Origin of the sequence: Mycobacterium shimoidei (assembly GCF_900417275.1) — a bacterium.
Lineage (GTDB): Bacteria > Actinomycetota > Actinomycetes > Mycobacteriales > Mycobacteriaceae > Mycobacterium > Mycobacterium shimoidei.
Genome location: NZ_UEGW01000001.1, coordinates 1,083,581 through 1,198,923, shown reverse-complemented (window position 1 = coordinate 1,198,923; position 115,343 = coordinate 1,083,581). Strand labels below are relative to the sequence as shown.

Sequence of the window (115,343 nt, the reverse complement as noted above, 5' to 3'; positions counted from 1 at the left end):
ACGGGTTATTACACACCTACTATCTGGCAAACAGGATAAGACGCGCCGGAAACTTTATCAAATGTTTCGGATGATGCAGAAGTGACTAACGTTGCGGGGCGGTTGTCGGCTTAATAGGTGCCGGCAGCGCGCTACGCCCCATGAGGTAGCGGTCCACGCCTGCGGCGGCCGCACGGCCTTCGGCGATCGCCCACACGATCAACGACTGGCCGCGCCCCATGTCGCCGGCAACGTAGACACCCGGCACCGATGTCTCGAAGTCGTCGCCGCGGGCCACGTTTCCGCGTTCGGTCAACTCGACGCCCAGGTCGGCCAGCAACTCGGACCGCTCCGGGCCGACGAAACCCATGGCCAGCAAAACCAAGTCCGCCTCGATTTCGAAGTCGCTGCCCTCGGTCCTGACGAACTTCCCGTCGACCATGGTCACCTCGTGCACCTTCAGCGCGGTGACATGCCCGTCGCGGCCAATGAACTCCTCGGTGTTCACCGAGAACATCCGCTCGCCGCCTTCCTCGTGCGCGGCGGACACCCGGAACATCAGCTCATACATCGGCCACGGAGTGGACTCGGCGCGGGTGTCCGGCGGCCGCGGCATGATCTCGAACTGGTGCACGCTGAGCGCACCTTGGCGGTGCACGGTGCCCAGGCAGTCGGCGCCTGTGTCGCCGCCGCCGATGATGATGACCCTTTTGCCCTTGGCGGTGATCGGCGGCTCACCGTCCGGGCCCACGATGTCGTCGCCTTCCTGCACCCGGTTGGCCAGCGGCAGAAATTCCATCGCCTGGTGGATGCCGTCGAGTTCGCGGCCCGGGATGGGCAGGTCGCGCCAGGCCGTCGCACCACCGGCGAGCACCACCGCGTCGAAGTCGGCGCGCAACTGGTCCGCGGTGATGTCGACGCCGACGTTCACGTTCGTCCGGAATTCGGTGCCTTCGGCCTTCATCTGGTCCAGTCGCCGATTCAGGTGGCGCTTTTCCATCTTGAACTCGGGGATGCCGTACCGCAGCAGCCCGCCGATCCGGTCGGCACGCTCGAAGACCGTCACGCGGTGCCCGGACCGGGTGAGTTGCTGTGCCGCAGCCAAACCGGCCGGGCCGGAGCCCACCACTGCGACCGTCTTACCGGTCAGCCGTTCCGGCGGCAACGGCACCACCCAGCCTTCGTCGAAGGCCTTGTCGATGATCTCGAGTTCGATTTGCTTGATCGTCACCGGATCCTGGTTGATGCCCAGCACGCATGAGGATTCGCACGGCGCCGGGCACAGCCGGCCGGTGAAGTCCGGGAAGTTGTTGGTGGCGTGCAGCCGTTCGATCGCCTCGCGCCACCGGCCGAGACGAACCAGATTGTTCCATTCCGGGATCAGGTTGCCCAACGGACAGCCGTTGTGGCAGAACGGGATTCCGCAGTCCATGCAGCGGGTCGCCTGCTCCCGCAGCGTCTCGTGTGAGAAGTCTTCGTAGACCTCCTTCCAGTCGCGCAGGCGCAACTCCACCGGCCGACGCTTCGGGGTCACCCGGCGGGTGTACTTCAAAAAGCCCTTGGGGTCAGCCATGCGCCGCTGCCATCACTGCCTCATCGACGTCGGTGCCGTTGCGTTCGGCCTCGGCGATCGCCGACAGCACCTGCTTGTAGTCGCGTGGCATCACCTTGACGAAGAAACGCTGCTCGGTTTCCCAGTCGGCCAGGATGCGTCGGCCGATCACGGAATCAGTGTGATCCACGTGCGCCTCAATCATGCCGCGCAGCCACTGCAGATCGTCGTCGTCGAACTCGTCGAGGTCCACCATCTCGGCGTTGAGGTTGGTGGGCAGTTCACCCGCGGGGTCGTACACGTAAGCCACGCCGCCGGACATTCCGGCTGCGAAGTTTCGTCCGGTGCGGCCCAGGATGACCACCTTGCCTCCGGTCATGTATTCGCAACCGTGGTCGCCGACGCCCTCGACGACTGCATGCGCGCCGGAGTTGCGCACCGCGAAACGTTCGCCGACGACTCCGCGCAGGAACGCCTCGCCGCTGGTGGCCCCGAACAGGATCACGTTGCCGCCGATGATGTTGTCCTCGGCGACGTAGTCCTCGGGAGCCTTCTCGGATGGGCGCACCACGATCCGGCCGCCGGACAGGCCCTTTCCGACGTAGTCGTTGGCGTCGCCAAAGACCCGCAGGGTGATGCCGCGGGGCACAAAGGCGCCGAAGCTGTTACCCGCTGACCCCTCGAACGTGATGTCGATGGTCCCGTCGGGTAGACCTTGCCCGCCATAGGCTTTGGTCACCTCGTGACCGAGCATGGTTCCGACGGTGCGGTTGACGTTGCTGATCGTGGTGGAGAATCGGACCGGCGTCCCGGAATCCAGCGCCTCGCGGCTCATCACGATCAACTGCTGATCCAGCGCCTTGTCCAGACCGTGGTCCTGGCTGGAGCTGCAGTACAGATCCTGGTTCATGAACGCCGACTCCGGCTCGTGCAGCACCGGCGTCAGGTCGAGCTTGTGCGCCTTGAAGTGGGCGCGCGCCAACGTGGTGTCGAGCATCCCGACTTGGCCGACGGCCTCGTTGAGAGTGCGGAATCCGAGCTGCGCCATGTATTCTCGCACCTCTTCGGCGATGAACAAGAAGAAGTTCTCGACGAACTCGGGCTTACCGGTGAACCGTTGACGCAGTACCGGGTTCTGGGTGGCCACCCCGACCGGGCAGGTATCGAGGTGGCAGACCCGCATCATGATGCAGCCGGACACCACCAGCGGGGCGGTGGCGAAGCCGAATTCCTCGGCGCCGAGCAACGCGGCGATCATCACGTCGCGGCCAGTCTTGAGCTGACCGTCGACCTGGACGACGATCCGGTCCCGTAACCCGTTGAGCAGCAACGTCTGCTGGGTTTCGGCCAGCCCAAGCTCCCATGGCGCACCGGCATGCTTCATCGAGGTCAGCGGCGTTGCGCCGGTGCCGCCGTCGTGCCCGGAGATCAGCACCACGTCGGCGTGCGCCTTCGACACGCCGGCGGCAACGGTGCCGACCCCGTTCTCGGCAACCAGCTTCACGTGAATCCGTGCCGCCGGGTTGGCGTTCTTCAGGTCGTGGATCAGTTGCGCCAGATCCTCGATGGAGTAGATGTCGTGGTGCGGCGGCGGTGAGATCAGACCGACCCCGGGAGTGGAGTGCCGTACCTCGGCAATCCACGGGTACACCTTGCCGCCCGGAAGCTGGCCGCCCTCACCGGGCTTGGCGCCCTGCGCCATTTTGATCTGAATGTCGGTGCAGTTTGTCAGGTAGTGCGACGTGACGCCGAACCGACCCGAGGCGACCTGCTTGATGGCACTGCGGCGCCAGTCGCCGTTGGGGTCGTGCTCGTAGCGGCTGAAGTGCTCGCCGCCCTCACCGCAGTTAGACCGTCCGCCCAGGCGGTTCATCGCGATCGCCAGTGTCTCGTGCGCCTCGGCGGAGATCGATCCGTAGCTCATCGCGCCGGTCGCGAAGCGTTTGACGATCTCGGTGGCCGGCTCCACCTCTTCGATCGGCACGGGCGGGCGCACGCCCTGGCGGAACTTCAGCAGCCCGCGCAGCGACGCCATCCGCTCACTTTGGTCGTCGACCAGCCGGGTGTACTCCTTGAAGATCTTGTACTGTCCGGTGCGGGTGGAATGCTGCAGCTTGAACACGGTGTCCGGGTTGAACAAGTGGTACTCGCCCTCACGGCGCCACTGATATTCCCCGCCCACTTCAAGTTCGCGGTGCGCGCGCTGGTTGGGCCGGTCCAGGAAGGCCATGGCGTGTCGGGCCGCCACGTCGGCGGCGATGTCGTCGAGCGTGATACCCCCAGTGGGGCAGGTCAATCCGGTGAAGTACTCGTCGAGGATCTCCTCGGAGATGCCGACGGCCTGGAACAGCTGGGCACCGGTGTAGGAAGCCAGCGTCGAGATGCCCATCTTGGACATCACTTTCAGCACACCCTTGCCGGCGGCCTTGATGTAGTTCTGCAGCGCCTTCTCGCGGTCGATCCCGGTGATGACCCCACGGTCGAGCATGTCCGCGATCGATTCGAACGCCATGTAGGGATTGATGGCTGCCGCCCCGAAACCACACAGCATGGCCATGTGGTGCACCTCGCGGGCATCGCCGGCCTCGACCACCAGCCCGACCTTGGTCCGGCTACGTTCGCGCACCAAGTGATGGTGAACAGCCGAGACGGCCAGCAACGACGGGATCGGGGCCATCTTCTCGTCGGACTCCCGGTCGCTCAAGATGATGATCCGCGCACCGTCGGCGATCGCGGCCGAGGTCTGTGCGCGCACGTCTTCCAGTGCGGCCTTCAGACCGGAACCGCCCTCGGCGACCGGGTACAGGCAGCGAATCACCTTGGACCGCAAGCCGTGCCGACGCCCGTTGACCTCGATGTCGGGATCGAGGTTGATCAGCTTGGCCAGCTCGTGGTTGCGCAGGATCGGCTGCGGCAACACGATCTGGTGGCAGGAGTTCTCGTCCGGGTTGAGCAGGTCACCCTCCGGCCCGAGGGTGTGCTGCAAGCTGGTGACCACCTCTTCGCGGATGGCGTCCAGCGGCGGGTTGGTCACCTGGGCGAAGAGTTGGTGGAAGTAGTCGAACAGCATCCGGGGCCGCGTCGACAACACCGCGACGGGCGTGTCGGTGCCCATTGACCCGATCGGCTCGACGCCGTTTTGCGCCATCGGCGCCACCAGCAGGTTGAGTTCCTCGTAGGTGTAGCCGAAGACCAGCTGCCGCAACACCACTCGGTGGTGTGGCATCCGCACGTAGTTGCCCTGCGGCAGTTCGTCGAGCGGGATCAGACCCTTGTCGAGCCACTCCTGGTAGGGGTGCTCGGCGGCCAGCTCGGCCTTGATCTCCTCGTCGGCGACGATGCGGCCTTGCGCGGTGTCAACCAAAAACATCCGGCCCGGCTGCAGTCGCATCCGGCGCACTACCTTCGACGGGTCGAGGTCGAGCACGCCGGCCTCCGACGCCATCACCACCAGGCCGTCGTCGGTGACCCAAATCCGCGATGGCCGTAGGCCGTTGCGGTCCAGCACCGCGCCGACGACGGTGCCGTCGGTGAACGTCATGGACGCCGGGCCGTCCCACGGCTCCATCAGCGACGCGTGGTATTGGTAAAACGCGCGGCGCGCCGGGTCCATCGACTCGTGGCGTTCCCAGGCCTCCGGGATCATCATCAGCACCGCATGCGCCAGGCTGCGACCACCCAGATGAAGGAACTCCAGCACCTCGTCGAAGCGAGCGGTGTCAGAACCGCCTCTGGTGCAGATAGGGAACAGCTTCTCCACGTCGTCGTACGACCCGAAGATGTCGGTCTTGATCAGCGCCTCGCGGGCCCGCATCCAGTTCTCGTTACCGGTGACGGTGTTGATCTCGCCGTTGTGGGCGATTCGCCGGTACGGATGCGCCAGCGGCCAGGACGGAAATGTGTTCGTCGAGAACCGCGAGTGCACGATGCCCAGCGCACTGGCCAGCCGGTCGTCCTGGAGGTCCAGGTAGAACGCCTTGAGCTGGGGCGTGGTCAGCATGCCCTTGTAGACAAAGGTCTGACCGGAAAGGCTTGGGAAATAGACGGTTTCGCGACCGGGACCATCCTGCCCCGGCCCTTTGGTGCCAAGCTCGTGTTCGGCGCGCTTGCGGATCACGTAGGCGCGCCGCTCCAGCTGCATACCCGAAGCGCCGGCGATGAACAGCTGCCGGAAGGTGGGCATGGCGTCACGCGACAATGCGCCCAGTGATGAGTCGTCCGTGGGTACTTCGCGCCAGCCCAGCACCTGCAGGCCCTCGGACGTGACGATCTTTTCCACGGCGGCGCACGCCGCGGCGGCGTCTTTGGACGATTGCGGCAAAAATGCGATGCCGGTGGCGTACTCCCCGGCGGGCGGCAATTCGAAGTCGACAACCGACCGCAGGAAGTGGTCGGGAACCTGAATCAGGATGCCCGCGCCGTCACCGCTGTGCGGCTCAGCGCCGGCGGCACCACGATGCTCGAGGTTGAGCAACGCGGTGATCGCTTTGTCGACAATGTCGCGGCTGCGGCGGCCGTGCATGTCGACGACCATGGCGACCCCGCACGAGTCATGCTCGAACGCGGGGTTGTAAAGCCCCTCGCGGTTGGGCGCCATTCCTGACCTGACCTTCCAGAAGTCTCTGCGCGGCAATCATGTGCGGCTCCGTCGGCGCCACGCTCCAAGGATGCGGGTCCTTCGGTCTTGTCGACAAGCTGTTCGCCAAGTGGCGATGATCCGATTAGAGGATGTGTCCGTGCAGCGCTGAACGGTGGCCTTGGTGCCCAGTCTCGACAAGCCGTAAAACGATATGACAAAAACCGCCTGACATGCCAACTTCGTCAATAGTAACCCGCCAAATGGCCCAGGCCGCGGCCCGCGGGCCCGATGCCGGGCAGCTTTGCCCGTTCTGGTTGCGCGGGAGTGTATCTGCGCGTGGTGACCTTGATTTTTCGGTCGTCGATGATAACGGCCGTCGACAGGCGATTTGCTGTGTCTGTCGTTGGACGCGCAGCGACCTCTGCCGGCCGCCACGAGGCGGGGTGTGCCCGGTGATGAAGGTCACCATAAGTCATGGCAGGGCTATTGCCGGGACCATTGCCGAAGCCTCAAATGACTTCGACTGCCGGTCGGGTGCCGTCCGGGTCAGGGCAGGGTCGAGTTTGCACAGCCGGGGTCGCCGGTGGCTCCTACTTGTCAAGTGTGTTGGTGACCGATACTGATTCCATGCCGACATTTTTCGGCCGGATATGAGCTGAGGAGCCATGAGCGAGCGTGACGACTTCCTGCGGGACCGCCTGCGCCATGCACCACCTGTTGCACCCGGCGCGCACCCGCAATCCGGACAGCCTCACCCGTCGCATCCGCCTCAGCAACATCAGCCTCAACAGCTTCAGCCGGTCCGGCAGCACACCCCGCCCGCGCCGTCGCCGCTACGCCCCCCACCGCGGCCTCCTGGCATGCCGCAGCGGGATCGCTGGTCGGACATCGACATCGCGTCGATATCGGCGCCGCGCGGACGCCCGGTCCCCGGCCGCGGGTGGCGACAACTGGTGTACAAGGCGACCTTCGGTCTGGTGAATCCGGGCCCGTCCGCAAGCGAACGCAGGGAAGCCGAATTCGAGAGCATCATCAGGTCCACCCTGCACGGCAACTACAAAGTCGGGGTGCTCGGCAAGGGCGGTGTCGGCAAGACCACCGTCGCCGCATGTGTCGGCTCGATCTTCGCCGAGCTGCGCCGCCAGGACCGGGTGGTGGCCATCGACGCCGATACCGCGTTCGGCCGGCTGGGCAGCAGGATCGATCCGCGAACCAGCGGTTCGTATTGGGAGCTGACCGCGGACAAGAACATCCAATCGTTCGCCGACGTCAGTGCACGTGTGGGCAGCAATTCCGCCGGCTTGTATGTCCTGGCCGGAGAACCGCCGGCCGGACCGCGCCGAGTGCTGGATCCGGCTATCTACCGGGAAGCGACGTTGCGGCTGGACCGGCATTTCACCATTTCGATCATCGACTGTGGTTCGACGATGGACGCCCCGGTCACCCAGGAGGCGCTGAGCGACCTGGACGCGCTGATCGTGGTGTCGTCGCCGTGGGCCGATGGAGCCTCGGCAGCCGCGCAAACCATGGAGTGGTTGTCGGCGCACGGGCGCAGCGATCTGCTGCGCCGCAGCATCCTGGTGCTCAACGACTCCGACGGCCATGCCGACAAGCGCACACGGTCCGTGCTGGCGCACCAATTCCTCGACCGCGGGCAACTGGTGGTCGAAGTGCCATTCGACCCGCACCTACGGCCCGGCGGTGTCATCGACGTCAGCCGGGAAATGACGCCCGCCGCCCGGCGCAAGTTTTTGGAGATCGCCGCCGCGGTCGCCGGGTTCTTCGCGTCACAGCCCGACAGCGTGCGTGAGCGCCGCGCCCGCTAGGACCGTCAGCCGGCCTCGGCGGTCCGCTTGAGCCCGGCGCTTTCCATGTCGACATAGGAGCGGACCCGCGATCCTCCGATCAGACGGGCCAGCCACGCCATCGGACCCGACGCGGCGAACTCCAGCCGGGTGCGCACCTGTCCGCCGGTGTCCTCGATCAAGTGCACGGCTTCGAAGGACAGGCCGGGCCGGCGGGCCACCCAGGTGAAGTTACGCAGCGGCTCGAGTTCGGTGACCGTCCACACCGTCGGAGGTCCGATCGGCTGCGTCACCCGGGCCTGGCTGCCCACCGCCAGCGGGCCATCGTCGAGGCGCTTGATTTCGCGCATCGACTCCGTCCAGTCGGGCCAGCGTTCCACGTCGGCCAGCAGCTGCCACACCCGCTCGGCGGGGGCGTTCACCGTTTCTTCGCGTACATATCGCATCCGCTCAGAATGCCCGAGCGCGCGCCACCGGGTCCGCGGTGGCCTCGATCTTGGTGATCAGACCGGCACCGATGCTCAGCACGATGACGGCGAACAGCTGCCGCTTGGCGAAAGCCAGCACCACCGGTTGTCCGGCCGGCCCGCTCACCAATGTCACGCCCGGGCCCAGATAGCGCAGCAGGTTCGTGGCGACGTCGCGTGGGCCGTGGTTGACCTGCGGCGGCGGGGCGGGGTCGACGAGTTGCGTCCCAATCCCCCAAACGGTGGGATCCAGTACCGCGGCCAGCCCCTGCAAATCGCCGTTGGCGCAAGCGGTGATGAACTTCTCGGTGACGAGCTGATGCTCCGCGGAGGGCACCTCGTTCAGCTTCGGACGCCCGGCACTGAATTTCGCCCGCGCACGTCGGGCCAGCTGCCGGCAGGTGCCGACCGGACGGCCCACGGTTTCGGCGATGGCGTCGAACGGAACCCCGAACACGTCGTGCAACACGAATGACACCCGCTCCCCGGGACTGAGTCGGCGCAGGATTTCCAGTAGCGCCGTGCGGATCTCGTCGTCGAGCGTCACTCGATCGGCCGGGTCGGGACGCCGGGATTGGTTGACGGCGGCCGCGTCCGGGCCAAGGTCTTCGGGACGCTCATGACGGGCCCGCGCTGAACGTACCTGGTCTAAACACAGCCGGCCGGCTACCACGGTCAGCCAGCCGCGGACGTCGTCGATCTCGTTGATGTCGGCGCGGGAAAGTCGCAGAAACGCTTCTTGCGCAACGTCTTCGGCATCACCAACGTCTCCCAGCATCTGGTAAGCGAGATTGACCAGATACGGGCGATGCCGCCGCCAGGCCTCGGTGACCTGATCTGACTGGGGTTCGGTCATATATCGACGACGATTTGGCGGCCGGAAAAGTTACGCATTTCGGTTGTAACTTTCCCACGCTGCGCCTCGTCCTTGGTGAAAAGCACGTCAACAAACGCATGAAGGAACGCACCATGACGATCGTTGTCACCGGAGCCACCGGCAATGTCGGACGGCCCCTTGTCGATGCATTAGCCGCAGCCGGCTGCCGGGTACGGGCGGTCACCCGCGCGCCGGCCAACACCGCGTTCCCCGCCGGTGTCGAGGCGGTCGACTCGGCCGTCGACGCGCTCGAAGGCGCCTCGGCGGTATTTCTGAACTCCCGGGCGCTCGGTAATCAACTCACCCAAGTGGTCAACCGGGCGCAGCGCTGCGGCGTCAGCAAGCTGGTGGCGTTGTCCGCGCTCAACGCCGACGACGACTTCGCGCGCCAACCATCGCGGTTTCGGGGGGACCGCAACAAAGAAGTCGAACAAACCGCGATCGACTCCGGCCTGCCCTGGGTGAGCCTGCGGCCAGGGGTATTCGCGTCGAATTTCATCGGCATGTGGGCCCCGCAGATTCGTGCCGGTGATGTGGTCGGCGGTCCGAGCGCGGTGGCGTCGACCGCCCCAATCGTCGACAGCGACATCGCGGCCGTTGCGGCGCGGGCCTTGCTAACCGACGAGCTCGACGACCGCAAGATTATGCTCACTGGCCCGCAGGCGTTCACCAATTCCGAGCTGGTGGCAATCATCGGCACAGTTTTGGACCGCCCGCTGGCTTACCGTGAGATGCCAACGGACCTGGTGCGCCAGCAGTTCATCCGTATCGGTTTGGGCACCGGATTCGCTGACGCCTACATCGCCTTTCTCGCTGAAACGATCGACAAACCGGCGCTTGTCACCAACGAAGTCGAGAAGATCCTCGGGCGCCCTGCGGTCACATTCGCACAGTGGGTTGCCGCGCATCGCGACGCGTTCACGACGTAACCCCGCAAGCAAGTCGCCGCGAAACGACCAAGGAGGCAAAACGATGTCAGATCCACGTCCCCCGCGTTACCTCAAACCGATGAACAAGGTGATGATGGCCATTCAGAAGCTGGGCATCCCGACCGGCCCGGCGATGGTGCTGACGGTGCCCGGACGCAAATCCGGCCAGCCGCGCCGCACGCCGATGACACCGTTCGAATTCAACGGCGACCTGTACGTGGTGGCCGGCTATCCGGGTGCCGATTGGGCTGCGAACGCGCGGGCGGCCGGCGCCGGCGTTCTCAGCCGCGGACGCAAGTCACGCCGCGTCAGGATTGTCGAGTTGACTGCCGCCCAGGCCCGTCCCGTGCTGCGCGAATTCCCGATCAAAGTTCCTGTCGGGGTGGCGTTCGCGAAACGTTCCGGGATGGTGCGCGACGGCACGCCCGACGAGTTCGAGGCGCTGGCGGGCCGGATGACGGTGTTCCGATTCGACGCGGTGTAGTAAGCGGCGGTTTCCTAAAACGCGATGGGCACATGCTTTTCCGCGCACGCATCGATGACCGCCTTGGTGATGTCTTGCGTGCGCAGCGTCTCCAGGTCGGCCACGGTCACCGAGCCACGGGCGGCGCGGTGCTGGGCCGCCACCCGTGAATCTCGCAGTCGCTCCGCACGTTCGACAACGTTGCGGGCAAACCGGCCGTTCTGCATGACGTCGATGCCGTGACTGCCGTCGGGCGCCCGGTACGCCCGCAGCGTCTTGCACGCGATGTTCAGCGCCTCGCGCGCAGCCGGTTCCAGGACCGTCGCGCGCGGCTCACCGTAACGCACCGCGATTTCGACCAGTTCGTCCGGCGTGTACGACGCAAACCGCAGCTTTCGGTTGAAGCGGCCGGCCAAACCCGGGTTGACAGCGAGGAATTCGTCGACTTGTTGCTCGTACCCGGCCCCGATGAAGCAGAAGTCGAAGCGGTGCACCTCCAGCGCGACGAGCAATTGGTTGACCGCCTCCATCCCGATCATGTCCGGCGTGCCGTCCTGATGACGTTCCACCAGTGAGTAGAACTCGTCCATGAACAGGATGCGGCCCAGGGACCGGTTGATCAGCTCGTTGGTCTTCGGCCCCGACGCCCCGATGTATTCGCCGCAGAAGTCCGAGCGCTTGACCTCGATGATCTCGGGATGGCGCACGATGCCCAGCCCCGCGTAGATCTTGCCGAGGGCCTGCGCCGTGGTGGTCTTCCCGGTACCGGGCGGGCCCACCAACAGCACGTGGTTGGTCTGACTGGCCACCGGCAAACCGGCAGCCAGCCGCAAACCGCGAACCTCGATTTGGTCTTCCAGCTCGGCCACCGCCTGCTTGACCTCGGCCAAGCCCACCTGGCTTTCCAGCAATGCCCGGCCCTCGGCCAGCAGTGCCTCGCGGCGCTGGATGTCTTCGGTTTCGCGGCGCTGCTGATCGGATTGCTCGGTCGTGACGTCCCATTTGTCGGTGCGGGTGTTGATGGTTTCCTCGTCGGTCACGACCAGTTGCAGCTCTGGATCGGCCAGCGCCTTTTTCGCGGGCTCGATGAGCGCACCGTTGACGGTGGCCTTGGACAACCAGACTTGGGCGTTGTCCTGCTCGCCGAGCAGCCGGTGGGCCATCCCCCGTACATAGGCCAGATCGGCTGCGATCAAAGGAAACTCGTTCGGGTCGATCGCTGCGACCGCGCTGTCGGTGAGCTGGTGGCGACGCGATTCGGCCGGGCCGCTGTGCCCGGCGCGCAGCTCGATTCGGTTCGTCCAGTCCAAGGCGACCAGCGGCTGGCCCAGGTGGGCGGCCGCATGAGCGGCCAGCGTGTTGGTGGCCGCGGTAACCGCTGCCATGATGACTGCCTGCGGCGGCAGATCGGCGGTGGCGACCGAGATCACGTCGGGCCAGCGCTGTGTGGCGAACATCAGATAGGCCCGTATGTGTTGGCGCCACTGGTGGTTTTCCCAGGAGTCCAGCAACGCCGAATCACCCAGCAGCGCAGCGGCTTTCTCATACTGGCCGTCGTCGATGAGGGCGCTGGCCAGCGCCAGGCCGGCGTGTGACGCCTCGGTCACCGACAGCGACAGGTAGGGCCCGGCTTTGATCGGTGCGGACAGTTGCGTTCCGAGCCGGTTGGTCTCCCGGTGCAGCCGGGCGCCGTAGGCATAGAGCTCCTGCAGCGTCGACAGCGAATCGTCACCGGTGGCGACCCGGCCAAGCCATGCGTCGGCCATCGATGGATCGATCTCGGTCGCCTCCCGGAACCGGCTTTGGGCGCCGTCCAGATCCGGCGGGCTGACGTCGAGCAGCGCCATCGCCTGATCGAACCGCTTGCGGGCGGCGACAATCGACGTGCTGCTGCTCATCGGCTAGTCCACGTGTTCGAGCTCGGACGAGGTCGGGATGCTACGCAGTGAGGATACGTAACGGTTCTCGGCGCGGAACAACTCGATCTCCACCGTGTACACCTGCCCGGCCGCCCGCACCTCCACCGTCGCCGGACCAACCTGGGTGATGGCGACGTCGACGTTCCGTCGGTACCGCTCGCCAGGTTCGCCGACCGAAACCAACGTATTCGGCCGCGGCGCCGGTGCGACCGTGCCGTCGACGACGCTGACAGTGGTGCCCGGGACTGGTCTGGGTTGATCGACCACGGCGATATCGGGCATTCGAACACTGGCCCAGCGCTGTAGGTTTCGGGTGTGGACGGTGACACGCTCGCCCGCGCCGGCCATCCGGATCACGATCCGTTTGGCCAGACTGTCTTCCGCGGCGATGTGCACCCGGCTGAAATCACCGGGGTCGTCCAGCGGCAACGCGAGCCGGTTGCCGGCCACCACCTTGCCGAGCAGAACCCCCGACGGGCCGATCGGAATAGTCAGTGGGCTCGACATGGCACCGCGGCGTAGGCCAACCAGCGTCGGCGTGGGACCGCACAGATTGGCGGCCGCGGCGTCGGCCTGCTCGCCCGGCAGTGTGCGCAACAGCACGCTGGGCGGGGCCGCGGGCGGTTGGGCGTCACGCACCGTGATCGTGGCCGTGGCGGTGCCGTCGTGGAATAGCGTGATGTTTTGGATGATCCCGTCGGCGCGCACCGTCCATCCTTGCGCCAGCGTGTCCGAGCTGATGTCGCGCGGGTGGTAGGAGTAGGTAGTCAGCCAGCCGACGTCACTGCGCACCGAGTTCCAGCGTTGATTATGCCCTTCGAGGGCGGACCGGCCCAGCCGTCGTTCCAACTCGACGATGTCGGTGGCCGTGGCGACTCTGGCGCAAATCCCCTGCTGGCGCATGGCATTACTGATCCGCTGCGCGGCCGCCAGCGTCGCCGTGCCGATCGAGGCGCGCCACTGCAGGGCCTCGGCGTTGCGCATGGCCGCGACCCGCACGACAAGCCAGGTTTCCCGTCGCCCGGCGTAGGGCGGGGTGCCGATCAGCGTGTCGTAGACCCGTGGATAGTCGCCGACGCTGCGTCGCCGCGACCCGGCACTGACCACACTGAGCGAATCGATTGTCAGACCGAGACTTTGCTGAAGCAGGGGCCGCAGATTCCAGATGTCGAGCGTGTTGTCGGTGTGCGTCGACGCCGACCCGGTGAACAGCGTTGGCGTGTGCGCCTTGCCGAGCAACTGCACCGCGGCCGTCGCGACGCCGTCCTGATACCGGACCCCTCCCCCGGCGCCGTCGTTGGCGACCGTCACCGGCTCCGTCCAGGATTGCGCCCGACCTTGCCTGAGCCACAGCGCCACCCAGGACCACGCCGGCCTGCGTCGCCAGTGCACCACACCGACGGCGATCCCGAATACCAAACCGATTGCCGCACCCGGATATCCACCGATAGCCCAGCCAATCGAGGTGGCCGCCAGGACACCGGCGATGGTGGCGAGCTTGGTGACGTTCATCTGGTGCGCCGGGCGCGAGCGACGGACAAGGCAATCACCGCGACACCAAGCACGACACCGGCGAATACCAGTGCGACCGTCCGGGCCCGGTGATCAGGTCCGGGCGGCGGCGCGGCGGGCTGTACCACACGACTCTGTGCGCCCGGCGGAACCCGTTCTCCGGCAGGCACATCGAAGGTCAACGCGGCCACCGGATCGACTACCCCGTAGCCCACCTGATTGTCGACTCCGCGCGGCGGGTTATGCGCGGTCGCCAGGATCCGGTTGATGACCTGGTGCGCGGACAATTCCGGGTACTTGGCCCGCACCAGTGCAGCGACTCCGCTGACGTAGGCCGCCGAAAAGCTGGTCCCCCAAAACGGCATCGTTCGTTCGCCCGGGCGCACCGGCGGATACGCGTTGGCGGGCGTACCAGTTTGCGGGGACAGTCCCATGATCCCGACACCGGGTGCTGCCGCGGCCACCCAGGGACCGGCGAGACTCCTGCTGATCGGCGCGCCCGCATTGTCGACCGCGCCCACCGACAGCACATAGTCGGAGAACCAGGACGGCGACGAGACCGTCTTGACCTGATGCCAGTCGCGTGGGTCAGCGGGATCCAATGGGTCGAAGGAGGGATTCTGCGCGCAGGACTCCTCCCCGTCGTTACCCGCCGCCGCGACGATTACCGCGTCCTTGATGGTGGCCGCGTACCAGACCGCGGCGCCCAGCGCACTCTGATCCAGTGGGTCGGCCGCTGAGACGCACGAGGTGACGCTGATGTTGATGACTTTGGCGCCCATGTTGGCCGCATGCACGATCGCTTTGGCCAGCGTGGCGATGGTGCCGGCCTTTCGGCTGGCCTCCGCATCGCCGGCGCGCGGATGCTCGGGCTCGTAGGCGCGGGAAGACTGCCGGATGGAGATGAGCACCGCGTGCGGGGCTACCCCGACGACGCCGTCGGGCGTGCCCGGTTCCGGGGGTGGCACCTCGGGATCTTCCGGCTGGTCGAGTGCCGGTACGCCCGGGCCGTTGGAGGGTTCATCCGGCGGCGGCGGTGGCGGTTCGGCCGGTTCGGTTTGGGTGATCGTCACCGCCGGCGGAGGTGGCGCCGGCGCGGCCGGCGCCGGGGCGTCGATCGGTGGCGGTGGCGCGGACTCGGCGCGCGCCGGCCCGGCCGGGGCCGCGAACGCTGCGCTGACCGGCATGGGTGCGGGCATCGGAATGCCCTGGGGCGCAGCGCCAATCACCGATGCCACGATGGTCCCGTGTGCGTCGCAATCCATCAGCCCGTCGCCGCCCATGATGTAGTCGCCGCCGGCGACGACCGGCAGCCGTCCGCTCGGATTGACTCCGGTGTCGATCACCGCCACCGGCACACCGTTGCCGGTCGAGTACTCCCAGGCCTTGCTGACGTTGAGCATGGTGAATCCGGGCGCGGTGACGGTCACATCCGGGTCGGCGACGGTGGTTGTGCGCGCGCACGCGTTGCTTTGCCGCATCGGCTGGTCCGGGCCGGGCGCATCGTCGGCAGGCACTCGGCTCGGGTCGACGCTTGGTGGCGGAATAGATTGAGCAGCAGGCAGATTCGTGCACAGCGCGGTCAGGGCGGTCGCCGCCGCAATCGAGAGGGTCCGGCGCGGCGTCATCGCATGCGTACCCAGGTGAACAACCCACCGATCCAGGCGGCCAACGGCAATGCCGCGGTGATTGCCGCCAACTCGAGCCATTCGGTGAGCATCCGCACCAGCGGGGTAAACCGGGTGACCGGGACCAGCAGCGCCGCGGCCAGACCGCACCCGCCGAACGCCGCCAGCGCCAACGCCGCCCACAGCACCGAGTCGGCCGAATCCGCCGGCTGGTGCACGACGTATTTGGCGACGCACACACATGTCGCCGCCGCCGCGCCGCAGACCAGCGCAACGGCCTGGCGCTTGTCGGTGAAAGCCCGCCCACGGCTGATGAAGATGAGCACGAACAGCCCGGCCAGCACCGCGGCGGGCACACTGCGGGCCCGTCCGGGCATCAGCGTCGCCCACACACCGGCCGGTAGTGCGAGCGCCGCACCCACACAGATACCGGTGAGCACCCGGTTGGCGCGCACCGCCGCCGCGGCGATCTGTTCTCCGGACGGCGTGCTGTCCGGGTTCGATTCGTCTTCGCCGCCGCTCGGCACCGGGGCGACGGTATCGGCTGGCAGCCCGTCCGCGCGACTGAACAGGTCACGGCCGGTGATCGAGCCGAAGTGCGGCGGCCGGATCCGCGCGACCCACAACGCGATCGTCGGTGCCAGCGTCAAGATCACCAGCAATGCGATCAGCGTGCACATGCCCAGCCATTGGGCAGGAATTGGTCGCCACATGCGGGCGGCGGCGACCGCGCCGCCCACCGCGCACAACGTCACCACGGCAGCAGCCACGCTGAGACGACGCCGTGTCAGCGCGGCGATGCCCCAGGCCAGCAGGGCCAGGGCGAGACTGGCAATGAACAGGTGCGCCGAGCCGAGCTGCCCGGGCGCTGCGGCCCCCGCTCCCACCGCCAGCAGCGGCACCGCGATCCACGCGAATCCGTCGAGCAGATCCCGTCGATCCGGCCACCACAGCCAAATGGCGGCCGCGCCGGCCACCATCACCAGGCCGAGCACGCCGACGGCAACGGCGGGCTGAGCCGAGTCCGTCGCCGCACGAGCGCGTACGCCCAGGGCGATCAGCGTCGCGGCAACCATCGCCAGGATCACCAGCGCGACGTGTGCCGCGGTGGCGGCAGTGACCGGTTCGAACAATTTCCTGCCGATCCGCGCCAGTCCCGTCGACAGCGACTCGTACTGCGGTTCAAAAGAATCCCCTGGCGTCGCCGGGACCAGAACCAGGGTTGCTCCGTCCTCGATGCCCAGTTCATCGAGGGTCTTGCGCACATCCAGGCGAGTGCCGTTGGCCTTGTGCAGTTCGTAGCCCACGCCGGTTTGCAGGCCGCTCATACCGCGGCGTTTGAGCTCGTCGCTGAACAGCTCGACGAGGTTGTCGATGAACATCTCGATCGGTACCGCCGCCGGATACACCTGCGAAATAAGGTGCTCGCCGTACACCACCGCGACCGCGCAGCGTGCCGGAAACGACACCTTGGCCATTAATGCGGCCTGTCCGCTTCCGGGGTGTATTTGTCGGCCAGCGCGGCGGTGATCTCAAATAGCCGCAACCGTGTTTTCTTTTTCACTTCGTGTTGTGTATCAATGATGCCGCCTTTTGCAAGATGCGGATCGTACGGCATGAATTCGACGCTAGCTCCGGATTGTGCAAAACGCTCCGTGAGATAAAGTCTGGCGTTGTTATCGTATTTGTTGCGGCTGTCATTGAGAATGATCATGCTTCGGGACACGAGTTCGTGATAACCCATCGACCGCAATAAATCGATTGAACGTGTTACCGGCAACGAGGTATCCGCAGTTAGGCCGGACACGAAAACAATGGTGTCGCACGCGTCGAACACCGCCTTCATCACCGGGTGTTCGAGGTCGTCGGAGGTGTCGACGACGATGACGTTGTGTGTGCGTCGCAGCCGCGACAGCACCCCGGTGAACATCGCCGGAACCAGCGGCCGAGGTTGGTCGGAGACCCGGTTGCCGGCCAGCACATCCAATCCGAGGCTGTTCTGCCCCAGGTGTTCCCGAATATCGGCATAGCCTTGGACATCGGTGTCATTCAGCACGTCGGAGTAATCGCCGGGCGGGGCCTCGTCGATGCGGCCGGCCAATGTTCCGAAACCGGGCGCGGCGTCGATTGCGACGACGTTCTCCGGGCGGCACTCGCGAAATACCGCGCCGATGCAGGCGGTCATGGTGGTCTTGCCGACGCCGCCCTTGCCGGAGACCACCCCGATGACGTACTGCTTGCGGATGTGGCGCCGTATGCGGGCCTGCAGCTCACGAAAGTGCCGCTCCCTCGGAGATTCACCGGGATTTATTGCGTGAAATGAGGCCGCATAAATTAACTTGCGCCATCCGGAATTCGGTGGAATTTTCCGCGGTGCGACCATATCGGAAATGCGCACTGTCTCGGAGACCGATTCCGTTTGTCCAGGACGCGTGACGGGCGATTCGCTCCAGACCGGGCCGCTCTGCTCCGACAAATCTGCGGGCGCTTTCCACGGATTAGTCACGGTGCAGATGCTAACACCGTGCTTTTGGCTAGACAGCTTTTCGATGGGCATACCACTCCTGTCCCGCGGGCAGCCGCCGCAGCATGCCTGCCACTGCGGATGCGATGGCGTTGTTCGTGCCCGGGCCCACGACCAGCCACACCCGGCCGGCATATGTCAGCTGCTCGACAACCAGTCGCCCTTCTTCAGTGTCGATGATCGTCACCGCGCCCTGGTCGATGTGCGCCCGCGCCGGCCGGTCGGTGGCCGCCCCGTATTGGATCGCGACGATGGCGGCCTGCGCGGCGCGCTGCTCGTCGGCAACCCACCGCAAGATCCTTCGCTGGTCCGTCTCGAGCCGGTGCCGCGCCAGCAGGGCGCGCAGCGCCTGCGGGCTGGCCGCTGCGGCACGCACGGCCGAGGCGTCCAGGGTGACCGGGCGCAGCGGTGCCGCCGGCCGCGACCCGCAGAGCCGCTCGATCTCGGTCGCGATTACCACGTTGGCCGGCCCCTCGGCGGCAGCGATCCCGGCTCCGTGCAGGTGAATCAGTTCGCCCGCTCGCTCGATGACCACCCACCACGTGGCGTACCTGGCCAGCAGCGCCCGCCTTGTTGCGGCCTGGCCCGGGCGGCTCAGGTGGACCAGCACCGCAACGTCGCGACGGGACAGCACCGTCAGCCACTCCAGTACGGTGGCGTCGACGTCACCTGACTCGTTGACGACGCCCCACGCGCGCAACTCGACGATCACTGGGTGCGTCAACGCCACCTGTTTGGGTTCAACGCTGGGCAGGTGCGGGCGCAGGCTCAGCTCAGGTGCCACGACTTCGATCCCGGTGAGGACCTGTAGTACCCACAGGCCGTCTAGGGTGGTCGTCAACACCTTGTCCGCCAACGCATCCCGTAGGCAGTGGCTAGATGAACGCTTGACTGATGGCTTGGTCGGTCGCCTGCGCGCTTTCGGCGGTGTCGTTGACGACGCGCCCGTGTTGGCTCACGGTGTGAATCAGGCCCTCTAAGCCGTGCAGCATCTGCTGCTGCGCGTCGAAGAACGCTGCGGCGCCGGTACCTTGGAAGAAGTCGGCCAGCGCTTGGGTGCGGTGCTGGATGTCGTCGTGAATTTCCATCAACTGCGCGGCGCGCGAAGCGACGTCGGATGCGAAACCGGTGACGGCGCCGTAGTTGTAGGTGATTTGGTCTGACATTATCTATTCCTGTCTAGTTGCTTCGCTATTGACGGGGCTTAACGCGCACCGGTGAAGAGTCCGGTAAACCCATGGGACGCATCGGCTTCGTGGTTTTCCATGAGGGCTGCGGCCCGGCCGAGTCCGTGGGCCAGCCGTTGACCACCGGCGACGGTCTGTTGTAGGTCGTGGTTGATTTGTCCTGCGGTGGCCAGCGACGTGGAGCCTGCCTGGCCATGCCAGGTCGCCACACCGATGACGTTTTCATGGCCGGACAGATATTCGTTGGCCACGGCGGTTGCATACTGCAGGGCCGATTCGATGGCCTGCTGGGTGATGCGCAGCAATTCCGGTGTCACGACAGTTGCGTTCGGCATGCCCACTCCCTGTTCTCAGCCGCTTGCACGCGGGGGTTTGGCTAGGAGTTTATGGCCGATTCGGTGGCTGTCACTTCACCTGTGGACAACCTGTTGAATTCGCGATAGCTGCTGTGGCACAACATTATTGCTGTCATTGCTGTGATTGCTCTGGATCATCGTCGGCGTAGACGTGTGCCCGCGCCACCGGCTCTTCGGCTGATTCGTCTCGGGTGCGTGGGTGCGGCCGGGATGGTGCCATCGCGACCGGCGAGGCCGTCGGGCCGCGCGATTCATTCGCGGTGCTGAACCGCTGCGGCCGCAGCCCGGCCGGCCTCCCGCCGGGCGGCGGGTCGAAGCTGTTCGCCGGGCGGCGGTAGCTGGTCAGCCCGGCGCCCGGGTAGCTGCCAGCACCCACTGCGGTCGGCCCCGCCGCGGCTCTCCCCGGGCCGGCGAGCGGTTCGGCCCCGGCAACGTCGGACGCTGCGCCCGCCGGGAACATTCCGCCCACGGACTGCAGCAGGGTTTGCGGCATGCCTGTCGATCCCTGCAGTGCTTGCGCGGGCATCTGCGCGAGCGCCGCCATCGGCTGGGCGACGCCGGAGATTCCTTGCTGCAGCGGTTGTGTCAGCGAACCGATTCGGCCCGCCGCAGCCGCGGGCACGGAGCCGATCTGCTCGACGGCCTGGGCGCCCCGGCTCGAAGCCTGCACCGCATCGCTCAGCCCGGTTTGAGCGGCGGTGCCGGCCAGGGCCGCACCGGCTGCAGTCGGCCCGGCGGGTGACGCACCGATCGGCGCGATGGGCGGCGGCACTGCCAGTGCGGCCGTCAACGCGCTCAGCGCAGCGGAATACGCCCACCCCACGCTGGAATTGTGCGGCCAATGCTCACCGAAGTATTCGGTGTCCAGCGCGACGATTTCCGGTGTCCGCACACCGAAGAAGTTCGTGGCATTGGCGGTCGCCCACTCGTCGCGGTTGGCTTGGCATACCGCCGATGGGATCACCGAGGAACTCGCGGTGCTGAACGCGTCCGCGGCTGCTTGCGTGATCGCGATCTTTTCAGCGATCCACGCGATCAGGGCCTGCAGCGCGGTGTTGATCCCCACCACCGTCGCGGTCGACGCGGTGGCACCCATGCCCTGCCAGCATGTGGCGGTGGTTGCCGTATTGGCGGCCGAAATACCCATCGATGTTTCGTGGCAGGCGGTTTCGGCGGTCCAGGCAGCATTGTTGGCCAGCACCGACGCCGGGCAACCGGTTTCGAAGGTGGCGGCGATTGCTTCGGGTGGACCAGCCCATCTCGGGTCGGCCATGGCCTCTGCTAGGCCAGGTTAGCCGCGCGCAGCGCTTCGCTCGCCACGTAGGTGCCCGACCCGAGCGCTTGAGCCCCGGCGAAAACGGCCCGCTGGCCCACATGTTCGCCGGCAGCCGCAAGGTAGGCCGCGCCAGTAGCGTTCAACGCAGCCGAGAACGCCGCCGAGTCGGCGTCTGCCGCCATCGGTGTCACCGTAGTCAGCGCGGGAGCGACCATGGCGGTACCGGCGGCCATTTCCGCTCCGATCCCCGCTTCCGTCGCCGCCGACACGTCGACTGCCCCCGGAACTACGTTGAGTGGCAACATTTTTCTCCCCTCCATTTTAATTTTGGGCTACTCAGGAATGCCGACCAGCACCCCCTCGATCGCCCCGTCGGTGGTCACCAACAAACCTCGGCCCGGCGCCAGTTGTTGTGCGCTGACTCGACCGGAGACTTTGACCGTGCCCGGGTCGTTGTCCATGAACAGCGTGGGTGCCCGAGAGCTGGTCATCTTCTGCAGGAACGGGTTCATCACCGAAATCCCGGCCCAGTTACCGGGAAGGCGAGACGCGATGACGTGCAGGCCGATCTCGCGGCTGCGCTCGATCAAGCCCCACAGCGGCGCGGTGGCGGCGGGCTTGCCGATCTCGCCGTGCGGTCGCAGTTCGTGCTCGTCGTCGATCAGAACGAAGTGGCGCGACCCTTCCCAGCCGCTGCGCCTGAGCAACTCGTCTTGGCTTAGCCCCGATGGTGGCAGCCGGTCACGCAGGACTTGCGCCAATTCCGTGATGACGTCGTCGATGTCCTCGGGCGTATACGCGTAGCTGCGCACATGGGGGGCGCGGATTTTCCCGATAAGCGACGTCTTCGGGTCGATGATGGTGATCTGCGCCTGCTCGGGCGTGAACCGGCCCGCGATCGCGTGGCCCAGCGCCGCCAGCGTTGTTGTCTTTCCGCACCCCTGGCGACCGACCACCAGCAGGTTGGGCAGTGTGCCCGCCGGAAGCGATACCGGTTGCAGGGCGCTTTCCCCGATCGCGAACGGGATGCTCATTTCCTCGGTCGCCTCGGCGGTGTCGGCAAAGTCGGCGATGATCTGGCTCAGCGCAACGCGTTCGGGCAACCGGGCAAGGCTTCGCACCTTGCGGGCTCCGGTCAGCTCAGCGATGAGTGCTCCGGCCTCGCGGGTCGGAACCCGTGCGCCGTTGGTGGCGGTGATCTCCGGCACCCCGACCAGCAGCTCGTATCCACGCCTGGTCAGACCAAAACCCGGGCGGTCCAGGGTGTTTCGCGCCGCTCTGCGCTGTTCGACGGTGGTACCCATCTGTGATTCTTCAGGATTGCTGAGTCGTAACTGGATTCGGGCGTTCGACACATTCAGCAGCGCCTGCTTCTGACCCACCAGCCAGGCGTTGGCACTGGTGATCACGTGTACGCCATATGACAGACCTTGACGTGCAATCGCGATCGCGCGATCACCGAGTTCGGAGTCTTTGTCGTAGAGGTCGCCGAAGTTGTCGATGACCAAAAATACGTCGCCGAATTCGTCGTCCGGGTCGGTGCCACCGCCGCCCGCCGCACCGAAGCGCCGTTCACGGAATTCGCTGATGTCGATTTGATAGTGCTTGAACGACGCCTCCCGGGCGCGAATCAACGCCTCGACGGCGGCCACGGTGCGCGACACCCCTTCGCTGTCGGCCATACTGACCACCGCGGCCACATGGGGAATGTCCTCGACCGGATACAGCGACGCGCCGATACAGAAGAATGTCACCCGCTCCGGCCGGTACATCAGTGCCGCGGACATGATCAACGTCATCAATGTGGTCGACTTGCCGCGTTGAGCGGTGGCGACCACCATGATGTTGTCCATCTCGGCGTCGATCCCGTGGACGCGCTGCGCGTGCTCCTCGGGGATATCGACGATGCCCACCGGGAACACCAGCCCGGGGTTTTGCCCATAGTCGACGCGCCAGTTCTTACCGCGCCAGCGTGACACCAGCGCGTCGACAGGTTCGCTGGTTTCCAAAGGCGGAAGCCAAATCTGGTGCGGAGGCCGTGCCGAGTGTGACCCAAGCGAGTCACGCACGACGTCGACCAGTTTCTTCTTCCGGAAGCCGTCGGAATCGTAAAGATACTCGTCTGGTTGGTCCGGCTGTTCGGCCGCCGACAGCGTGGCGCTGTCGGCGTCGCTGAGAGGCTGGTATTCCCACGTCAGTGGCCGCGGCTTGGAGAAGCTGATGTCAACGGTGCTAGTGGGGTGGGCGACTTTCTTGGGCACGACGAACGGCGCCGAGACGTAAAAGCACCGGAACTGTTCTAAGTCCCGCGGCCCAACCTTGAGCAAGGCGTACCCGTTTTCCTTCGACGGCAGGTGCAGTGCTGCGTCGCTGCCGATCACATCGCGGGAATCCTCAGCGGTCTCGGCGCGCAGGGCCACCCGGAACGCGATGTTGCTTTTCACCTTGCTCAGCGACGACAGATCCAGCCGCTGGCCGCCGAGAGTGAAGAAGACGTTGCAGCCCCGGCCTTCTTGCCCGATGTGGATGACCAGATCAATCCAATCCGGGTGATGGATGAACAGTTCCAGATACTCGTCGATGATGACCAGCAAGATCGGCACTGGCTCGAGGTCGCGTCCCGCCAGTCGCATCTCCTCATACTCGTTGGCGTCGCGGGCGCCGGCCTCCTTGAAGAGACGGTAGCGTCTGGCGATTTCGCCGTTGATGGCTTTGCGCATTCGCTCGGCGAGGTGGCGGTCGTCGTTGCCGAGGTTGGACAACGAGGCGGCAACGTGCGGAAATCCCTGCAGGTCTTGCGCGGCGGATTCGAACTTCATGTCGACGAAGATCACGATGAACGTTTCCGGTGAATGTGTCAGCGCAATCCCGCTGCACAGCGACAGGAAGTATTCGGACTTACCTGAGCCGGAGGTGCCGATCACCACCGAGTGAAATCCGAAGCCGCCGAAGTCCTTGGCGCGCAAGATCACGTATTGCAGTTCGTTGTTGGGCTTCACGCCGACCGGAACCATCGCCCACTTCGGGTCACCGCGACCGCGGCTTTCCGCCCACAGCCGGTCGACATCGAGGTGGCGGGGATCACCAATGCCGAGCGCTTTGAGCAACTCGCCGCCCTGGCTGTCGGTTTCGGTGACGTCGCCGGAGCTGGTCGGCGTCCACCGGGCCATCGCCCGCGCGTAGCGGTTTGCGGTGCTCTCGGCGAGCAGGTCGGCCACCGCATAGAACGCGTCCTGGTGATACAGCTTGCCGCCGCGGAGGGTGAAGCGCTCCTCCGCGGTGGTGAAACCCACCCCGGTGCCGAGGCGAGTTGCCAACCGCAGCACCGTGATACCGGCCATGCCCTTCTGCCCGGTGACGCCCTCCCATTGTTCCGGCGTACCGACGGCATCGTCGACGATCACCCAATGCGGGCCGAGCGTCAGGCCGGGCATTGCCTCCAGCGGTGACGACATCGACGTCGGGCTGGTCCCGGTGGGCGGCGTCCATGGACCGCGCCCTTTGCGGTGCAACTCGGAATCGAGTGCTTCCTCGAGTTCGGTAGGCGAGACGAAGATCAGTCGCCGCATCCCGCACGCGTCGAACATCTCGTCGTGCTGGTTGTGCGGCAACCACACCAGCCAGGACCACAGCTGCGGATGGCGGGTGACCACAAGGAATTTCAGGTCGTTGGGGCTGTGATAAACCGCCAGTGAGCACAGGACCGCACGCACCAGGCGGTGCAGTTCGCCCTGGTCGTCACCGACGAAACTGAAGCCGGGCTTCGACCGCAGGCTCAGCACCTTGCCGATTCCGCGGATCTTGCTCTGCTCGAGGATGAAATCTCTTAGCGCACTGCCGGTTACCGGTTCCAGCTCTTCACCGACCGGGACGTCGGGCCACTGCAGCGACACCGCGGATTCATTGGCCTGTTGAACCCCGATCCCCAGGCGGACATCGAGGAAATCCGGGTCGCTGGGCCGGCGCTCCCACATCCGGGGACCACCGATGACGGTGTCCAGCTGTTGCGGGTCGGCATGGACGAACAGCTGGCTACGTCGCTGATCCTGGACGGCACGCTGGATTTCGTCGCGGTCCTCGTCGAGCTGACGCAGATAGACGCGGCGTTGCTTTTCCTGTTCGCCCCAGGTGATTCGGCGTCCTCGACCGAAACGTCCGCTGAACATGAGCGCGCCGAAGCCGACCAGCCCCATCATCGGGAAGAAGCCCGATTGCAAGGACCGGATGCCGGACACGTACATCACCACAAGTGTCCCGAGAATCCCCACCAGCAAAGCCGGTAAGGCGATCATCAGCAACATGTTTCGCGGTTCGCGTTCGGGCAGCGCGAGCGGAGGAGCAACCACCACCCGGGTCGGTGAAACGACCGGTGGCGCGGTGCGCGCGCCTCTGGGGAAACCTCGCTTGGACACCCGCTAACCTCCGGTCGAGTGGTCGACGCCCGGGACCGGCGCCACTGCGCCGCCGGCGGTGACAGCATCGCGGGCCAACAGCGCGCTGTCGCGACTGATCGCCGGTCCGGGCGCGAAGGTACGCACTATCGCCCACGGCGCCTGCACGGCCAGGCCGGGATCCAGCGCCAGCGCTCGCAAAGTGGCCCGGTCCCATTGGATTCCGTACCTGACACCTTGCGGCGACAACCAATACAGGCTTTCCCGGCTTTCGGAGGTGACGGCGCCGCTCGTCGTCGCAACGAAGTTTGCCGCCCCCGGCATCACCAACGCCTGATCGGCTTCCACCGAATCGGGCCCGCGGTCGTCACGCACCAGACGCACCACCCGCGACTGCATGTTGGGAGGCACCGGCAGCCGCCGACCGCTGATGATCGTGGTTTCGGCCTGTGGTTCGCCGCTCTGTTTCGTCCAGGCCAGACAGGTCACCGGGTTGGCGACGGTGTCGATGAAGGTCAGCTTCCCGGCGGGATAGTAGTCGACATCGAGCACGTCCACCGTGGGGATGTTGACCAGCTTGTCGGGTGACACCAGCCTCGGCGTCGGCGAATTCTGCGAATTGGCGGTGCGGACGATGTCGGCGACGAAGCCGCTGACCTTCTGCACGCCGCCGGGCAGCAGCACATAGAACCCACTGACGACCCCGTTGGCGTCGCGGGTTTCCAGCACTGTTCCCACCGTCTCGTCCGGTAGCCAGGTCGACGGCGTCCCCACTTCCGGAATATCCGGCACCACAAGAGGTTCGGTTGCGGGCATGGCGTCGAACAGAGCATTGGAGATTTCGATTGGGTGCGTGACCGTCGGATCAAGACCCAAGTTGAATGTCACCGACCGGTCCCGAAGGTCAATACCTGATCGGCGTCCGCCCCAGATCACGTAAGTCGAGCCGTGGTGGTTCGCCAAGATGGCCTGCTCAGGCGCCATCGGACCGGCCCGAGCGGTGTCGGTGAGTGCGCCGGCGATTGCGGTCACCACGGGCTGTGTGCCGCTGCCGGCAGCGGCGGCGGTGTCGCAAACCGACCACGCGGAGTTCGGCTCGGAGGAGACCGCAAAATCGCTTGGCACTCCGGGGATGCCGATCATCGGACCGGTCGGGTACTTGTCGATCTCCGAGGACCGAACCCAGGTCGGCGTGCCGCCGTTGCCCACGGCGAGGCGCGCTGAGGTCAGGTTGAGCGCGGGATACAGCCGGCCGTCGATCTTGGCGTAGATCGCCCCGCTGTCACGATCGCCGACGATCACCGACTCCCCCACCAGCCCTGCCGGCTTCAGGAAATGCAGCAGCGCCATCCAGCCCACCCCGAGCAGGACTAGCACCATCGACAGCGCCAACGCCGCTTGTTGTTTGCGGTCATCATGCTTCATTCGGACCGAATAGCGGGTGATCGCGGCGCGTAGCCGTCGGTTGTAGAACAGGTGCCCCGAATTCTGATCTCGGTTGGACAAGTTCAGCGGCACGATCAATATCCTTTCGGCGGCCGACGCGCATCCGCCTGCTGCACCAGTGCAACGAGATTCTCCCCGTTGGCGGCAACGCCGTACCGATGCATGACATAGTTCATCGACGCACAGATATTGGCGACCGGATCGTAGATATTGGTCGAGGTGCCCGCCTGGTGATAGCGGGCGAACGTAGCGGGGATCGTCTGGGTGATACCCCGCGCGTAGCCGAGGCGATAGCCGTCCGGTTGCCGCGGTCCCGGCTCGGTGGCCGGCTCCGAGGCCACCGCAGTGGGCCGGCCACCTGATTCTCGGGCGATCAGCGTCTGGTACCCGTTGAGCCAATTGCGCCGGGCCGCGCGATCGGTGACGCCTAGGTGGTCGAGCGCGGCGTCGATGTAGTGCCGAGTCCGATCGGCCGGCCATGGATGCCGCTCGTACCGGACGGCACCAAGCGTGGCACCGCCTGGCGTCGACCGGCGTAGATAGCCGAGCCGGCGCAGCCGGCGCGCCAGCCGCCCCGCGTGTCGATGCGAGCGCTGGATATGGCGGCGCTGCGCGCGGAGTCGAGCAGCCATGCGCCGCAATGCCTCTCGCCGCCCCATGGTGGTGTCCGCGGCTGGCATCGCGTCGCCGTATGCGTCGTGCAGGACGCTGCGGGTGGCATGCCGTCCGCGCCGATGGTCAGCGCCCGCGTGCACCAGTGCGGCGGCGATGTGACGATCAACCGCGCCAGCCCGCCGCAGCCGAGCAGTGAGCTGGCGCGTCGCCGGCGCCGAGACCGCCTGCTCGGCCGGTGTGCTGGCCTTAGTTGTTCGGGTGAGCAGGTCGGCGGACGCATCGGCGAGCTCTGGTTCGCCGCCGTATAGGCCGTGCCCGCGAGTCAGGAGCTCGACTGCGTGCACGGCAAGCGGATCGGGATTCATCGAGGGTTGCCACCGTAGCGTGTTGCATTGTCGGCTTCGGCCTCGGCGCGTAGCGCCGCGATCGCGAGGTTCAACCGATCCGCCAACTCGCAATGGGTGTAGCTGGTCATCACGTCGGGGTGCAGTGCCAATTCGATCAACTTGCCGTCCGAATTGGCGATGGCATGAATATCACCCAACTCAACGCTGTAGGTGATGGATTCAGCCTCGGCGACAAGCGTTTCCCATCGGTCGGCGGCCTCGCTGAGGTCCCGTAGCACCGATTCGACGAGATCCTTGTCACTTCGCTCCCGACTGTGCGCCCCCGACATCGTGTCAGTATGTCGACGGCCAACGACCAGCGTCAATTCAGGTTTTCAGACCGTTGCGCAGATTTGCTGACCGCGGGCGCGTTGAGGGCCTGGTACCAGGCGAAGTGGTAATTCGCCGTTATGCGGTCCCCGGTGGCGATGCCCTCGGTAGCGGCCAACAACAGGCAGTCGAGCAACAGGTCGTGGTCGACGGTCGGGTACTGGCTCACCAGCTGCAGTCGGGTGGTTTCCAGGCAAGCGTGCAACTCGTCGATCTCGGCTGCCAGAATGGCCGTGCGCTCGGCACCCGCTTTGGCCAAGGTGTGCACTATCCGCGGCAAGCCGTCACGCCTTTGGGTTGCGGCGCACAACAGCCAGCCCAGATCGTCGATCGGCGGCAACCGCCGCGGCCATACCGAATTCGCAGCCGTGTCCAATTCCGTTGCCCAGCCGAAAGACCATCCCAACGGATCCCCGGGAGCATAGGCAGCCACGGCCGTCGTCGGGCCCAGAAGGTCGGTCGCGGTACCGATGCGATGCTGCGGCGGCAGCAACCGCACGTCGGCCGGCACGGCGATACCCGGCGGTATCCATCCCCCGGCGATGTCGGTGGTGACCACCGTCATGCCGTTCTCTTTGTCTCCGGCGGCCCAACACAACCCCGGCTCTTGCCGGGCCATGAACTCGACGAGCTTGTGTAGTCGTTCGTCGGCCGACTGCGGTTGAGCGGTGTTGGGCGGCGCCTGCGGCGCCGGCGCGTCGGGCCCGATCTCCGCTTCCCGGTTGTCAGACGGTGCCGATGTGACGACCGGCAGCGGCGCAGTGTCATCGGCGCTTGGCCCCTCAGCGGGCCCGGGGGGAACCGGCGGTAGCTGTTCGGTGGGAAGGTCCTCCAGCTTGTTGCGCAACCGGCGCAGGGCCGCTTCGACCCGCTGGGCGGCCACCGCTCGCGCGTCGTTGACCACGCGCGTCTCTTCTGCTTGGCGCGCGGGAGCGGTCATCGCGGCATGCCTGATCGCGTTCAGCTTGTGGTTGGCCGACCGAGCGATTCGTTCCAACTCTGCCCTGAGATGCCTTGCCACCGTGACGTTTTCAGGGGATCCTCGGGACAATTCGTCCGGCCATAGACCATCGATCACCCAAGGTGTGCAGTCAACGCCCGAGCCGAAGGCCGGAATCGCGAGTGATTCCTGAGCCGCTCTCCGGAGACGCTGACGCGCCGTATTCCATCCGAAGATCGCCACCGGCTAAGCGTACCGTCGCCGTCGAGGAGTCCAAATAGTGCGTGAATTGTGGGCGGAGCGTAGCGACAGTAGCGTCAAACCATGGCTGATTCTGCGCTGCACCAACAGCTGCACGAAACATGCGTGTTGCTGGCTCGCGCGCGAGAATTGTTTGGCGCCAACCCCATCGATCCGCCCACCGATGTCGTACCGATGCCCGGGGCGGTGAGTGGCTGGTTACGCTAGCTGCGGTCGAGAGCGGCAGTGCAATCGATGGGCCAGTAATTTTTCGACGGCCGCATCGAGGTGGGCGGTGGTGGGAACCTCAGCTGACGGAGTATGCCCGGCCTCGACGATTTCGCGGCGTATCTGAAGCAACGCCTTCAGATAGGAAACGTCTGCGGCCAGCAGAATGCCTTGCGCCAACGTCGCCGCGTCGGTGTCCATCGCCCCCTCGCTCAGCGCCAGGCTGTGCAGATATCCGCCGCGACAGGACCGGACCAGGATCTGCCCGCTCGGGTGCACCGTGTCGAAGTCCGGATTGGCATCACTCATCGTGCGTCGTCACCGATGCGGTCCAGTGTGCGCGCGGCGTTGTCCTCGTGTTGTTCCCATAGATCCGCGGCCGCGCGGAGCTTGTCGGCGATGTCGGCGTGATCGTCGGCTTGCTGTTGATAGCACTGTCGCCGCTGGTCGAGCAGGTCGCGGCCGGCGTCACGCAGCGCACCGAAGATCGGTCCGAGGGAATCCAGGCTTTCCTGGATCGCCGGATGCGACGACGGGATTGCGCGTAGGTACTCGGCCAGCTGATCGTGGTGGTCGGCCGCCGCGCGTAGGTCCGCCGGCACCACCTGGATTTTCTCTGCCATCGTTGTCTCCTTCTACCCACCGGCGGGCCTGGTCGGCGCCGGCGCTTCGGGGCGGGCCGGTGCGGCGGCGCTCACCGGTGCGGGCGGATGTTCCCAGCCCAGAAAACTCGGTCCTTTCACCGTGGAAATGTGCTGAATCTGTCCGTTGAGTAGGGCCTTGCTGTTGCCGAGCGCAAGCGCGTGGTGATCGGTGAACATGCCGATGTCGCCCGGGACCACGCGCTCTGGATCGATCGGCTCCGTGACTGCGGTACCGGCTGGCGGGATGGTGATCCCCTGTTGGCGGAACGCGTCCGGAATGGGTGTCCCACTCGCAGCGGCCTTGATCGCCGCAGCGAGTTGGGGGCTGGCAGCGGTGACCGTCTCACCGCTCGGCAACGTGACCGTAGTTGGTCCGCTCGGCGGTGGAGCTTCCGCCGTGGCTGATGGCGCCGGCGCGTCGTCATCAGAGCCTGGTTGGTCGGCATCGGCCGAGCCGCGGTCTTCTTCGCGCAGCAGATCTTCCGGTACATCGTCAACAGGCTCGCTCGATCCCCTGCCCAGTTCCGGTGCCGATCCGGGCGATGGCATTGCGCCCGGCATGCCCAGGGGCGGTATTGACCCCGGGACCGCTCCCCCACCCAGACCCGGGAAGCCCGGCATTGTCGGCGGCATCGGCATCGCCGCGTCGCCTCGCGGCGCTGGGTCCGTGGACATCAGGTCGGGATAGTCGTCGACCAACGAATCCAGGTAGGGGTCCATCTCGGCTTCCGGCAAGGCCGTTGGCGCCTTGCCCGGGGCCGGTGAGTCCGGTGAGTCCAGGGTTCTCGAACTGTCATACAGCGACGTCCACGCCGCCATGAGCGCCGACTTCGACGTATCGTCGAGGCCGGTGTCGGCCACCACGGCGCGGATGTCTCGGAGCTTGCCGATGAGAAACCGCTGCATGTCCCGCGCCCCCGACGGAGTGTCGAGATCGGTTCGGGTGCGGATTGCCGCCTGAATGTCCTGCTGCAGACGGTCGAGCGCGTCGCGGCCCTGGACTGTTTGCAGATGCGCGTTCAGTATCGCGTTGATTACCTGCAGGTCGATCTGGGCAACAGCTGAATTCTGGTGCGCCAAATGGGCTTCCGCACATCGAATGCTGTCTGCCGCGTCGCCGAGCTGGCGCTGCGGAACCGGCCCTTGCATGCGGCGACCGTAGCCGCAGCCGTGTTCGCCGACAATTCACTTGTTAGCCGACTTACGGCAGCGGCCGCCGGATCTGTACGTGGTCGCCCAACCGGCTGATCCGCACCGTGGCGCCGGCATGAGGTGCCTCGACGACCAAATTGTTGCCGATACACATTTGCACGTGCCCCGGGTGGGGGAACACCAGGTCACCTGGTCTGGCTTGCCAGCGCGGCACCGGAATCCCCTCGTGAATCTGCTGATAGGTGGTGCGGCTCAACCGGATTCCGGCCTGTGCGTACGACCATTGCACCAGCCCGGAACAATCGAACTGGCCGGGACCGGTTGCGCCCCAAACGTATGGCCGGCCCAACTTGGACAGCGCCGCACGCACAGCAACCCCGGCGCGGCCGCAGGCCGGCGAGAACCTGGCGGCGCGCCGGCGCAACGCGCGATAACGCAACGCCCGCAGGGCCGCCGAGTGCCGCCGGGCGCGGGCCCGAGCCGACAACACATGCCGGCGTTGTGCGTGCAGTCGCGCCACCCGCCGGCGTACGGCTTCCCGCTGGGCGAGCGGCGCGTTGGATGTGCCCCGGTCGGCACGGGCCTCGTCGAGTACTCGCTTCGTGTCGTGGTGCGCCGCCAGGTGGTCGTGGTGGGCCGCACCGACGACGGTCGCGACCGCGGCGTCGGTGTCGGCGGCGGAGCGTAATGCGGCGCGGCTGCCACTGACCGCGAGCTGGTAGCGCGCCCCACCAGCACCGGTAAGCACCGCAGCGCCCGGAGCCGGAGCGTCGTGCACCGCGATGAGCGTCGCGGGTGGGCCGGCAGCTGCGAACAGTTGGTGCGCTCGGCCGAGCACTTCGAGTTCGCCCTGGCTCATCGGCCTCCTTAATCGCCGGCGTGCTCCACGAAAGCGCGAACGCGGGGGAGTGCGCCGGGAGGGATCACACCGCTGTTTCGGATATCCCACATTTCGTCCGCGGTGATCCCCAGGAGTGCGGCGATGACAGGTTCGGGCAGCGACGATCGCGCGCAAGCTTGGTCGAATCGGGCACTCAAGCTGGTCGGCATGCGTTGAAGCAGCTCGGTGCGGGTGGCGTCGATCGCTTGCAGATGCCGCATGATCCGACTGGCCGATTCGGGATCGGCGTTGACGGCCACCCGCCACGAGTTCGCGGCCAACAGCTCCGCCTTCACGCACTGTCCGATCACAGAGAGAATATACGTCTCATATTCGTTTGATGTTTTCGCTGGCAGGCGATTGATCACCGAGTTGAGCGCTTCCAGCTGAGCTTCGGCGTATTTCTCCAGCACTTCGGTGTCGCCGTGGCGGTCCACGACAATCGCCCCTGGGGGTCGTGCGGACATGCCCTCGGTGGGCTTCGCGCCGGTCAGCTGGGCCAGCTCGGCCATCGGATCGGACGCCACCAGGAGCCGGTTGTAGGTTCCCGGTGGCAGCCCAAGCCCGTTTTCTACCTTTTGAATCGTGGTTTTATGCGGCTTGCGCGCGCCGCGCTCCAGATAGCTCAGGCCCATCACGCTGACGCCGGTCGCGGCGGAAAGGTCGGCAAGCGACCAGTCGAGCGACTCGCGCACGGCCCGCAGCGCCGCTCCCGCTGATTCACGGCTCACCGCAGCGCTCCGCACATATCCGAATATTACAAGAGCAACCGTGGCTGTCTCGTTATATACGTATTTGTAGCGTTTCCTTGCGGCGAACATCGGAGTGTGTATACGCTTCCGCCTACGTTTTACACCTGTAGAGGAGGCGCCCCGATGGGTTACCCGTGCTCAGTCAATCCTGACCTTTGGTTCGGCTACGCCGACGACGATGGCGGCGATGGCGCCGCGAAGGCCCGCGCCTACGAACAATCGTCGACCGAGGCGCGGCTGCTGTGCTTGCGTCGCTGTCCGCTGACACAACAGCGCCGATGCGCCCATGACGCCGTCGAGCACCGCGAGGAGTACGGGGTATGGGCCGGCGTGAAACTGCCCGGCGGGCAATACCGCAAGCGTGAGCAGCTCGCCCAGGCCCACGACACGTTGCGGCGGATCGCCGCCGGCGAAATCAACTCCAGGCAACTACCCGAAAACTCTGCGCTGCTGGCGCGGCGGGAGGGCGACGCCGTCGCGGTGACGACCACGGTGTTCCACCTGCCGACCGTGCTCGGCCCGCCATCGGCGGCCTGACCCGCGGGTTTGACCGGCCCGCAAAGCGGCAACTGCTCGGGTCAGAAGAAGTGATCGGCGACCTGACGCCGATGGCTGTGACTGCAAGGGCACATCATGGGTTTCGACTTGACACCGACGGCAGCACAGCACGACTTGGCCAAGCGCACACACGAGTTCGCCGAGACGGTGGTTCGCCCGGTCGCCCTCGGCTACGACCAACGGCAGGAATTTCCCTGGCCGGTGCTCGAGGAGGCCGCCGAGCAGGGCTTCTACAGCCCGTTGTTCTACCGCGACCTCATCGGTGACCCCACCGGGTTGTCGTTGCCGATGTTCATGGAGGAGCTGTTCTGGGGTTGCGCCGGAATCGGATTGGCCATCGTCATGCCGGCGCTGGCGCTGTCGGCGATCGGGCAGGCCGCGTCTGCTGAGCAGATGCTGGAGTGGGCGCCGGAATGTTTCGGAACGCCGGGCGACATCAAACTCGCGGCACTGGCGATCTCCGAACCCGAGGGCGGCAGCGACGTCCGTAATCTGCGCACCACGGCCCGACGCGACGGCAGCGACTGGATCATCGACGGCCACAAGATGTGGATCGGCAACGGCGGTATCGCCAACGTGCATGTGGTCAACGCCGTCGTGGACGAGGAGTTGGGCCACCGCGGCCAGGCGTTGTTCATCGTCCCCGGGGGCACACCCGGGTTGGAGCTGGTGCGCAAACTCGACAAACTCGGTTGCCGTGCGTCGCATACCGCGGAGTTGCGTTTCGACGGTGTCCGCATCCCGGAGAGCAATTTGCTTGGCGGACAAGAAAAGCTCGAGCACAAACTCGCCAAGGTCCGCGAAGCCGGCGCTGGGAAAAGGTCCAGCTCGGCAACACTGGGTACGTTCGAACAGACCCGCCCGATGGTCGCCGCGCAAGCGATCGGCATCGCCCGCGCCGCGCTGGAGTATGCCACCACCTACGCCACGCAGCGGGAAGCTTTCGGCGCACCGATCATCGACAACCAGGGCATCGCATTCCCGCTGGCCGAGTTGGCCACCCAGATCGATGCCGCGCGGCTACTGACCTGGCGCGCGTCCTGGATGGCGGCGAACGGAATCGCGTTCGACCGCGGCGAGGGTTCGATGTCGAAGATGGCCGCCAGTGAGGTCGCCGTCCGGGCCACTGAACGCGCGATCCAGACGATGGGCGGCTGGGGCTACATCACCGATCACCCAGTGGAGAAGTGGTATCGAGATGCCAAGCTGTACACCATTTTTGAGGGCACCAGCGAGATCCAGCGGATCGTGATCTCGCAGGCGCTGGGCGCCTCGGAAGGCGCTTTGCCACTGCACTTCGAAATCGAGCCGTCCGGCGGTCCGCTGAATCGGATGTTCGGTCGGGGCACTTTGTTGCGGTCGCGGGCAGCCGGCGCGGCGCTCTCGGCCAAGGACCGGATCCCTGAACCGGTGCTGCGCATCGCGATGAAAGCGCTGCGGCCACCACGTCGGTGAGGGCCGTATGGTTGGGGAACAAATGGCAACAGACAAAACCGGCGCGCAAACCACGGTCAGCGCCGAAGCGGGCAAGTACACGATTGGTGTCGACGGCAAGACGGTCGGCCACGCCAACGTCGCCGACCGTGATAACCAGCGCATCTTTTATCACACCGAAATCGACCCTGACTTCGGCGGACGCGGGTTGGCGACCATTTTGATCCAGGAGGCGCTTGAGGCCACCCGGGCGGACGGCAAGCGCGTCGTCCCGGTCTGCGAGATGGTGGCCGGCGTGATCAAGAAGAGTCCGAAGTTCCAGGACATCGCGGACCCGGTTACCCCGGACATCCAGCGCTGGGTGCAGACGTTGCCGCTGGACTGACGCCTGCGTTCGCGCGCAAAAAGCGGAACGGGCGTTGTTTCCACAGCCTTAGGATTACCGCAGTGCCTGCGTGCCGCCACGGGGTGGAATGATGTTGCTCGCCGCCGGGCGGCGCGTGTTTTGTGGTGGGCGCGCGGACGAGAGGAGCGGTCGATGGTGCGCCGTTTCGCCGTTTTGCTGGCGACGGTCGCGTTGGCGATCTTGAGCGCGCCTCCCGCTTCGGCGATCGCCCCTCCCGCGATCGACCCGGCCGCCATGCCGCCCGATGAAACCGGGCCCGACCAGCCTATGGAGCAGCGTCGCGTCTGCGCGGCGCCGACGTCGTTCCCGGATGCGAAGTTCGCCGATCCGTCCTGGGCCGCCAGCTACCTACACATCACTGACGCCCAGAAGTTTGCCACCGGCGCCGGCGTCACCGTCGCGGTGATCGATACCGGCGTCAACGCCTCGCCGCGGGTGCCCGCCGAGCCTGGCGGAGATTTCGTCGACAAGGGCGGCGACGGGCTATCAGACTGCGATGCGCACGGCACCTTGACCGCGTCGATCATCGCCGGGCGGCCGGCGCCCACCGATGCCTTCGTCGGGGTCGCACCCGAGGCCCGGCTGCTCTCGTTGCGGCAGACCTCCGAGGCGTTTCAGCCGGTGGGCGCGCGGGTCGACCCCAACGACCCGAACTCCACCCAAACCGCGGGATCCATCCGCAGCCTGGCGCGCGCGATCGTGCACGCTGCGAACCTGGGCGCGGGCGTCATCAATGTCAGCGAAGCGGCCTGCGTGAAGGTCACTCGGCCCGTCGATGAATCGACGCTGGGTGCCGCCGTCAACTACGCCGTCAACGTCAAGAACGCAGTGGTCGTCGTAGCCGCCGGCAACACCGGTCAAGAGTGCACGCAGAATCCGCCGCCCGACCCGTCGGTGCCCAACGACCCGCGCGGTTGGAAACAGGTTCAGACAATCGTGACCCCGGCGTGGTACGACCCGCTGGTCCTGACGGTCGGAAGCTTCGGCGAGGACGCCGCGCCGAGCAACTTCTCCATGCACGGGCCGTGGCTGGGTGCCGTCGCACCGGGCGACAACATCATCGCGCTGGGCTACGACGGCAACCCGGTCAACGCGCTGCAGGGCCAAGACGGCCCGATCCCCATCGCCGGCACGTCGTTTTCCGCGGCGTACGTCTCCGGGGTGGCGGCGTTGGTGCGGCAACGGTTCCCTGATCTGACGCCGGCACAGGTCATCAACCGGCTCACTGCCACCGCCCGGCATCCCGGGGGAGGTGTGGACAACGTCGTCGGCGCGGGCGTGATCGACCCGGTTGCCGCCCTGACGTGGGAGCTTCCGGCCGGTGCGAAGACCGCCCCCTACAACGTCAAGCAGATGCCCCCGCCGGCCTACGTCCCGCCGCCCGATCGCGGGCCGATCACCATCGTGGTCATCGGCGGTGTCGCCCTGGGGCTTCTGCTGGGTGTGGGTGTGCTCAGCCGACGGGCGCTGAGGCGTCGATGAGCAACGTCGTCGCGGTGCGATTCACCACCGGCCATTCCATAGTGGCGGCGGCGCTGGCCCCGGCGTGCGTGGCGTTGTTCGCGGGGCTGGGTTATCTGTGGCTCGGTATCACGCTGGCGGTGCTGGTGGTGCTCGCGGCCCTGATCGCGGTGCGCGGGCGACGACTGACGGGCTGGATCGCGGCGCTGAACTCCTGGCGGCGACGGCGCCGCAGCGCACCAGAGCCGCCGTCGGAGCCCGCCGTGGGTGCCACGGTGATGCCGGGAGATCACGTCGCGGTGCGCTGGCAGGGCGAGCATTTGGTTTCGCTGATCGAGCTGGTTCCGCGGCCGTTCACACCGACGGTCATCGTCAACGGCGAGGCGCACACCGACGATGTGGTGGACACCGAGTTAGTGGAGCAGCTGCTTGCGGCGCATTGCCCCGATCTGGCGGCCGACGTGGTATCGGCCGGGTATCGCGTCGGCAAGACCGCGCCGGCGAACCTGGTCGGTCTCTACCAGCAGGTGATCGGACCGTATCCGGCGCCGGCTAACCGCCGCACCTGGATCGTGCTGCGGGCCGACCCGGAGAAGGCGCGCAAGTCGGCGCACCGGCGGGCCGCCGGAGTGGAGGGCCTGGCCCGGTATCTCGTCGCGTCGACGACGCGCATCGCCGACCAACTGGCGAGCAACGGCATCGACGCCCGATGTGCCCGCACTTTCACCAGTTTCGACCGGGCCACCGAGATCAGCTTCGAACGTGAGACGTGGTCACTGATCAAGGGCCGCAGCGCATTCACCGCTGCCTATACCGCGCCCGGCGGTCCGGACATTTGGTGGTCGGCGCGCGCCGACCACACCATCACCCGGGTTCGGCTGGCGCCCGGCATGGCACCGCAGTCGACGGTGCTGCTGACCACGCTCAGCCATCCGAAAACACCGCGTGGGTTTTCGTGTCTGTTCGGCGGCCAGCGAGCCGCATTGGAGGGCGAAGCACCGGTCAGCGACCGGCATTACCAGTTGCCGATCGGATCAGCTGGTGTGCTGATCGGTGAGACAACCGAGCGCTACCCGGTGTACATGCCGTTCGACGACATCGACGTGAGCGTGAATCTCGGTGATGCCCGGCTGTTTACCCAATTCGTGGTGCGTTCGGCAGCCGCCGGGGCGGTCGTTACGCTGGAACCCCGATTTCAGGAGTTCGCCGCATACGTCAACGGCCACATCGGATCGGTGAACAAGGTCGTTTGGCCCAACGCCACGACGTACCTGGGTCCGCGTCCTGGGGCCAGCCGAATCATCCTGCGGCACAACTTCATTGACACGCCACGACACCGGCAGTTGCCGATCCGGTTGATCAACCCCCGCGAAGAAAGCCGTTTCCAGTCGGCATTGGAGAAGTAGATGGGCGAAGAACTCAGGGTCGACACCAACGATCTTCGGGCCAAGGCCGACGAAATCAACGGCATCCACTGGGCTACTCCGGGGGAGGAGCCGCCGATCACCCCAGCATCCGCGCTGACGACGTCGATCGACGCCGCTGCCAACCTCGCCAACGCCGCGCGATCCATTTGGGAATACCAGAACTGGGGCGCTACCGAAGGCAAGCGGCTGGCAGAGTCGCTGTACCACGTCGCGAAGGCATATGACGAAGTCGACCTGCGCGCGATGAGTGAAATCAACGCCGGAAAGCCGATTTCCAATGGTCCCGTCAAGCCCGACGACTGCTCCATTCCACCGGCTTCACACCCCAGCGCACCGGGAGTGCCCGGTAGACCCGGCCATGGACAAGGTGACCCCGAAGAGGTTGAGAATGCCCTCAAGGACGGTGATCAGGGCGCCTCGCTGCGGGCGGCTGCAAACTTCTGGCGCACGACCGGTAACAACCTCCAGACGGCCGCAGAGCCATTCCAGGTGAGGATTCAGAACTGGGAAGGCGTGGCCGCGGAGGCGGCCTACGGTCGTTTCAACGATTTCGGCGGGTGGCTGCACAGCCTGGCGGGCACCTGGCAGCAGCTTGCCGCCGAGGGAGACAGAGTCGCCGACGCACACGAGAAAGCCCGCGCCGACCACACCCCCATTTACGACCAGTGGATGGCGCTGAAAAAGCAGTATGAGGCCGCGGAGGACGGCGACAAGCCGGCCATCCTGGAGGGCCTTTTCAAGCTACAGGCGGCGTCCGAGCAAGTCCGCGCCGCATACGCGTCAGCTGCCGCCATCGATCGGGTGCAACCGCCCGAACCCCGCGATGGTGCCGGCCCGTCGATCCCGGTTTCGACCAACGGCGACCCACGCCGACCCGCGGTGCCGGCCGGCGAGGAAGGCACCGAGGCCGAAACCTCGCAGCCGGGAACAGGAGTCGGCGGCGGGCAGCCCGGCGGGGGCGGTGGCGCCGCCTCGCAAGGCGGTGCGCCGTCGTCGATGGCCGCGCCGGTCGGCCAATCGGTCGCGCCGCAGCAGACTGCAGCCGGTGCGAAGCCGGCCGGCGCGGGCGTACCGGCCGGCGGTGGCGCACCCACTGCCGGTGCCGGCGCCGGAAAGGGCGGCGGCATACCCGCCGGCGGATTGCCGGGCGGTATGCCGGCCGCGGCCAAGGCCGCGCCGAACTTGCCCAAGGGGCCCAACCTCAAACCCGCCGGAACAAAAGGAGGCGGCGCCGGTGGCGGCGGAGGTGGTGGCGGCGGTGGACCGCGCCCACTGCAACCCGCAGTCGCCGGTACCGCGGTGGCGCCGTCACATGGAGCGGCGGAACATGCAGCGGAGGCCGCGGCCAAGGCCGCCCCGGGTGGTGCGATGGGTGGTGCCATGGGCGGCGTTCCGATGGCCGGCCACGGCGCTCACGGTCAGGGCGGCAAGGAAAAGCGGCGCTCTCCAGGACTTAGCCCCGACGAGGAGCTGTACAAGGAAGATCGCGAGTGGACCGAGGGCGTCATCGGGGCGCGCCGCCGCAAAGAGGCGCCGGATGCCAAGGAGTCGAAGTGAGCGCAGACATGCATCCGGAAGTGGCAGCGGTGCTTGAGCAGGCGCAGCGGTTGCAGGCAGTTCTTGACGAGCAGCTGCACAAGATGAAATCTGAAAGGTTCACCGCGACAGACGAATCCGAGTCCGTCGAGGTCACTCTGAATGGACACCATTGGCTTACTGACGTCGTCATAGCCGACGGGCTGCTGCGTCAGGGCGCGGACACCGTCGAGCAGCGGCTCAACGAGGCGCTGCAAAACGCGACGGCTGCCGCCACTGCCTCGATCGAAGCCGACCGCGAACGGCTCGAAGCGACGATCGCCGACATAACCGGTGAAGCTGGTTCGGAGTTGGCCTGACATGGGAGCGATTGACGCCTTCATGTCGACGTGGTCGAATGCACGCTCGACGCTGGGGGAGGGCACTCCGCAGGACGGTACGCAGTTCGATCGCAGTACTCAGTTGCGGCAGGCTCAAAGCGGTGTGGAGTCGGCAACGCCGGGGTCTAGGTGGACTGGCACAGCGGCTGATTCGTATGCCGAGACCAACAGCAAGCAGGCTCGGGTGCTAGGGCAGATGGCCGGGCTGGATCAGCGCCTGGGCGCCGAAGTCGACCGCTCGGCTGCGGTGGTGACTGCGGGTCGGCAGAACTTGGATCAGGTCAGGCAGTGGGTGCTGGACGCGGCCTCGACCGTGCCGCCGGGTGCGGATCGCGAACAGGCGTTAATGCCGATCGCCCGCAAGGGGATTGGTGACGTTGTGGATGTCGTCCGGCAGACCAACAGCGACCTCAACGCTATCGGTGGGCGTATCCAGACGATTGGCAACGAGTACAGGGTGCTAGGTGGCCCAAAGCAGAACGGGCCGGGTGATCAGGATCCGGACGGAAAGGATCGCAAGCGAGAACCCCGGATCCCCGACAGCAAGGACCCCAATGAGGTTAAACGGTGGTGGGATTCGCTGAGCAAGGCTCAGCAGGATCAGCTACTCCGCGATCATCCCGACAAATTAGGGAACCTCAACGGCGTTCCGGTCGTAGCGCGCAGCACCGCGAACAAGACGGTGATGCAGGCGGACATCGACCGAGTCACCAATGCGGCTGCCCAACATAATGTCAGCGTCGATGAAGTCAAGGCGCATCCGCAAGACTATGGACTGACGCCGACCGATATCACGCGATATACCAACGCAACTAAGGTCAAGGAGGGGCTGGAGAAGAACAGCGCGAGGACCGGTGCTCCGACGTTCCTCCAAGTGTACGAACCGGAGAAGTTCAACGGACAGGGCCGCGCAGCCATTGCCATTGGCAATCCTGACGTCTCCGCCAACACTGTCGTCGTAGTACCAGGGACTAGTCACAGCGTGACGGAGGGCTGGCTCAGCAGCAATGATGCCGCCAACGTCTATAACGAAACCAAGAGTGCCGATCTCGGCAGCAGCAGATCCGTCGTCGCATGGATGGGCTATGACGCGCCCGATAGCTTGGGCGATCTCCGAGTCGCACAGACCAGCCTGGCGCATGAGGGCGGGACCCTGCTGGCGTCAGACGTCAACGCCCTTAACGCCACCCATGTAGGCGCGTCACACGTCACCGTTATTGGACATTCTTATGGGTCAACGACGGTAGCCGATGCGGCAGCCGGATACGGCATGCACGCTAATGACGTGGTTCTGATTGGCTCCCCGGGAACCGACCTGGCGCGCAGTGCTGCCGACTTCCATTTACCCGAGGGCGGCCACGTGTTTGTGGGTGCGGCGTCGACCGACCCAATCGCCGGGATCAGCGCCGGCCTCAACGAACATGTGCCAGGAACTGGGATTACCGTAGGCCTTGGCGTCGACCCGGCGGGCGACAACTTTGGGTCGACACGGTTTAAAGCCGAAGTAGCGGGAACAGCGCCGTGGAAGGATCACAGCCACTATTTCGACCCCGGCAGCGAATCCCTCTACAGCATCGCCGATATTGCCTCCAGCCACGGCGATGCTCTGCAACGCCACGGCATGACGGCTCCGCATCGCTATCCAGCCGGTCTTCCCTGGGATCCCGAGCTAACCCGGCCGGGCACGACCGGTCACTACCACTAGAAAGAATTCCGGCTTGGACGTACGAATTCGCAACATTCGGGCACTACTAGGCGCTGGCGCGGTAATTCTCGTCGCAGGATGTGGAGCTATGAACCCTTTGCATGAAAACGTGTCGAATCCGATGACACCCGAGCAGTCGAAGGCTCAAGTTGTCGATGCCGCGCGAGAGATAGTTAATGCCTTGGGTCTTCACGTCGTCGAAGCATTTTTTTGGCGCTCATCCTGCAACGACCAAGGCGATCCACCTTTCCGTGGGGAAATGAGAATTGCCTATCCACGAGCCGCAAGCTTCGAGGAATCTGACACCCAGATTGCCAAGATGACGCAGAGCCTCCAGAGTGCCGGCTGGACAGGCGATCCTGGCTTTCACAGCCATGGCACGGTCCTCAAAAAGGACAACGTGGTCGCTGTGCTCGATTCTCAAGACGTCAGTTTGCCTCACCGGGACATCCGACTCTACGGTGAGTGCCGTGACGTGACCACCACGAAGAACACAAAGGGATCGCCCGAACCCATCGTCTTCAGTTAAAGGCCTCGTCCGTCCTGAAGGTTTTATCGCTGACTTGCGCCGACCAGCGCACTGTTGAGCAGACTCGTGATGTGCTGCCAGTACAGCCAATTCGCCACAGCGTCGCGTTGTTCGACGGCGTGCACAGCGGTGTGCGCGGCGTGCAGGGCCAGCCCTTGGCAGTGGTTGGAGTAAGCCGCGAATGCTTGCAAGTGCGCCACGCCGCGGTCGGTGTCGCTGCTCATCAAGTGCTTCATCACTTCCCACCACAGCGTGCTGCGCTGATCGGCCGGCGGCGAGGCGTCCACCGGCGCCGGAGGCAACATGTCGACCAGACTCAGGTCGCTGATGCCGGCCAGCTGAGCCGCCGCGTCGGGAGCGACGACGTCCAGGCGAGAGCGGCCTTGCATCTTGCCGCTGGCGGGGATGTCTTCTTCTACCAGAATGTGTTTCGGCGCACCGGGATCAATACCCTCGAAATGCTCCTCCTTGCCAATGACAATCCGCAGCGTGGTGTCGTGATGCACCGCCCAATCTTGCAGGGCCAGATGTGGATACGTTGCCCACCGCGCCCGCTGCTCGACAGGAACGCTGTCGTCGGCCGACGCCATGGTCACTTGAGTGGGCAGCGTGACCGCCTCGGGGATGTAGCCCAACCCGTAGCTGTTGGCCACCACAATGCGCCCATCTGCGGTCACTGCGGTCATCCAGAAGAACCGGAAGTCGGCCGGGTTGGCCATATCGGCGGCATTAAGCGCAGCGGCGATGCGGTAGGCCACCCGCAATTGGTCGGTGGCGCTTTGCCGGTTGGTGGCGTCGGCTACCACATCCTTATGCGCCCGGGCCGCCGAGACCGGGATCGGCGCCGGCGCGACATCGGACTGCGACGAGCCACCTGACCCGCCACCACCGCTCCCGCTAGTGCTATTGGTGGAGGCCGGATGCACACCCGGCCCGCCTGGACCGCCCTGAGTGGCACTGCCCGGTGCTCCCTGTCCACCCCCGCCCGGCGGCTGCACCGGCCCGGCCGGCGGCGGGGTGGGCGGTGGCAGCAATGGCATCGGTGAGGCGGTGCCGCCTGAACCCGACATCACTGGGGAGGCGGCCATTCCGCCGCCACCGAGACCGGTGCCGACTCCACCGCCACCGCCTTGGCCGCCGCCGCCACCGCTATGGGTGACATTAGAGACGTGCGCGGCAGGCGTTTCCGGAACCGCCGGGCCGTGGGCCGCTGCCGGTGCCATCATTGCCGACTCCGCTGCCGCGAGCGGCACCGCCGATGCGGCAGCTGCACCCAACGGCGCAGCACCTAACGGCGCCCGGCCGAGGGCTTGCCCAGCGGCAGCCTGCGCCGCTGAGGACTCAGGTCGGTCCAGTCGTTCTTGTCCAGGTCCCTGCCCCTGGCCGAATCCACTTAGGCCGGCCATTGCCGATGGCGCAGAGGAACTGCCATGAGAAGGTGCACTCCCCATACCTATGGACGGCGTCGGTCCAGCTGACGACGGTGGAGCTCCAGCACTACCACTGGCGATCTGGCCTGGCTCGCTCCGCAGAGTTACTGGTGGCGGAGTTGAAGATTTGGCGCTGGCGGGTGGCGGTGGCGTGTATGCCGCTGGAGCGGTACCCCCAGCGCTAGCCCGAGTTGAGGCAGAATTGCCTGACAGTGCTGGGTCTGGCCGTGGCGGCGGAGGTGGTACATATGCATCCGGCCCGGATCCTCCAGCGGCAGCTCTAGTTGACCCGGAGTTACCCGGTGGTGCTGGGCTCGGCCTCGCTGAATTGGGAGACGCGTACACATCGGGCGCGGAGCCCGCAGCGCCGGGTCTGCCGTTCCCGTTCGGAGCTATAGCCGACAGAGGCGGCTTAGCCCCCGCTGAATCCTGCTGCGGTGGCATTTTTTGATTCAGAATATTCTTGAGGGCGGCGTAGGGTGGTTTCCAGCTGGCGGCAGCCGGCACATTTGCTGCTGCCGAGTTCACGTCGCCAACGTTCTCGCTATGAACTTGGCTGACCAACGACGCAATTGCATCAGCACGGTCGTCAGCATCGCTATTGGAGTCGCTTTCCAGTTCAATAATCTGCTGTTGAGCTTGCTGAACCCGGTCGACAATCGTCGCTTTGATCTGCGCAACGCTACTAGCGACACGGTCATACCAGGTGATCGCACTGACAAGACTATTTTGCATTCCTGTCAACTCATGAATAATTTTGTCGACCTCACCGTTAGCTGCGTTAGCAGCGCCGCCCGACCAAATGCCTCCGCTGAAGATCTCGGCCTGCTCATGCTCCCATCCCTCAAGCGCGTTAGTTAGCTGGCGCAATGTGCTCTTGAAAGCATCGGCGCGGCTGTACAAGCTGTCCTCGTCGACCTCCGGCCAACCGCCCGGGTTAAGCATTTGTTCGGCGTACTGTCCCGTTGGTTTTGGCTTACCCATCGGTTACCTCTCAACCGCGGCACAGGCTGAATTGATTATGTGTCCAGCAAAGGCAGAAACGTTAGCTAACTGGTTATCAGCCGGAGTATAGCTTGGTATTGATTGAACAAATGCCCGGCGGTACTGCGCGGCAAGGGTAGCGAAATCCTGCCAAGTCGAATTACCGCTTTGCTGGCCTAGCGTTTCGATTTTCTGCGCGAATTTGCTCATCACTTGCGCCGCGTCGTCATTTACTTTCTTCTGTTCTGGACCCCATTCAGCAGCTGGGACATTCGGGTCCGTGGCGCGCCAGTCGGCTGTATCCGCGTCCAACTGATCCAGCGCCATCTTCCACGGGCCACAGGTCGGATTGTCCTTGGTGAGGAATTGCGTGGGACTTGCTGGATCGCCAGGTGGTGTGACCTTAGATGGTGGTGCCGCCGGCTCGATGAACGGCGCACGCGCCTCAGCTGAATGGTCAGCGACTGCGGCACAAATCGCTCCGATCGTGCTCGACGCACTGTTTGCGACGCGGGCCAAGTGGTCGTCGTTGGCAGTGTAGTTGGGGATGCGATCGGCGTAGGCGCGCGCGTAGGCGATGAACTGTTCGTAGAGTTCACGCATCACCCGATGTGGCGTGGTTTTGGCCAGCGCCACGGATTGGTCAGCGGCGGTACGCATCGCCTGTGCCGCAGCTTGGTACTGCGAGTGTTGCTCAGGAGTCCAGCTGGTGGCGGGAACTGACGGATCCCGATTTTCCCAACCGTTGCTCTGCCCAGCGGAGAGGTTCGTGCCGATGGGCGTCCATGCTGCACAGGTGGAATCACTCGTGATAAGTGCGGCGGGTCCTTTATCCGCGCCACTGGCTATTCCCAAAGCCAAACCAGACGTCGGTGTAGCCGGATCGTGTGAGCCACCGTCGGAATTGGACCGCAGAACCACAACCGTGACTGCAACCGCCATCGCAATAACAGCGACGAGTGCTACTACACCAATTATCACCCACTTCAAGCTGCCGCCCTTTTTCGGCGGACCAGCGGGTGGATACCACGGCTGCTGTTGTCCCTGTGGCGGCCCATACGGCTGGCCTTGCGGTGGCGGGCCGAATCCAGGTTGCCCGGGCCCGGGTGCACCTGGTCCTGCACCCCATGGATTCTGCGGCGGCGGGGAAGTCATGCACTCACCTCGGTGTCACCCAACGCAATTCGACCCTTCTCACGGATCCGCACATTAGCCGCCGCATCGTCAACGCAGCTTCCCTTCAGCTTAAGTTATCGGCCGCCATGCTCGACGCGGCAATTTGTCGGTCCGACCAGCGCGGTTCCGCTCTAAAATCAGCATCAGCACCTCGAATCTGGTGTTCGGCCGCGCTGCAATATCAGTAGAAACCTCCGATGCAGCGATCCACGATTTTTCCAAATCGATCGGATACGCACAATTCGTGAAACTCAAGCGCAATGAATTGACACCAGCACGACTAGAGCTCAACGTCGGTCGGTGGCTGCCCGGGGCGACTGGGCGCCTGCGGTGTGATCGGAACGCCGGGGCCGGCAGACTGACCACCAGCAGCACCCCCTCCGAGAGAATCCGGATTCGGAGCTAGCGGCTGCCGCTGCGGGCCAGCGGCTTGCTGCCTCGGTTCGCTTGCCTCGCTGGGCTTTTCTTCGGACCTATCCTGCTTCGCCTCCGGACTTCCCGGTTGCGGCATATCGCTTGGCTGATTCGCGTTGACGCCCTGCTGCCCAAGCTGGCCGGCGGAACCCATCCGGCCCGCCATGCCCATCATGCCCATCATGCTTTGCGGCACCACGCCCAGCATTCCCGCCATCTGCATCGGCATCTGTGCCGCTTGCTGGGCCATTTGCATCGGCATCTGCGCCAGCTGGCCCAGTTGCCCCATCTGGCCCATCATCCCGCTCATCGGGTTGCTCCCCGGCGCCCCAGCCGTTCCCGGTGCACCGCCAGTCTGGCCCTGGCCGCTGCGGTCAAACTGTTGCTGATTGAATTTCTGCCCGAGGTTTTGATCGGTGTCGCGATAGCGACTAGCCGCTTCACCGAACTTGGCGGCCGTCTGCAGCGCCGCCTGCTTGACCCTATCCAGCGTCATGGTCCGACTATCGGCTCTTCCACTTTGGGAATCTGCGCGGCGATCGCGGACGACAGCGCATCACTTCCCGACACAGAGAAGCCTGCTGGAGCGGACGGGATGTTGTTGGCGTGTTCGCTCAGCCGCGCCCCTGCTTCCTCCAACTTGTCGTGATCGACTTTCAGCGTCTCATGCGTCATCGGTGACCCTCCCGCGCTGCGCCTTTGCCAACGAAATCATAAACGGCACCTGCCCTATCAACCTGCACCAATTCCTCGCCGCTACAGCCGGATATTGCGAATCATGTCGTACACGCTGGCGATCCACAGCAGCAGCGGAATCACCGCAGCGATGGCCGCGCCGTCGATAAGTTCCAGAATCCGCTTGGTCACCGGCGACACCCGACCGATTCCACTAGTTGCGCCAACCAATATCACCGCGACGATGGCCAACGCGAGGTAGATGCTCAACGGCACCCAAGCGGCGTGCGGATACCACAGACTCACCTTGGTCACCACGCCAGTCGGGATGGCTACAGCCGCAGCCAATAGCGCCCAGGCACACCAGGGTTCGGCATACAGCCGAGACCGGAATCCGCACACCAACGTCACGAGTACGGCCACGATCAGGCTATGCACAAAGAAGTGGCCGCGTACCACCACCGCGATCGCGCCGGCCGCCAGGACCAGGGTGCCGGCCGCGACGAACCCGATCAGCAGCTGTTTGGTCAAGCGGCTGCGCTCGGTCAGCCGCGCCGCCGATTCGGGCACTGAGGCCATAATCGCTTGCCACGTGGAGGATTCCTCGTCCACGGAGTCGGGTGTCTCGACCGCATCCAGCAACTCTTCGTTGCCGACGTTCTCGCCGGGCGCCGGAATCGGCGGCAACGCAATCCGCGCGACCGCCACCGTCAGCTTGGCCGCATTGGTCACCACAAACAACCCGAAAAGGATGGCCCCGGGTGGTACCCAGTGCTGCCCACCATAGCCATAGGCGATGGCGGCGCCGGCTACCGCGATCGCCGTAACCGTCGCAAACGCGGCCAACTCAGCACGCTTGCGCGGACCGCCGCGTGTAGCCAGGGTCAACAGCAGCACAGCCATCGCGCCCGCAGCCAATTGCGGTGCGCCCAGCGAGTCGACGCCACGCGGTAAGGGAATCGCCAACGCCACAGCGCCGGCGATGATCGGAAAAGCCGATAGCAGAAGGCTTTCCGCCATATTCAAGTTGCCGTACCGGCTCCGCGCGAACAGGCTGCCCACCAATAAACCGATGCCCAGTGTCCCCAGCGCCGGCGCCCACCACAGCGGATGTCCCGTGTTGGACCACGCCAAGAGCGCGAGCACGGTGATCGCCACCGCGCCCAGCGGAATCGCGGTAACGACAAAGCGATTCAGCGCCGAGCGATCGAATTCCGGCGACTCATCGAGCACCGCGATCGCATCGATGACATCCTCAACCAGCGGTCGATATCGCTCGGTGCGACTAACCGACACCAGGGTAAGCAAGGCGCCGTCGACCACACCCGCATCGTCGAGCGATTGGTCAAGTTTCAACGGCGGCCCACCCGGGCGGGCGAAAGCCCAAACACCGGTTGCACCGAAGTCGAAGCCGGCCAGGACGTCGGGCGGAGTGTCTTCGAGCAATTCGGCGAGCACCGCGACGGTTTCATCGATATACGCCTCGATAGGCGTCGCCGAGGGCAACACCAAATCCGTCATTCGCTTACCGGTCAGGATCGTCACCCGGGTGGTGGCCGGCCTGCTGGGTGTAGTGCCCGACGTTGCCGGGGCAGCTGCTGGCGCGCTCAACGCCGCTCAAGCCGATCGAAGTCGTCGGACAGCGCCGCGGCCAACTCAAGGATCCTGCGCTGGAAGGTCGAACCCAGCAGATCGAGCTGGATTTCCGTCCCGGACGCAATGTGCTTGTCCCACGGCAACTCGATCACCCGGCCCGGCTGCAGGTGCCGCTCGAATTGCTGCAGCAAATCCTCGACATCCAGGTTCGGCTTACCCGGCACAACGTGGTTGATGACCACGCATGCCCGGGAGAGCAGATCCTGATATCCGTTCTGGCGCAGCCAATCCATCGCGACCGCGGCCTGCCGCGCACCGTCGATCGACGCGCTTGCGACGATCACGATCCCGGAAACCGTCGACAGCACAGCCTGGCTGGCGGAATCGAAAAGCCCTGTGCCGCAGTCCGCGAGTACCAGGTTGTAGTACCTCGAGACTATTTCGGTCGCGCCCTTCCAGTCCTCATCGTTGAACGCGCGGCGCGCCACGCTGTACTCCTCGGAGGCGAGCACCTCTAAATTCGACGCGTTCATGCTGGTGTGGGCACGAATGTCGTTGTAACGCGACAGCGACTTGTCAGCAAGCAGATCCGCGATGGTGGCCGCTGACTGCCGACCCGCACGATCGGCGAGGTTCCCCGCGCCAGGATCGGCGTCGATAGCCAGAATTCGGTCACCGCGCACCTTGGCCAGCGCTGAGCCCAACGCCACGGTCACGGCGGTCTTACCGACACCGCCTTTCAGACCCAGGATCGCGATCTGATACGAGTCGCGGGCGTTGCGGCGCACTCGCATTTGCAGGTCGAGTTCGTAGAGTTCGTCCGGTGACAAACCCAGGTTCACCCGGGTCAGCAGATAAAGCCAATGCCGCCATCCACGCTGCGACGGCATCTTGACCGGCGACTTGATGCCGACGTGCGACAGCGCGTCGATCGCGCGATGGTTGCCAATCGTCGCGGCGGATGTTTGGGCCGGCTGGCTGGGCTGTGGTGCAGCGACCCGCCATCCTGTATCCGGCTGCGACTCGGCGAAATGCTGGCTCGGCGCCGGTGCGGGTTGCATCTGCGGCGGGGGAGGGGGCGGTGTGCGCGGCTGCTCATAGCTCGCGCCCGCGGCTCCCGTTTGCGGCGCCGCGGCGCCGTTCGAACGCGGGATCGGTATGTCGGTGTGCGAATGCTGCTGTTGCGGCGCGGCCTGAGCCTGCCAAGCCTGTCCCTGGGACGGGCCATTGATCGGCATCGGCGGCGGCGGCGCGTCGGGCGAGGTCGATGGGCTCGTCGGCTTCGGGTTGGGCTGGTACCGCCGCACGGCATCCAGATCCACCTGCGTCGTAGCGTCCCCGGGTTGTTCCTCGGGGGCATTGAAAAGCCGGTCATAGTCGGCCGACATGAGCACCTCTCAAAATCGGTTCAAGGTGACAAAGCACGCGGGGGGCGAAGTCCCCGTGTGGTCGGACTCGCCCCCCGGCGCCCTGCTGTCCTAGGCAAACATACCGGTGACGCCGGCTTCCGTCTGCCCCATTGTCTGGCCGGCCTCGCTGATGGTCTGCGCCAGATTCTGCAGCGCAGCGTTCAGCTCGGCGGCGGTATTGTCCCAGCGCATCTGCACCGCCTGGTAGGCCTCCGAACCGGAACCGCCCCACACCGCTGCCAGCGCGGCAAGAGAACCCTTGCCCTCGTCGAGCAGACCGTGGGTGGTCTGGACGGCGCCTTGGATGTCGCTGGCGCCAGCTTCGATGCCGGCGAAGTTCCACAGCTGTTCGCTCATATTCTTTGCTCCGTTTCTCGTGGGGGTCGTGGTCAGATGTGCATCGCGGACGACAGGTTGCCCGACTGCTCCTCGTCGGTCGAGGTGTAGTGCGCGCCCGCCGTGTGGATGTTCGTCGAGATGTCGTTGAGCTCCATGATCTGCTGGTTGGCAGCTTCCTGGAACCGCATCAGCGCCGTCTGCGCGGCCGTGCCGGCCTGGCCCTGGAACTGGCCGGCGAGCGTGCCCGCCACCGACTCGACGTGTGCGATGACCCCCTTGAGCTCTCCGGAGATCCGTTCGAAGTTGCTGGCCTCCTTGGCGAGGACAGCGGCATCGGTTTGCATCTGTGCCATGCTGAACTGCTTCCTCTCTTCCTGTGTCCTCACCACGGGAATGGCGAGTCTTCCGGCCGTCATGGCCGTGAAGTCTTTGGCTGGACGACTACCAGTCGTCCCCTTCGTCTTCACCCAGGTCCTGGGCGAGCGGTGCGGGCGCTTTCAGAGCCGCCTTGGTACCCCCGGTTTTCGGTGCCTGGCCGGCCATGCCGACCGGTCCGGCGCCCCCTGCGCCGATTGGGGCCGCGCCAGCGGTCGCCGACGCTCCCGCAGCCGCCCCGGCATCTACCGCCGCCGGCGCCACCGGAACGTCGACCCTGTCAATCAGCTTGGCCATCAATGGTGTTCGCGGTGACGACCCGCCCATGCCGGGCAGCGAAGCCGCCCGCACCAGCCCGGCCCCGGAAGCCGGCCCTGAGCCACCAACCAACGGATGGTTCGACAGGGGACTGGCCCCGAGCAGACCCATCTGGATGCCGTGGTCGTTGGACCCCATGCTTCCCATTTGGGTGAACATCGACGCGACTTGCTGCATCGGCTGAGTCAACTGCTGCATGGGGTTGCTTGCCACCAGCTGCCCCAACTGCGCCGGGATCTGCATCGCCTGCGAGCCCACCTGCGAGCCGACCTGCATCGCCTGTTGCATCGCCTGCTGGGGAGCTTGCGTTGCCTGATTTTCCTGAGTCGCCTGCGACACTCCCTCGTTCGCCCCGCGGCTCGCAGCGCCTTCCGCATTGGTGGCCGCCATGTTGGCCAAGTCCGCGCCCTTGCCGCTGTTCAGTCCGACCGATTCGATCGTGGCTTGCCCGGTGACGTGGGTGAAGACCGCATCGCGCGCGACGGCACCGGCCATACCTGCGGCGGTCCGGCCCAACGACGCACCGAGCACCGCCTCACCGACACCCGGAATGACGATCGGCGTCATCGGCATGATCGGCTCGAACATCGTGTTGGCGGTGGTCTCGGCCAGATAGGCGTACATCACGTTGGCCGCTTGCACCCACATGCGGACGTAGTCCGCCTCGTTGATTGCGATCGGAACCGTGTTCACACCAAGGAAATTGGTCGCATTCAAGATCGCGTTGGTGATGTGGTTCTCTACGATCTCAGGTATCTGCGGGGTGGTGGTGGCCGCGGTGACGTACGAGGCTGCCTGAGCACTCGCCTGCGCGGCGCGCTTCTGCGCCTGCAGTGCCAAGGTTTCAAGCCAGGCCACCATCGGCATGACCGCCGAAACCCCTCGCTCGCTGCCCATCCCGGTCCAAGCCGCGCTCAGCGCGGCCAGCGCCGCCGCGAGTTCGGCAGCCTGCGCCTCAAGCGCCACAGCCCAGGCTTCCCACCCTGCGGCCGCCTGCAGCATGGGTCCTTCACCCGCCCCGGCCTGCAGCCGTGCGGTATTGAGTTCCGGCGGCATCGCGCCGTACTCAACCCCGAAAGGTGGCGTGAACACCATGGCGTAACTGCTTTGCTTTCGACGTGGCTGCCCGAGTACTAGGCCAGGGTGGCGGCGGCCGCGGCGTCGACGGTCGTGTACATCGCGGCGATCTCGACGTACGCTGCGCCGGCGCGGGCCAGCTCCTCTTGTGCGAACGTGTGCAGCGCTAGCGCTTCGACGCCGTCCGACGCGAACGCCATAGCGGCCTGCGCTGAAACCTCATCCACTCCGGCCGGCACCAATCCTGTTACCGCAGCCGATGCCGCCGTCCCGGCGGCCAGGCCCTGTGTACCGTTGGCAATCACCTGCGCGCCAATACCGGCAGCGGCGGGGTCAAATGACATCGGTTGCATTTGTAATTTCTCCTCCTACTTCGTCGGAGACGGTGGGCCGTAATGTCTCCTTGCGGAAGCTGTCGGATCGATCCTAACCGCCCTGTGAGGGTGGTAAAGACACTTCTTCTGGGGGATCGACATAGGCCGCCTGTATGACCTCTTTACCGTCCGGAGAGACGAGAAATGCCTGGCCAGGAGGCCTTCTCTTGACCTTGATCTCATTCGACGGGAACTCGGTTTTATCCCCAGACAGGAACAACGTCGGCGATCCTGCTCCAAATGCGGCGCCGACGAACTTGTCCATCGTCGCGCGATGCGCGTGGCTCATTTGGCAGGTGACGATAATGTGTAAACCAATATCCGCGGCGGCTGGCAATAACGGGGCCAGCGGGGTCATCGGCGGCATCGCACCGCCGGCGGCGACGATCATGTGCCAGTCATCGACCAGTAGCACGACGTCGGGTCCGCTCCACCACGACCGCGTGCGCAGCTGCGCGGTTGTCAGGTTGGCCGGCGGCAGCCGCTTTCGTAAGTTGATCGCCAGCGCCTTGATGGCCTCGTCGAGGGTTGCGCTGTTCCGGTTGATTGCGCCCGCATCGAGCAGATGCGAGTCGGGCACGGCATCCAACAGACCCGACCGGTAGTCGGCCAACATAAACCGCACCTGATCCGGACTGTTTCGCGCGCAGATGGCCTGAGCGACCGCATGCGCGATGCGCGTCTTCCCTGATTTCGCGGCACCGAAGATCAACAGGTGCGGCGTCATCTGCATGTCCGCGTAGGCCACCGAGAGATCCGATTCGCGCACCCCGATCGGAACCATCCAGCGGGTGCGGTAACCGGCGTCTGGTCCCGGTGGGTTCGGATCGAGTTCGTGCAGGTAGATGCGTTCGGGCAGCACCCGTACCTCCGGTGCCTGCTCCGTGTGCTGGGCTGCAATCTGCTGCACCGCCTGCGATATCGCCTCCACTAGGTTGTCGGCGCTATGCACACCGTCCAGCCGGGGAACTCCCATCATCAGGTGGTGTTTTTCCATCGAGATCGCCCGGCCGGGCCGGTTGGCCGGAATCTCACGGGTCATCCGGTCGATCTGGGTTTCGTTGATATCACCGAGCCGGAACTCCACCTTGGTGCCGAGGTAGTCACGCACCCGCGCCTTCAGTTCCGTCCAGCGGGGCGTGGAGATGACGGTGTGGACACCGAATGCCAATCCCTGGCCCGCGATGTCCTGCACCATCGCCTCGAGGTCAGGGAATTCAGACACAAACGCCGGCCACCCGTCGACGACCAGGAACACGTCGCCGAAAGGGTCCGCCGCGGCTGGATGATTCGGGTCCTCGCGCATCTGCCGATACGCCGTCATCGAGCCAACCCGGTACTGCTTGAAGATGTTTTCCCGCTCGCGCAACACGGCTTTCATTTCTGCGACCATGCGGTTGACGCGGTCCGGTTCGGACCGGGTCGCCACTCCGCCGACGTGCGGCAGATCTTCGAGATAGATCAGCCCGCCGCCGCCGAGGTCGATGCAATAGAACTGCACGTCTCGCGGCGAGTGCGTGGCGGCAGCCGACAGCACCAGCGTTTGCAGGAACGTCGACTTCCCGGTCTGCGGGGCTCCGCCGACGGCGATGTTGCCGCCGGCGGCTGAGACGTCGATTCCCCACACTTCCTGGCGATGCCGGCGCGGCTCGTCCATGATCCCCAGGCCGAAACGCAGCGGCTGCCGGTTGTCACGTTCGATGAGTTCGTTAACCGGCGTGGGATCCTTCAACGGCGGCAACCACATTCGGTATGCGATCGGCTCGCCGGTGCCCAGTTGGTCGAGCACGACCTCGCGCAACACTCGCGGTTGTTGTTCGATGCTCATCAGCGCCGCTCCTTCACATCGCTTCGCTTCGGATCGTCGCTGGCGCGGATCACGATGTCACCGCCAAGTCGAAGATCGGCGCCGCAGTGAACTGGTGGATATGCACATCCCGTCGCCGTTGCTGCGGCTTGGGGGCCTCGCTACCGTCGCCGTTCTGTGTGAGCTCAGTGGGTACGTAATTCGTCCCGGTATAAACGCTTTTGAACTTGACCGGGTCCTCCATGCCCACCCGCAGGAACCCGACACCGCTTTCCTTGTTGGTGATGTATTGCGCTTCCGGCGTTCCGATCACCGCCTTGGATTCCGCGGAACTGGTGGTGCGCAATGCGATGCGGTAAGTCAGGTTCGGTTCGAGTTTGTCGATGCGCACGCCGCCGGTGTTGAGCGACTGGGTGGCCAACAACAGGTGCACCCGCAACGATCGCCCGACACGACAGATCCGGTCGAACAACGCGATGAAGTCCGGGTGGTTCTGCAGCAATTCGGCAAACTCGTCGACGACGACGAAAAGCGTTGGCAGCGGCGGAAGATCGGCGCCGCTCTCCCGGTGCTTCTCGTATTCGGCAACGCCGGACAACGCCCCGGCGGCACCGACCTGCATACCGGCCTGCCGCAATATGGACTGCCGGCGGTCGAGTTCACCGGTCAGCACCTCCCCCATCCGGCTGACCAGCTCGGCTTCCTCCTCCATGTTGGTCACCACCGCGGCAGTGTGTGGAAGCCGCTCCATGCCGAGGAATGTCGAACCGCCCTTGAAGTCGGTGAGCAGCAGGTTGACCTGATTGGGATGGTGCGTCGCGGCCAGCGACAAGATCAGCGTCCGCAAGAACTCTGACTTTCCGGACCCGGTGGTGCCGATCAGCATCCCGTGTGGGCCGGCGCCGAACTCCGCGCCCTCCTTGATGTCGAGGTAGATGACATCACCGGTCTTGAGCTCATGGCCGAAGGGGATCCGCAGCCGATCCTGGTCGGCGTCGGCGAACATCCGCCACCGGCTCGGCAACACCTCTTCGACCGACTGCGCGCCGACCAACTGATGCCATTCGGTCGACACCTTCTTCTGCACCCGAGTGGTCTTGTCGATGATGGTGCCGGTAATCGACCAGCCGGCCAGCTTGCGCGCGATCCGCGTCGCCAGTTCCGGTGACACCGAGTCGGTCAGCGACGTCACTTGGCGGAAGCTCTGGTTGGGCAGGCGGTCGTCGGCGGTGCGGTCTTGGTCGACGCGAATGCGGTAGGCCGAGCCGCGATGGTTGCCCAACGTGAGCAAGGTGACGCCGGCCCGACCATCGATCGGGAAACCCGCCGAGCCGCCGGTCAAATCAACCACCACCACGTATGGCCCGCCGGGGCCGGCATCCGGAGTGTGCGGTCCGCGCGCCGTCAGATCGGACAGACCGTCCGGACGGGTGAAGATCATCCGGGTGGACCCCGCCGCATCGGTGTCCGTCTGATGCTGGACATGCGGGAGCCATTTCATCCACGACCAGTCCGGATCCTCGGGGTTATCTGTGAGCACCCGGATCTGCAGCAGGTCTGGCGGATGGAACACCGCCAAATGGCAGATCATCCCCCGTAAAAGTCCCGCCGCGCCGTCCGGATCACCACCGATCGCGATCGTCGGAAAGGTCCGCAGCTGAACGAGTTTCGGGCAATCGTGGATGAGCCCGTGGGTGCGTAGGAACTTCAGAACCCACATGTGGCTGACCGGCTCCAGATGCGGTTGCGGCGCGGCGTCGGGACCCGCGAGTTCACCGCCGAGGGCCGGCTTGAGCAGTCGGTCCACCGCCGGCTCGGACCCGAGTCCGATCCGTGCGGCGCCAAAGAAGTCGGCGTTCGCCGGCCTGGACCATTGCCGGTGCGTGCCAATCAGCGAAATAAGGTCTTCCGGGTTGGGCGCGTGATAGCCGAAGAAGGTCACCTGTGCACTCGCCGAGGATGTGACCCGGGTGCGCAAGCCGGCCAGATAGCGCAGATACTCCTTACGGTCAGCATTGATTTCGGGAACCTTTTTGCCGCCCGGCCCACCGCCGGCCATGAAGCCGACGGTCGCCATGATCATCATCAGCGGCATCATCAACATGTAGGGCGACAGTTGCCGGACGCCGGTAAACACCATGATCGCGATCATCCCGAGCATGCCGCCGGCCATCACATATGGCATCGCCTTCTGGATGCCCGAGGCGGGGATTTCGACTCCGAGGTCCTCGGGTGGTGTGACGGTGATTTCGCCCGGGGTCAGCCTCGGCCCACGCTTGATGGTTGGGGTGAACTTCTTGGTCGTCATCAGCCTTGTCCTGCTTCGACTTTCCGGGGTTTAGGGTCTGGCGGCAGCGTGTCATGCTCCAGCAATGCGGCCTGCTTGGACAGCACAGGCCCATCCACCAGCAGCCGAACGATCTGCCACGGCGCCTTTTTGGGCGATGTCAGTCCGAGGGTTTTGGCGGTCTCGTCGTCCGGCAACCCGTACCGCACTCCTTGCGGATCGATGTAGTACAGGGCTTCACCATGTTTGGGATCCGGAGCCTGCAGCCGGATGAATTTCCCACCGTCAATGAAAACCGTCGCCGAACCGCCGATTTGCTTGATCCCGCTATTCATGGCCGCTGGCGCGATTGGCAGATGCCGACCACTGAGCACCGCAGTCTTCGGCGCCTGATCACCGGGCTCGCGCTCCCACGACCAGCACAGGACAGGTGCCTCCTGCCGAGCCACGATCTTCAGCGGCTCATCCGGCAGCGGTGAGGCGTACACGCGTTCGGGGATCTTGGCGACCAAGCTCGACTCGATGGTCGGGGGTGTGAGCAAACCATACGAGTTCGACGCCCGTAACGCCGCCGACGTGGTCGCGTTCACCTGTGCGACACCATCCGGCAGCACCACGAACTTTTGCGGCCCTGCCTCACTTTGCGTCTGAAACACCGATCCGATGACCAGATTTGGCGGCAAGCCAACGGTATTGGGCTCGCCTGCCCCGGGAATCGGCGGCAATTGCCAAGGCCCGACGTTTGGTATCCCGTTATACAACCCCTCGGACAGCGGAGTGGGCTTGGCAGTAACCGGTATTCCCACCGCCGAGGCGACCGCACGATCAGTCAGGTCGATGGCATGGCGTCCTTTTTCGGTCACCACCCATTCTTTGCCGTGGAAGGAGACCAGCAGCGCCTGGTTTGCCTGCATGGGACCCACGGACCGATCCGTGGACATCGGCATCGCTATCACCGACGTGTCGACTGCCGGAGCAACGCTGTCGGCATTGGCGACGGTGTCGCACAGCGCCCAACTGGATGTGACGTCTGAGGACACCGGCGTGGCATAGGGCGCACCGGGGATCCCGATGCGCTGTCCTTTGGGCATTCTGTCCAGCTCGGCTGACTTGACCGCGGAGGGGTTACCGGTGTTGCCCAACACCAACCGGGCCGACGTCAAGTTATACACCGGATGCAATTCCCCGGTGCCTGGCATCACCACATACAGCTGGTTGGTGGTGCGGTCAACAAGAAGGTTGTCGCCGCTTCGTCTGCCCAGAGGTTTGAAATATGCCAAGAGGCCGGCGCCCAGTCCGACCAACACCGCGATAGTGATGCCGACGCCCACCGCGCGGCTGTAGAAAGCCAGCGGATCGTCGAACATGCGCGTATCGCGTCGCACGATGGCGTGCTCGACCCGGCGCAGCAGAAACCGCCAGCCGCTGACCTGAATCTTGGTAGTAAGCCGGAAACTTGCCATCTGTCACTCGCCGATGTTGAGACGTCCGTGCACAACGCTGATGGCCTCAGCCATGTCCTGCGCATTGATCTCACGGAGGCGATCTACGTCCAGTGATTCGAAGTCGCCGGACTGCGCTAAACGCATGTCTCGGTACTGTTCACCCGACTCGACGAGTTGCCTTGCGTAGCGGCCGTTTCCGGCGACATCGAGCGCCGGCTTATCGCCAATAGAGCGCTGGCTGAGCAACTTTGCCGCCTCCAGTAGCTGCTCGGCAGCATCCAGGCTGAGCGCCGAGTCATTGCCCGCGGCAATGACTTTGGCTATTTCGAGGATCTCCTCGGGAGAGTAGGAGTCGAATTCGATCCTCGTCGCGAACCGCGACCGTAGACCGTCGTTGGCTTCCAGCAACCGGTCGATGTCGTTGCTGTAGCCCGCGATGATGACCACCAATCGATCACGATCGTTCTCCATCCTGGCCAGTAGCGTGTCCAGCGCCTCAGTTCCGAACGGGTCGGCGCGGCCATCGCGTTCCTGCACCAGCGTGTAGGCCTCATCGATAAACAGCACACCACCGACGGCACGGTCGATTGTCCTGGCCGTCTTGACCGCCGACTGGCCCTCGTACTCGGCGACGAAGTCCTTACGCGAGGTCTCGATCAGCTTCGGTTCACTGATGACGCCCAGCCCCGCCAGGATGTTCGCCACGACGCGGGCGATGGTCGTTTTGCCGGTACCCGGTGGGCCGGCGAAGATCATGTGCTTGCTCGCCTGGGCAACCTTCATGCCTTTGGCGGCGCGAACTTTCGCCATTTGAGTGGCGGCGCGATACCGCTCGATCTGCTCCTTGACTCGGGTGAGCCCGATCTGGCGGTCCAGCTCGGCCTGTGCCTCGGCCAGCAGTTTCTCTCGACCCGAGGTGTCGGCCACGGCACTGGCCGGATCCCAGGGATCCTTGCGGGAGGAAATCTTTTCCGCACTGGTGGTGACCAGTCGATACGACGGGTCACTAAGTGCGGCAGCTACTTTCGGCTCCGGATAGCTGGTCTGCAACCATTCCAGCAGCGCCACCGCAGCCTCCTCGTTGCCCTGAGTGCGCTTGGCCATCGCCAAGTACCAGGCGATGGCGCGCGCGCAGGCTTGACCGGCGGGTGAATCGTTCGCCTCGGTGAGCCGGCGCTCGGCCTCGGTGAACAACCCGAGGTTGGCTGAGGCCACACCGTGGGCGACGCTGGCTGCGGCAGCCAGGAAATTGTCGGGCCAGGTGGTGGCACCCCTGACCTGCTCGATCACATCGGTCCAGCGCTCGGCCGCGCCGTACACCACCGCCTTGACCCAGGCCACCAGGTGCTCGGCGCCGTTGGCCGGGGTCGCCTCGAGTGCGTCCATGGCGTCGACATAGTTGCCGGCCGCGGCCTCGCTCACCGCGAACCCCATGGTGATCGCCAAAGGGGAGTGGACGGGGTAAGTGATGTCGCCGTACATCCCGCCGATTGGAACCCGCGCGTTCAGGGTGTGCATGGAGATCTCCGCGGCACCGGCTAGCCGCCCGAAGTTCGCCCGTGAGTACCATGCCCGGAACAACGTCACGCGGTCGGTGTCGCCGCAGCGGATCCGGCCGATCCACGCATCACACGCGGTCTCGTCGTAATTTGTTATTTCGGTGAAAAGTTCCATGGAACGCGCCGACGACATGGGCAGCATGTTGACTGCGCTTCCGAACAAATTGGCCAAATGATCAGTCATGGTCACCTGAATATCGAGTTGCGAACAATTGCGCTGTTTTTGCCGTCGCCTCTTCCGGAGACGGCAGGCCCAAGTCGCGGGACAGGAAGTCGCGCGTGGCTACATTGTCATGGCCCAATTCCCGCATGCCGTCGAGCATGAACGTGTACTGGGCCGAGCGTGCCTTTTGCCGGGCCAGGCCGGCAATTAGCAGGATCTCTTCCGCGAGCTGGGGTTCGGTCATGTTCGTGACCCTGGCGCTCAGGTCGATGCGGTGGACACGTCCATCCAAATACGCTGACACAGAAACGGTTCCCGGCGGGTTGGTCACCGTGAACAGCGGCGGCGAAGGCTCTTGCTCATCGCCAGATTCGGCCGCGAAGCCCGCGATGGAGTCGAAAGTTTCCTCATCGTCGCTGGGTTGCGTTCTCACATAGCCTTCGAACGCATCGAAGGTTGACCCCTCGCCGTAATCGTCGACGGAGAAATCCAGCGCGGCGAGATCGTCGCGATCATCGTCGCCGGGCAGGTATGGCGGCGTGCCATCCACCGTCGCGTCCTTCCTGAACTCTTATTGCGAGTAGTCGACCTCGGAGCGGTCGAACCACGACTTCGAGGGCAGGAACTCCACCAAGCCGTCGAGCGCACGCTGAAGGTTATCTTGTGTCCCTGGAAGGAAACTCCCGTAGAGCTCTCCGTTGACGCGGCGGGGAATCGACACCAACCGGCCATGCCGTGAGTCGGCGACGCCGGCGGCCAGGTCGGTCGTGGTCGTGGTGCCCCCGGGATGGCGCTCGGTGGCCGTGATCTCCACCCAGCTCGTCGGGTTGGCAACGATGTCGGCGTACACGCGGGCCGACGCGGGTGCTACGCCGTATTGCGCGATCTGGGATGGAGTCGTGCACTCGGCCAGCTTGCTCGCGACGCCGGTAAGTGGTTCGACGTCTGCCGGCTCGGCAGAGCCCAACACTGTGGTCACCATGCCGGCCAGGCCGATCTGCGGCGCGACTAACTGCAGCACCAGCATGTCTCCGTCGCGAGCCGCGATGACGTGGCGTTCTCCCTTGCGGCACACCACAAATCGCACCATCGTGCCGTCGTCGACGTCGCGGCGCCACCATCGAGCCTCCAGTGTCCGGTCCGCGCGGCTAAGAGTGTCGACCATGGCCGCGACGGTCGGATGTGGGTTGCCGTAGATGTCAAGCACGCCCTGATCGGTAAGGTCGCGGCGGACTTGGTCCCAGACCAGGTTGCGTAATTCCACTTGGGGGATATTGGGCCGGATCGCTAGCGCAATCGGGAAATCCATCAGACTGAGCCGATCAGCGATCACCAGCATGCCGTCAATGGTCACCTCAACGGCGACGACGTCATCAACGTTGGCCACCGTAGGGTCGGCGGTGTAAGGACTGGACATCTTTTACCTCGGGTACACCTCTGTGTTGAGGTCGCCGACTAATTGGCGGTTGGTCATGGCCGGCTCCTCTCGCCGCGAAGTTCGTCCCAGAACTCCGTTCAAAAATACGTTGTTGTGCCCGCACGCACGCGGCGGATGCCGAGATCCTGCAGCATTGCCCGGACTATCTCGACCGCCGACCGTGCCAAAACTCGCTTGAGAATGTGAGCCTAACAGCGCACAGGTGGGGGTTTATGCAGCAATTTTTGTCGCGGACAGGTCAACGCCAACTGATCTGGGAAATCAACGATTCGATCGCCTCGGCGGTCCCGGCCGGCAACGCGTCCTCGGTCTCCGCGCGAATGATCATCTCGTCTGTTACGCCGGCCGCCTGCGCGGTCTCTGCTATCGACAGGTTCGCCCGTCGACGCGCCGCGTACAGCCGCTGGCCCAACGTCGCGCCCGGAGCCGTCGCACCCTGCATCATGAGCTCGTCATAGTGATGACGCACGGTGCTCAATGCCTTGATTAGTGGTGGGGTGACCCGGCCGATTTGGGTGGCGCGAACGGCTACCGCCTCCAATCGGCGCAAATCCGCCAAGATCGGCGCGACCTTGCTGGTGAACTCAGGATCCGATGGGGGCGGCAGGGCAGCGATGGCAAGGTTGCAGGTGTCTACCGCGGCGATGACTGCCTGCGCGATCAACGGCACCTGATTGTCCGCGGACAGCACCTCGGTGACCTCTTCGCCGGGGACCGGGCCACCCTCCCGGATGCGCGCGATAGCGCCCGGCGGCCAGCGCAACACCTCCTCGAGCTTGGCCCGGGTACGTTCTCGCGGCCAGCTGCGGCCTTTTTCGAAAGCGATCAGGGCGCCGGCGTTGATCACCCCATCGGCGGCGAGGCTGCGCTGACTGATATCGAGTTCCCGGCGTCGTGCCGCGGCGGCCGCCCCGGCGCGCACCACCCCTGGATCTAACGCGTCGATCTGCCACGTGCCAGTGACATCGAGGTCTTGTGGCTCGTTGGACCGCCGTGGGTCTTCGGTCCGTTCCGGATCGCCGTCCTGCGCGGTCAACATCGTTGACTCGGCAGTCGACTCAACATTGGTCATCTCCGGAGATTCCTTGATGTGCTTGGCGATCAGCCGCCTCTGCGATCTTAACCGTTGCATATGCCGGAGCGCTACGCCCATAGCTACGTTTGTTGCGTCACAAAACTGACGCGGTGCATACAGTCGACTGATAGCAAAACTGTATCGGCGCTACGGCTTACCGACGGGTAATTGTCGCGGTCGCGTGCCTGGCCAGGCGGGGGTGGCCGGCCGCGATGACGCTTTCGGTGTTGCTCACCCCAAGGTGGACCAGAAGGTCGCTGGAGAAGATCGTCGCGCGTGTTGACCTGCAGAAGAGCGATGTCGCGCCGCTTGCCTGCGGTTTCGCCTGCAGCTTTCCAGCCCACGACCCCGGCGAGGAAGACCGGTCGGCGTGACGTTTTCTGAAGCATTCGTAAAGTGCCGTAGCGCCCGCTGCGGTCAATATAGCGCTAACTGTTGCACTGCTACGGTTTTGTGCTATACGCTTCTGAACCATCCGCCGCGGAGTGCGGCACTTAGAGAAGGAACGGGACACATGACCGCAACAGCTCTCTACGAGCTCCCCCTGGGTGCGTGTACACAAGACCCGGAACGTTGGACGACGATCGCCGACGATGAAGCCAAGATGATCTGTCGGTCCTGCCCGCGGCGCTGGCTGTGCGCCCGCGAAGCGTGCGAGCTGCCCGGGGTGGAGGGCCTTTGGGCCGGAGTCGTCATCCCTGAGTCGGGCCGCGCGCGGTCGTTCGCACTGCGCCAGTTGCGCTCGCTCGCCGAGCGCAACGGTTACCCGGTCCGAGGCCGCAAGGTCGCGCCGATCCCCGCCTAGCCACGCAGGCATCCGCCGCCGATTACGAGGGGTTGGCAGCGGGGCCCAAGATACGACCAACCCCTGCGGAACACCCGAAGGTGATCTCCGCAGGGGTCGGACTTTTGTGCTGACTAGGTCAGGACGCCGGTGTGCCCTGGCTTGGGCTTCCGGTGGAGCCGTTCTGGCTACCCGCGGGGGTCGCCGGGTTGGCCCCGGGTGTCCCTTGGCCGGTGGACGTATCGGGGCTGCCCGCAGTACCGGGCGCCTCCGGAGTGCCTGCCGAACCGGGTGTGCCCTGGCTGCCAGCGGGAGCCTCCGGGCTGCCGGCGGTCGCGGGCGCCTCCGGCGCACCGGCCGTCCCCGGTGCGGCTTCGCTACCAGCGGTGCCAGGCGCTGCCGGGGTACCTGCCGCTCCCGGCGCCGCCGGTGTCCCCGCGGCAGTCCCAGGCTCTGCCGGCGTCCCGGCCGCCCCGGACCCAGCCGGGGTACCCGCCGGGACTGGGGTCACGCCGCTGCCGGTGGCCGGCTGATTCCCCGGCGTACCAGCGGGAATCGGAGTTCCTTGGCTGCCGCTTGCCGCCGGGTTACCGGCCGGGTTCGCTGTCCCCGGCGTTCCGGATTGAGCGGGCGTGTTGGAGTTCGCGGCGCGCGATGACGTCGACCCGCCACTGCGACCTTGTGATTGTGATTCCACCCAGGTGGCCAGTTCGTTGCCCGCGGCATCGATGTACACCACCGAGTTCGGCGCATCACCGGTGACGTCGAAATAGATCTTGCCGGTCGTCTTACCGCCCGGATTGAGTGTCGCCGGGTTGACACCCTGCGGTGTGGCGACCTGGTAGAGGGCTCGGTAGGTCTGACCGCTGCTAGACCGGGCGTTGAAGTTGGACACGATCGGAGTCGCGCCGCCCTGGATGGCCTCATCGGTAGCGGTGGCTTCCCAAAGGGTGCCTTCTACCGGGTACGGAATAGCGTCCGAGCTCGGTTTGAGGCCGGTGACCGTCCATCCTTGGACATTGTCTCCGTGAACGATCTTTGCTTGGCTGCCCAAGCTCTGCGTACTGGCGACGGCGCCTTCATCAGCTGTGGCGACCGATGTGCCGACGATGCCGACGGCGCCTGCGGCGGCAAGTGCTGCTGCTGCCAATGCGGTGATCTTCAAGGTGGTTCACTCCTTAATGGTTGTCGTCTTCATCCTGGTTAGGGGCGGCGGCGCTGCGACACATTGCTGCAACCGCCGACAATTGAATGCCGATACTGCGCAGCTTAGAGGCCAGCAACGGTAATTGACACATCTGTTTTCTACCACCTGCCGGATGGGGCTGCACCGCCTTTGCATATGCCTAATAGCCCCCACGTGGCCGGCTGACACGTGTCAAGAATGCGTGCTCCACCACATATAAAGCTGGTCGAGAGTCGGCCCCTCCGCGTCTGTTTGGACGATGCCAAGCAGCATGACTTCCTCGTTGCTCCACATCACCATCGGATTGTTTTGCTGAGACCCACACAGCAACATGCCGCTGATTTGATCAGGCGTGGCGTTTCGGTGCCATGGACCCGGTGATTGAATCCGGCCCGGGCAGTCGACTGGAGCGGATGTCTTGGACGTCTTGTCAAACGCGGCCCTGACCGATGCCTTATCGGGGAATAGCGTGTAGGTCGCCGATGGCGGTCCGTCAGGATCAACGTTTGGTCCGCACAAAACTTTGGCGAGTGCATTGTTCGGCGGACTGCTCGGCTTGCAGGCGTCCGGCGGGTAGCCCGCAGGCAACAGACCGAACAGCTTCGCCTGGCTTTCGGCGGCCGGCGGTTTGGGAACCGTCGTGGTCAACGCAGCCGTGGGGGTGGGCGTCGCTTCGGTTGTGCTCTCCGCGGGTGGCGTGGACCCCGACGGCCACAGCAGCCAAATGCTCAGCAGCACAACGACAGTCACCACCCCGGCGGCGATCAGCGGGACTTTGCCTCTTTGTTTGCGTGGCGGGCGGCGCAGCGGGCGCACACCCGGCGGCGGTGCGCCGAATTGGCCCGGCCAGCTGCTCCCACCTGGCGTGAAGGATGGGCGCGGTCCGTCCGCAGAGCCATGGGTGTGACCGACGCCCGCACCCCACTGCGGGCTCGGGTGCGGCGGCGGTGCCGGGCGTGGCAGAGGCTCGGGACCGGCGGGGCGCGCATGAGCTGGCCCCGTAGCCGGGTGCGGTGCTGGCCTGGACGGCGGTGGGGGAGGAGGGGAAGGCGCCGACCGTGGGGGCGGCGCCTCGACTTCCGGCAGCGTTGCTTCCTGGCTGTGCTCGATGATGTGGCCGGCGCGATCCTGATCTGGCGCGCTCAGTGCATCATTGGCTGCTTGGGCGAGCTCACCGGCGCTGGCGTAGCGGTCCTTGGCTTCCTTAGCCATACCGCGGGCAATTACGTGGTCGAATGCGCGGGGAATTCCAGGCCGCAGCTGGCTGGGATGCGGAATGGGATCCATCAGGTGCGCGGTGATCAGCATTCCGGCGCTGTCGGCCCGATACGGTGGCGATCCGGTCAAGCACTCGTGCAGCACGCACGCCAATGCGTAGACGTCGACGCTGTGGGTCACCTCGGCGTTGGTGAAACGCTCAGGCGCCGCGTATTTCCAAGTTCCCACCGCGCTGCCCGCCTGGGTCAACCTCTCGTCGGTCGTCGCACTGGCGATGCCGAAGTCAACAAGATAAGCAAAGTCGTCCGGAGTAATCAGGATGTTTTCCGGTTTGATATCCCGGTGTATTACTCCGGCCGCATGGGCGGCGTCTAAAGCCGCAGCGGCCTGGCGCACAATTGCTACCGCGCGTGGCGGATCCAAAGCACCAGATTCTTTCAACAGGGTGGCCAAATCGGTGCCTTGAATCAGGCGCATATCAAGATATAGCTGTCCATCGATTTCGCCGTAATCGTGGACAGGCACCACGTGCGGTTCTTGCAGCCGTCCGGCCATTCGGGCTTCGCGCTGCAGCCGTTCACGAAATACCGGATCTTGGCATAGAGCGGGCGACAACAGCTTGAGCGCCACAGCCCGCTCTTTCACGGTGTCCTCGGCTTCGTAAACCTCGCCCATGCCGCCGCGACCGAGCAGGCGCGTGAGGTGATAGCGGCCAAAGGTTGACCCCACGCGCGAACCCTGCGCGGTGTCGCTCATCGCCGACTCCTTAAGCCACCCATAACCCCACCGGCAGCGGCTTGACGATCATCCGGCAGACCCGCCGACGGCTACGCCAGAGTGCGTCAACTATGACGGCAAATCCCTGCCACACTGGTCACACGCTAACCGTAGCAGTCGTCTCAGCGCGGATTCGGCCTCTTGGTTAGCCTGCCAACCCGGGCCGGCCGGCCAGATAGATACTACGAGAGAGTTTGCGGAGCGCTAGCCGCTATGCGTGAGCGCCGCGGCGGCGACGGGGCTCGGCCAGTGGTTCGGGCTCCGTCTCCCGAACGGATGGTGAGCCGGAGTTCGCGGGCCGCATCCTTACGTCCGGTGGTCCCTCGAGCTGCCTGCTCCGGACTCGGTCTCGAATCTCCTGCGTGGCCTGCTTGATTCGATCGATCTCAGCACGCACGTCCTCTGGCCTGGTCTCCTGGCTTGCGACTTGGAAATAGGTCAGCACCCAACGCAACAATTCCAGCTTCTGCTTTTCCCGCCTGGCCAGGTCGTGCGTCGTCATCAATTCGATCCGCTGAACCGGGGGCAAAGACCCCCAGTCAAGTACGAACTTCGTTTCGATGGGCTTGCGCCGTCGCTTTTGAAGCGCACGCCACCGGCCTGCCGGCGCCGGACTGTCGTAATAGGTGACCGTGCCGGCGAAGCGCGATGCGATCGCGCCGCCCAATTGGTGACGATCGAGCGCAGAATCCCATACCGTGCGCCACTCCTGGCCGGGCGCCAGCTCAGGCAGCTCTTCCGGCAGACGCAACTCGGTGATGTCGACCATGCCCTCGTAGGCGTTTTCATACTCGGCGACCGTGGGCGGGTTATTGAACCCGAAGCGGACGTCGTAGGCCGTCCGCTGACCGAAGTTCCTGACCACCAGCTCGATGAGATGCCAGTCCGCGGCGTGTGGCTCCATGAACATGGTGACCTGCGGGCGGTTGTCTTCGAAGCTCAGCTTGCGAACCCGACTCAAGTGGTAACGCACATAGATCAGGGCCGCTACGGCGACGACCACCATCGCCCACAACGCCAAACCGAGCCAGGTGGTGGACCCTAGGTCGGTCACGGCGTGCCATCGGTCATTGATCCAACCCACTGAATCCACCTCCCCTCCCACTTGCCGCAGCACCGGTACCACACGGTCCGTTCTGCTGCATCATAGGACTGCAGCACGTCCGGTTAATTTGGAGATAACCGCCGAATCGATTCGTTTTAACTATCCGGTTGCCGCAATAGCGCCGGAACCTACTGTCGCCGTGCGTATTTGAATGTGGCGGCTAAAAATCAAGTCGCCGATTTTGGATGGACGCGGCACTTGGCAATTCTCGTCAGGCGTGGGCCTGACTTCAAAGCTGTGGGCGAAGGGGGACTTGAACCCCCACGTCCCGAAGGACACTGGCACCTGAAGCCAGCGCGTCTGCCATTCCGCCACTCGCCCGAACGACCGCTGGAGCCTACCACTGTAATAGCTCACGCCCGCAACCGTGAGGGCGGACCGACCGACCAGGCGGCTTCCCCGGTCCACAATCTGTGACCTGCATGAATCTGATTCTCAGAGTTCTCGTGGTGCCGCTGCACCCCGCTCGCCCGATACCATTCGGGAGACAACACGCGTGATGCGACGCGCGGAGGCCGTCCGCCCTGCAGCGGCAAGGTAGGAAGACGAGTGAGGCAGGCGCTGGGCATGGGCAGCCAGAAAGGGCTAGTTCAACGTTTCGAGCGCAAACTGGAAGCCACCGTCGGAGATGCGTTTGCCCGGGTGTTCGGTGGTTCGATCGTTCCGGAAGAGGTCGCGGCGATGCTGCGCCGCGAAGCCAGCGAGGGTATCCGGGCACTTCCCGACGATCGCTTTTTGGCACCGAACGAATACATCATTACGCTCGGTATACACGACTACAAGAAGGTGGGCACTGACCCGGATCTCACAGCCAACGCATTCGCTGGCAACTTGGCGGGATATATCAGCAAGCAGGGATGGCAAACATATGGTGACGTGGTTGTCCGGTTCGAGCGGTCGTCGAACCTGCACACCGGCCAGCTCCGCGTCCGCGGTGCTGTCAACCCGGACGCTGCGCCCCGCTCGACCGTTAGCGAGTTCGCCCCTCCACAATCAGATCATGCGTTTAGCGCAGAATCAGGAGTACCACTGATGACTGATAATTCGAGCTATCGCGGCGGCCAGGGGCAGGGGCAGCCGGGAGACGAGTACTACGACGATCCCTATGGACCGCCGCCAGATGACCCGCGCGCCGGCCAAGAGCCTCCTCGAGAGCCTTACCCACCGCAGCCGGGCGGCTACCCCGACCAGCGGGGCTACCCGCCGCCCCGACAACCGGAACAGGGCGGGTATCCGGACCAGGGCGCCGGCTACGACCAGCGCGGTGGCTATCCGCAAGGCGGCTACCCCGACCAGCGGGGTTATCCGGAGCAGGGCGGGTATCCCGGCCAGGCCGGCGGCTATCCGCCATATGAGCAACGGCCTGCTGGTTATGGCGGGGGTCCGGGCTATGACGCCGGTCCGGGCTACGACCCCGGTTATCGCCAGGGCGGCGGGTACGGCGGCCCACCCGGTGGCCAAGGTTACGGCGACTACGGTGACTATGGCCGCGCCCCCGCTCGCCACGAAGACGTCGGCTACGCGCAGCCCGAGCCGCGGGCTCCATATCCCGACCAAGGCGGTGGTTACGACCAGGGCTACCAGGGCGGACCGGGATACGGGCGCCAAGACTACGGTCAGCCTGAATACGGCGGCTACCCGGACGCCGGTCAGGCCGGCGGGGTTTACGCACCCTCCGGGGGTGGCTACGCCGAGCCGTCGGCCCCCGAATACGACTACGGTCAGGCGCCGGCGCCCGGCGGGTACGGCGGCTACGGCCAGAGCGGTTACTCCGCCTCAGGAACCACCGTCACCTTGCAGCTCGATGACGGCAGCGGCCGCACCTACCAGTTGCGCGAGGGCGCGAACATCATCGGCCGCGGACAGGACGCGCAGTTCCGGTTGCCCGACACCGGGGTTTCACGTCGCCACCTGGAAATCCGCTGGGACGGGCAGGTCGCACTGCTGTCGGACCTGAACTCCACCAACGGCACCACGGTCAATAACGCACCGGTGCAAGAGTGGCAGCTGGCCGACGGCGACGTGATCCGGCTGGGCCACTCCGAGATCATCGTCCGTATTCACTGAGCTCGCCCGAGACGAAGCTACCCAGCTTCACCCCGTGTTGAGCGCCGTCCAAGTATCGTGACCTTGCTGATGTGCCCGGTATCGCGGACGCAATGAGTGCGGATGCCAGCACGGACCAGACGGAGGGCCGCCAGATGCAGGGACTGATACTGCAGCTGACGCGCGCCGGTTTCCTGATGCTGCTGTGGCTGTTCATCTGGTCTGTGCTGCGGATCCTGCGCACGGACATCTATGCGCCGACCGGCGCCGTCATGGTGCGACGCGGTCTGGCGTTGCGCGGCACTTTGCTACCGGCACGGCGGCATCGCGACACCGCTCGCTACCTGGTGGTCACCGAGGGCGCTTTGGCAGGAGCTCGCATCACGCTGAGCGGTCAGCCGGTGCTGATCGGGCGCGCTGACGACTCCACCTTGGTTCTCACCGACGACTACGCCTCGACGCGGCACGCGCGGCTCTCAAAGCGGGGCTCGGAGTGGTACGTCGAGGACTTAGGATCGACCAACGGTACTTACCTCGACAGGGCGAAAGTGACGACGGCAGTACGGGTTCCCATTGGCACGCCGGTACGCATCGGCAAAACGGTGATTGAGTTGCGCCCGTGACCCTCGTCTTGCGGTACGCGGCGCGCAGCGACGTCGGCCTGGTGCGCTCCAACAATGAAGACTCGGTCTATGCCGGCGCGCGGCTACTGGCGCTTGCCGACGGTATGGGCGGCCATGCGGCCGGTGAGGTGGCCTCGCAACTGGTTATCGCCGCGCTGGCACACCTCGACGACGACGAACCGGGCGGAGACCTCCTCGGCAAGCTCGAAGCCGCGGTGCGCGCCGGCAACTCGGCCATCGCCGCTCAAGTCGAGATGGACCCCGAGCTCGAGGGGATGGGCACCACACTCACCGCAATCCTGTTTGACGGCAACCGTCTTGGGCTGGTGCACATCGGCGACTCGCGCGGCTACATGCTGCGCGACGGAGAGCTGACACAGATCACCAAAGACGACACCTTCGTCCAAACCTTGGTTGACGAAGGGCGAATCACCCGAGAAGAGGCACACAGCCACCCGCAGCGCTCATTGATCATGCGCGCGCTCACCGGGCACGAGGTCGAGCCCACCTTGACCATGCGCGAAGTCCGGGCCGGCGACCGCTACCTGCTGTGCTCGGACGGACTGTCCGACCCGGTCAGCGACGAGACCATCCTCGAGGCGCTCAAGATTCCCGACGTCATCGAAAGCGCCGACCGGCTCATCGAATTAGCGCTGCGCGGCGGCGGGCCGGACAACGTGACGGTGGTGGTCGCCGACGTCGTCGACGACAACTACGGGCCTACCCAGCCGATCATCGCCGGGGCGGTGTCCGGCGACGACGACCAGTCCACCCGGCCGAACACGGCAGCCGGCCGTGCTTCGGCCATCAGCCCACGCAAGAGTGTTGTCAAACGTGTTCTGCCACAAGCTGACTCGTTCATTCATCCGCGACGATCGCGGCGCCGGCTGGCAATCGGCATCACCTTGGTGGTGTTGCTGATCCTCGCCGCGATGGCAATCGGCCAAACCGTCATCCGCAGCAACTACTACGTCGCCGCCTACAACGGCGACGTGTCGATCATGCGCGGAATCCAAGGGTCGATCCTGGGCTACCCGCTACACAAGCCGTATCTCGTCGGCTGCCTCAACGCCCGCGACGAACTGTCGCAAATCAGCTACGGCCAGCCCACGAACAGCCTCAACTGTCGCCCGATGAAGTTGTCCGACCTGCGGCCGTCCGAACGCGCGCAGGTTGCGGCGGGCCTGCCCGCCGGAACTCTCGAAGACGCGATCAGCCAGCTGCGCCAGTTATCCGCAGGCTCCTTGCTGCCGCCTTGTCCGCCGCCACGCGCCACGTCGCCTCCCGCGGCGCCGCCACCCGTCCCGCCATCCGCCAGCCGCACACCGGCGCCGAGCGCGCCGCCAAGCAGCACGGCGCGCCCCCAAGAACCGGGAGGGCAGTCGTCGCCCGCGACCACGTCACCCACACTGCCCGCCGTTGCCCCACCGTCTCCTGAGCCAGGCACCAACTGCCGGGCGGCGGCATGACACCCGCCGGGGCTGACGCAGCGGGGGCATGCCCGCAGAGGGGGGGACTCCCACCCGCGTGCGGGGGACAGCGCGCATGACGACGCGGCCCCAGCCGGCGGTTGCGGTGACCCCGCCGCTGCCGACTCGGCGCAATGCCGAAGTGCTGCTGTTGTGCTTCGCTTCCATCATCACCGCCGTGGCGCTGGCGATCGTCGAAGCCAACCAGGACCGCGGATTGCGTTGGGACTTAATCACTTACGCCGCCGCGTTCCTGGGGCTCTTCGTGGGCGCGCATCTGGCCATCCGTCGGTTTGCGCCCTACGCGGATCCGTTGCTGTTGCCGGTGGTTGCGCTGCTCAACGGCCTGGGCCTGGTGATGATCCACCGCCTGGATCTCACCCACCCGGGCGGCAGCCCCGACCCCAGCGCCACCCAACAGATGTTGTGGACCTTGGTGGGAGTGGGCGCGTTCGCCGTTGTGACGATCGGGTTGAAGGATCATCGACAGCTGGCCCGCTACGGCTACATATGCGGCCTTGCCGGCCTGGTGATGCTGGCGATCCCGGCGTTTTTGCCACGGTCATTCTCCGAGCAAAACGGTGCCAAGATCTGGATTCGGTTGCCGGGCTTCTCGATTCAACCCGCTGAATTCTCCAAGATCTTGCTTCTGGTCTTTTTCTCGGCGGTGCTGGTCGCTAAACGCAGATTGTTCACCAGTGCCGGCAAGCATGTCCTGGGCCTGGATCTGCCCCGGCCCCGTGACCTTGCTCCGCTGCTGACCGCCTGGATCGTCTCCGTCGGCGTGATGATCTTCGAAAAGGACCTGGGCACATCGCTCTTGCTGTATGCCTCGTTTCTGGTGATGGTCTACCTGGCCACTCAACGGTTCAGTTGGGTCGTCATCGGTTTCGGCCTGTTCGCACTGGCAAGTGTTGCGGCGTATTACCTCTTCGCCCATGTCCGAATACGGGTTCAGACCTGGCTGGACCCGTTCGCCGACCCCGACGGCAGCGGCTACCAGATCGTGCAGTCGCTGTTCAGCTTTGCAACCGGGGGAATCTTCGGCACCGGGCTGGGCAACGGCCAGCCCGATACGGTGCCGGCGGCGTCGACCGATTTCATCATCGCCGCATTCGGAGAAGAGCTCGGCCTGGTCGGGCTGGCCGGCCTGTTGATGCTCTACACGATCGTCATCATCCGCGGGCTGCGCACCGCGATCGCGGTGCGCGACAGCTTCGGCAAGCTGCTGGCGGCCGGTTTGTCGTCGACGCTGGCAATCCAGCTGTTCATTGTCGTCGGCGGAGTCACCAAGCTGATCCCGCTGACCGGACTGACCACCCCCTGGATGTCTTACGGCGGGTCGTCGCTGCTGGCCAACTATGTGCTGTTGGCCATCGTGGTGCGCATCTCGCATGCGGCGCGACGCCCGTTCCGCACCCGTTCGCACAACACGTCGCCCATCGCCGCGGCCAGCACCGAGGTAATCGAGCGGGTATGAACGCCTCCTTGCGTCGAATCTCGGTGACCGTCATGGCGCTGATCGTGCTGCTTTTGCTCAATGCCACAGTCACCCAGGTTTTCACCGCCGACGGGCTGCGCGCCGATCCCCGTAACCAGCGCGTCTTGCTCGACGAGTACTCGCGTCAACGCGGCCAAATCACCGCGGGCGGGCAACTGCTGGCCTACTCGGTGGCCACCGACAACCGGTTTCATTTCCTGCGGGTGTACCCCGAGCCGCTGGTCTACGCGCCGGTAACCGGCTTTTACTCGCTGCGCTATTCCAGTACCGGATTGGAGCGCGCCGAAGATCCGGTGCTGAACGGATCCGATCGGCGGTTGTTCGGCCTGCGCCTCGCCGATTTCTTCACCGCGCGCGACCCGCGCGGCGGCCACGTGAACACCACCATCAATCCGCACGTCCAGGAGGCGGCCTGGGATGCGATGCAGCAGGGGTGCAACGGGCCGTGTAAGGGGGCGGTGGTCGCGCTGGAACCGTCGACCGGCAAGATCCTCGCCCTGGTGTCCTCGCCGTCCTACGACCCGAATCTGCTGGCATCGCACAACGTCGAGGAGCAGTCGCGGGCCTGGCAGGGGCTACGCGACGACCCGAATTCGGCGCTGACCAACCGCGCTATCGCCGAGACGTATCCGCCCGGCTCGACGTTCAAGGTGATCACCACCGCGGCGGCGTTGCAGTCCGGCGCCACCGAGGATGCGCAGTTGACCGCGGCGCCGACCATCCCGCTACCCGACAGCACCGCCGTGCTGGCGAACTACGGCGGCGAACCTTGCGGCAGCGGCGCGACGGTGTCGCTGCGGGAGGCTTTCGAGCGGTCCTGCAACACCGCGTTTGTCCAGCTCGGCCTGATGACCGGGGCCGACGCCCTGCGCAGCACCGCGCATGCGTTCGGCCTGGACGCTTCGCCGGAGGCCATTCCGTTGCAGGTCGCCGAGTCCACGCTCGGCCCGATTCCGGATGCGGCCGCGCTGGGCATGTCGAGCATCGGCCAAAAGGATGTCGCCTTGACCCCGCTGCAAAACGCGGTGGTGGCCGCGACCATCGCCAACAACGGGGTCACCATGCAGCCGTATCTCGTCGAGAGCCTCAAGGGGCCGGACTTGTCGAATATCGGCAAGGCCACCCCGCACGAACGTCGGCGTGCGGTGTCGCCGCAGGTCGCAGCTAAGCTAACAGAGTTGATGGTCGGCGCCGAGCAATTCACACAGCAGAAAGGGGCCATCCCCGGCGTGCAGATCGCATCCAAGACCGGTACCGCCGAACACGGCACCGACCCGCGTAACACTCCACCGCACGCGTGGTACATCGCTTTCGCGCCGGCACCGTCGCCGAAGGTGGCCGTTGCAGTGCTGGTGGAGGACGGCGGCGACAGGCTGTCCGCAACAGGGGGTGCACTCGCCGCGCCCATCGGGCGGGCAGTGATCGAGGCCGCGCTACAGGGAGGACCATGAGCCCGCGAGTAGGTGTGACGCTGTCTGGCCGGTATCGCCTGCAGCGCCTCATCGCCACCGGCGGCATGGGCCAGGTGTGGGAGGCGGTCGACAGCCGGCTGGGCCGCCGCGTCGCGGTCAAGGTGCTCAAGAGCGAGTTCTCCTCCGACCCCGAGTTCATCGAGCGCTTCCGCGCCGAGGCGCGCACGACCGCGATGCTCAACCATCCCGGGATCGCCAGCGTGCACGACTACGGCGAGACCCAGATGAACGGCGAAGGTCGCACCGCGTACCTGGTGATGGAGTTGGTCAACGGCGAGCCGCTCAACTCCGTGCTCAAGCGGATGGGCAAGCTCTCGCTGCGCCACGCGCTGGACCTGCTCGAGCAGACCGGGCGTGCCCTGCAGGTCGCGCACGCCGCCGGGCTGGTCCACCGGGATGTCAAACCCGGAAACATCCTCATAACTCCCACCGGCCAGGTGAAGATCACCGACTTCGGCATCGCCAAGGCCGTCGACGCGGCGCCGGTGACCCAGACCGGCATGGTGATGGGCACCGCGCAATACATCGCCCCAGAACAAGCGCTCGGTCACGACGCCACCCCAGCCAGCGACGTGTACTCGCTGGGAGTTGTTGGGTACGAATCGGTTTGCGGCAAGCGGCCGTTTACCGGCGATGGTGCGCTGACGGTCGCCATGAAGCACATCAAAGAGCCGCCCCCGCCGCTGCCCAGCGACCTACCGCCCAATGTGCGCGAACTGATCGAAATCACGTTGGCGAAAAACCCGGGCATGCGCTACAAGAGCGGGGGTCCGTTCGCCGACGCGGTCGCCGCGGTGCGCGCCGGACGCCGCCCGCCGCGGCCCCACCAGGCGGCGACCCGCGGGCGGGCGACCCCGGCGTCGAGTCCCTCGGGTGCGCAAACCCGGGCGGCGGTCGCCCCCGCCCGCGCCCCCGCGGCGCGGCGATCCCGCCCGGCAACCGGTGGACACCGGCCGCCGCCACCGCGACGCACTTTCTCTCCCGGCCAGCGGGCGCTGCTGTGGGCGGCCGGGGTGCTGGGTGCGCTCGCGATCATCATCGCGGTGCTCATCGTGATCAACTCGCACGACGACGGTTCGCAACCACAGCCGTCGGCCCCAACGGTCACCGACACCGGCACACCGAGTCAACAGCCCACCAACGCGGGCATGGCACGTGGACAGCCGTCCAATTGGACGGATCCCGGGGTGGTGGGTAACTCTAGTGGTCAGAGTAAGCAGCGCGACCGAAGCCGAGCTATCGGGCCTGTCGTGCTGACGCAGCACCCCGCGTCACTGGCCAGATACGAAATACGGTAATGACCACCCCGCAACACCTGTCTGATCGCTACGAGCTTGGCGAGATCCTCGGCTTCGGCGGCATGTCGGAAGTTCACCTCGCCCGAGACCTCAGGCTGCACCGGGATGTGGCGGTCAAGGTGTTGCGGGCCGACTTAGCCCGCGACCCCAGCTTTTATTTGCGGTTTCGGCGGGAGGCGCAAAATGCCGCGGCGCTGAACCACCCGGCGATCGTCGCGGTGTACGACACCGGGGAAGCGGAAACCGAGGCGGGGCCGCTGCCCTACATCGTCATGGAGTACGTCAACGGCGTCACGTTGCGCGACATCGTGCACACCGACGGGCCAATGGAGCCGCAGCGGGCCATCGAAGTCATCGCCGACGCCTGTCAGGCGCTGAACTTCTCTCATCAGCACGGCATCATCCACCGCGACGTCAAGCCGGCGAACATCATGATCAGCACGACCGGCGCGGTGAAGGTGATGGACTTCGGCATCGCTCGCGCTATCGCCGACAGCGGCAACAGCGTCACCCAGACAGCGGCAGTGATCGGGACGGCGCAGTACCTGTCGCCCGAGCAGGCCCGCGGAGACTCCGTCGACGCCCGCTCCGACGTCTATTCGCTGGGCTGTGTGCTTTACGAAATCCTCACCGGCGAGCCGCCTTTCGTCGGTGACTCACCGGTAGCAGTGGCCTATCAGCACGTCCGCGAGGATCCTGTTCCGCCGTCGCAGCGTCATGAGGGTATCTCCCCCGAACTCGACGCGGTGGTGCTCAAGGCGCTGGCCAAGAACCCGGAGAACCGTTATCAGACCGCCGCGGAGATGCGCGCCGACTTGGTGCGGGTGCACAGCGGCGAGCAGCCCGAAGCGCCCAAGGTGCTCACCGCCGCCGAGCGGAGCTCCATGCTGGCATCGTCGGGTCCGTCGACGGGGGTGCAGACGGGGCCCATGCCGCGCCACGAACTCGACTTCACCCGGGACCGCAACCCGGGTTCGGTGGGTCGCTGGCTCGTCGCCGTCGCGGTGCTGGCGGTACTGACGGTGGTCGTGACGATCCTGATCAACACGTTCGGCGGCAGCACACGCAACGTGCAGGTTCCGGACGTGCGCGGGCAGGCGTCCGCGGATGCGATCGCTGCGCTGCAGAACCGGGGTTTCAAGACCCGTACCCAGCAGAAGCCCGATTCGACAGTGCCGCCTGACCACGTCATCGGCACCGACCCCAGCGCCAACAGCGCGGTGGGCGCCGGCGACGAGATCACCGTCAACGTCTCCACCGGGCCCGAGCAGCGCGAAGTCCCTGACGTTTCGTCGCTGAGCTACGCGTCGGCGGTGAAGAAGCTGAAAGCCGCCGGGTTCGGTCGTTTCAAGCAGGTCAGTTCGCCGTCGACGCCGGAGATGAAGGACCGGGTCATCGGAACCAACCCGCCGGCGAACCAGACGTCGGCGATCACCAACGAAATCACGGTCATCGTCGGCTCCGGTCCGGCCACCAAACAAGTCCCCTCAGTGGCCGGCCAGACCGTCGAGCTGGCACAGCAGAACCTGACTGTCTACGGGTTCACCAAGTTCACCCAGGCCGCGGTCGACAGCCCCCGCCCCGCCGGCGAGGTCGTCGGCACCAACCCGCCCGCGGACGCGACGGTGCCTGTCGACTCGGTGATCGAGCTGCAGGTGTCCAAGGGCAACCAGTTCGTGATGCCCGACCTGTCGGGCATGTTCTGGACCGACGCCGAACCTCAGCTGCGAGCGTTGGGGTGGACGGGCGTGCTGATCAAAGGTGCCGACGTCGACGCCGGCGGCGACAAACACAACCGGGTGGTCTACCAGAGCCCATCGGCGGGCCAGGGCGTCAACAAAGACGGTCCCATCACGCTGAAGTTCGGTCAGTAGTCTCCAGCGGCCGCACCGCCGCCAGGACCTCGCTTTCCAGCCTGCGCACTAGCGCGTCGTCGCGAGCGTGTCCGCAGTAGGCCAGCCAGTTCGCCAGCATCCGATGGCCGCCCTCGGTGAGGATCGACTCGGGATGGAACTGAACACCGTGGATGGGCAATTCGACGTGCCGCACCGCCATGATCACTCCGCTGCGAGTGCGGGCGGTCACCTCCAGTTCAGCGGGCATCGTTTCGGGCAGGATCGTCAAGGAGTGATACCGCGTCGCGGTAAACGGGTCCGGAAGACCCTGCAGCACACCGGTGTTCGTGTGGAACACACTGCTGGTTTTGCCGTGCAGCAATTCGGAGGCCCGGCCCACGGTGGCGCCAAACGCAACGCCGATCGCCTGGTGGCCCAGACATACGCCCAGCAGTGCGGTGCGGGTCGCTGCGCACGCTCGAACCAGGTCGACCGAGGCGCCGGCGCGTTCGGGCGTACCGGGTCCGGGGCTCAGCAGTATCCCGTCGTACTCCGCGGCCACCGCCTGCTGATCGGACAGCCGGGCGTCGTCGTTTCGCCATACGGCAACCTCGACACCAAGCTGGCCCAGGTATTGGACCAGGTTGAAAACGAAACTGTCGTAGTTGTCGACGACCAGCACGCGCATCCGACCAGGTTAGCCTCCGGTTGTTGCCCGCCGATCAGTAGCTCACCGGACCGACCGGCTGCGCGAAGTGCATCCGCACCGGTTCGGTGTATCCGGCGACGTGTACGTCGGGCATGACTTGTTCGGTATAGCCGAGACCGAACCGCGCCACGTATTGCTTGTACAGGGTCACCAGCGGAGCGTTGGCCAACGCGGCCTGCATGGCAGCCGGGTCTCCGACCGCGCTGATCGTGTACGGCGGACTGTATGTTCTTCCGTTGAGTAGCAACGTGTTTCCGACGCATCGGGGCGCCGATGTGGCGATGATGCGCTGGTCCTGCATCTGGATGGCCTCCGCGCCGGCGGCCCACAATGCGTCGAGCACACCCTGGATGTCCTGCTGGTGCACGACCAGGTCGTCGGGTGACGCGTCGCGCGGGAAACGTCCGTTGGCGTCGCGCTGCGCATCGTTGAGAGTGACCACCAGGCCCGGTCCGTGAACCGGATCGAGCCCGGTCTCGACGGCCAGCTCCGCCGAGCGCCGGTGCATCGCCGCCAACGCTTCATCTGTCGACCGCCCGTGCGTGGAATCGATCGTGCTCGCCAGTCGATCGCGCTCACCGCCCAGACCCGCGACCTTCGACTGTGCCTCGCGGACCAGATCGACCAGCCGCGGCGCATCGCTGCCCCGGATCTCCCCGCCGCGGGACACCCCGTGGGTCGCGCCCAGCAGTAGGCCGGCCAGCAGGCATACCAACGGGACGCCGACGCGCCACAACGAACGCGCTCCGCGGCGGGTGCTGCGCCTGGCCATCGGCTCTCCGTTCGTGGGGGTGCGGGTGGGTTAGTCTCGTAGCCGAACAATGCTTGCAACCCAATGGTTGCACCCGCTCGACCGTCCTGAGGTATCGATGCCCAAGTCCAAGGTCCGAAAGAAGAACGACTTCACCGCCCGTGCGGTGAGCCGTACGCCGGTCAAGGTCAAGGCTGGGCCGTCCAGCGTGTGGTTCGTGGCATTCTTCGTCAGCCTGATGCTCATCGGTTTGGTCTGGCTGATGGTGTTTCAGCTGGCAGCCACCGGACCCGATGCGCCGTCGATGCTGGATTGGATGGCGGAGATCGGTCCGTGGAACTACGCGATCGCCTTTGCTTTCATGATCAGTGGGCTGTTGCTCACAATGCGGTGGCGGTAGAAGTTTCCCGGTACCGTGATGAATTCATTTAGGGTCTGCGGCGTTACTGGATTAGCAAAACGGCGCATACTCAATCACACGCGTGTTATTCATCCCCATTGTGTATAGCACTTGTGGATAACTGCATCCGGTGTGGTGGGGGCGCCTGAGATGGCGGCACAGCAAACACAATGGGAGCCCTCCGCTGCGGGAATCGCAGGTTGTGGCTTCGTCGGCGCTGTGATGGCTATCGCATGTGTGACTGTGGTCACAGACGTGCCCGGCCGGTTGCTGACCGGTATAGCCGCAGCGGGATTGCTGATGTTTGCGCTCGTCTCCTGGCGTGCGCGCCCGAAGCTGGCAATCACCGACGAAGGGCTGGCGGCCCGCGGCTGGATGCAAACGCAGTTTTTGCGGCGCGCCGATATCAAGATCATCCGGATCACCGAGTTCCGCCGAATCGGCCGAAAGGTACGGCTATTGGAGATCGATACCGTCGATGGCCGACTGCTGATCTTCTCGCGGTGGGACCTCGGCACCGACCCGCTGGAGGTGCTCGACGCGCTCACCGAGGCCGGCTACGCCCCCGGGTGAGCCAGGCGCGTGTGGCTAGGAGATGGTCACCGACTCGATCACTACCGGCTCTGTGGGCCGGTCGCTTTGATCGGTCGGCGTGCTGGCGATCGCGTCGACGACTTGCTGAGACTGCGGATCGACGACCTCACCGAAGATGGTGTGCCGACGATTCAGATGCGGTGTGCGGTCCACGGTGATGAAAAACTGCGATCCATTGGTACCGGGACCGGCATTGGCCATCGCCAACAGATAAGGCTTGTCGAACTGCAACTCCGGGTGGAACTCGTCGGCGAACTTGTAGCCGGGTCCACCACGCCCGGTTCCGGTGGGGTCGCCACCCTGGATCATGAAGCCGCTGATGACTCGGTGGAACACGGCACCGTCGTAAAACGGGCCGGTGCTGCCACCCGAGGCGTTTTGGGTGGAGTAGTCCTTGGTGCCCTGCGCGAGACCCACGAAGTTCGCGACGGTTTTGGGAGCGTGGTTTCCGAACAGCGCGATCTTGATGTCGCCGCGGTTGGTGTGCAGTGTTGCAGTGGCAGTTTGAATTGGGCTGGTGGTCACGGCAACACAGTCTGCCATCACCCGTGCGGGCGTCCGCCGGCCGGTGCCCGGTCGTAGCGACACATGCGCCGTCCGGTCCCATTGACCTCCGCCGAGTGGCAGGGTGGAGGTCTACGCACGGTCGGCAGAAAGGCGGCAGATGAGCGCGACGACGAACACCCGGTTGACGCCACGCCAGCGGCTGAGTCGCGGGTTGGCGTATACCGCAGTGGGTCCGGTGGACGTGACGCGCGGGGTGGTGGGACTGGGCGTGCAGTCGGCACAGGCCGGCGCGTCGAGTCTGCGTCGCCGCTATCGGGAGGGCCGGTTGGCGCGCGAGCTGCAAGCGACGCAGGAGGCCATCGCCCAAGAACTCGCCGCGGCGCAGGAGGTGGCCGCCGGCCTACCGGAGGCGCTACAGAAGGCGCGGCGATCGCAGCGCCGCGGCAAGCGGCCGTGGCTGATCGCCGGCGTCGTGGTGTTGGCCCTGGCCGGCGGCGCGGTCGTGTTCTCGATCGTCCGGCGTTCCACTCGCCCGCCCGAGCCGTCGCCGCGGCCGCCAAGCGTCGAGGTGCAGCCGCGGCCGTAGTGCCTACCGGTACCCGCGTTTGAGAAGGTGCCGCGCACCTGCGCTCATCGCTTCCTGGCTCGCGATGTCGAAGCCCAATGCGTTGGCCAACCGGTCGGTGATGTTGAACGCAAGGCAGACTGCGAGAGCGTCTTTGACCGCAGCGGGAGAGACCCCGGCAGCCAGAACCGCGCGGATGTCAGCCGCGTCGATGCTCTGCTGCGCGGTGAGCTTGCCGAGCATGCGCAGCGTTGCCCGGAGCGGCTCGTCGATCGGTGCGGTATCCAAATCCGCAAGCGTGCCCTTGACCCTCGCGTCGTCGCCGTACCACAGCGTCGACGTGGCCGAATGGGCCGAGACGCAAAACGGGCATTGGTTGACTTTCGAGACGTAGGCCGCCATCAGCTCGCGATCCCCGATCGACCACTGCGATGGCCCGCGCATCGCTTCATGGGTCAACGGGCCGGCGCCGTAAAAATCCGGACGGTGGAGCGCCAACTTGACCGCATCGACGACGGGCTGGCGGGTCATCACCCGGATGAGCGCAAAGATGGCCTTGGTCGACGGGCGATGGCCTCGCTCGAGGATCTCGAGTCTCACGCGTCCGAAGCTTCTGCCGTCGCGTCGGCCAAGGCGGCTAGCGCGCCGCTGTACTGACGGTTCGCCTGGCCGATGGCCGCGCATACCACGACTTCGAAGATCTGATCCTCGCTGAGGCCCGCCGCGCGGACCGCGGCAAAATCCTCGTCGGTCACCTGGTAGGCGCGCACGGCGACCTTCTCGACCAAAGTGCGAAGTGGTTCGTCTAGGCCCGCGTTGTCAAATGCGTTGCGGCGCAACTCCGGTGCGGCCTTTCCGTTTTCACCGAGCACACGGGCGAGGAGCTCCTGGTGCAGCTGCGCTATCTCGACCATTGCTCTGAGGCTAATAGGACGCGCCTGCGACGTCGATGGGTGGAGCCTAGGGGATTCGAACCCCTGACTTCTGCCTTGCAAAGGCAGCGCTCTACCAACTGAGCTAAGGCCCCTCGCTGCCATGTGCTGTCTGGTCAGCTGCCATATGCCACACCTCGACCCCCCGCCGCGACCGAATTACCACCGCCAACAGGGCGACTGCCGCCAGCGGCAGCACCAGCCTCACGGAGCGTCTGGGCGAACACATGGTTGTGGGCCTAGGAGGACTCGAACCTCCGACCTCTTCGTTATCAGCGAAGCGCTCTAACCGCCTGAGCTATAGGCCCGCACACGCGGACAGCCGAGCGACGAGATTACCGTATCGCGCACCCTCGACCCTAATTCCCGATTCCCGGGCGGATCCCGATTGCCCGCCTCCTCCTCATCGCGCTACGCGCTCTGCATCGTCGCCGGGCTAGTCTCGATTGCCCGCCTCCTCCTCATCGCGCTGCGCGCTCTGCATCGTCGCCGGGCTAGTCCCGATCCGCCAGTGTCACTTCGATCCCACCGATCAGGTCGGTCGTCAGGTTGTACACGAACACACCAATGGTGGCCATCGCGGTGAGCAGCACGATGTTCACCAGCCCGATCAACAGCGCGCCGCCGAAGATCGCGCCGCTGGAAACCAACTCGGCACTGCCGCTGGAGTTGTTCAGCAGATCGCCGACATTGCTGTTCAGCTTGCTCCACACACCCATCCCGCCGAGGACCAGGTACAGGAAGGCAACGGCGATCATCCAGACGAAGAACAGCGCCACGGAAAGCACCAGCGATACCTTCAATGTGCTCCACGGGTCGATCCGGCGGATCTGCATGCTGGCCCGCACCGGGCCCCGGGATCGCGCTGCGACCTGGATCCGGGCGGTAGGGCGGTCCGCGCCGGACGCCGCGGTCTCCGGCGCGCGCTCCGGCGTCGCCCTGCGTGGCGCCGGTCGGGGAGTGCGCCCGGACAAGTCCGGTAATTCACTGGCGTAGGCCTCGCCGTGCCGACCCTCTCCGCGGGCGGGCGGCGAGTCGGCATCAACTCCAGCGCCGGACGGCGCGCCCAGCGTGGGTGTCTTGCTGCGCCCGGTCTGCGGCGGCACCCCGCCGCCGGGCGCCGCCGTCCCCGAGATGAATCGGGTCAGGCGCGCTTCCACACCTGGCGAGTGGCCCGCCGACCGGGTTTCTCCGTGCGCAGGCGCCTCGCCAGCCGGACGAGGCGGGGTAGATGACGGCCGACCGCCGGCCGCGCGTGGGGGGGATGCCGCCCCGCCGGTTTCTGGGCTGCGGCTCGAGGTGGGATGCGGCTCGGACCGGTGTGCGGCTCCGCGGCCGACCGAGCCATCACCATTAGAGCTGTCGCCCCGCCCGGGGTATCCCGGCTCGTTCGGTGAAGTCACCTACGGCTCCTTACGTGCGGTCGCCTCGTGTCGGCTCGGGCCGGCTGACGCCCAGCGCTAGTCACCAGGCTAGGCCTCGTCCCCCTCCGGGCTGTCCGTTACGGCCGCTTCCTCGGCGTTACGTGCAATGGCCACCAGTGTGTCGCCCTCGCCCAAGTTCATCAAGCGAACGCCCTTGGTTTGCCGTCCCGCCTTGCGTACCTGCCGGGCCGCGGTCCGGATTACGCCGCCGCCGGAGGTGATGGCGTACACCTCGCTGTCCTCGTCGACGATCAACGCCCCAACCAGCCTGCCACGTCGCTCGTCGTACTGGATCGTCAAGATGCCCTTACCGCCGCGGCCCTGCGTGGTGTACTCCTCGATCGCGGTGCGCTTGGCATAGCCGCCGGACGTCGCTACCAGCAGATATGTGCCTTCGCGCACCACGTTGAGCGACAGCAGATAGTCGTCGGCGTTGAACCGCATGCCCTGTACACCCGAGGTCGCGCGCCCCATCGGGCGCAACGCTTCATCGGTTGCCGAGAACCGGATGGACTGGCCGTTGGCCGAGACCAGCAGCAGGTCGTCGTCGGCCGAACACAGCACCGCCCCGACCAGTTCGTCGCCGTCGCGCAGATTGATCGCCACGATTCCGCCTGAGCGGTTCGAGTCGAAGTCGGTGAGCTTGGTCTTTTTGACCAGACCTTTGCGGGTGGCCAGCACCAGATACGGCGCGTCCTCATAGCTGCGGATCTGGATGACCTGCGCGATCCGCTCCTCGGGCTGGAATGCCAGCAGGTTGGCGACGTGCTGGCCGCGCGCGGTCCGCGAGGCTTCCGGCAGGTCGTAGGCCTTGGCCCGATACACCCGGCCCTGGCTGGTGAAGAACAGGATCCAGTCGTGCGTCGAGCACACGAAGAAGTGCGCGACGATGTCGTCCTGCTTGAGGCCGGCGCCCTGGACCCCCTTCCCGCCTCGTTTCTGACTGCGGTACAGGTCGGTCTTGGTGCGCTTGGCGTATCCGGTCTCGGTGATGGTGACGACGACGTCTTCGCGTGCGATCAGGTCCTCGTCGCTGACCTCGCCGTCGGCGGCCACGATGCGGGTCCGGCGGTCGTCGCCGTGCTTGTCGACAATCTCTTTCAGCTCGTCACGCACGATGCCGCGCTGCCGCTCGGGTTTGGCCAAAATGTCTTCCAGATCGGCGATTTCGGCTTCGATCTTCGCCAGGTCGTCGATGATCCGCTGGCGCTCCAACGCCGCGAGCCGGCGCAGTTGCATGTCCAGGATGGCTTGCGCCTGGATCTCGTCGATGTCGAGCAACTCGATCAAGCCCTGGCGCGCGATGTCGACGGTTTCCGACGCCCGGATCAGTGCAATCACCTCGTCGAGCGCATCGAGCGCTTTGACCAGACCGCGAAGAATGTGGGCCCGCTCGTTGGCCTTGCGCAACCGATAGGTGGTGCGGCGCACGATGACGTCGAGCTGGTGGTCCACGTAGTGGCGGATCAGCTGGTCGAGGCGCAGCGTGCGCGGAACCCCGTCAACGATCGCCAACATGTTGGCGCCGAAGCTGGTCTGCAGCTGGGTGTGCTTGTAGAGGTTGTTCAGTACCACCTTGGCCACGGCATCGCGCTTGAGCTCGATGACGATGCGCAACCCCACCCGGTCACTGCTCTGGTCTTCGATGTTGGCGATACCGGCGAGCTTGCCGTCGCGAACCTGCTCGGCGATCGAGGTGATGAAGTTGTCGTGGTTGACCTGATAGGGCAGCTCAGTGATGACCAGCGAGGTGCGACCGCGCGAATCCTCTTCTATCTCGGCGACTCCGCGCATCCGGATGGATCCGCGACCGGTGGCGTACGCTTCGGCGATCCCCTCCGAGCCGACGATCAATCCGGCAGTGGGGAAGTCGGGCCCCTTGACCTTCTTGGTGACCGCCTTGAGTGTCGCCTCTTCGTCGGCGTCGAAGTTCTCCAGGCACCAGAACACCGCCTCGGCGAGTTCTCGTAAGTTGTGCGGGGGGATGTTTGTGGCCATGCCGACGGCAATGCCACCCGAGCCGTTGGCCAGCAAGTTGGGGAACCGGCTGGGCAACACCGTCGGTTCCTGCACCCGACCGTCATAGTTTGGTATGAAATCGACTGTCTCCTCGTCGATTTCGCGAAGCATTTCCATCGCCAGCGGAGTCAGCCGCGCCTCGGTGTACCTCATGGCGGCTGGCGGATCATTGCCCGGCGACCCGAAGTTGCCCTGGCCGTCGACCAGCGGATAGCGCATCGACCACGGCTGCGCCATCCGCACCAGGGTGTCGTAGATCGACGCGTCCCCGTGCGGGTGGTAGTTGCCCATCGTCTCGGCGACCGAGCGCGCCGATTTCGCGTGGCTGCGGTCCGGCCGGAATCCGGAGTCGTACATGGCGTAGAGCACCCGGCGGTGCACCGGCTTGAGGCCGTCGCGCACCTCCGGCAGCGCGCGGCCAACGATCACGCTCATCGCGTAGTCGATGTAGCTGCGCTGCATCTCCTGCTGAATGTCGACCGGCTCGATGCGGTCGGCGGCGTCACCGCCCGGCGGCAGCGTAGTATCTGTCATTGATTTCCTTGAATCCCCTTAAATTTCCTCAAACGTCCAAGAAGCGAACGTCTTTGGCGTTTCGGGTGATGAAACTGCGGCGGGCGTCGACATCCTCGCCCATCAATATGGAGAACAACTCATCGGCTGCGGCGGCATCGTCCAGGGTCACCTGACGCAGCACCCGCGCCGAGGGATCCATCGTGGTCTCCCACAGTTCCTTGGCGTCCATTTCGCCGAGGCCCTTGTAGCGCTGGATACCGTCGTCCTTATTGATCTTCTTGCCGGCCTTCAGCCCGGCTTCCAGCAATGCGTCGCGTTCACGGTCGGAGTATGCGAATTCCGGGTCGCTGCGTTGCCACTTCAGTTTGTACAGCGGCGGCTGCGCCAAGAACACGTGCCCGTTCTCGATCAGCGGCCGCATGAACCGGAACAGCAGCGTCAGCAGCAGCGTCGAGATGTGTTGGCCGTCGACGTCGGCGTCGGCCATCAGCACGATCTTGTGGTAACGCAGCTTGCTGATGTCGAATTCGTCGTGAATTCCGGTGCCCAGCGCGGTGATGATCGCTTGGACTTCGGTGTTCTTCAGCACCCGGTCGATGCGTGCCTTTTCGACGTTGATGATCTTGCCGCGGAGCGGCAGGATCGCCTGGAACATCGAATCGCGCCCGCTTTTGGCGGAGCCGCCAGCCGAATCACCTTCCACCACATACAGTTCCGATTTGCGTGGGTCGGTGGACCGGCAGTCGGCCAGCTTGCCCGGCAATCCGCCCAAGTCGGTTGCGGTCTTGCGGCGCACCAGCTCTCGTGCTTTGCGTGCGGCGATGCGGGCCTGTGCCGACGACACCGCTTTGTTCACGACGGTCTTGGCGTCACTGGGGTTGGCCTCGAACCAATGGGTGAGTTGTTCGTTGCAGACCTTCTGTACGAACGACTTGACTTCGGTGTTACCCAGCTTGGTTTTGGTCTGACCCTCGAACTGCGGCTCGCTGACCTTGACCGAGATCACCGCGGCCAGACCCTCACGGATGTCGTCGCCGGTCAGGTTGGGATCCTTGTCCTTGAGCAGCTTGCGATCCTTGGCGTACTTGTTCACCACCGAGGTCAACGCCGCCCGGAAACCCTCTTCGTGGGTGCCGCCTTCGTGGGTGTTGATGGTGTTGGCAAAGGTATGCACCGACTCCGAATAGCCGGCGTTCCACTGCATCGCGATCTCGACCTCGTGGCCGGGGCCTTTACCGGAGAAGTCGACGATGCTGCTGTGGATCGGGTTCTTGGTGCGGTTGATGTGCTTGACGAAGTCGACCAGGCCGCCCGGGTAGTGGAACGTGCGGTGCCTGACCTTGTGCGGGGCGTTGCGCTCCTGGGCTTGGTCCTGTGCGGACTTCGGGGCCTCGGCGGTGTCGCTGACGACCTCGTCGACGACCTCCTCGGCGGCGACGCGCTCGTCGGTCAGCTCGATGGTCAGACCCTTGTTGAGGAACGCCATCTCCTGCAGCCGTCGAGCGACGGTCTCGAAGTCGTATTCGGTTGTCTCGAAGATGTCCGGGTCCGCCCAGAACCGCACCGTCGTCCCGGTCTTCTTGGTTTTCTCGCCCTGCTTGAGCGTGCCCGGCACCGAGTGGTCGTAATACTGCGACCATTCGTAGCCGTCGCGGCAGATTTCCACCTCGAGCCGGGTGGACAGCGCGTTGACCACCGAAACGCCCACACCGTGCAGCCCGCCGGACACCGCATAGGCGCCGTCGTCGCCGCCGAATTTTCCGCCGGCGTGCAACTGCGTCATCACCACATCGACAGTGGGGATGCCGGTCGCGTGCATCGCCACGGGGATGCCGCGGCCGTCGTCGGTGACTTCGACGCCGCCGTCCGCAAGGAGTTTGACGTCGACTTTGGTGGCGAATCCGGCCATCGCCTCATCCACCGCGTTGTCGACGACCTCCCAGATCAGATGGTGCAGACCGCGTTCGCCGGTGGAACCGATGTACATGCCGGGCCGTTTGCGAACCGCCTCCAACCCTTCGAGAACCTGGATATCCCCGGCGTCGTATGAGGTGCGGGCCTTCTTCTGGGCAGGCACGATTGAAAGCTCTCCTTGGGGGGCGGGGCACGGCCAGCGACCGCGCGCGGGTTCTCCGGCCAGTCTACCGTTCGGAGGCGTCCGCACCGATTCTGCGAGGGTGTTTCTACACAGCTATCTGCGTCGTGCACGGGATTTCTCGGATCTACCTGCGTCCGGACGCTTGACAGAGCCGGTTTCTCAATTCTGGCGGCCCTGAGCCAATCCTTCGCGGACTTAGCCGTAGGTGTCCCGAGGACCCCGCCCGGCGATATGCAGCGGGCCTTTCCGCCACGACGGCGCCGCGGGGCCGGTGATCTTCAACGTCCTCACCACCCCCTCGCCGACCTCCGCGGCGATCTTGGCAATCAGCTGCGCCTGGATGATCCGTAACTGGGTGGCCCAAGCCGTCGACTCAGCCGACACGCTCAGCACCCCGTCGCGTAGGGCGGTCGGCGTGGCATGTTCGGCGATTTGTTGGCCGACGACCGCCGACCACCGGCCGAACACGGCACCTTCGGCGACCCGCGGCGACCAACCGCGCTTATTCGCCACCTCACGCGTCACCGCGCCGAGCGGCTGTGGGTCTCGACTGTCAGGCCCGGGCCCGGACCAGCGTCGTCGCCCCGCCGTACCCGCGAAGCGCCGAGCCGGCGGCGCCGTTCGCCGACCCTGGCCGACGTCTTTTCCCTGACTGCGTGCCGCGCCGCGGGCCTCCTCGAGCGTGCGCCGGACCAGATCCATGCCGGCCACCGCACTCAAGCGTTCAGGCGGGCCGACATTCGCGTCATGCTCGGTCACGTCTGCACCGCCGATACCCGCCCGTGGTCGTCGTCGCGCAACACGATCCCGACCCGTTTGGCATCCCAATCACTGGGCACGTCCTCCGCGACGGCTGCGGTCACCAATACCTGTTCAGCCGATGCCGCGGCCGCGGCCAGCGCCCGGCGGCGCGCGCTGTCCAGCTCAGCGAACACGTCATCAAGCAACAACACCGGGTCGGTTCCCTCGGCGCGCAGCAATTCATACGAAGCGAGCCGCAGAGCCAACGCCATCGACCACGATTCACCGTGGCTCGCAAAGCCTTTCGCAGGTTGGTCACCGAGCCGCAACTCCAAATCGTCCCGGTGCGGTCCTACCAGACACACGGCGCGATCCAGTTCGGCCGGTCGACGCTTGGCGATCTCCGCCAACAAAGCGGCCTGCAGGAACTCCACATCAGCATCATCACCCGTGTCGATGTCGATGCTGGCGCGATAACCGATCGCCGCCGACCGCGATCCCGGCGCCAGCATTGCGTAGGCCTTCTGCACCTCGGGTGCCAACTGGTGCACCAACTCGATTCGCGCCGCCATCAACTCCGCACCATGGGTCGCCAAATGCCGGTCCCAGGCGTCCAGCGTGTCGACTACATCGCGATCGCCTTGGCGCCGACCACTCGCGGTCTTGAGTAGCGCCGTGCGCTGACGCACCACTTTGTCGTAGTCGGCGCGCACCGCCGCAATTCGCGGCCACCGCACCGTCGCCAGATCGTCCAGGTAACGCCGCCGGTCGGCGGGGTCGCCGCGCACCAGCGCCAAGTCCTCCGGCGCGAACAGCACCGCGCGCAGCACACCGACCACTTCGCGGGCGCTGCGCACCGGTGAGCGGTTCAACCGGGCCTTGTTGGCTCGACCGCTCGCAATCTCAAGGTCGACGGCGCACTCGCGGCCTTCGTTGACCACAATGGTCGACACCACCGCCCGGGCTGCCCCGACCCGCACCAGCGGTGCATCGGTGGCGACCCGGTGCGAATTCAATGTCGACGAATACCACAGGGCCTCAATAAGATTCGTTTTGCCGTAGCCATTAGGACCGATGAATACGGTACGTCCGGGATCCAATTCGAGGTCGGCGTGCGCCCATGACCGGAAATCCCGCAGGCTAAGACGACGGACGTGCACGCCGGCCCGCTAACCCGGCAGCCGGACCGGCATCAACAGATACACATAGTCGGTCGACACGGCAGGGAACGGGCCTTTGCCCGACACGACGTCATCAGACGCCGGCCGCAACACCGCTGGCCGGCTGGGCGTGGTGAAGCCGAACGACACTCGCTCGGAATGCAGTGATCCCAGCCCATCGGTCAAATAAGTGGGGTTGAAAGCAATCGTCAGTGGTTCGCCGGCGAACTCGACCGCCAGATCCTCTTCCGCGCGCCCGACGTCGTCGGCGCCGGCCGAAAGCCGCAACACACCGTCGCCGAATTCCATTCGCACCTGCGCACCGCGGTCGGCGACCAGTGCCACCCGCTTGATCGCCTCGGTCAGTTCATCCACCCCGATGGTGGCCACGGCAGTGTGTTCGGTCGGCAGCAGCTGACGAAATTTGGGGAACTCCGCGTCCAAGAGCCTGGTGGTGCTGCGCTTGCCGTCGCCGCTGATCCCCAGCAACCCCTCCTTGCCTACGGCCGATCCCGCGCCCAATGACAACCGCACCTCTGAACCGTCAGTGCCCGTCTTGGCCGCCTCAGCCAAGGTCTTGGCCGGCACCAGCACCGCTGCCTCGATGTCGGGCGAGGCCGCCGACCAGGTCAGCTCGCGAACTGCCAACCGGAACCGGTCGGTGGCGGCGAGCACTACGGTTTCACCGGAAATCTCCACGCGGATACCGGTGAGCATGGGCAAGGTGTCGTCCCGGCCGGCGGCCACCGCCACTTGGCTGATGGCCTCGGCAAACAAGTCTGCTGACAACGTCCCTGTTTCGTCCGGTAATGCCGGCAACGTCGGGTAATCCTCGACGGCCATCGCCGGCAAGGAGAACCGGGAATTTCCGCAGGTCAACGACACGCGACTACCGTCGACGTGGACATCGACCGGTTTATTCGGCAAGGCTCGAGTGATGTCAGAAAGCAGTCGGCCGGACACCAGAACTGTTCCGGGCGAGGCGATTTCAGCGGCCAGGCTCACCTCGGCGGATACCTCGTAGTCGAATCCCGAGATGGTCAGCCCGTCGTCTGAACCGGTCAGCAAGACACCGGCGAGCACCGGCACTGTCGGTCTGGTGGGCAGGTTCCTTGCCACCCACGCCACCGCATCTGCGAACTCATCTCGTGCCAAGCGAAACTTCAAGTCGGTGAGACCGACCTTGGTCGTCGCCACGTCCATAGCGTCCCTTCATCACCTCGAACAACAAGGTTCCTAATTCAGCGGCCACTCCCGGTGACGAAGCCTGTGCGTGTAATCCGCCGCGACGGCCATAAACGGCAGTCGAACCACAACGTTAAAGCCTTCGTCGCCATCTTGAAAGCTAATCGACTCCTATGACACTGGATCGCCGCGAGCTGAGTGCGGGATGTGGAACACCTGATCCCAAGGGCTGTTTTCGAAGAGAAACCTATGAAGAGATTCCAATAGCAGTAGTAAGTCCTGTGCACGTTGGGGACAAAGCCGGGTCGGCGCTGCGTGGGCGCGGTAATCGGGTGTGGATGGTGGCTTTGCTGGCTGTGAGTGGGCTGTGCGGTGGCTGGGGATGTCGTCTCGGTTATCCAGGAAGAGGTGCAGCGCCACCGGCGACGTCGAGTGGTTACTCACAGGGGTATGCACAAGTGGGGGTGGCAAAAATTTTTCGGCAGAACTGCAACGCATCAGCGCTTCGAGCGCTGGCGGATCCGGGTGGTGAGTTCTTTGACGTGGTCGAACACCTCGCGGCGTTCGGCCATCTCGCCCCGGACCTTGCGTTCGGCATACATCACGGTGGTGTGATCGCGGCCGAAGGCTTGGCCGATTTTGGGCAACGACAGGTCGGTGAGTTCGCGGCAGAGATACATCGCGATTTGACGGGACTGGGCGAGCGCGCGGGTCTTACCGGGGCCGCGGAGCTCTTCGACGGTGGTGTCGAAGTATTCGGCGGTGGCCGCCATGATTGTCGCCGCACTGATCTGCATCGTGCTGGCGTCAGCAATCAGGTCGCGCAGCACGATCTCGGCCAGCGCTTTATCGATCGGGGTCTTGTTCAACGAGGCGAAGGCGGTGACGCGAATCAGCGCGCCCTCGAGTTCGCGGATGTTGCGTTCGATGCTGCTGGCGATGAGTTCGAGGACTTCGTCGGGGACGGCCAGGCGTTCCATCTGTGCCTTTTTGCGCAGGATGGCGATCCGGGTTTCCAGCTCGGGGGGCTGTACGTCGGTGATCAGTCCCCATTCGAAGCGGGTACGCAGGCGGTCTTCGAGCGTCGCGAGCTGTTTGGGTGGGCGATCGGATGAGATGACGATCTGTTTGTTGGCGTTGTGCAGTGTGTTGAAGGTGTGGAAGAACTCCTCCTGGATGCCTTCTTTACCCTCGATGAACTGAATGTCATCGACCAGCAGCACGTCGACGTCGCGGTAGCTGCGTTTGAACGCGACCTTGCGGTCGTCGCGCAGGGAGTTGATGAAGTCGTTGGTGAATTCCTCGGTGGAGACGTACTTGACGCGCATGCCGGGAAACAGTCGTTGCGCGTAGTTGCCGGCTGCGTGCAGCAGGTGTGTTTTGCCGAGTCCGGATTCGCCCCAGATGAACAACGGGTTGTACGCGCGTGCCGGTGCTTCGGCTATCGCGAGCGCGGCGGCGTGAGCGAATCGGTTGGACGCCCCGATGACGAAGGTGTCGAAGGTGTAGCGGCGGTTGAGGCTGGTTCCGCCGGCCGCGGCGTCGTTGTTACTGGGCCGGTCGGTGAAGTAACTAGGCCAGCTTTCGTGCGCACTCGCGAGGGCTTCCCGATCTTCGTCGACTTCGTCGATGTCGGATCCGAGATCGTCAGCCGATGCGGCTGCGCCATTGTCGACGTCATCTTCGGCCGGCGGGGCGATGCGGACGCCGAGTTCGATCGGCTGGCCCAGTCGGCGGCTGAGCGCTTCGGTGATCTGGGTGCGTAGGTGGCGTTCGATCTCGTTCTGTACGAAGCTGCTGGGAACCGACAGTAGGGCAAATCCTTCGGCGATTGTGAGCGGTTGTACGAGGTTCAGCCAGGCTCTTTGCTGGGGGGTCAGCGGTGGGCTGAATGGTTCGCCGTTGCTCGGCGCGCTGTCTGGATGGATTTCCCCGTTGAGTTCGGAGACAACCGCATTCCATACGGTCGCAAAACTCGACCCGGGATCATCGGTCACCGATTAGCCCCCCGGTTCGAGATCTACCAACAGCCACTGTTGGCGCTGACGACCTGTCCACATGGTTATCCACAGGTGTGGACAGGACGGTCGTCATCGCGACGCAACCTATCGCGGACGGCGCGCGGAATCGGGTTTCACGTCTGTCAGCAAAAGTTGCCTGGACAGAAAACCGATTCGCCATCCTCGCTTCAATGTCGGCCGCCACCTCAGTCGGAGGCGGCGCGGAAACTACACCGCCCGAAGCTAACAGTTTTCGGTGCGAGTGCCAACCGTTCTGCGACATTGCCATCGTGGTTCGATGAGATCACGGCCGCTCTGTGGCGGGTGGGGAATCAGTGAAGAATTTCCGGTGCTGCCGAGGCGTTCGGCGGCCAAGTTTGACCGGGCGAAGGCTGGTCAGTACCCTCGAACAGTCGCCCGAAAGTCGGCGATACGGCTGCGATCCGGGCTATCCGTCCGGGGCCCGCGCCGGTTACCACCGAGACACAGTCCGTCGAGGGCTAGTGAGGGCAAACGCGTCCGGCCAGGCAACGGTTGTTGCTCCAGCCCAAGCGCGTTGCCAGATGTAACGAGGAGTGAGCCGTGGCGAAGGGTAAGCGGACCTTTCAGCCGAACAACCGGCGCCGAGCCCGCGTCCATGGCTTTCGGCTGCGGATGCGTACCCGGGCTGGGCGGGCGATCGTGTCGAACCGGCGGCGCAAAGGGCGCCGTTCACTTACCGCTTGATCCACTTCCGGTGGTACAGCGGTGCTTTCCGCGCGGAATCGGATGACGCGGTCGGCTGAGTTCGACGCGGCGGTCAAACATGGGATACGGGCTGTGCAGCCCGATCTCGTCCTTCACGCGCGACGGGCTGAGCAAGGCTCGCCGGTGAAGGTCGGGTTGATCATCACGAAGTCCGTGGGCTCGGCGGTGCAACGCCACCGAGTCGCCAGACGGTTGCGGCACGTGGCGCGCGAGGTGGTCAAAGACCTCGAGAACGCAGGGAGCTCGGCCCACGTGGTGATCCGCGCACTGCCGAGCAGCCGGGACGCGACCTCGGCGCGACTCGAGCGGCAACTGCGTTGCGGGTTGCGGCGGGCTTGTCAAGTTGCGGGGGCCCGGCAGTGATTGTCGGGGGGAGCGGATGGGCCCGCCGAGCGGGTGCGACAGCGGCGCGCGGGCTGATTTTCGTCATCCAGCTCTATCGGCACATGGTGTCCCCGCTGCGGCTGCCCACATGCCGATTCATCCCCACCTGCAGCCAATACGCCGTGGACGCGCTGACCGAGTACGGGTTGGTGCGGGGTTGTTGGCTGGCCCTGGTGCGGCTGGCGAAGTGTGGGCCGTGGCATCGGGGAGGATGGGATCCGATACCCGAGCGCCAGAGGACGCCGGCGCCCGCACGACACGTCTGCCGAGCCGCAGCGGAGCAAGGGGAGCGGGGCGTGTCGGCAGAGCAAGCGGAGAGGGACTCCATTGTTTGATTGGTTCAGCCTGGACATCATCTACTACCCGGTGTCGGCGATCATGTGGGTCTGGTACAAGGCGTTCAGCTTGTTGCTCGGACCGACGAACTTCTTCGCGTGGGCGCTGGCGGTGATGTTCTTGGTTTTCACGTTGCGCGCGTTGCTGTACAAGCCGTTTGTCCGCCAGATCCGTACCACCCGGCAGATGCAGGAGTTGCAGCCGCAGATCAAGGCGCTCCAGAAGAAGTACGGCAAAGACCGCCAGCGGCTGGCGCTGGAGATGCAAAAGCTGCAGCGCGAACACGGCTTCAACCCGATCCTGGGCTGCCTGCCCATGTTGGCGCAGATCCCGGTGTTTATCGGGCTCTACCATGTGCTGCGTTCGTTCAACCGGACCACCGGGGGCTTCGGTCAGCCGCACCTGTCGGTGGCCGAAAACCGCTCGACCGGGAACTACGTTTTCAGTCCGAGCGACGTGGCGCACTTTCTGGACGCCAACCTGTTCGGCGCACCGATCGGGGCGTTCATGACGCAGCGGACCGGGCTGGACGCTTTTACCGAATTCAGCCGTCCCGCTGTGATTCTCGTGGGTGTGCCGGTGATGCTGGTGGCGGGGATTGCCACATACTTCAACAGCCGTGCATCGGTAGCGCGGCAGAGTCCCGAGGCTGCGGCGAATCCGCAGACCGCGATAATGAATAAGCTTGCGCTGTACGTATTTCCGCTCGGCGTCATCGTCAGTGGGCCGTTCTTGCCGCTGGCGATCATCGTGTACTGGGTTTCGAACAACATCTGGACCTTCGGTCAGCAGCACTACGTGTTCGGCATGATCGAGAAGGAAGAAGAGGCCAAAAAGCGCGAAGCGTTGCAGCGGCGATCGGCGAATGCGCCGCCGCCAGGCGCCAAGCCGAAGCGCGCGCCGAAGGCGGCGGCGACGCGCGCGAACGGGTCACCGGCCAGCGCGGGTGCGCAGCAACCGCAGACTCCCGACGGGGAGGTCAACGGGCAAGTAGCGGCCTCGAACGAGTCAGACGTGAAAGCGGGCAAGCCGAATCAGCCTGCGAGAGAAGCTAGTTCAGCCAATCGAACCCCGCGGCCTGGAGCGAAGCCGAAGAAGCGCAAGCGGTGACCCGCAACGGCGGCGCGCGGTAACAACCTAGCGGGGTGAGCCAGCTGCCCCTGAAGGACGGGAAAGAAAGAGATAGGCATGACGGACGCCGAGACAACCGAACGCGAAGCAGACGATGCGCCCGAGCAACAGGCACAGGAGGAGGCGGAGTCGGTGGCCGACGCCGATTCCGTGGCGGACAGCGATCTGGAGGAGCGGTTGGTCGCCGAAGGTGAGATCGCAGGCGACTATCTGGAAGAGCTACTGGATCTGTTGGACTTCGACGGCGACATCGATCTGGATGTGGAGGGCAGCCGGGCGGTGGTCAGCATCGACGGCAGCGACGACTTGAACAAGCTGGTGGGCCGCAAAGGGGAAGTCCTCGACGCGCTGCAGGAGCTGACTCGGCTGGCGGTCCATCAGAAGACCGGAGTGCGGAGCCGCTTGATGCTCGACATCGCCAGTTGGCGCCGCCGCCGGCGAGAGGAGCTCGCGGCGCTAGGCGACAAGGTCGCCAGGCGAGTGCTCAAGACGGGCGAGCGAGAAGAACTCGCACCGATGACGCCGTTCGAGCGCAAAATCGTGCACGACGCTGTCGCGGCGGTGCCCGGAGTGCACAGCGAAAGCGAGGGCGTCGAACCCGCCCGGCGCGTCGTCGTCTTGCTTGACTGAGCGCGGAGTTACATCCGTGTAGTTCCCAGAGGCGCGCGGTGATCGGCCGAGTGAACCGGGAGGATGTTTCACGTGAAACATGTCGAGGTGGCCGCACCGCCGGACGCCGCCGCCGCGATTTTCGGCGATCGCCTCGACATCGCCCAACAATATGCCGAGTTGTTGGCGGGGGCCGGCGCCGAGTGGGGAGCCTTCGGGCCGCGGGAACTGGACCGAGTGTGGGAGCGGCACGTCTTGAATTGCGCGGTTGTCGGGGAGCTACTGGAGCCCGGCGAGCGGGTGGTGGACATCGGCAGCGGGGCCGGCTTGCCGGGCATACCGGTTGCCATCGCACGACCGGACATTCGCGTGACGCTCGTCGAGTCGCTGTTGCGCCGGACCGACTTCTTGCGCGGCGTCGTCTCCGAACTCGGCCTCGATGTGGACGTGATCCGGGGCAGGGCGGAGGACCCGAGGGTCCGGGACGGCGTCGGCGGAAGCGACGCTGTAATGTCACGCGCGGTAGCCACGTTGGACAAGTTGAGCCGGTGGAGCCTGCCGCTGCTGCGACCGGGCGGGCGGATGCTGGCGATCAAAGGCGAACGGGCAGCGGAGGAAGTCCGTCAGCACCGGCGTGTGATGGCCGAATTGGGCGCCGTGAATGTCAGGGTGGTGAAATGTGGCGTGAGCTTCTTGAGTCCGCCCGCAACCGTGGTGGTGGCGCAGGGCGGAGGGCCGGTATCGACCGCGCTGCAACCACGTCGACCGTCGCAGAAGTCGAACAGGGCCAAAAGGGAGAAGCTATGACCGCGCCGGGCGGGCCGGCCGCCTCCGAGCAGGGGGCGCCCCAGACGTCTTCGCCGAATGTTTCACGTGAAACATTGGCCGAATACGACACCCCGATCGGCGCAGCTGCGGAGCGCGCGATGCAGGTGCTGCACACCACCCATGCACCTTTGCGGCGCCCCAGCCAGCGCCGGCTCTTGACCATTGCCAACCAGAAGGGCGGGGTCGGTAAGACGACAACGGCGGTAAACCTCGCGGCCGCGCTAGCGATCCAGGGAGTCAAAACCCTTGTCATCGACCTGGATCCGCAGGGCAACGCCAGCACCGCGCTCGGTATCACCGAACGCCACTCCGGCACGCCGTCGTCGTACGAGGTACTCCTCGGGGAGATTCCATTACGGACCGCGCTGCGCCGCAGCCCGCATAGCGAACGCCTGTTCTGCGTGCCGGCCACCATCGACCTGGCCGGTGCCGAGATCGAATTGGTCAGCATGGTGGCGCGCGAGAATCGGCTGCGGACCGCGCTGAGCGATTTAGATCAGTCCGACTTCGACTACGTCTTCATCGACTGCCCGCCGTCGCTGGGGCTGCTGACGATCAATGCCCTCGTCGCGGCCCCGGAGGTGCTGATTCCCATCCAATGCGAGTACTACGCGTTGGAGGGTGTCTCGCAGCTGATGAACAACATCGAGATGGTGAAGGCACACCTAAATCCCCATCTGGAAGTGTCGACCGTGATCCTGACGATGTATGACGGGCGGACCAAGCTCGCCGACCAAGTCGCCGACGAGGTGCGCCGGTACTTCGGGGCTAAGGTGCTGCGCACGGTGATCCCGCGCAGCGTCAAAGTCTCTGAGGCGCCGGGCTACAGCATGACGATCATCGATTACGACCCGGGTTCGCGCGGCGCGATGAGCTATCTCGACGCCAGCCGCGAACTTGCCGAGCGAGACCAACCACCAGCCGCGAAGGGACAACCATGACTCGCGCCGCCGGCGATAGAGAAACCAGGGACGGGGTGGGGGCACCACCCGCTTGCGGGAAAGGGGGGCGCTCATGACTCAGGCGTCACGAAAGAGAGGCGGCCTTGGCCGCGGGCTGGCTTCGCTGATTCCGACCGGGCCGTCGGAGGCTGAGACCCAGTCGTCGGGCATGGGGCCGCGGATGGGCGACGCGGCCGCCGACGTCGTGCTGGGCGGGCCCGGACCGAGCGGCATCGGAGCGGTGTATCGCGAGATCGACCCAGCCAGCATCGAGCCGAACCCGCGCCAGCCGCGGCAGGTGTTCGACGACGAGGCGCTGGCCGAGCTCGTGCACTCAATCCGAGAGTTCGGCCTCATGCAACCCATCGTGGTCCGGCCGATCGGGACCTCCGGCGATGGTGTGCGCTATCAGCTGGTGATGGGGGAGCGGAGGTGGCGCGCCGCCCAGCAGGCCGGCCTGACGGCCATCCCGGCGATCGTGCGTGAGACCACCGACGACAACCTGCTTCGGGATGCACTGCTGGAGAACATCCACCGGGTTCAGCTGAATCCCTTGGAAGAAGCGGCGGCTTACCAACAATTGCTCGACGAGTTCGGTGTCACCCACGACGAACTGGCGGCCCGCATCGGCCGGTCCCGTCCTCTCATCACCAACATGATCCGGTTGCTGCGCCTGCCGATCCCGGTGCAGCGCCGCGTCGCGGCCGGCGTGCTGTCGGCGGGCCACGCCCGGGCGCTGTTGACGCTGGAAGGCGGCCCGGAGGCCCAGGAGGAGCTCGCGGCCCGGATCGTCGCCGAGGGGCTGTCGGTGCGGGCTACCGAGGAAGCGGTCACGCTGGCCAACCGCGGCGATGGGAACAAGCCCGCCCCGCCGCGCCGCAAGCCGATCCACATGCCCGGTCTGCAGGACGTTGCTGAGCAGCTTTCCACCGCGTTCGACACGCGGGTCACCGTCAGCCTCGGCAAACGCAAAGGGAAGATCGTTGTCGAATTCGGCTCGGTCGACGACCTGCAGCGCATCGTCGCCCTGATGAACGGCTCCAAGGGCTGAACTGGGACCAAGGGAAATTACGTCACTGTGACACTTCGGCCGGGCCGAACCGGCTCTGACGCGAAACGTTTTGCACGCCAATACATTTGAGGCGTGGCGGACCGGTGACCGGTGCCGCGCGGCGCTACTGGCCGGGGTCGGTCAAATGCTTTTATCCTGGAGGTGCTGTTAGCGCCTCATGAAAAGCAGGATCATCAATGGCAGCACCGCACGGCGGCCTAGGAGTCTAGTGTCTGCTCGAATCACACCGCTTCAGCTCGACGCCTTCGAGCAGTTGCCGAAGCACGCCCGCCGGTGCGTTTACTGGGAGGTCGATCCGGCCACCCTCGGACAAGCCGATCACCTCACCGACCCGGTGTTCGAGAAGGAAGCCTGGTTGTCGATGGTGATGCTCGAGTGGGGATCGTGCGGACAGGTGGCCATGGCGGTTCCAGCGGAGTGCGGGCCCAGCGAACCGCCGTGCCTAGGCTACGTGCTGTATGCCCCACCGAGGGCGGTGCCGCGGGCGCGCGGGTTCCCCACCGCGCCGGTGTCGGCCGACGCGGTGCTGCTGACGTCGATGGGAGTCGAGCCGGGGCGCGGGGCGGAGGACCTGCCGTACGACCTCATCGCTCAAGTCGTCGACGAACTCGTTCGCCGCGGTGTCCGGGCGCTGGAGGCGTTCGGGCGTACCGAAGACGTGGCCGAACTGCTCGAGGAGCCGACCGCAGACCCCGCGTTGGCCCCGGTTCTGGAGACGCTCGGTGACTGCTCAGTCGACCGGTGCGTGATCGCCGCGGACTTTCTGCGTGACGTGGGATTCACTGTGGTGGCCCCACACCGGTATTTCCCCCGGTTGCGTCTGGAGCTGGACAGGGGTCTTGGTTGGAAGGCCGAAGTGGAAGCCGCGCTGGACCGCCTTCTGGAGAACGCCCAGCTACAAGCGGCCGGCCTGCAGGAACGCTAAGCAGGCGCGTGCCCGATCAGGAACCGCTGAGTCGGCTCGCCTGTTCCACCGACAACTCGTGAGCGAGCAGTTCGGCGAAGGTGAAAGTCCCAGTGGGACGGTCGTTTTTGCCGAGCAGGTACAACCGCTTCACGGCGGCGAGGATCCCTTCGGCGATGGCGTCGCGTGTCTGCGACCTCACCAGCATTCCGCGGTCATCCGGGTTGGTGATATAGCCTATGTCGACCTGAACAGTAGGCATCCTGGTCAGGCGCAGCAGATCCCAGGTGCGGCCATGGGTCCGGCAGTCGCGTAAACCGGTGCGCGCGACCACTTCTCGCTGGATGAAGTCGGCAAGCATACGGCCAATGGTCGACACCGAGCCGTGCGAATTACCGAAGTGAAAGGAAGCGACGCCATTGGCGGCCGGACTGGAATGGGTGGCGCAGCGCAAGCTGATCATCAGGTCGGCACCGACGGTGTTGGCCGCCGCGGCACGTTCGGCATCCGATGGACTGTTGTTGGGCGGCCGGGAAAGGAACGTCTCCATCCCGATCGCGGTCATCCGACCCTCGAGCCGACTTGCCAAGTCCCACAAGATATCTGCCTCGCTGATCGGGCCCTCGACATCTTGCATGATCAGGCCGTGATCGGCGCCGCCGCGACCCGGATCGATGATGATCCGCTTGCCGGACAGCTTCGGGCCGGATCGGCGGACCTGCTCTTCTTCGCGGATGGCGTGCAGGGACCCGCCGCTGACTCGTGCACTGAGAAAGTACAAGGAGCGCAACGTTTCCGGGCCGCAGATGCCGTCGGCATAGAGTCCGTACTCGCGCTGGTAGGACATCAACGCGTTGTGCGTCTGCAATCCGAAGTATCCGTCGACCAGGCCGGTGTAGAAGCCCAGATCCTGCAACCTGGCCTGCAGGGTGGCCACGTCATCGCCGTACATCGGAGCGCCGAACTGGTGGCTCAGCGTGCGCGCACCCAGCCGGTAGGACGCCTCTTTCAGTGCCCGATACGTCGCTTCGCCAACGACGCCGTCCACCAACAGGCCCCGATGTTGCTGAAACGCCCGCACCGCGCGGTCGAGTTCCTCGTCGAACACATCAAGGGCGACATGCTTTCCGGTGGTGAGGTCTTCGTCGGGTGATTCCAGATGCCCCAGCGCGGCAAGCGCAGCCCGAATCTCGGTGACCGCTGCTGCGCGGTCACCAAGGCGCAGCGGTTGGCCGGCGCCGCGAGGCGGTGTCGACATCCAGGGCCTCCGGTGAGCAAGTGTGCGACAGCCCTGCCGTTGCTTGACAGGCTTGGCGGTATTGTCGCAGACGCTTGTCGGTTTCGGGAAAAGCCCAGGCAGATGGTCAGAAGACGTCGGACAGTTCGCGCAGCAGCGCGGCCTTGCCCTTGGCCCCCACGATGCGCTTGACCGGCTCACCGCCCTTGAACAAGATCAGCGTAGGAATCGAGACGACCTGAAAGTTCCGCGCTGTTTCGGGGTTGGCGTCCACGTCGAGTTTGGCGACGGTGAGGTGCCCGGCCTTTTCGGCCGCGATTTCGGCCAGCACAGGCGCGACCATTTTGCACGGGCCACACCATGTAGCCCAAAAGTCAACCAGCACAGGCTTATCGCTGGATAACACATCCGTCGCAAACGAAGCGTCGGAGACATCCACAGGGGCGCCGGTGTTTTCGGTGTGGGTCATCGGGGAGCTCCAATCATTTCAGTGCTGCCGGCGGCTCCGGTGGCCTTGGGCGGTGCAGCTTCGGCGGATTCGTCTGAATGCTCGGCCAGCCACCGTTCGGCGTCGATCGCCGCAGCACAGCCGGTGCCGGCCGCGGTAACGGCCTGACGGTAGACGCGGTCCACCAAGTCGCCCGCAGCGAACACACCATCCAGCGACGTACGGGTGGTTCTGCCCTCCACCAGCACATAACCGTCCGGGTCTAGATCTACCGCCCCACGGACCAACTCCGAGCGAGGGTCATGGCCGATCGCGATGAACACCCCGGTAACGGCGAGGGTGGATTCTTCACCGGTGACGGTGTCGCGCAGCCGCAAGCCCGTCACCGTGTCTTCACCTTCCACGGCCACCACGACGGTGTTGGTGATGAACCGGATCTTGTCGTTGGCGCGCGCACGGTTGAGCATGATCTTGGAGGCGCGGAACTCGTCGCGGCGGTGCACGACCGTCACGCTGCGAGCGAACCGGGTCAAAAACGTGGCTTCTTCCATCGCCGAGTCGCCACCGCCGATCACGGCGATGTCCTGGTCGCGGAAGAAGAACCCGTCGCAGGTGGCACATGAGCTCACGCCGCGGCCGAGCAGCTCCTGCTCGCCGGGCACATGCAGATAGCGCGCGGCCGCGCCCATCGCCAAGATGACAGCTCGGGCTTGATGCGTCTCCCCATCGGCCGTGACCACCGATTTCACCGGGCCCTCCAGCGACACCGACTCGACGTCTTCCATCCGCAGGTCGGCGCCGAACCGGAGGGCTTGCTCGCGCATCTGGTCCATCAACTCCGGGCCGGTGATGCCGTCACGGAAGCCGGGGTAATTCTCCACGTCGGTCGTCGTCATCAATGCGCCGCCGAATGATGTTCCTTCGAACACCAGTGGCGCCAGCTGCGCACGGGCGGTGTAGAGGGCCGCGGTGTATCCGGCCGGCCCCGAGCCAATGATGATCACGTCGTGAACAGTGCTGGTGGCAGTCATGCGAGCCTTTCGGATACTTCCAACGAGTCAGACAGTTCGAACGCCAGCGTAGGCGGTGGTGTTCCCGAAGCCTCGACGGTCGCCAGCGCGGCGCAGCCGGGCGCAGCGTATCTTACGGTCGCTGGATCGGTCTGTCGGCCAATAACCCGGTGTCCGCTGAGCTGCAGGTCGATGCCACGGCAACCGCTGTCATGGTGCCGGGTGTGTCACCCGGTAGCACCAACAAAACCGCGGGCCGGCCGCTCACCTCGAGTGGTTGGGCCGCCAGCACCCGGACCGTCGGTGGGTAGCCGAGGCCGCTCAAACACGACGCGCGGCGTTGCGGATCGGCAAGTGGACCGTAGTCTGCCTCGTGGCCGAGCAAGGCCAGGATCTGCGGGTCCGACAGCGGGATGGTGGTGGCCGGCCGCGACACGGTGATGTGCTCCGCAGTGGTGGGGCTGCTCGGAGCCGGGCCGGGTGCGCTGATCAGCGCCGCGGTACCCCACACGACGGCCACCGCGACCGCGGCCAGGCCGGCCAGCGCGGCGAGCGCCCGCAACGGGCGGGTCGCGGGGCGGGCGGCGTGCGCGGCACCCACAACGCCAACGCGCCGGCGACCGGAGTCCGCGTCGTCTGCTGCACTCATCGGCCCCAGTGTCCGTTATGCCGGCGCGGCGTCGGTGTCGAGGTGGCCCAGCGCCGCCGCCAGGCGGGCCCTCGCGCGGGCACAGCGGCTCTTCACGGTCCCTTGGGCAACCCCGAGTAGCCGTGCGGTGTCGGCCACGGAGTAGCCGTGCATGTCGACTGCCACCACAGCTGCGCGCTGCTCCACCGGCAAGCGCATCAACGCGCGTTGCACCATGATCGCAGTTTCGACCTGCGTGGTCCGATCGGTTACCGGATAGCTGTCATCCAGCGCTGCGACAAGATGAGACCTGTTGCGGCGCAACCGATCCAGGCACGCATTGACCACGATGCGGTGCAGCCAACTGCTCACGGCCGCGTCGTGACGAAACGAGCCGGCCGCGCGATGTACCGAGAGCATCGCATCCTGGAGGGCATCGTCGGCGTCCTCAGCACTTCCGCTGGTGAGCCTCGCAAGACGGTGCAGTCGGCGGCGGTGGCGCATGAACAGCTCCTCGAAGGCGTAGCGGTCACCGGCGACATGAGCGGCCAGCAGCTCGGCGTCACTGCATTCGCGCCGCATCCGGCCACCTGGCTGCACGGCCGGACACTAACCAAACAGCCGCCGTGCGGCACTTCACCCGGCGGGATACGTCAGGAGGCTGCCTGCACAGTGATTTCGGATATTCCGGCTTCGCTTTTACCGTCGGTGGTGCCCAACGTGGAGATCCACACCAGCAGGTTCGACGTCGGCGCTGAGGCATTGACCTGGATGGTGTTGTGGCCGGGACGCACCGGCGTCGGCTGGGTCAGCGCGGTGGTGTCCTCCAGCTTGGCCGGGCTCGAGGTCGGCGCCGAGCGGATCTGGATCTTGGTGCCGGTGCTGGTGATGTCGACAGAAACTGCGCCCACAGTGGTGGGCTGGGGGAGCTGAAGCAGCAGTCCCACACCGTCCTTGAAGCTGGGGAACGGCACGGCGTCGGTGTAAATGTCAGTGGTCCAGAGTGTGGCCGGGTTCCCGTCGATCGCCTGCCCGGCCTGGCTCGGATTGTCAGCCTCCCCGCCGGGTGAGAAAACGGTGGCTCGGGTGGGTTTGACGATGCTGCCCGACGGCGCCGGGCTGCTTTCCGCCGACGAGCTCGACGAGGGGGAGTTGAGGCCGAGCCGGTCTTTGTCCAGGCCGCCGTTGAGGTCACCGAAGATTCGCCCGAGCACCGACGCCAGCACCAGCAGCGCGACCACGATGACGGCGACACCGGCGCCGACCCCGATCATCACGTTGCGTCGCCGCCGCAGCCGAGCTTCCTCGTCGATCGGCCCCGTCGAGCGGGCCACGCCCGGCCGCGGGGGAGACGGCTCTTCCTCGTCGACAGGTGTCAGCAAGTCGGTGCGGTCAGCCACCGCCGTTGCCTGCTGCAACAGGTTCAAAAGCGTTGCCGCACTGCGGATAGCGTCGCCTTTGAGGGAGTGAGTGGCGGCCGCAGAGATTTGGAACGGAATCTCGCGATCGATCACCCGAGGTTCGATGGGCTGCCCGGCGGCATCACGATCGGCCGGTGCCAGGCCGCTGCGCACCCCGGACTCGGGCAATGGCCACCGGTTGACCAGCAGCGCGTAGAGCGCAGCGCCGATTCCGCGGATGTCGGCTTCGGGGGTGGCGTTGGGCATGCACGCCGGGAACGCCAACACCACGTCGCCCTCGATGCTGACCCGCACCCGGCTGGGGTGATCGATTGATAATGCGACGCCGGCATGATGGGCCGCCTCGGCCGCGGCGGCAAGCGTTTGCATGGCCCGGGCGGCGCCGACCGCCGACGGAGACGTGTTGGCCACCTCCTGCAGCGAGCCGCCGCGGATCCATTCGGCTACCACCAATCCGTGGTGACCGGTGTTGACGACGTCGAGCACCCGGGCGATACCGGGTTTGTCGATCTGGCTCAGCCGCAAGGTGCGGGACAAGATGTCGCGGGTAGCCGCCTCGCCCAGAGTCCCGCCGGGATCGACGAACGTGAGCGCCACCTGGCGGTCCAAGGCAGTGTCGAGTGCTTGCCAGAACTGCAAAGCCGGTGCGCCACCGTGGAAAACCAACAGACGGTAGCGGCCCCCGGCGATGCTGGCGCCGGGCACGAGCTGAGCGTCATCGGGGGACGCTGACGGTTCGACCGGCGGGGCATGAGGGTCGATCGGGTCTGGCTCGGCCGCGTGGTCACGGGAGCTGCGCGCCGACCCCGCCGGCAGGTCGCCGTTCGCCGGCCCGGAAGGCGGGACCGCCGACACCGTGCCGACCTGACGATCGGCCGGAACGTCCGGCTGGAAGTCGTCCGGAGACTGCGGCGACGGCTCGGCGCCGGACGCAGGCTTGGAGGAGGTGCTGTGCGGTGGGCCCTCAGTCACCTCCGGTCCTTTCCCGAGTTCCGTCCTGGCTACGTGTCGCGCCGGCCCGCGCCGGATGGGTTCGGCGACCGGGTGACCCCCCGGCGCGGACCAATTCCTCTGCTCAGGGTACGGGACCGCGCCGCGGCCGGACAGGTGATCGGATCGTGCAGCCCGACCGGGGGCTAACTTGCCGGCGTCGCCAGGTTTCCCGCCGCCGAGCCAGCGCCGGCAGGCGGCCACCGCGGCGTGCGCCTCCGGTACTTCGCCACGCAGCATGATCACGACGATGATCGGCACCATGATCACCGCCAGCACGAAAAGCCGCAGCAGCGACCCCGCCCCGCCGCCGTAGCTGGTCAGCGCCTCCAGCCCCATCAATTGGTCCACGACGTGCGCGATCAGTCCGGCCAGCAGCGAGCCGGTGATCGTCACCAGCACCGTGCGCACCTCCGCCGCGCCTACCAGATGACCTCGTGGCGGGCGCAGCGCATTGCGCAGCAAGTAGTAGCCGACGATGGCGCCGGCCAGGAAGCCCAGGCCGTTGGCGAAGCCCAGGTAACCGGCGACGAGTTGCGATTCGTCGGTGAGATAGGGCGCGAGCAGCGACCCGACGATCTTGACGGTTGTGATGACAAGGACGATCACGATCGGTATCCACGGCTGCTCGCGGGCGTAGAAAACGCGCAGCTGCAACAGCACCAGCGAATATGGGATCAGCGTGAACGCCGACAGGGTGATCGCGGCGCCCAGATAGCCGGCGTCGATCTCGCCGAAACGACCGTAGGCGAACAGCGCGCTGCCGATCGCGGGCCCGCCGACTGTCATGAATGCCACGATCGGGATCAGCGTGATCATGGTCAGCCGGGTAGCCAGCGACAGGTCGGCCAGTACGGCTTCGGTGTCGTCGGCCGCCGCGTTGCGGCTCAGCCGTGGCATCACCACCGTCAATACCGTCACGCCGATCATGCCGAACGGCAGCATCAGCACCAGCCAGGTGTAGTTGTAGATCGCCGGCCCGGACGCCGCTGCGGTACTGGCGATCTGGTTGCCGACCACCAGGCCGAGCTGGCTGATCAGCACGTAGAACACCATCGCGGCGGCCATGGCCCCGAAGCGTTTGAGCCGATCGTCGATCCCCCACAGCGGGCGAAGGCTGATGCGCTGGCGCCGCACGGCGACCAGCAGTACCGCAGCCTGCACGACGACGCCCAGGGTGGTGCCGATGCCCAGCACCAGCAACTTGGCGTTGCCCATCCGCACCGGGTCGACGGAGAGCTGACCGGGCACCGCCAAATAGACGGCCAGTGTGGCGATCGCGACGACGTTGTTGACGACGGGCGCCCAAGCCGGCGGCCCGAACACGTTGCGCGTGTTGAGAATTGCCATGAACACCGACGACAGGCCGTAGAAAATCACCTGCGGCAACAGCAGGTAGGCGAACGCGGTGGTGAGCGGCTCGTTGACTTGGGGTTGGCGGCCCAGCATCAGTCGCACCAGCAGCGGCGCCGCCGCCACCGAGAGCAGCGTGGTGACCAACAGCACGGTGGTGGCCAGCGTGACGAGACGGCGCACAAATGCCGCGCCGCCGTCGGCGTCGTCTTGCTCTGCCCGGGCGAGGACCGGCACGAAGATCGCCGTGAACGTGGCTTCCAGGACCAAAGCCGCGATCATGTTCGGCAGTTGATTGGCCACCGAGAAGGCGCTGGAGAGTGCCGCACCCAGGATCGCCGCCAACAGCACGATGCGGGCGAACCCGGTGAGCCGGCTGACCAGCGTCGCGAACGCCATCGCCCAGGAGCGTGACACCACGGCCGCGTCGGAGAGCTCGGGACGTGGCGCAGGCGTCACCCGCGACGACTGGGGAGGGGGCAGCGGTCGCCGCGGCCGGTGCGCCGGCGGCGGCACGCGCCGACCGGCGGCATTCATACCCGGTGCTCCTCGATCGGGCGCGCGTCTTCGGTGAGGTCGACACCGCCGGGTTTCGGGCGGTCGAGATCGGCCGGGTCGGGTTGGCCGCGGAAGCGGTGCCACAGCCGTCGTCCCGCCAGCGTCACCAGCACCGCCGCGGCGGTCAGCGTGATCGCGAACAGCACCTTCCCGTAGGCGTTGGAGTGCACCGACAGGCGCACCGGGTCGCCGAGCGGCACACCGTCCGGGGTGCTCAGCGACACGTCGACGGCGACGCGCTGAGTGAAGTTGACTTCGATCGGCACTCGCACCGGAAGATAGCCGGGTGGCAGCTCGATTTCGCCGGGGTCGGTGACGGTCATGCCGGGCGGGGCGTCGACGTGGAGCCGGACCCGGATCGGGACCGCCAGGCCGTTATGCAGTGCCAGCGGCAGCGGGCTGTGCTCGGTGGCCAGCGTGTAGGAGCCGCCCGGGTTGACGATCGTGACCGCACCGAACAGGTCGTTGATCGTGGTGTCCACGATCTCCAGTCGCCGGTGGGCCAACCCATTGCGGGTGTCCGGGCGCTCGGATTGGCTGACCGCACGCAGCATGTCTTCCCGTAACGGCGCGGTGTAGCTGACGCCGGTCAGGCCGGTGCGTGTATCGGTGGTCACCGCCGAGGCCAGCTTCCACAGCCTGCCCAGCTCGCCGCTCATCTGGGCCACGATCACATTGTCGAACCGGCCGCGTTTGGGAGGTTCGGCCGCCACGTCGTCAGGATCGCCGGTTGCGGGCGGCACGCTTGAAGCATCAGCGATCAGGGCGGGCAGCGGTCGCGGCGTTGCCAGCCCGGAGCGGATGGCGGTGGCGAGCGTGCTCAGCACCGCTTCCGCGTCATCGGACTGCAACGTCCAGGTCGCCGGCGGCAGCAGAATTTCGGCGCGCTGCTCGACTTCGGGCTGCAGGCTGCGCCACAGCATCGACGCCAAAGCGTCCTGACGGCGCGCGGCCACGGAGTCGCGTCGTAGCCGGACAGCCAGCGACGCATCCAAGTAATTCGGGGAGACTGGATCGCTGCCCGCCGCCGCCAACGCGGCGCCGACGGTCGGGTCGAACGGCGCGGTGACGACCTGCGGCGAGATCCGTCGCGGCGCGATGTTCGCGGTGGCGGGCCGGCCGGCGTCGTCTTCGGCGGCGCAGGGCGCCGCGGCGATCGCGACGGTATTGGGGGTATTGGGGTTGCGGCTCAGCAGGTCTACGGTGCGGCGGGTCAACACGCCTTCGGAGATCAAGGTGGCGCCCCGAACCGAGCTGATGCCAAGGATCTCGTCGATGATGTCGCTCGAGCTACTGGTCGCCGTCGCGCTGAGGGCCGAGTCGCCGACCCGCTGCACGACGTCGAGGTCGGCCTGTGCGTAGGGAACCGGCGCGACGCACATGCGGTGCGCCAGTGCGCGCAATCGGTTCAGCCAGGCCGCCGCCGCGGCCTGACCGGCGCCGGGGTGTGCGGGCGCGCCCGGGCCGATGGCTTCGGGGGAGTCCGACACCAGGTAGCCACCGGTCATCGCGTTGACGGTGACCAGAAGGTCGGGGTCGACAGCCAAGCACAGCGAACGCCCGACGGCACCGTCGGGATCGACCTCGCCGCTGGTCGCGAACTCGGCGGCGGACAACAAAATGTCCAGCCGGCCACCGTTGGCCAGCGATGTCGCCAGCTCGTCGTCCATCAACCGCACCGGAATGGTGCCGCCGGGCACACCCGGCGACAACCGCGGCCGGTCCGCCAACGGCCACAGCATGGTCACCTGTACCGGCTTGGAGGTGTCGGGTGCGACGACGGAGGAAAACGCGTCCGCGGAGGTGTCGGTGGGGTCGGCGGGCACGCCCACCACCGGCAACAGGAAGCGGGCGTTGTCCAGCCGGGCCGGTTCCCCGTAGTCGGGTGTCCCGTTGACGTTGACCAGCAGCGGGTAGACCCCGGGCTCGTCGATGCCCAGCGACGGGCCGTTCGCCGAACGCAGCGGCGCCGACAGCGTGAAACCGGCCACCTGGCCGCGCTGCAGTTCACCCGCGACCGTGAGGAAATCCGCGATCGGCTGGTATTGGTCGGTGCTGCCGTCGAGGTTGGTACGCAAACCCGCCGAGGAGTGCACCGGTGTGGCTCGCTCGAGGCGGACCATCACGTCGCGCACCGGCCGGTCGCCGACGTTGGTCACCACTCCGGTGACGGAGACGACGGGCTCGCTGGTGGTGGTGACCACGTTAGGGGTCACCTGGTCGACTCGAATTTGCACAAATGGGGTCGTGCCGGGCTCGCCCGCGACGGCCGGTGGCGCGACGGTGGGAACAATAAGCACGGCCCCTAGACCAGCCAGGATGCCGGCCACCATGGCGAGGCGCTGCAGCCCGGCCCGCCCGTGGCGATCGCAAGCGCGGCGAAGCCGGGCGCAGCGGGTCGCCACTGGGAACAGCCGCGGCGTTCTCACGGCCCTGGACCGCGACCGTTCTTCGCGCCCGGCAGGTTGTCGTCGCGGCGACGGTGGTGGGCGCGGGAATGCGTCTGCGGCCGCCGTCGCGGCGAAGTGGGCGGCAACGGTGGCAACGCGGCCGGTCCGTCGGTCTGCAGCTTGTCGATCAGCTCGTCGGCCACCTCGGCGAGCCGCCGTTCGTCGGCGTAGGCCAGCCTGGACGCCAGATCACGGATCGGCACCCACGCCACCTCGGCGACCTCGAGGTCTTCATCGGACAACTCCCCGCCCGAGCACCGCATCAGGTAGTGATGCACGGTCTTGTGCACCCGCCGCCCGTCGGTGACAAACCAGTAGTCGATGCTGCCGAGCGCGGCCAGCACGCTGCCCCGAATTCCGGTCTCCTCGGCGACTTCCCGGATCGCGGTCTGCTCGGCAGTTTCGCCGAGTTCGATGTGCCCCTTGGGCAACGACCACAGCATGCGGCCGCGGCGATCGACACGACCGATGAGCGCGGCAACCTGGTCCTCGCGTGGCCCGTCGATGCCGGCGATAACCAGCCCGCCCGCGGATGTTTCGTGCACGGTACGCAAGCGCTCGGGACCACGTTTGCCGGAGCGGGAACGGCCCGATTTAGCCGAGCCGGTGGCTTTGCCGTCGACTTTTCCGTTCTGAGTGCGGATTTCGGGCGGCCCGGCACGGCGCCGGCTCCTACGTCGATTGCGGCGCCGGCGTGGTTGGGCTTGTTCGCCGTCCGACACCCAAGCGATAGTAGCTGGCACGACCAAGCCCCTCCGGACGTACTCGCCGCTGGCGCACGATTGGTGCTGGATTGTTGTGCTCCTGCGCCATCGGCCCGGCCGCATCGTCGCACGACTGTGTTCGATGGTCGTGCTCCTCCGCGGCCGTATCCGGCCGCATCGTCGCACGACTAGGCTCATCGAACGTGCCCGACACTGCCCAGGACGCCGACCTGCTGACCGCGGCCGCCGTTGCGCTGAACAGGTATGCCGACCTGTTGCGCGAACTCGGCTCGTTGTTCGCCGCGTCCGGTCACGAGCTGTATCTCGTGGGCGGTTCGGTGCGCGATGCGCTGCTGCAGCGGCTGAGCCCCGATTTGGATTTCACGACCGACGCGCATCCCGAGCAGGTGCAGCAAATCGTGCGGCCGTGGGCCGATGCGCTCTGGGACACCGGGATCGAGTTCGGCACCGTCGGTGTGGGCAAGGGCGATCACCGCTTGGAGATCACCACCTTCCGGGCCGACCGCTACGACCGGGTGTCGCGCAATCCGGAGGTTTGCTTCGGTGACCGCCTCGAGGAGGATCTGGTGCGCCGCGATTTCACGGTCAACGCGATGGCGGTGCGCGTCAACGCCGACGGACTGGGCGAATTCGTCGACCCCCTAGGGGGTTTGGCGGCGCTTCGCGCCGGGGTGCTCGACACTCCCGCGACGCCGTCGGAGTCCTTCGGCGACGACCCATTGCGGATGCTGCGTGCCGCCCGGTTCGTTTCGCAACTCGGGTTCAGCATCGCCCCGCGGGTGCGCGAGGCGATCGTCGAGATGGCGCCGGAGCTCGGGCGTATCACTGCCGAACGGGTGGCCGCCGAGCTGGACAAGCTGCTGCTCGGTGACGACCCCGTCGCCGGGATCGAGCTGCTGGTGCAAACCGGCATGGGTGAAGTCGTGCTCCCCGAAGTCGGCGGCATGCAGATGGCCATCGACGAACACCACCAGCACAAAGATGTCTACCGGCATTCGCTGACCGTGCTGCGGCAGGCGATTGACCTCGAGGATGAGGGCCCCGATTTGGTGCTGCGCTGGGCGGCGTTGTTGCACGACATCGGCAAACCCGCCACCCGCCGCCACGAGCCGGACGGCGGCGTGAGTTTTCACCACCACGAGGTGGTGGGCGCCAAGATGGCCCGCAAGCGGTTACGGGCGTTGAAGTACTCCAAGCAGATGATCGACGACGTCTCGCAACTGGTGTATCTGCATCTGCGCTTCCACGGCTACGGGGACGGCAAGTGGACCGATTCGGCGGTGCGCCGCTACGTCACCGACGCCGGTCCGCTGCTGCCCAAACTGCACAAGCTGGTTCGGGCCGACTGCACCACCCGCAACAAGCGGCGCGCGGCCCGGCTGCAGGCCAATTACGACGAGCTCGAGGCACGAATCGCCGAGTTGGCCGTCAAGGAAGACCTGCAGCGGGTCCGGCCAGACCTGGACGGCCACGAGATCATGAAGTTGCTGGACATTCCGCCCGGCCCGCAGGTCGGTGAGGCCTGGAACTATCTGAAGGAGCTCCGGATGGACCGCGGACCGCTGTCCCGCGAGGAGGCGACGGCCGAACTGCTGGCCTGGTGGAAAGCGCGCGGGAACCGTTAACGACGGCGCCGCGTCTGACCAGCATGGAGTATTGCTTGGGCGTCGGGGACGGCGCGGCACGGATCTGGGATGGTCAGCCCGACCTCGACCTCGACGGTGACGGGCGCTTCGAGGCGATCGGCTTGGACTTCGACGGCGACGGCCTGCGCGACGACGCGTTGGCCGACTTCGACGGCGACGGGATCGCCGACCACGCCGTGCTGGACCTCGACAACGACGGCACGCCGGAAAGCTACTTCACCGACAACGGCACCGGGACGTGGTCGGTAGCGGCGGAGCCAGGAAGTAAAGGCGGACAACTGCGTTGGTTCGGCCTCGACGGTGTCGAGCAGACCGGCGGGCCGATGGTCGACTTCGACGGCGACGGTCAGATCGACGACCGGCTGCTCGACACCGACGGCAACGGACTGGCCGATCAGGTGATGTGTGCCGACGAGACCGGCGTGACGGGATATGTCGACACCGACGGCGACGGCCGGTGGAACGTCCGGCTCACCGACACCGATGGCGACGGCACCGCCGACGGCGCCACCGAGCTGTAGCCGTCGAGTTACGCGAAAACACTTGCAGCAAAGCTGCTTTCGACGCAGCCCCTATCGCCCAGGGCGGGGTTGGTGGGCCCTGTCTCTCTTCGCGCGCGACTGCGCGCTCATCGCCCAGGGCCCGGTGGGCCGGCGAAAGCCTGCGCGATCTCCAGCCAGCGCTGTGCGTCGGCGCCTTCGGCGGAGACGTCCAGAGTGTCGCGCGGCCGGCGCTGCGTGACCAGAAAGCAGAAGTCCTCGGCGCTACCGGTCACCCGCTGAGCAGCATCCGGCGGACCCCATGTCCACAGTTCACCGTCTGGAGCCCGCAGCTCGACGAAGAACGGGTCGGTCGGCGGCGGCAGCCCGTTGATGGTGAACGCGTAGTCGCGGGTCCGCACGCCGATGTGCGCAATGGACCGTAGCCGCGCGGTGGGTCGGCGCGTCACGCCAAGGGCGTCAGCGACGTCAAGACCGTGCGCCCAGGTTTCCATCAACCGCGCCGTTGCCATCGACGCCGCACTCATCGGCGGCCCGAACCAGGGCAGCTTGCGGCCGTCGGGCACGGCCAACAACTCGTCATGCAGCCGGGCGCGGGTGGTGCGCCACTCGGAGAGCAGCTGCGCGGGTGCGCTGGCCGCGCCTTCTTCGGCGGCGGCGTCGACGAAGCCGGTCGGGTCGGCCGCCGCCTCCTCCAGCACCTTGGCAAAGCCGGCTTCGTCGGTAACGGCGGTCAGCGCGAGGCGGTCGGTCCACAGCAGGTGGGCGATCTGGTGTGCAATCGTCCAGCCCGGGGCGGGCGTCGCAGCCGCCCATCGATCGTCGGGAAGGGGCGCCACCAGCGCGTCGAGCTCATCGCTCTCAGCGCGCAGATCGTCGACTATCGCGGCTGCGCCGGCCATGGCGCGTACTCTAACGGCTGGCGCCACCGCCTTCCGCCCGGGCTGCCGCCGAAATTGTCGATTCGGGCCCACGCCAGCGAAGTGTTGGTATTCTCTGCACCCGCTGGAGGTTGATGACCGCACTAGCGAAGCAGGGGGATTTTTTTTGGTGCGCTGCCACGCATTCCTGCACAGCATTGGCGAATTTATATGGGGTCAGCTCGCGCGGAACCGGAGAACAGGTAATGAGTAAGGCGGCGATTACCGCAGCGTTCGCGGCGCCATTGGTGGCAGGCGCCGCGGTGTATTCGACGACCTTTGGAAATATTCGTCATTCCGATTATGAATTGACCAGCGAAGCGCTGGTTATGATTCCGGCAGAAAACCAAGAATGGCTCGATGTAACGAACACCTTGTATCTCCAGCCGCACGGTTTCGACGGCACCCCGACGTGGCTTCAGGTACCGGAAACCTATAACCTGGATGCGAGCGTCAGGGATGCCTCGAACATTCTGATAGATGCGGTCCAAAGCCGCTGGGACGCTGGGGAATTCAGCGTAGACGATCCGCTTTACATATTCGGTTACTCGCAGGCGGCCGTGGTGGGCGGAATGGTTCAGGACGACCTATACGACTACGGCATACCCTCGGACGCTTTGCATTTCATTCTGGTGGGCGACAGCGCGTCGGCTCATGGAGGATTTCTCAACGAGTTCATAGACTGGCTTCCAGAATGGATGCGAGAGCCCATGATCGCCTACATTCAGCTGAACCACGCGGGTTCGGTGCTGGGCGAGGTGACCCCCAATAATTTTTATCCGACGGATGTCTATACCCTCACCGGGGACGGCTGGGCGAATTGGGATGACGGCGCCAACATGGGCGGGCTTTTTACCGAGCATCTGGCGTATCTGGGTTTGACGCCGGAGGAGGTCGACTCCGCGACCCCGCTGATGGACGGTCTAACCACGTACTGGACCATCGACAGCGCAGAAGTGGACCTCTGGTCAGCCCTGTGGAACGGATTCTTGATCGGGATATCGCCGTTCTTCCAGTTCTGATGAGTTATCGCCGCCGACCGACGAACGCGTGTACGGCGAGCCCGCCCAGGTAGAGCAGTGACCCGGCCAGCACCAACCCGGGGGCATGCCCGTCGGCGGGTATGACGATCGCCGCCACGGTGACCGCCACGATG

104 protein-coding genes and 3 tRNA genes (1 of these 107 cut by a window edge) are annotated in these 115,343 nt (G+C 65.6%); 38 read left to right on the top strand and 69 right to left on the bottom strand.

Annotated features, from left to right (window positions below):
* Positions 1-85: 85 nt before the first annotated feature.
* Positions 86-1,552: a glutamate synthase subunit beta gene (locus tag MSP7336_RS05800; protein WP_069394012.1), complete on the bottom strand. Its 1,467-nt coding sequence runs from the start codon at positions 1,550-1,552 to the stop codon at positions 86-88.
* The gene (gene gltB / locus MSP7336_RS05795; RefSeq protein ID WP_113963253.1) at positions 1,545-6,128 is read right to left on the bottom strand and encodes a glutamate synthase large subunit; all 4,584 of its coding nucleotides are present in this window, start codon (positions 6,126-6,128) and stop codon (positions 1,545-1,547) included. Before gltB ends, MSP7336_RS05800 begins: the two co-directional genes overlap by 8 nt.
* Before the next feature lie 647 nt (positions 6,129-6,775).
* On the opposite strand from gltB, the gene MSP7336_RS05790 reads away from it, so the two are divergent.
* Positions 6,776-7,936, top strand: a complete 1,161-nt coding sequence (locus tag MSP7336_RS05790) for a MinD/ParA family ATP-binding protein (RefSeq protein WP_113963252.1) — start codon at positions 6,776-6,778, stop codon at positions 7,934-7,936.
* A 5-nt stretch (positions 7,937-7,941) separates the two neighbouring features.
* On the opposite strand, the gene MSP7336_RS05785 is transcribed toward MSP7336_RS05790, so the two are convergent.
* Together MSP7336_RS05785 and sigI are read right to left on the bottom strand one after the other, a co-directional pair.
* Complete coding sequence (locus MSP7336_RS05785; RefSeq protein WP_113963251.1) at positions 7,942-8,361, bottom strand: SRPBCC family protein; 420 nt, start codon at positions 8,359-8,361, stop codon at positions 7,942-7,944.
* A gap of 4 nt (positions 8,362-8,365) precedes the next feature.
* Positions 8,366-9,238, bottom strand: coding sequence for an RNA polymerase sigma factor SigI (sigI, locus tag MSP7336_RS05780; RefSeq protein WP_069394016.1), 873 nt, complete (start codon positions 9,236-9,238; stop codon positions 8,366-8,368).
* Between the two features lie 113 nt (positions 9,239-9,351).
* Between sigI and MSP7336_RS05775 the strand changes: the two genes are divergently transcribed.
* Positions 9,352-10,188: an NmrA family NAD(P)-binding protein gene (locus MSP7336_RS05775; protein ID WP_113964785.1), complete on the top strand. Its 837-nt coding sequence runs from the start codon at positions 9,352-9,354 to the stop codon at positions 10,186-10,188.
* A 43-nt stretch (positions 10,189-10,231) separates the two neighbouring features.
* A complete protein-coding gene (locus MSP7336_RS05770; protein ID WP_113963250.1) occupies positions 10,232-10,672 on the top strand; it encodes a nitroreductase family deazaflavin-dependent oxidoreductase in 441 nt (146 codons plus the stop codon).
* A gap of 14 nt (positions 10,673-10,686) precedes the next feature.
* Here the strand turns inward: MSP7336_RS05770 and eccA (MSP7336_RS05765) are convergent, their stop codons facing one another.
* The 15 genes from eccA (MSP7336_RS05765) to MSP7336_RS05695 form a co-directional block, all read right to left on the bottom strand.
* Positions 10,687-12,549, bottom strand: coding sequence for a type VII secretion AAA-ATPase EccA (eccA, locus tag MSP7336_RS05765; RefSeq protein ID WP_113963249.1), 1,863 nt, complete (start codon positions 12,547-12,549; stop codon positions 10,687-10,689).
* A 3-nt stretch (positions 12,550-12,552) separates the two neighbouring features.
* Positions 12,553-14,082, bottom strand: coding sequence for a type VII secretion protein EccE (eccE, locus tag MSP7336_RS05760; RefSeq protein ID WP_113963248.1), 1,530 nt, complete (start codon positions 14,080-14,082; stop codon positions 12,553-12,555).
* Positions 14,079-15,710 carry a type VII secretion-associated serine protease mycosin gene (gene mycP / locus MSP7336_RS05755; RefSeq protein ID WP_113963247.1) on the bottom strand — a complete coding sequence of 544 codons (1,632 nt, stop codon included), beginning with the start codon at positions 15,708-15,710 and terminating at the stop codon, positions 14,079-14,081. The genes eccE (MSP7336_RS05760) and mycP (MSP7336_RS05755) overlap by 4 nt, the downstream gene beginning before the upstream one ends.
* Positions 15,707-17,188, bottom strand: a complete 1,482-nt coding sequence (gene eccD / locus MSP7336_RS05750; RefSeq protein WP_084226253.1) for a type VII secretion integral membrane protein EccD — start codon at positions 17,186-17,188, stop codon at positions 15,707-15,709. The genes mycP (MSP7336_RS05755) and eccD (MSP7336_RS05750) overlap by 4 nt, the downstream gene beginning before the upstream one ends.
* A complete protein-coding gene (locus MSP7336_RS05745) occupies positions 17,188-18,267 on the bottom strand; it encodes a MinD/ParA family ATP-binding protein (RefSeq protein WP_181786580.1) in 1,080 nt (359 codons plus the stop codon). Before MSP7336_RS05745 ends, eccD (MSP7336_RS05750) begins: the two co-directional genes overlap by 1 nt.
* Positions 18,245-19,078, bottom strand: a complete 834-nt coding sequence (locus MSP7336_RS05740) for an ESX secretion-associated protein EspG (RefSeq protein WP_069394295.1) — start codon at positions 19,076-19,078, stop codon at positions 18,245-18,247. The genes MSP7336_RS05745 and MSP7336_RS05740 overlap by 23 nt, the downstream gene beginning before the upstream one ends.
* A 31-nt stretch (positions 19,079-19,109) precedes the next feature.
* Positions 19,110-19,400, bottom strand: a complete 291-nt coding sequence (locus MSP7336_RS05735) for a WXG100 family type VII secretion target (protein WP_069394022.1) — start codon at positions 19,398-19,400, stop codon at positions 19,110-19,112.
* A gap of 38 nt (positions 19,401-19,438) precedes the next feature.
* Positions 19,439-19,756: a type VII secretion protein EsxD gene (locus tag MSP7336_RS05730; protein WP_181786578.1), complete on the bottom strand. Its 318-nt coding sequence runs from the start codon at positions 19,754-19,756 to the stop codon at positions 19,439-19,441.
* Positions 19,757-19,889: 133 nt separating this feature from the next.
* Entirely contained in the window at positions 19,890-21,050 is a 1,161-nt protein-coding gene (locus MSP7336_RS05725) for a PPE domain-containing protein (protein WP_069394024.1), read from the bottom strand.
* Between the two features lie 8 nt (positions 21,051-21,058).
* Complete coding sequence (locus tag MSP7336_RS05720; protein ID WP_084226254.1) at positions 21,059-21,358, bottom strand: PE domain-containing protein; 300 nt, start codon at positions 21,356-21,358, stop codon at positions 21,059-21,061.
* A 27-nt stretch (positions 21,359-21,385) separates the two neighbouring features.
* Positions 21,386-25,465, bottom strand: a complete 4,080-nt coding sequence (eccCa, locus tag MSP7336_RS05715) for a type VII secretion protein EccCa (RefSeq protein ID WP_113963246.1) — start codon at positions 25,463-25,465, stop codon at positions 21,386-21,388.
* A gap of 3 nt (positions 25,466-25,468) precedes the next feature.
* Positions 25,469-26,962 (bottom strand): type VII secretion protein EccB, encoded by a 1,494-nt coding sequence (gene eccB, locus MSP7336_RS05710; RefSeq protein WP_113963245.1) that lies wholly within the window; start codon positions 26,960-26,962, stop codon positions 25,469-25,471.
* A 2-nt stretch (positions 26,963-26,964) separates the two neighbouring features.
* On the bottom strand, positions 26,965-27,870 hold the full coding sequence (locus MSP7336_RS05705) for a transglycosylase SLT domain-containing protein (protein WP_069394027.1): 906 nt from the start codon (positions 27,868-27,870) through the stop codon (positions 26,965-26,967).
* A complete protein-coding gene (locus MSP7336_RS05700) occupies positions 27,867-28,181 on the bottom strand; it encodes a DUF2710 family protein (protein WP_069394028.1) in 315 nt (104 codons plus the stop codon). Before MSP7336_RS05700 ends, MSP7336_RS05705 begins: the two co-directional genes overlap by 4 nt.
* Before the next feature lie 32 nt (positions 28,182-28,213).
* Positions 28,214-29,161: a DUF5631 domain-containing protein gene (locus MSP7336_RS05695; RefSeq protein WP_308207464.1), complete on the bottom strand. Its 948-nt coding sequence runs from the start codon at positions 29,159-29,161 to the stop codon at positions 28,214-28,216.
* A 324-nt stretch (positions 29,162-29,485) separates the two neighbouring features.
* On the opposite strand from MSP7336_RS05695, the gene MSP7336_RS23695 reads away from it, so the two are divergent.
* Positions 29,486-29,629: a hypothetical protein gene (locus tag MSP7336_RS23695; protein WP_181786576.1), complete on the top strand. Its 144-nt coding sequence runs from the start codon at positions 29,486-29,488 to the stop codon at positions 29,627-29,629.
* Here MSP7336_RS23695 and MSP7336_RS05690 read toward each other — a convergent pair.
* From MSP7336_RS05690 to MSP7336_RS05670, 5 genes are read right to left on the bottom strand one after another with little or no spacing between them, the layout of a single operon-like run.
* The gene (locus MSP7336_RS05690) at positions 29,621-29,938 is read right to left on the bottom strand and encodes a DUF2694 family protein (protein ID WP_069394030.1); all 318 of its coding nucleotides are present in this window, start codon (positions 29,936-29,938) and stop codon (positions 29,621-29,623) included. The two genes, MSP7336_RS23695 and MSP7336_RS05690, sit on opposite strands and share 9 nt — an antisense overlap.
* On the bottom strand, positions 29,935-30,252 hold the full coding sequence (locus MSP7336_RS05685; RefSeq protein ID WP_069394031.1) for an ESX-1 secretion-associated protein: 318 nt from the start codon (positions 30,250-30,252) through the stop codon (positions 29,935-29,937). The genes MSP7336_RS05690 and MSP7336_RS05685 overlap by 4 nt, the downstream gene beginning before the upstream one ends.
* A 12-nt stretch (positions 30,253-30,264) precedes the next feature.
* Positions 30,265-31,422, bottom strand: a complete 1,158-nt coding sequence (locus tag MSP7336_RS05680) for a DUF4226 domain-containing protein (protein ID WP_069394032.1) — start codon at positions 31,420-31,422, stop codon at positions 30,265-30,267.
* Between the two features lie 52 nt (positions 31,423-31,474).
* Positions 31,475-32,284 (bottom strand): C40 family peptidase, encoded by an 810-nt coding sequence (locus tag MSP7336_RS05675; protein ID WP_069394033.1) that lies wholly within the window; start codon positions 32,282-32,284, stop codon positions 31,475-31,477.
* Between the two features lie 8 nt (positions 32,285-32,292).
* Positions 32,293-33,036 carry a helix-turn-helix domain-containing protein gene (locus MSP7336_RS05670; protein ID WP_113963244.1) on the bottom strand — a complete coding sequence of 248 codons (744 nt, stop codon included), beginning with the start codon at positions 33,034-33,036 and terminating at the stop codon, positions 32,293-32,295.
* Positions 33,037-33,180: 144 nt separating this feature from the next.
* On the opposite strand from MSP7336_RS05670, the gene MSP7336_RS05665 reads away from it, so the two are divergent.
* The 9 genes from MSP7336_RS05665 (at position 33,181) to MSP7336_RS05625 (ending at position 42,493) form a co-directional block, all read left to right on the top strand.
* Positions 33,181-33,594, top strand: coding sequence for a WhiB family transcriptional regulator (locus MSP7336_RS05665; RefSeq protein WP_069394035.1), 414 nt, complete (start codon positions 33,181-33,183; stop codon positions 33,592-33,594).
* Positions 33,595-33,690: 96 nt separating this feature from the next.
* Positions 33,691-35,070, top strand: a complete 1,380-nt coding sequence (locus tag MSP7336_RS05660; protein WP_069394036.1) for an acyl-CoA dehydrogenase family protein — start codon at positions 33,691-33,693, stop codon at positions 35,068-35,070.
* 22 nt (positions 35,071-35,092) lie between these two features.
* On the top strand, positions 35,093-35,434 hold the full coding sequence (locus tag MSP7336_RS05655) for a GNAT family N-acetyltransferase (protein WP_069394037.1): 342 nt from the start codon (positions 35,093-35,095) through the stop codon (positions 35,432-35,434).
* Positions 35,435-35,587: 153 nt separating this feature from the next.
* Positions 35,588-36,937, top strand: a complete 1,350-nt coding sequence (gene mycP, locus MSP7336_RS05650; protein ID WP_181786574.1) for a type VII secretion-associated serine protease mycosin — start codon at positions 35,588-35,590, stop codon at positions 36,935-36,937.
* A complete protein-coding gene (gene eccE, locus MSP7336_RS05645; RefSeq protein ID WP_113963243.1) occupies positions 36,934-38,322 on the top strand; it encodes a type VII secretion protein EccE in 1,389 nt (462 codons plus the stop codon). Before mycP (MSP7336_RS05650) ends, eccE (MSP7336_RS05645) begins: the two co-directional genes overlap by 4 nt.
* Positions 38,323-39,900: a PPE domain-containing protein gene (locus MSP7336_RS24440; RefSeq protein ID WP_069394039.1), complete on the top strand. Its 1,578-nt coding sequence runs from the start codon at positions 38,323-38,325 to the stop codon at positions 39,898-39,900.
* A gap of 8 nt (positions 39,901-39,908) precedes the next feature.
* Positions 39,909-40,238, top strand: a complete 330-nt coding sequence (locus MSP7336_RS05635; protein ID WP_069394040.1) for a YbaB/EbfC family nucleoid-associated protein — start codon at positions 39,909-39,911, stop codon at positions 40,236-40,238.
* A gap of 1 nt (position 40,239) precedes the next feature.
* Positions 40,240-41,964, top strand: coding sequence for an alpha/beta hydrolase (locus MSP7336_RS05630; protein WP_113963242.1), 1,725 nt, complete (start codon positions 40,240-40,242; stop codon positions 41,962-41,964).
* Between the two features lie 88 nt (positions 41,965-42,052).
* The gene (locus MSP7336_RS05625; protein ID WP_084226255.1) at positions 42,053-42,493 is read left to right on the top strand and encodes a hypothetical protein; all 441 of its coding nucleotides are present in this window, start codon (positions 42,053-42,055) and stop codon (positions 42,491-42,493) included.
* 23 nt (positions 42,494-42,516) lie between these two features.
* On the opposite strand, the gene MSP7336_RS05620 is transcribed toward MSP7336_RS05625, so the two are convergent.
* Complete coding sequence (locus tag MSP7336_RS05620; protein WP_220178591.1) at positions 42,517-43,770, bottom strand: hypothetical protein; 1,254 nt, start codon at positions 43,768-43,770, stop codon at positions 42,517-42,519.
* Between the two features lie 699 nt (positions 43,771-44,469).
* On the opposite strand from MSP7336_RS05620, the gene MSP7336_RS05610 reads away from it, so the two are divergent.
* Entirely contained in the window at positions 44,470-44,784 is a 315-nt protein-coding gene (locus MSP7336_RS05610; RefSeq protein ID WP_113963239.1) for a hypothetical protein, read from the top strand.
* Between the two features lie 126 nt (positions 44,785-44,910).
* Here the strand turns inward: MSP7336_RS05610 and MSP7336_RS05605 are convergent, their stop codons facing one another.
* The 16 genes from MSP7336_RS05605 to MSP7336_RS05530 all read right to left on the bottom strand — a co-directional run bounded on the left by MSP7336_RS05605 (position 44,911) and on the right by MSP7336_RS05530 (position 62,431).
* A complete protein-coding gene (locus MSP7336_RS05605; RefSeq protein WP_181786569.1) occupies positions 44,911-45,888 on the bottom strand; it encodes a hypothetical protein in 978 nt (325 codons plus the stop codon).
* Positions 45,889-46,363: 475 nt separating this feature from the next.
* A complete protein-coding gene (locus tag MSP7336_RS05600) occupies positions 46,364-46,993 on the bottom strand; it encodes a hypothetical protein (protein WP_113963237.1) in 630 nt (209 codons plus the stop codon).
* Positions 46,990-47,172, bottom strand: coding sequence for a hypothetical protein (locus tag MSP7336_RS05595; protein WP_069394044.1), 183 nt, complete (start codon positions 47,170-47,172; stop codon positions 46,990-46,992). The genes MSP7336_RS05600 and MSP7336_RS05595 overlap by 4 nt, the downstream gene beginning before the upstream one ends.
* Before the next feature lie 81 nt (positions 47,173-47,253).
* On the bottom strand, positions 47,254-48,783 hold the full coding sequence (gene eccD / locus MSP7336_RS05590; RefSeq protein ID WP_113963236.1) for a type VII secretion integral membrane protein EccD: 1,530 nt from the start codon (positions 48,781-48,783) through the stop codon (positions 47,254-47,256).
* On the bottom strand, positions 48,780-50,156 hold the full coding sequence (locus MSP7336_RS05585; RefSeq protein WP_069394045.1) for a MinD/ParA family ATP-binding protein: 1,377 nt from the start codon (positions 50,154-50,156) through the stop codon (positions 48,780-48,782). The genes eccD (MSP7336_RS05590) and MSP7336_RS05585 overlap by 4 nt, the downstream gene beginning before the upstream one ends.
* 90 nt (positions 50,157-50,246) lie before the next feature.
* Complete coding sequence (locus tag MSP7336_RS05580) at positions 50,247-50,534, bottom strand: WXG100 family type VII secretion target (RefSeq protein WP_069394046.1); 288 nt, start codon at positions 50,532-50,534, stop codon at positions 50,247-50,249.
* Between the two features lie 32 nt (positions 50,535-50,566).
* The gene (locus tag MSP7336_RS05575) at positions 50,567-50,869 is read right to left on the bottom strand and encodes a WXG100 family type VII secretion target (protein WP_069394047.1); all 303 of its coding nucleotides are present in this window, start codon (positions 50,867-50,869) and stop codon (positions 50,567-50,569) included.
* Between the two features lie 88 nt (positions 50,870-50,957).
* A complete protein-coding gene (locus tag MSP7336_RS05570; protein WP_244917416.1) occupies positions 50,958-52,304 on the bottom strand; it encodes a PPE family protein in 1,347 nt (448 codons plus the stop codon).
* A 38-nt stretch (positions 52,305-52,342) separates the two neighbouring features.
* Positions 52,343-52,639 carry a PE family protein gene (locus tag MSP7336_RS05565; protein WP_069394049.1) on the bottom strand — a complete coding sequence of 99 codons (297 nt, stop codon included), beginning with the start codon at positions 52,637-52,639 and terminating at the stop codon, positions 52,343-52,345.
* Positions 52,640-52,712: 73 nt separating this feature from the next.
* Entirely contained in the window at positions 52,713-54,488 is a 1,776-nt protein-coding gene (gene eccCb / locus MSP7336_RS05560) for a type VII secretion protein EccCb (protein WP_113963235.1), read from the bottom strand.
* A gap of 49 nt (positions 54,489-54,537) precedes the next feature.
* Positions 54,538-56,775 (bottom strand): type VII secretion protein EccCa, encoded by a 2,238-nt coding sequence (gene eccCa / locus MSP7336_RS05555; RefSeq protein ID WP_113963234.1) that lies wholly within the window; start codon positions 56,773-56,775, stop codon positions 54,538-54,540.
* On the bottom strand, positions 56,775-58,217 hold the full coding sequence (eccB, locus tag MSP7336_RS05550) for a type VII secretion protein EccB (protein WP_069394052.1): 1,443 nt from the start codon (positions 58,215-58,217) through the stop codon (positions 56,775-56,777). Before eccB (MSP7336_RS05550) ends, eccCa (MSP7336_RS05555) begins: the two co-directional genes overlap by 1 nt.
* Before the next feature lie 3 nt (positions 58,218-58,220).
* A complete protein-coding gene (eccA, locus tag MSP7336_RS05545; RefSeq protein WP_069394053.1) occupies positions 58,221-59,942 on the bottom strand; it encodes a type VII secretion AAA-ATPase EccA in 1,722 nt (573 codons plus the stop codon).
* The gene (locus MSP7336_RS05540; protein ID WP_069394054.1) at positions 59,935-60,471 is read right to left on the bottom strand and encodes a secretion protein EspD; all 537 of its coding nucleotides are present in this window, start codon (positions 60,469-60,471) and stop codon (positions 59,935-59,937) included. Before MSP7336_RS05540 ends, eccA (MSP7336_RS05545) begins: the two co-directional genes overlap by 8 nt.
* Before the next feature lie 21 nt (positions 60,472-60,492).
* Positions 60,493-61,338, bottom strand: a complete 846-nt coding sequence (locus MSP7336_RS05535; protein ID WP_113963233.1) for an ESX secretion-associated protein EspG — start codon at positions 61,336-61,338, stop codon at positions 60,493-60,495.
* 259 nt (positions 61,339-61,597) lie between these two features.
* Positions 61,598-62,431, bottom strand: coding sequence for a helix-turn-helix domain-containing protein (locus tag MSP7336_RS05530; protein ID WP_232320898.1), 834 nt, complete (start codon positions 62,429-62,431; stop codon positions 61,598-61,600).
* Between the two features lie 215 nt (positions 62,432-62,646).
* Here MSP7336_RS05530 and MSP7336_RS23690 point away from each other — a divergent pair, with 215 nt between their 5' ends.
* Positions 62,647-62,808, top strand: a complete 162-nt coding sequence (locus MSP7336_RS23690) for a hypothetical protein (protein ID WP_157123567.1) — start codon at positions 62,647-62,649, stop codon at positions 62,806-62,808.
* 140 nt (positions 62,809-62,948) lie between these two features.
* Complete coding sequence (locus MSP7336_RS05525) at positions 62,949-63,239, top strand: WhiB family transcriptional regulator (RefSeq protein WP_069394056.1); 291 nt, start codon at positions 62,949-62,951, stop codon at positions 63,237-63,239.
* A 118-nt stretch (positions 63,240-63,357) separates the two neighbouring features.
* On the opposite strand, the gene MSP7336_RS05520 is transcribed toward MSP7336_RS05525, so the two are convergent.
* From MSP7336_RS05520 to MSP7336_RS05505, 4 genes are all read right to left on the bottom strand, one after another.
* On the bottom strand, positions 63,358-64,383 hold the full coding sequence (locus MSP7336_RS05520; RefSeq protein ID WP_113963232.1) for a DUF1942 domain-containing protein: 1,026 nt from the start codon (positions 64,381-64,383) through the stop codon (positions 63,358-63,360).
* Positions 64,384-64,596: 213 nt separating this feature from the next.
* Positions 64,597-66,378: a serine/threonine-protein kinase gene (locus MSP7336_RS05515; RefSeq protein ID WP_113963231.1), complete on the bottom strand. Its 1,782-nt coding sequence runs from the start codon at positions 66,376-66,378 to the stop codon at positions 64,597-64,599.
* Positions 66,379-66,610: 232 nt separating this feature from the next.
* A complete protein-coding gene (locus MSP7336_RS05510; RefSeq protein WP_244917522.1) occupies positions 66,611-67,483 on the bottom strand; it encodes a hypothetical protein in 873 nt (290 codons plus the stop codon).
* A 259-nt stretch (positions 67,484-67,742) separates the two neighbouring features.
* Positions 67,743-67,825: transfer RNA gene (locus MSP7336_RS05505), tRNA-Leu, on the bottom strand.
* 246 nt (positions 67,826-68,071) lie between these two features.
* On the opposite strand from MSP7336_RS05505, the gene MSP7336_RS05500 reads away from it, so the two are divergent.
* The 7 genes from MSP7336_RS05500 (at position 68,072) to pknB (ending at position 77,787) form a co-directional block, all read left to right on the top strand.
* The gene (locus MSP7336_RS05500) at positions 68,072-69,571 is read left to right on the top strand and encodes an FHA domain-containing protein (protein WP_113963230.1); all 1,500 of its coding nucleotides are present in this window, start codon (positions 68,072-68,074) and stop codon (positions 69,569-69,571) included.
* Between the two features lie 134 nt (positions 69,572-69,705).
* Entirely contained in the window at positions 69,706-70,173 is a 468-nt protein-coding gene (locus MSP7336_RS05495; RefSeq protein WP_069394301.1) for an FHA domain-containing protein FhaB/FipA, read from the top strand.
* Entirely contained in the window at positions 70,170-71,642 is a 1,473-nt protein-coding gene (locus tag MSP7336_RS05490; RefSeq protein WP_113963229.1) for a PP2C family protein-serine/threonine phosphatase, read from the top strand. Before MSP7336_RS05495 ends, MSP7336_RS05490 begins: the two co-directional genes overlap by 4 nt.
* Before the next feature lie 76 nt (positions 71,643-71,718).
* Positions 71,719-73,122 carry an FtsW/RodA/SpoVE family cell cycle protein gene (locus tag MSP7336_RS05485; protein WP_069394062.1) on the top strand — a complete coding sequence of 468 codons (1,404 nt, stop codon included), beginning with the start codon at positions 71,719-71,721 and terminating at the stop codon, positions 73,120-73,122.
* Positions 73,119-74,594: a D,D-transpeptidase PbpA gene (gene pbpA / locus MSP7336_RS05480; protein WP_113963228.1), complete on the top strand. Its 1,476-nt coding sequence runs from the start codon at positions 73,119-73,121 to the stop codon at positions 74,592-74,594. Before MSP7336_RS05485 ends, pbpA begins: the two co-directional genes overlap by 4 nt.
* Positions 74,591-75,913, top strand: coding sequence for a serine/threonine-protein kinase (locus MSP7336_RS05475; protein ID WP_113963227.1), 1,323 nt, complete (start codon positions 74,591-74,593; stop codon positions 75,911-75,913). The genes pbpA and MSP7336_RS05475 overlap by 4 nt, the downstream gene beginning before the upstream one ends.
* Positions 75,913-77,787 (top strand): Stk1 family PASTA domain-containing Ser/Thr kinase, encoded by a 1,875-nt coding sequence (gene pknB / locus MSP7336_RS05470; RefSeq protein WP_113963226.1) that lies wholly within the window; start codon positions 75,913-75,915, stop codon positions 77,785-77,787. The genes MSP7336_RS05475 and pknB overlap by 1 nt, the downstream gene beginning before the upstream one ends.
* Here pknB and MSP7336_RS05465 read toward each other — a convergent pair.
* Entirely contained in the window at positions 77,765-78,436 is a 672-nt protein-coding gene (locus tag MSP7336_RS05465) for an aminodeoxychorismate/anthranilate synthase component II (RefSeq protein ID WP_113963225.1), read from the bottom strand. The two genes, pknB and MSP7336_RS05465, sit on opposite strands and share 23 nt — an antisense overlap.
* A gap of 34 nt (positions 78,437-78,470) precedes the next feature.
* Complete coding sequence (locus MSP7336_RS05460) at positions 78,471-79,229, bottom strand: DUF881 domain-containing protein (protein ID WP_113963224.1); 759 nt, start codon at positions 79,227-79,229, stop codon at positions 78,471-78,473.
* A 97-nt stretch (positions 79,230-79,326) separates the two neighbouring features.
* Here MSP7336_RS05460 and crgA point away from each other — a divergent pair, with 97 nt between their 5' ends.
* Positions 79,327-79,608: a cell division protein CrgA gene (gene crgA / locus MSP7336_RS05455; RefSeq protein WP_069394302.1), complete on the top strand. Its 282-nt coding sequence runs from the start codon at positions 79,327-79,329 to the stop codon at positions 79,606-79,608.
* A 150-nt stretch (positions 79,609-79,758) separates the two neighbouring features.
* Entirely contained in the window at positions 79,759-80,181 is a 423-nt protein-coding gene (locus tag MSP7336_RS05450; protein WP_069394303.1) for a PH domain-containing protein, read from the top strand.
* Positions 80,182-80,196: 15 nt separating this feature from the next.
* Here MSP7336_RS05450 and MSP7336_RS05445 read toward each other — a convergent pair whose 3' ends face one another.
* Complete coding sequence (locus MSP7336_RS05445) at positions 80,197-80,745, bottom strand: peptidylprolyl isomerase (RefSeq protein ID WP_069394068.1); 549 nt, start codon at positions 80,743-80,745, stop codon at positions 80,197-80,199.
* Between the two features lie 121 nt (positions 80,746-80,866).
* Here MSP7336_RS05445 and cwsA point away from each other — a divergent pair, with 121 nt between their 5' ends.
* On the top strand, positions 80,867-81,295 hold the full coding sequence (gene cwsA, locus MSP7336_RS05440) for a cell wall synthesis protein CwsA (RefSeq protein ID WP_069394304.1): 429 nt from the start codon (positions 80,867-80,869) through the stop codon (positions 81,293-81,295).
* Between the two features lie 3 nt (positions 81,296-81,298).
* Here cwsA and MSP7336_RS05435 read toward each other — a convergent pair whose 3' ends face one another.
* The 11 genes from MSP7336_RS05435 to dnaA form a co-directional block, all read right to left on the bottom strand.
* A complete protein-coding gene (locus MSP7336_RS05435) occupies positions 81,299-81,874 on the bottom strand; it encodes a carboxymuconolactone decarboxylase family protein (protein WP_113963223.1) in 576 nt (191 codons plus the stop codon).
* Entirely contained in the window at positions 81,871-82,188 is a 318-nt protein-coding gene (locus MSP7336_RS05430) for a carboxymuconolactone decarboxylase family protein (protein WP_113963222.1), read from the bottom strand. Before MSP7336_RS05430 ends, MSP7336_RS05435 begins: the two co-directional genes overlap by 4 nt.
* 40 nt (positions 82,189-82,228) lie before the next feature.
* Positions 82,229-82,301, bottom strand: a tRNA-Ala gene (locus MSP7336_RS05425).
* A 139-nt stretch (positions 82,302-82,440) separates the two neighbouring features.
* A tRNA-Ile gene (locus MSP7336_RS05420) sits at positions 82,441-82,514 on the bottom strand.
* Between the two features lie 186 nt (positions 82,515-82,700).
* Positions 82,701-83,609 carry a DUF3566 domain-containing protein gene (locus MSP7336_RS05410; protein WP_113963221.1) on the bottom strand — a complete coding sequence of 303 codons (909 nt, stop codon included), beginning with the start codon at positions 83,607-83,609 and terminating at the stop codon, positions 82,701-82,703.
* 69 nt (positions 83,610-83,678) lie between these two features.
* Positions 83,679-86,183, bottom strand: a complete 2,505-nt coding sequence (gene gyrA / locus MSP7336_RS05405) for a DNA gyrase subunit A (RefSeq protein WP_069394076.1) — start codon at positions 86,181-86,183, stop codon at positions 83,679-83,681.
* Positions 86,184-86,211: 28 nt separating this feature from the next.
* Positions 86,212-88,242 (bottom strand): DNA topoisomerase (ATP-hydrolyzing) subunit B, encoded by a 2,031-nt coding sequence (gene gyrB, locus MSP7336_RS05400; RefSeq protein WP_069394077.1) that lies wholly within the window; start codon positions 88,240-88,242, stop codon positions 86,212-86,214.
* A 216-nt stretch (positions 88,243-88,458) separates the two neighbouring features.
* Complete coding sequence (locus MSP7336_RS05395; RefSeq protein ID WP_113963220.1) at positions 88,459-89,022, bottom strand: DUF721 family protein; 564 nt, start codon at positions 89,020-89,022, stop codon at positions 88,459-88,461.
* Positions 89,019-90,164 (bottom strand): DNA replication/repair protein RecF, encoded by a 1,146-nt coding sequence (gene recF, locus MSP7336_RS05390; protein WP_113963219.1) that lies wholly within the window; start codon positions 90,162-90,164, stop codon positions 89,019-89,021. The genes MSP7336_RS05395 and recF overlap by 4 nt, the downstream gene beginning before the upstream one ends.
* A 9-nt stretch (positions 90,165-90,173) precedes the next feature.
* Positions 90,174-91,367, bottom strand: coding sequence for a DNA polymerase III subunit beta (dnaN, locus tag MSP7336_RS05385; protein WP_069394080.1), 1,194 nt, complete (start codon positions 91,365-91,367; stop codon positions 90,174-90,176).
* A gap of 479 nt (positions 91,368-91,846) precedes the next feature.
* A complete protein-coding gene (gene dnaA / locus MSP7336_RS05380; RefSeq protein ID WP_069394081.1) occupies positions 91,847-93,346 on the bottom strand; it encodes a chromosomal replication initiator protein DnaA in 1,500 nt (499 codons plus the stop codon).
* Between the two features lie 585 nt (positions 93,347-93,931).
* Between dnaA and rpmH the strand changes: the two genes are divergently transcribed.
* From rpmH to MSP7336_RS05335, 9 genes are all read left to right on the top strand, one after another.
* Entirely contained in the window at positions 93,932-94,075 is a 144-nt protein-coding gene (gene rpmH, locus MSP7336_RS05375; protein WP_084226258.1) for a 50S ribosomal protein L34, read from the top strand.
* A 21-nt stretch (positions 94,076-94,096) separates the two neighbouring features.
* The gene (gene rnpA / locus MSP7336_RS05370; protein ID WP_113963218.1) at positions 94,097-94,459 is read left to right on the top strand and encodes a ribonuclease P protein component; all 363 of its coding nucleotides are present in this window, start codon (positions 94,097-94,099) and stop codon (positions 94,457-94,459) included.
* Positions 94,456-94,815 (top strand): membrane protein insertion efficiency factor YidD, encoded by a 360-nt coding sequence (gene yidD / locus MSP7336_RS05365; protein ID WP_181786567.1) that lies wholly within the window; start codon positions 94,456-94,458, stop codon positions 94,813-94,815. The genes rnpA and yidD overlap by 4 nt, the downstream gene beginning before the upstream one ends.
* 43 nt (positions 94,816-94,858) lie before the next feature.
* On the top strand, positions 94,859-95,926 hold the full coding sequence (yidC, locus tag MSP7336_RS05360; RefSeq protein WP_244917520.1) for a membrane protein insertase YidC: 1,068 nt from the start codon (positions 94,859-94,861) through the stop codon (positions 95,924-95,926).
* Positions 95,927-96,004: 78 nt separating this feature from the next.
* A complete protein-coding gene (locus MSP7336_RS05355) occupies positions 96,005-96,577 on the top strand; it encodes a Jag family protein (RefSeq protein ID WP_113963215.1) in 573 nt (190 codons plus the stop codon).
* A gap of 63 nt (positions 96,578-96,640) precedes the next feature.
* Complete coding sequence (gene rsmG, locus MSP7336_RS05350) at positions 96,641-97,363, top strand: 16S rRNA (guanine(527)-N(7))-methyltransferase RsmG (RefSeq protein WP_113963214.1); 723 nt, start codon at positions 96,641-96,643, stop codon at positions 97,361-97,363.
* Entirely contained in the window at positions 97,360-98,325 is a 966-nt protein-coding gene (locus MSP7336_RS05345) for a ParA family protein (RefSeq protein ID WP_113963213.1), read from the top strand. The genes rsmG and MSP7336_RS05345 overlap by 4 nt, the downstream gene beginning before the upstream one ends.
* Positions 98,326-98,398: 73 nt before the next feature.
* Complete coding sequence (locus tag MSP7336_RS05340; RefSeq protein ID WP_069394086.1) at positions 98,399-99,376, top strand: ParB/RepB/Spo0J family partition protein; 978 nt, start codon at positions 98,399-98,401, stop codon at positions 99,374-99,376.
* A gap of 229 nt (positions 99,377-99,605) precedes the next feature.
* Positions 99,606-100,322 (top strand): acetyltransferase, encoded by a 717-nt coding sequence (locus MSP7336_RS05335; protein WP_069394087.1) that lies wholly within the window; start codon positions 99,606-99,608, stop codon positions 100,320-100,322.
* A 16-nt stretch (positions 100,323-100,338) separates the two neighbouring features.
* Here MSP7336_RS05335 and MSP7336_RS05330 read toward each other — a convergent pair whose 3' ends face one another.
* From MSP7336_RS05330 to MSP7336_RS05295, 8 genes are all read right to left on the bottom strand, one after another.
* Complete coding sequence (locus MSP7336_RS05330; protein ID WP_069394088.1) at positions 100,339-101,559, bottom strand: N-acetylmuramoyl-L-alanine amidase; 1,221 nt, start codon at positions 101,557-101,559, stop codon at positions 100,339-100,341.
* Between the two features lie 106 nt (positions 101,560-101,665).
* Positions 101,666-102,007, bottom strand: coding sequence for a thioredoxin (gene trxA / locus MSP7336_RS05325; protein WP_069394089.1), 342 nt, complete (start codon positions 102,005-102,007; stop codon positions 101,666-101,668).
* Positions 102,004-103,017 (bottom strand): thioredoxin-disulfide reductase, encoded by a 1,014-nt coding sequence (trxB, locus tag MSP7336_RS05320; protein ID WP_113963212.1) that lies wholly within the window; start codon positions 103,015-103,017, stop codon positions 102,004-102,006. Before trxB ends, trxA begins: the two co-directional genes overlap by 4 nt.
* A 112-nt stretch (positions 103,018-103,129) precedes the next feature.
* On the bottom strand, positions 103,130-103,645 hold the full coding sequence (locus MSP7336_RS05315; RefSeq protein WP_113963211.1) for a hypothetical protein: 516 nt from the start codon (positions 103,643-103,645) through the stop codon (positions 103,130-103,132).
* 15 nt (positions 103,646-103,660) lie between these two features.
* Positions 103,661-104,206 carry an RNA polymerase sigma factor SigM gene (gene sigM, locus MSP7336_RS05310; RefSeq protein WP_113963210.1) on the bottom strand — a complete coding sequence of 182 codons (546 nt, stop codon included), beginning with the start codon at positions 104,204-104,206 and terminating at the stop codon, positions 103,661-103,663.
* A gap of 71 nt (positions 104,207-104,277) precedes the next feature.
* Positions 104,278-107,925 (bottom strand): murein biosynthesis integral membrane protein MurJ, encoded by a 3,648-nt coding sequence (murJ, locus tag MSP7336_RS05305; RefSeq protein ID WP_084226262.1) that lies wholly within the window; start codon positions 107,923-107,925, stop codon positions 104,278-104,280.
* The gene (locus MSP7336_RS05300; RefSeq protein ID WP_113963209.1) at positions 107,922-110,279 is read right to left on the bottom strand and encodes a hypothetical protein; all 2,358 of its coding nucleotides are present in this window, start codon (positions 110,277-110,279) and stop codon (positions 107,922-107,924) included. Before MSP7336_RS05300 ends, murJ begins: the two co-directional genes overlap by 4 nt.
* 92 nt (positions 110,280-110,371) lie before the next feature.
* On the bottom strand, positions 110,372-111,118 hold the full coding sequence (locus MSP7336_RS05295; RefSeq protein WP_069394093.1) for an NUDIX hydrolase: 747 nt from the start codon (positions 111,116-111,118) through the stop codon (positions 110,372-110,374).
* Between the two features lie 185 nt (positions 111,119-111,303).
* Here MSP7336_RS05295 and MSP7336_RS05290 point away from each other — a divergent pair, with 185 nt between their 5' ends.
* Entirely contained in the window at positions 111,304-112,746 is a 1,443-nt protein-coding gene (locus MSP7336_RS05290; protein ID WP_069394094.1) for a CCA tRNA nucleotidyltransferase, read from the top strand.
* Positions 112,747-112,769: 23 nt separating this feature from the next.
* Positions 112,770-113,288 carry a pullulanase gene (locus MSP7336_RS05285; protein ID WP_113963208.1) on the top strand — a complete coding sequence of 173 codons (519 nt, stop codon included), beginning with the start codon at positions 112,770-112,772 and terminating at the stop codon, positions 113,286-113,288.
* Positions 113,289-113,395: 107 nt separating this feature from the next.
* Here the strand turns inward: MSP7336_RS05285 and MSP7336_RS05280 are convergent, their stop codons facing one another.
* Positions 113,396-114,169 carry a TIGR03084 family metal-binding protein gene (locus MSP7336_RS05280; protein ID WP_113963207.1) on the bottom strand — a complete coding sequence of 258 codons (774 nt, stop codon included), beginning with the start codon at positions 114,167-114,169 and terminating at the stop codon, positions 113,396-113,398.
* Positions 114,170-114,393: 224 nt separating this feature from the next.
* Between MSP7336_RS05280 and MSP7336_RS05275 the strand changes: the two genes are divergently transcribed.
* Complete coding sequence (locus tag MSP7336_RS05275) at positions 114,394-115,209, top strand: PE-PPE domain-containing protein (RefSeq protein WP_069394097.1); 816 nt, start codon at positions 114,394-114,396, stop codon at positions 115,207-115,209.
* A 4-nt stretch (positions 115,210-115,213) separates the two neighbouring features.
* Here MSP7336_RS05275 and MSP7336_RS05270 read toward each other — a convergent pair whose 3' ends face one another.
* Positions 115,214-115,343, bottom strand: partial view of an MFS transporter gene (locus tag MSP7336_RS05270; protein WP_113963206.1) — the final stretch only. 1,157 nt of this gene lie beyond the right edge of the window; only the last 130 of its 1,287 coding nucleotides appear in the window; the start codon falls outside the window, past its right edge; its stop codon occupies positions 115,214-115,216.

What these genes read in the sequence shown, in the direction of transcription:
- MSP7336_RS05800 (WP_069394012.1), bottom strand. Translation starts at nt 1,552, where the DNA reads ATGGCTGACCCCAAGGGCTTTTTGAAGTACACCCGCCGGGTGACCCCG.
- gltB (WP_113963253.1), bottom strand. Translation starts at nt 6,128, where the DNA reads ATGGCGCCCAACCGCGAGGGGCTTTACAACCCCGCGTTCGAGCATGAC.
- MSP7336_RS05790 (WP_113963252.1), top strand. Translation starts at nt 6,776, where the DNA reads ATGAGCGAGCGTGACGACTTCCTGCGGGACCGCCTGCGCCATGCACCA.
- MSP7336_RS05785 (WP_113963251.1), bottom strand. Translation starts at nt 8,361, where the DNA reads ATGCGATATGTACGCGAAGAAACGGTGAACGCCCCCGCCGAGCGGGTG.
- sigI (WP_069394016.1), bottom strand. Translation starts at nt 9,238, where the DNA reads ATGACCGAACCCCAGTCAGATCAGGTCACCGAGGCCTGGCGGCGGCAT.
- MSP7336_RS05775 (WP_113964785.1), top strand. Translation starts at nt 9,352, where the DNA reads ATGACGATCGTTGTCACCGGAGCCACCGGCAATGTCGGACGGCCCCTT.
- MSP7336_RS05770 (WP_113963250.1), top strand. Translation starts at nt 10,232, where the DNA reads ATGTCAGATCCACGTCCCCCGCGTTACCTCAAACCGATGAACAAGGTG.
- eccA (WP_113963249.1), bottom strand. Translation starts at nt 12,549, where the DNA reads ATGAGCAGCAGCACGTCGATTGTCGCCGCCCGCAAGCGGTTCGATCAG.
- eccE (WP_113963248.1), bottom strand. Translation starts at nt 14,082, where the DNA reads ATGAACGTCACCAAGCTCGCCACCATCGCCGGTGTCCTGGCGGCCACC.
- mycP (WP_113963247.1), bottom strand. Translation starts at nt 15,710, where the DNA reads ATGACGCCGCGCCGGACCCTCTCGATTGCGGCGGCGACCGCCCTGACC.
- eccD (WP_084226253.1), bottom strand. Translation starts at nt 17,188, where the DNA reads ATGGCCAAGGTGTCGTTTCCGGCACGCTGCGCGGTCGCGGTGGTGTAC.
- MSP7336_RS05745 (WP_181786580.1), bottom strand. Translation starts at nt 18,267, where the DNA reads ATGCCCATCGAAAAGCTGTCTAGCCAAAAGCACGGTGTTAGCATCTGC.
- MSP7336_RS05735 (WP_069394022.1), bottom strand. Translation starts at nt 19,400, where the DNA reads ATGTCAGACCAAATCACCTACAACTACGGCGCCGTCACCGGTTTCGCA.
- MSP7336_RS05730 (WP_181786578.1), bottom strand. Translation starts at nt 19,756, where the DNA reads ATGCCGAACGCAACTGTCGTGACACCGGAATTGCTGCGCATCACCCAG.
- MSP7336_RS05725 (WP_069394024.1), bottom strand. Translation starts at nt 21,050, where the DNA reads ATGGCCGACCCGAGATGGGCTGGTCCACCCGAAGCAATCGCCGCCACC.
- MSP7336_RS05720 (WP_084226254.1), bottom strand. Translation starts at nt 21,358, where the DNA reads ATGTTGCCACTCAACGTAGTTCCGGGGGCAGTCGACGTGTCGGCGGCG.
- MSP7336_RS05705 (WP_069394027.1), bottom strand. Translation starts at nt 27,870, where the DNA reads ATGAATCCCGATCCGCTTGCCGTGCACGCAGTCGAGCTCCTGACTCGC.
- MSP7336_RS05700 (WP_069394028.1), bottom strand. Translation starts at nt 28,181, where the DNA reads ATGTCGGGGGCGCACAGTCGGGAGCGAAGTGACAAGGATCTCGTCGAA.
- MSP7336_RS05695 (WP_308207464.1), bottom strand. Translation starts at nt 29,161, where the DNA reads ATGACCGCTCCCGCGCGCCAAGCAGAAGAGACGCGCGTGGTCAACGAC.
- MSP7336_RS23695 (WP_181786576.1), top strand. Translation starts at nt 29,486, where the DNA reads ATGGCTGATTCTGCGCTGCACCAACAGCTGCACGAAACATGCGTGTTG.
- MSP7336_RS05690 (WP_069394030.1), bottom strand. Translation starts at nt 29,938, where the DNA reads ATGAGTGATGCCAATCCGGACTTCGACACGGTGCACCCGAGCGGGCAG.
- MSP7336_RS05685 (WP_069394031.1), bottom strand. Translation starts at nt 30,252, where the DNA reads ATGGCAGAGAAAATCCAGGTGGTGCCGGCGGACCTACGCGCGGCGGCC.
- MSP7336_RS05680 (WP_069394032.1), bottom strand. Translation starts at nt 31,422, where the DNA reads ATGCAAGGGCCGGTTCCGCAGCGCCAGCTCGGCGACGCGGCAGACAGC.
- MSP7336_RS05675 (WP_069394033.1), bottom strand. Translation starts at nt 32,284, where the DNA reads ATGAGCCAGGGCGAACTCGAAGTGCTCGGCCGAGCGCACCAACTGTTC.
- MSP7336_RS05665 (WP_069394035.1), top strand. Translation starts at nt 33,181, where the DNA reads ATGGGTTACCCGTGCTCAGTCAATCCTGACCTTTGGTTCGGCTACGCC.
- MSP7336_RS05660 (WP_069394036.1), top strand. Translation starts at nt 33,691, where the DNA reads ATGGGTTTCGACTTGACACCGACGGCAGCACAGCACGACTTGGCCAAG.
- MSP7336_RS05655 (WP_069394037.1), top strand. Translation starts at nt 35,093, where the DNA reads ATGGCAACAGACAAAACCGGCGCGCAAACCACGGTCAGCGCCGAAGCG.
- mycP (WP_181786574.1), top strand. Translation starts at nt 35,588, where the DNA reads ATGGTGCGCCGTTTCGCCGTTTTGCTGGCGACGGTCGCGTTGGCGATC.
- eccE (WP_113963243.1), top strand. Translation starts at nt 36,934, where the DNA reads ATGAGCAACGTCGTCGCGGTGCGATTCACCACCGGCCATTCCATAGTG.
- MSP7336_RS24440 (WP_069394039.1), top strand. Translation starts at nt 38,323, where the DNA reads ATGGGCGAAGAACTCAGGGTCGACACCAACGATCTTCGGGCCAAGGCC.
- MSP7336_RS05635 (WP_069394040.1), top strand. Translation starts at nt 39,909, where the DNA reads ATGCATCCGGAAGTGGCAGCGGTGCTTGAGCAGGCGCAGCGGTTGCAG.
- MSP7336_RS05630 (WP_113963242.1), top strand. Translation starts at nt 40,240, where the DNA reads ATGGGAGCGATTGACGCCTTCATGTCGACGTGGTCGAATGCACGCTCG.
- MSP7336_RS05625 (WP_084226255.1), top strand. Translation starts at nt 42,053, where the DNA reads ATGAACCCTTTGCATGAAAACGTGTCGAATCCGATGACACCCGAGCAG.
- MSP7336_RS05610 (WP_113963239.1), top strand. Translation starts at nt 44,470, where the DNA reads ATGAACTTGGCTGACCAACGACGCAATTGCATCAGCACGGTCGTCAGC.
- MSP7336_RS05600 (WP_113963237.1), bottom strand. Translation starts at nt 46,993, where the DNA reads ATGACGCTGGATAGGGTCAAGCAGGCGGCGCTGCAGACGGCCGCCAAG.
- MSP7336_RS05595 (WP_069394044.1), bottom strand. Translation starts at nt 47,172, where the DNA reads ATGACGCATGAGACGCTGAAAGTCGATCACGACAAGTTGGAGGAAGCA.
- MSP7336_RS05585 (WP_069394045.1), bottom strand. Translation starts at nt 50,156, where the DNA reads ATGTCGGCCGACTATGACCGGCTTTTCAATGCCCCCGAGGAACAACCC.
- MSP7336_RS05580 (WP_069394046.1), bottom strand. Translation starts at nt 50,534, where the DNA reads ATGAGCGAACAGCTGTGGAACTTCGCCGGCATCGAAGCTGGCGCCAGC.
- MSP7336_RS05575 (WP_069394047.1), bottom strand. Translation starts at nt 50,869, where the DNA reads ATGGCACAGATGCAAACCGATGCCGCTGTCCTCGCCAAGGAGGCCAGC.
- MSP7336_RS05570 (WP_244917416.1), bottom strand. Translation starts at nt 52,304, where the DNA reads ATGGTGTTCACGCCACCTTTCGGGGTTGAGTACGGCGCGATGCCGCCG.
- MSP7336_RS05565 (WP_069394049.1), bottom strand. Translation starts at nt 52,639, where the DNA reads ATGCAACCGATGTCATTTGACCCCGCCGCTGCCGGTATTGGCGCGCAG.
- eccCb (WP_113963235.1), bottom strand. Translation starts at nt 54,488, where the DNA reads ATGAGCATCGAACAACAACCGCGAGTGTTGCGCGAGGTCGTGCTCGAC.
- eccCa (WP_113963234.1), bottom strand. Translation starts at nt 56,775, where the DNA reads ATGACGACCAAGAAGTTCACCCCAACCATCAAGCGTGGGCCGAGGCTG.
- eccB (WP_069394052.1), bottom strand. Translation starts at nt 58,217, where the DNA reads ATGGCAAGTTTCCGGCTTACTACCAAGATTCAGGTCAGCGGCTGGCGG.
- eccA (WP_069394053.1), bottom strand. Translation starts at nt 59,942, where the DNA reads ATGACTGATCATTTGGCCAATTTGTTCGGAAGCGCAGTCAACATGCTG.
- MSP7336_RS05535 (WP_113963233.1), bottom strand. Translation starts at nt 61,338, where the DNA reads ATGTCCAGTCCTTACACCGCCGACCCTACGGTGGCCAACGTTGATGAC.
- MSP7336_RS05530 (WP_232320898.1), bottom strand. Translation starts at nt 62,431, where the DNA reads ATGACCAATGTTGAGTCGACTGCCGAGTCAACGATGTTGACCGCGCAG.
- MSP7336_RS23690 (WP_157123567.1), top strand. Translation starts at nt 62,647, where the DNA reads ATGACGCTTTCGGTGTTGCTCACCCCAAGGTGGACCAGAAGGTCGCTG.
- MSP7336_RS05525 (WP_069394056.1), top strand. Translation starts at nt 62,949, where the DNA reads ATGACCGCAACAGCTCTCTACGAGCTCCCCCTGGGTGCGTGTACACAA.
- MSP7336_RS05515 (WP_113963231.1), bottom strand. Translation starts at nt 66,378, where the DNA reads ATGAGCGACACCGCGCAGGGTTCGCGCGTGGGGTCAACCTTTGGCCGC.
- MSP7336_RS05500 (WP_113963230.1), top strand. Translation starts at nt 68,072, where the DNA reads ATGGGCAGCCAGAAAGGGCTAGTTCAACGTTTCGAGCGCAAACTGGAA.
- MSP7336_RS05495 (WP_069394301.1), top strand. Translation starts at nt 69,706, where the DNA reads ATGCAGGGACTGATACTGCAGCTGACGCGCGCCGGTTTCCTGATGCTG.
- MSP7336_RS05485 (WP_069394062.1), top strand. Translation starts at nt 71,719, where the DNA reads ATGACGACGCGGCCCCAGCCGGCGGTTGCGGTGACCCCGCCGCTGCCG.
- pbpA (WP_113963228.1), top strand. Translation starts at nt 73,119, where the DNA reads ATGAACGCCTCCTTGCGTCGAATCTCGGTGACCGTCATGGCGCTGATC.
- MSP7336_RS05475 (WP_113963227.1), top strand. Translation starts at nt 74,591, where the DNA reads ATGAGCCCGCGAGTAGGTGTGACGCTGTCTGGCCGGTATCGCCTGCAG.
- pknB (WP_113963226.1), top strand. Translation starts at nt 75,913, where the DNA reads ATGACCACCCCGCAACACCTGTCTGATCGCTACGAGCTTGGCGAGATC.
- MSP7336_RS05465 (WP_113963225.1), bottom strand. Translation starts at nt 78,436, where the DNA reads ATGCGCGTGCTGGTCGTCGACAACTACGACAGTTTCGTTTTCAACCTG.
- MSP7336_RS05460 (WP_113963224.1), bottom strand. Translation starts at nt 79,229, where the DNA reads ATGGCCAGGCGCAGCACCCGCCGCGGAGCGCGTTCGTTGTGGCGCGTC.
- crgA (WP_069394302.1), top strand. Translation starts at nt 79,327, where the DNA reads ATGCCCAAGTCCAAGGTCCGAAAGAAGAACGACTTCACCGCCCGTGCG.
- MSP7336_RS05450 (WP_069394303.1), top strand. Translation starts at nt 79,759, where the DNA reads ATGGCGGCACAGCAAACACAATGGGAGCCCTCCGCTGCGGGAATCGCA.
- MSP7336_RS05445 (WP_069394068.1), bottom strand. Translation starts at nt 80,745, where the DNA reads ATGGCAGACTGTGTTGCCGTGACCACCAGCCCAATTCAAACTGCCACT.
- cwsA (WP_069394304.1), top strand. Translation starts at nt 80,867, where the DNA reads ATGAGCGCGACGACGAACACCCGGTTGACGCCACGCCAGCGGCTGAGT.
- MSP7336_RS05430 (WP_113963222.1), bottom strand. Translation starts at nt 82,188, where the DNA reads ATGGTCGAGATAGCGCAGCTGCACCAGGAGCTCCTCGCCCGTGTGCTC.
- gyrA (WP_069394076.1), bottom strand. Translation starts at nt 86,183, where the DNA reads ATGACAGATACTACGCTGCCGCCGGGCGGTGACGCCGCCGACCGCATC.
- dnaN (WP_069394080.1), bottom strand. Translation starts at nt 91,367, where the DNA reads ATGGACGTGGCGACGACCAAGGTCGGTCTCACCGACTTGAAGTTTCGC.
- yidC (WP_244917520.1), top strand. Translation starts at nt 94,859, where the DNA reads ATGTGGGTCTGGTACAAGGCGTTCAGCTTGTTGCTCGGACCGACGAAC.
- MSP7336_RS05355 (WP_113963215.1), top strand. Translation starts at nt 96,005, where the DNA reads ATGACGGACGCCGAGACAACCGAACGCGAAGCAGACGATGCGCCCGAG.
- rsmG (WP_113963214.1), top strand. Translation starts at nt 96,641, where the DNA reads ATGTTTCACGTGAAACATGTCGAGGTGGCCGCACCGCCGGACGCCGCC.
- MSP7336_RS05345 (WP_113963213.1), top strand. Translation starts at nt 97,360, where the DNA reads ATGACCGCGCCGGGCGGGCCGGCCGCCTCCGAGCAGGGGGCGCCCCAG.
- MSP7336_RS05340 (WP_069394086.1), top strand. Translation starts at nt 98,399, where the DNA reads ATGACTCAGGCGTCACGAAAGAGAGGCGGCCTTGGCCGCGGGCTGGCT.
- MSP7336_RS05330 (WP_069394088.1), bottom strand. Translation starts at nt 101,559, where the DNA reads ATGTCGACACCGCCTCGCGGCGCCGGCCAACCGCTGCGCCTTGGTGAC.
- trxA (WP_069394089.1), bottom strand. Translation starts at nt 102,007, where the DNA reads ATGACCCACACCGAAAACACCGGCGCCCCTGTGGATGTCTCCGACGCT.
- trxB (WP_113963212.1), bottom strand. Translation starts at nt 103,017, where the DNA reads ATGACTGCCACCAGCACTGTTCACGACGTGATCATCATTGGCTCGGGG.
- MSP7336_RS05315 (WP_113963211.1), bottom strand. Translation starts at nt 103,645, where the DNA reads ATGAGTGCAGCAGACGACGCGGACTCCGGTCGCCGGCGCGTTGGCGTT.
- sigM (WP_113963210.1), bottom strand. Translation starts at nt 104,206, where the DNA reads ATGCGGCGCGAATGCAGTGACGCCGAGCTGCTGGCCGCTCATGTCGCC.
- murJ (WP_084226262.1), bottom strand. Translation starts at nt 107,925, where the DNA reads ATGAATGCCGCCGGTCGGCGCGTGCCGCCGCCGGCGCACCGGCCGCGG.
- MSP7336_RS05300 (WP_113963209.1), bottom strand. Translation starts at nt 110,279, where the DNA reads ATGGTGGCCGGCATCCTGGCTGGTCTAGGGGCCGTGCTTATTGTTCCC.
- MSP7336_RS05285 (WP_113963208.1), top strand. Translation starts at nt 112,770, where the DNA reads ATGGAGTATTGCTTGGGCGTCGGGGACGGCGCGGCACGGATCTGGGAT.
- MSP7336_RS05280 (WP_113963207.1), bottom strand. Translation starts at nt 114,169, where the DNA reads ATGGCCGGCGCAGCCGCGATAGTCGACGATCTGCGCGCTGAGAGCGAT.
- MSP7336_RS05275 (WP_069394097.1), top strand. Translation starts at nt 114,394, where the DNA reads ATGAGTAAGGCGGCGATTACCGCAGCGTTCGCGGCGCCATTGGTGGCA.